This is a genomic window from Massilia sp. BKSP1R2A-1 (assembly GCF_050586525.1).
GTDB lineage: Bacteria > Pseudomonadota > Gammaproteobacteria > Burkholderiales > Burkholderiaceae_D > Telluria.
Map to the genome: position 1 here is coordinate 56,241 of NZ_JBOBRE010000009.1, position 111,128 is coordinate 167,368.

Genomic DNA, 111,128 nt, shown 5'->3' on the forward strand with positions numbered 1-111,128 from the left:
CTCGCCGCCCTCCGTATAGCCGCTCGAAACTTCTTGTACACAAAGCATGTCAAAACTGCAAAAGCGGTCGAGGCATGCGATGATACGGTCGAGATCGGTTTTGCCGTCCGGGCTGCGGCCGGACTGGATATTCCAGGTCACGAGCTTGAACATGGGATCCCCTCGAGAATCCCACAGGCTAGCGCGCTCTCGATGGCCGACTTGAAGAAGCTCAGGCGTGCTGGGAGCCGGCGCCTTGTCTGGAGACGGAATGTTTACGATGATCCTCCTGCTCTACCTGCAGCAGCATCGCGATGTGATGTTGGAGAGTACGAGCTTAAAAGGAAGCTTTCAAACGAAGAAGGAATGCGAGGCGGCCGCCGTGCGCCTGCGCGGACCCTTGCCCACGCCCGATGGTTACGCGGCCGCCTGGCACGACGCCATCTGTATCCCGATCAACCGCGGCGTGATCGTCAACGAGGGCAAGCCGGTCGACCTGGGCAAGCTGCTGCAGGGGCGCCCGCCGGTGGTGTGCGAAGGCACGGGCGCCTGGCGCCGGGTGGCGGAGCTGTGCGGGCCCGGCGGCGCGAAACAGAACGGCGGCTAGTCGCGCTTCCACACCGCCTGGCTGGGACAGCGCACCTGTCCCGCACCGCCTTCGTGGCCGCGCGAATCGAAAAGCTCCACCCCACCGCCTTCGGCGCCGCCGATGCGTGGCCGCACGAAGCCGCTGGTGCGGCAGAAGTACCTGCCGCCGCGCCGGAAGCGGTAGATGGTCTGCCCGTCAGGCGTGGTGTAGGTTTCGGTCGTGATGGAGAGACTGCTGTCCTTGCGCGCGTCCTCGAGGCCGCCCACGAAGCGTTCCCACGCGGTGTCTGCGTGTTCCGGCACCCCGGACTTCCCCTTGCGCATCTCGCGATCGATGGCGATCGCGTCGCGCCGGGCGCGCGCGGCCATGGTATCGGACGCCGCCTCGGCCGGCGCCGCTTCCTGTGCGGGCGCCAGGGGCTCGGCGACAGGGCGGGCCGCTTCGGCAGGCGCGGCGATGGCTTCGGCGTCCCGGCTGACGCGGCGCGCCGGCACGCTGCGGACCCGAGGGGCGGCATGCGGGGCGGCATCGGCGCGTGGCGCCGGCTTGTCGGGAACGGGAGGGGGAAGGGGAATCAGCTCGAACACCCGCTCGTCAAAGGTGCCGGCGGCCGGCGGATGCACGATCCGCCAGCTCGCAAGCAGCAGCAGGTGCAGCCCAAGGGTCAGTAGCAGCCCCTTGGCGTGCGTGCGGCGCAGGAGCGCCGCCGGGCCGTGCGCCAAGGCCGGCTGCCGCATCCAGTCCTTAGGACTTCGGCGCCGTCAGGGCCTGCTTGATCGCCACGCAGCGCTGGTCTTCCTGCAGCGTGTCGAGCAGCGAACGGCGGGTGCCGGCGCTCAGGTCCTTCATGGTGTTCGCCGCCTTCGTCAGGCGCGCCACGCTCGCAGGGGTGCAGCTTGCCGGGATCATGGTGCCCGCATAGGTGCGCATGAAGACCGGGCCGGCCGCCTTGTCGATCGCCGGCAGCTTGGCCAGCCTGCGCTCCGCGGTCATCTCGTCGAGCTTCTTCTGCTCGGACGGGTACATCGCGCCCATCGCCGTGCGCAGGCGCGAGAACGGCAGCTTGGTCTGCAGGTCCTCGACCTTGTCCAGCCACTCGGCCTTCACCGCCGGATCCGGACGGACCACGGTGGCGGCAAGCGCCGCGCCCTGGCCGGTGTCGGACTTGTCGCGTTCCTGTTCGGCCGCCAGCAGGTTTGCCGCGCCCTGGTAGTTGTAGCGGTTCAGGCGGGTGATGATGGACCAGCGCTGGTCCTGGCCGATCTTCAGGCCTTCCGTGCCCTGGCCGTCGAGCATGCCGGCCAGGCGCGCCAGCGCTTCCGGGCTGCTCGCCAGGCCCGAGTAGAGGCCGAACCAGCTGCGCTGGAAGGCGTCGTTCCCCTTGTTGGCCACCACGCCCTGCCAGGCCATGTCTTCCAGCTGCCTGGCGGTCTGCTTCGACCAGGCGTTGTCGATACCCATCGAGTTGATGTAGCCCTTCGATGCGGCGACCTTGCCCAGCACGTCGCCCAGCAGGGTGTAATCCTTTTCCTGCGGCGCATTCGCCAGGGCCACCTTGATGAATTCGTTCAGCGGCAGCTTGGCGTCGCGCACGCCGTCCCACAGGGCTTGCCAGAGCATGGCGCGCAGCAGCGGATCCTCGACGCCGGCCAGGGTGGTGCGTGCGGTTTCAAAACTGCGCTGGTCCAGGTTGACCTTCACGAAGCCCCAGTCCTGGTAGTTCGGGTAGACCAGGTCAGGGCAGGCGGCGCCCACCATGCCCGGGACGTTGGTCTTCGCGCCCGCGTAGGTGATCGGCACGTTCTTGTCGAGCACCAGCTTGCCGTTCACGCGCTTGAAGGCGGCGACCTGCACGCGCTGCTCGCGCAGGGTCGGCAGTTCGCGGCTTGCAGCGGTCTGCTGCAGCGAGAAGGCATTGATCTTGCCGGCCTTGCAGCTGTAGTTGGCGGTGATGGTGTTCACGCCGGCCTGGTAGAGCCAGTCCTGGGTCCACTTCGACAGGTCGCGGCCGGCCGCCTGGCCCAGGCTGCCGATGAAGTCTTCCAGTTTCGCGTTCTGCCAGGAGTACTTCACCAGGTAGTTGTGCACGCCCTTGCGGAACACTTCCTCGCCCAGCATGTGGCGCAACTGCTTGAGGGTCGAGGCGCCCTTCGAATAGGTGATCGCATCGATGTTGTCAAAGGCGTTGGCCGAGGACGGCACCGGCACTTCGATCGGGTGGGTCGAGACCTTCTGGTCCTGGATGTAGGCGCCCTGCTTGTCCTGCTGGTAGAAGGACTGCCAGGCGTCCTTGAACTCGGTCGCTTCGGCGGTGGCCAGGGTCGCCATGAAGGAGGCGAAGCTCTCGTTCAGCCACAGGCCGTTCCACCACTTCATGGTGACCAGGTCGCCGAACCACTGGTGCGCCATCTCGTGCATGATGACTTCGGCCAGGCGCGACTTCTGCGCCGGGGTCATCTCGGACTTGTACAGGAAGCCGCCTTCGGCGAAGGTGATCGCGGCGGCGTTTTCCATCGCGCCGTACAGGAAGTCAGGCACCAGCAGCTGGTCGTACTTCTCGAACTGGTAAGGGATGCCGAAGTAGTTGTCGAAGAACTCGAGGCCGCTCTTGGTGTAGCGGAACCAGTCGCTTGGCGTCACCTGCTTGGCCACCGACTGGCGCGCGAACAGGCGCATCGGGTACTTGCCGCTCTTGTCTTCCCACACCTGGTAGGGGCCGGCGTGCAGCGAGAAGTTGTAGGGGCTGAGCTTCTTCGTTTTCGGGAAGGTCCAGCGCTTGCCGCCGGGGTTAACACTGCCTGCGTCGGCGATGTTCGATTCGCGGGTCGTGGTGACCACGTGCCAGTCGCTTGGGGCGTTGACGGTGACGGTATAGGTGGCTTTCAGGTCGGGCTGGTCGAACACCGCGAACATCTGGTGGGCGGCGGCCGGCTCGAAGTGCGAGTAGGTGTAGACCTTGCCGTCGACCGGGTCGACCATGCGGTGCAGGCCTTCGCCATTGGTGCTGTGCAGGCGCTCGTAGGCGATGGTGACGGTGTTCTTGCCCTTGGCCAGGGTGTCGGCCGGCAGCGTGATGAACCAGTTGTTGTAGGTCGGGGTGACCTGCTTGCCGTTGATGGTGACCGATTTCACGGTCGCCTTGTTCAGGTCGATGGTGAGCGCCGAGTCGGTGTCCTTCAGGTCGAAGGTGACCGTGGTGGTGCCGGCGAAGGTCTCCTTGCCGGTCAGGGTGAAGTCGAGCACGTAGTCCACGTTCGACACCCGGCTTGACCTGGCCATGGCGTCGGCTTCCGACAGATAGGCGTTTTCGGCGCGCGCCGGAGCGGGCGCGGCGTGGGCGGCATTGAAGGCAAAGCTTGACGCGATGGCCAAGGCCAGTACGCGGGGTGCGAAGTGTTTCACGTGGTCTCCTGGAGGACAGCGCGCTTTTCTCGGTACGCGCTAAAAATAATCGCGCAAGAATAGCATGAGACAGCTGTCAAACACACCACATGCATATCGTTTTGTAGAACGTATGTACGGGGTGTGCGGTGCAGGGAGGCGGAGCGAAAACGTCGGGGGAAACCGGGCCCCGGCCTGCGCCGGGGCGGTGGGGTGATGCCGGATCAGGCGAGCGCCGGATAGTCGATGTAGCCTTCGGCGCCCGAGCCATAGAACAGCTCCGGCTTCGGCTGGTTCAGCGGCGCATTCTGCGCGAAGCGCTGCGGCAGGTCCGGGTTCGCGATGAACCACACGCCGAAGGCCACGGCATCCGCGTCGCCAGACGCGATCAGCTGCTCCGCGCTTTCCCGGGTCAGCTTTTCGTTGGCGATGTAGACGCCGCCGAATTCCTTCTTCAGGTGGGCGCGCAGGCTGTCGTCGCCGATGGCTTCGCGGGCGCAGATGAAGGCGATGCCGCGCTTGCCGAGTTCACGGGCCACGTAGCCGAAGGTGTCCGCCGGGGTCGAGTCGCCCATGTCGTGCGAATCGCGGCGCGGCGCCAGGTGCATGCCGACGCGGTCGGCGCCCCAGACGGCGATGCAGGCGTCCGTCACTTCCAGCATCAGGCGGGCGCGGTTCTCGATCGAGCCGCCGTACTGGTCATTGCGCTGGTTGGTGGAGTCCTGCAGGAACTGGTCGAGCAGGTAGCCGTTGGCGCCATGAATTTCCACGCCGTCGAAACCGGCCAGCTTGGCGTTTTCCGCGCCCTTGCGGTAGGCGGCGACGATGCCCGGGATCTCGGCCAGCTCGAGCGCGCGCGGGGTGGCGTAGTCGCGCATCGGGCGCAGCAGGCTGACGTGGCCCTTCGGTTGAATCGCCGACGGGGCGACCGGCAATTGACCATCGAGGAAGTGCGGGTCCGAGATACGGCCCACGTGCCACAGTTGCAGGAAAATGCGGCCGCCCGCCTTGTGCACGGCGTCGGTGACGAGTTTCCAGCCTTCGACCTGTTCGTCCGACCAGATGCCCGGGGTGTCGGCGTAGCCCACGCCCATCGGGGTCACGGCGGTCGCTTCCGACAGGATCAGGCCGGCGCTGGCGCGCTGCACATAGTATTCGGCCATCATCGCGTTCGGCACGCGACCGCCGCCGACGGCGCGCGAGCGGGTCAGCGGGGCCATGATGATGCGGTTCGGCAGTTCGAGGGCGCCGACCTTCAGCGGGTCAAACATCGTTGTCATGTGGAGCTACTCCTAAAGTCCGTCGTTCAGTTGGTCGAGGAAGGCCTGGATGACCTCCTCGTTACGCTGGAAGAAGATGAACTGTCCGACGCGCCGCGTGTTGACCAGTCCGGCCTTGTGCAGGGTCGCCAGGTGGGCCGACACGGTCGATTGCGACAGGCCGGTGCGCTGGTCGATCAGCTTGCAGCACACGCCCATGTCGAGCGGGTGTTCCTGCTCGGCGAAGTGCTGCTGCGGATCCTTCAACCAGTGCAGGATCTGGCGCCGCACGGGGTTCGCCAGGGCCTTGTGGATCGCGTCGATGTCCATGATTTCTTCCTTGTATCGGGTTCTTTCGATCCGAATATCGTCATCTTACGATATATACGGAAATCCTGCTCGCGGCCGCTATACTCGGCCCTTTTGCACAGGAGAGGGAGTAACAATGAGCTGGGTATATCTGTTCATCGCGGGGCTGCTGGAAGTGGCGTGGGCGGTTGGCCTGAAGTACACGAACGGCTTCACCAAGTTAATGCCGTCGCTGTGGACCCTGCTGGCGATGCTGGGCAGCGTGGGCATGCTGGGCCTCGCCTTGCGCCACCTGCCGCTCGGCACCGCCTACGCGGTCTGGACCGGCATCGGCACGGTCGGCACGGCGATCGCCGGCATGGTCCTGCTGAACGAACCGGCCGGCGCCATGCGCCTTGGCGCGATCGCGATGATCGCCGCCGGCATCATCGCATTGAAGTTCCTTTCGCCAGCTTGAGGCTCTCGTAGGGTGGTCGGCTTTGCCGACCACCCTACGGTTCACTCTTTGCCGAAGCGCGGGTTCGGACGGGTCATGTAGTACCACTCCGAGTTGGCGGAAGCCTTCGCGTCCGGGAACAGGATGCGGCCGCTGAATTCCGCCTTCACCACCGTGCCGTCGGCGCGCACGCCGATCTCGTCGCCTTCGTTGACCGGGTCGAAGCTGGCCCAGGCGCGGCTGAACCGGTCGTCGGCGTGCAGCTTGTCGTGCACGGTGACCATGGACAGCGCTTCCATGTCCTCGAAAGCGATCGGCTCCGGGTCTGGCGCTTCGATCAGCCGCAGGTGGGCCAGGGTGTTCATGATGGCGCGGTAGGCCGTTTCCGGCGCCGCCGGGTCGACGTGCTGGCCGCATTCCAGGGTCAGGGCCCAGCCGCCGGTGCTGCGCATGTATTCGGTGGTGCCGACGCCGTAGCGCAGCACGGTCTCCAGTTCGTCGGCATTGCGGCTGCGGCGCTTGACGCCGTCGCCGTAGGTGGCCAGCCAGCCGTCCACGAAGCGCTTCACGCCGAGGCGGAGGGCCAGCGCACGCTCTTTTTCCGCATGCTGGAAGGGCTGCAGCGGTCCGTCGTTGTTCAGCGGACCGACCATCACGAAGGGCAGGCCGCCGACCGCGTTGAAGGAATGCAGGTCGAGCAGCACCTCGTGCTGGGCCAGCAGGGGGCAGAGCCAGTTGGCGATCTGGTCCTCGAAGTCCTGCGGGTGCTCTTTCGGGAACAGGTTGCGGTTCAGGTTGCGGTCGCCGTTGCGGGTGTTCTGTTCGTAGGCTTTCGGGTTCACGATCGGCACGAAGGTGACGCTGCCGGCCGCGATATGCAGCTTGCCACTGTCGATTTCCTCCATCACGCGGCGGATCGCGATGGTGCCGCAGACTTCGTTGCCATGGGTCGCGCCCATGATGATGACGCGCGGGCCGGGCTGGATGCCGGTGTAGTTGACGGATTTGAACTGGTACTGGCTGGAGGTGGTCATTGCGGCGGGGCTCGGAATAAATGTGCCGATATTCTATCGGTAAAGATGGCGGCGGGCGAGGGCGCGTGGCATGATCGGCATTTTCTGCACTTGCCCCAGCCGCATGCATTCCTCATCCACCGTTCGCGTCCACGGCCTCGACACCCTGCGCGCGCTCGCCGTGTCCTTCGTCGTGCTGCACCACTACGTGCTGTTCGTGAGCGATGCGCCGACCTTCGGCTGGGTAGGGGAGGTCGGCTGGGTCGGGGTCGACCTGTTCTTTGCGCTGTCGGGCTACCTGATCGGCAACCAGATTTTTGCTGCGATGAAGTCGCCGGGCGGCTTCTCGCTGAAGCGCTTCTACGCGCGCCGCCTGCTGCGCACGCTGCCGAACTACTGGGTGGTGCTGGCCCTGTACTTCCTGTGGCCGGCATTCCGGGGCGACTCCCCGCTGCTGCCGCTATGGAAGTACGCGACCTTCATCCAGAACTTCGCGCTGGAACCGGGCAGCGCGTTTTCGCACAGCTGGTCGCTGGCGATCGAAGAGCAGTTCTACATGCTGCTGCCGGCGGTGGCCTTGGTCGGCGCGGCATGCAGGGGATCGCTGCGCCTGGCCTGGACCGGCATCGTTCTGGCCTTGATCGCGGGGATGCTGATCCGCGCGGACCTGTGGCAGGAGATGGATGCCCATACTCATAAGCTTTACTTCTACTTCAAGTACATTTATTACTCTAGCTTATGCAGGTACGACGAGCTGCTGGCCGGTGTGGCGCTCGCGCTGCTGCGCAATCATCATCCGGGGGCGTGGGCGCGCCTGACCCGGCATGGCAATGTGATGGGTCTGGTCGGGGTCGCGCTGTGCGGCGTGGCGTTCTGGTTCTTCCTCGATGACCGCTACGGCTTCGCCATCACCGTGTTCGGTTTTCCATCGATGGCGCTGGGCTTTTCGCTGCTGATCGTGGCCGGCGTGGCGGAAGGTTCGCTGCTGCGCAATCTGCGCGTGCCGGGCGCCGGCTCGCTGGCGCTGTGGTCCTACGCGATCTACCTGCTGCACAAGCCGGTCTGCGTGATGGCGGCGAAGTGGATGAAAGACTTGGGCTACGGCGCCGAACATCCGCTCACCATCGCCGGTCTCCTGCTGCTGTCGGTGCTGACCGGCTGGCTGCTCTACAAGCTGGTGGAAACGCCGTTCATGCGGCTGCGCGAGCGTTGCGTGCCGGGGAATGCGAAGAAACCGGCATCGCAGCAAATCGCCGTGTAGTTGAACGCGTTGGCGGTCCCTCGCCCACGCGTTCAAGCCGAGCTTGTGTCAAGGACGCGCTTCGATCACCCCAAACGCCGCCGGCGCGTCAGCAAGGAAGGCCAGGACCGCATTGGCCTGCACCTGCGGCGCATATTCCGAGGTATCGCGGATCGCCTGGCGCAGCCCCGGGACGACTTCGGCCGTATACGGACTGCGGTAGGCATTCACCAGCAGCGCCGCCAGGTCGACGGGCGCGCCATGTGCGCGGCGCAGGCGCTGTTCGATCACGGCGAGGAAGGCGCGCTGCATGCGCGGCGTCGGATGCACGATCTCGCCGAACACATAGGGGGTGTTGCCGATCGCTTCGCAGATCCGCGCTTCGATCGCATCCGGCTTGGTGTCGGAGGCGATGTCGAAATAGGCCTTGTTCCAGCGCGTGCGCGCGTAGGCGTGGCCGGGCGGGAAGGATTCAAGGGTCTCGAAGCCGAGCGCGCGGCTCGCGCGGGCCAGTAAATCGGCGACGGTATCTAGCAAAGGCATAGGAAAGCTGAAATGCAAACGGGATGAACGAACGTCATCCCGTCAGTATAGCTTTACGCGAACCGTCCTGCCCGGAAGTCGTCGAAGGCCTGGTACAACTCCTCCGTCGAGTTCATCACGAACGGACCGTGCTGGGCGATCGGCTCGTTCAGCGGACGTCCCGCCAGCAGGATCAGCCGGGTCGCCTCCACCGCCTTGATGCGGATGCCGTCCGCACCCGGCGCGTTGTCGAGGATCGCCATCTTCGTCTTGCCCACGCCCTTGCCGTCCACGACCACGTCGCCGCGGTACACGTAGAAGAAGGCATTGTGGCCCTGCGGGATCGGCTGTTCCCACGTCACGCCTGCCGGGATCTCGATGTCGAGGTAGAGCGGCAGCGTATGCTCGCGCTGCACCGCGCCCTTGACGCCGTGGGTCTCGCCGGCGATCACCTGCACCGTCACGCCGTCCTCATTGGTGAAGCGCGGCACCTCCTCGGTCGGGATGTCGCGGTACCACGGGTCCGTCATCTTGTCTCTGGCCGGGAGGTTGAGCCAGAGCTGGAAGCCTTCCATCAGGCCCTCGCTCTGCTCCGGCATCTCGGAGTGGATCACGCCGCGGCCGGCCGTCATCCACTGCACGCCGCCGTCGGTCACCAGGCCCTCGTTGCCGGCGCTGTCGCGGTGGCGCATGCGGCCGTGCAGCATGTAGGTGACGGTCTCGAAGCCGCGGTGCGGGTGCTCCGGGAAGCCGGCGATGTAGTCGCCCGCCTTGTCGGAACCGAAGGCGTCCAGCATCAGGAAGGGATCGAGGCGGCGCTGCAGGGGGCCGGTGAGCACGCGGTTGATCTTCACGCCCGCGCCATCCATCACGAACTGGCCGGCGATCAGGCGTTCCACGCCGCGCGACTTGTTAATGACATTGCTGATGACTGCTTCGCTCATGCTGTTCTCCTGTTGGTTGGCGCCGCCGGTCCCGGCGGCGCAATATTACGCGACCGCGGCTTCCACGGCTGCGTTTGCTGCTTCCTGGCCTTTCGCTGCCGCTTCCGGCCCCATGCTCATGCCCGACGAGTAGATGAATTCATGGTCGGTCAGGCCGAGGAAGTTCAGCAGCATGCGCAGGGTCGGCACCTGCGGGTCGGCTTCCACCGGGTACACACCGCCGCGGGAGGTGGCGACGTAGACCTTCTTGTTCTTCAGCAGGCCTTCCGGACCGTTCTCGGTATAGCGGAAGGTGACGCCGGCGCGGGCAATCGCGTCGAACCAGTTCTTCAGCTGGACAGGCATGCCGAAGTTGTACATCGGGGCGCCGATCACGATCACGTCGGCCGCCTGGGCTTCCGCGATCAGGGCGTCGTCGAGGGCCACCCGGGCCGCCTGTTCCGGCGTGCGCTTGTCCGCCGGGGTGAACAGGGCGCCGACCGCCGCGCCGTCCAGCAGAGGGTGCGGCTGGGCGCCGAAGTCGTGGCGCACCACGGTCGCGCCGGGGTTGGCGGCGGCCAGCTTGTCGACGACGAGGTTGGTGACGCGGGTCGATTCCGAATCGTTGCCACGGACGCTGGAGGTGATCTGCAGGATGTTCATATTGTGTGTCCCTTCGTTTCCAAGAAAGTGTTGATGGACACACTGTATCGGTTCCAAAATCAATGCGGAAGCCAGTAGAATGGATAACATTATTCTGCTGATGGAACAATCATGGATGTCGAACCGAATGACCTGCTGCTCTTCGCCCGCATCGTCGAAGCGGGCAGTTTCAGCCGCGCCGCCGAGCGGGTGCAGCTGCCGAAATCGACCGTCTCGCGCCGCATTGCGCTGCTCGAACAGCGCCTGGGCGAGCGCCTGCTGCAGCGGACCACGAGGAAACTCGTGGTCACCGAGTTCGGCGCCAGCCTGTTCGAGCATGCGCGCGCCGTGGCCGAGCAGGTGGAGGCGGCCGGCGCCCTGGCCCAGCACCGCCAGGGGGCGCCCAGCGGCAAGCTGCGCATGTCGGTGCCGGGCGACTTCGCCAACATCGGCCTGCACGAGGTGATCGCGCGTTTCATCGAGCGCTACCCGGCGGTCTCGCTGGAGATGGACCTGTCGCCGCGCCGGGTCGACCTGATCGCCGAGAACTACGACATCGCCATCCGCATGGGCGATCTGCCGGACGACGCTTCGCTCAACGCGCGGCCGATCAATACGGAATACTTCGGCCTCTACGCCGCGCCGGCCTACCTGGGCAAGCACGGCCTGCCCGAGCATCCCGACGACCTGCCGCGGCACGACCTGCTGTGCATGCTGAGCCGGAACGGCGGCGCGGTGCCCTGGATGCTGACGCGCGGGAAGCAGCGTTGGGAACGCCCCTTGCAGGCGCGCCTGACCGCCAATTCACCCGAGCTGCTGGCGCGGATCGCCTCGCGCGGCGCGGGCATCGCCGGCAGCTCGCAAACCTTCGCCGCGCCTTACCTGAAGACGGGAGAACTGGTGCGGGTGCTGCCGGAATGGGATCTGCCGCTGGCGAGCGGCTGGGCGGTGTTCCCGGGGCGCCGGCTGATGCCGGCCAAGACCCGGGCCTTCCTGGATCTGATGGAGGAGACGTGCCGCGAAAAAGGGCACAGGAGTCTCAGCGGGGATGGTTCCCCATCACTTCGCCCAGGCGCACCGGACGCTCCGGCGCCCAGTCCCCGTTGAAGGAGATCGCGCCCTTCCTGAACAGCATGACGACGGTGGAGCCGAGCAGGAAGCGGCCCATCTCTTCGCCTTTTTTCAGCACGATGGGCTGGCTGTCGTAGTTCCATTCGCAGATGCGCGCCATGCGCGGCGGGTTCACCACGCCGTGCCAGGCGGTCGCCATGCTGCCGACGATCGTGGCGCCCACCAGGGTCATCACGAAGGGACCGTATTCCTCGGACTCGAAGACGCAGACCACGCGCTCGTTGCGTGCGAACAGGCCCGGCACGCCGCGCGCCGTGGTCGGGTTCACCGAGAACAGCTTGCCCGGCACGTAGATCATGCGGGTCAATCGCCCGTCGCAGGGCATGTGGATGCGGTGGTAGTCCTTGGGGCTCAGGTAGAGGTTGGCGAAGTGGCCGTGCCGGAAGTGCTCGGCGAGGGAAGCGTCGCCACCGACCAGCTCCGCCGACGTAAATTTGTGGCCCTTGGCCTGGAAGATGTGGTGGTCGTCGATGTCGCCGAACTGGCTGATGGCGCCGTCGACGGGGCAGACGAAATCGGCCTGGGCCAGCGGACGGGCGCCGTCGCGCAGGGGACGCGTGAAGAACTCGTTGAAGCTCGCGTAGCTCGCGATGTCGGGATTGGCCGCCTCGTCCATGTTGACGCCGTACTTGCCGACGAACCAGCGGATCAGGCGCGTGGTCATTGCGCCGCCCTTCGCCCCGGCGACGCGGCCGGCGAAGTTGGTCAGCGCCGTTTTCGGCATTACATATTGGGGCAAGACTTTTAGACGGGACACTTTGCTAGGCCTCTTGGTTTGCTTTCGATGGTCGCATTATAGCGGCGATACGCCCCCTCAAGCGTCGCCGTGGGGTTGCAATCGCATGCGCTTCGGGTAATCGAGGATGCATATACGTTTTTCAGAGACAAGGGGTGTTGCGTCTGGGACAATGCCGGCCTCGATCAACCCTCTGTTCTCCATGCGCAACTATATGCACCTTCCGTTCCGCCTGACGCTGCTCGCCGCCGCCGTCAGCCTGCACCTGCCTGCCGGCGCGCAAGACGCGCAGCCCGTGAAGCAGCCTGACCCGAAACCGATCGAAAAGAAGATCGAGCAGGTCGAAATCAAGGGAACTGCCAGCTCCTATGACCCGCGACGTGACGACACCGCCACCAAGATCGTCGTGAGCAGCGAAGAGATCACCAAGTACGGTGACACCAATGTGCTCGACGTGCTCAAGCGCGTGCCGGGCATCACCGTGAACACCGGCGCGAACGGCCGTGGCGGCGAAATCCGCATGCGCGGCCTGGGCGCGGGCTACACCCAGATCCTGGTCAACGGCGAACGGGCGCCGGCCGGCTTCTCGATGGACGCGCTGGCGCCGGACTCGATCGAGCGCATCGAAGTGCTGCGCGCCGCCAGCGCCGAGTTCTCGACCCAGTCGGTGGCCGGCACCATCAACATCATCCTCAAGCGTTCGGTAAAGAACCGCCTGCGCGAGCTGAAGGTCGCCGCCGGGGCGGCGAGCAATGCCTACGGGCCGAACGTCAACCTGCAGCTGTCCGACCGCATCGATACCTTCTCGTATTCGCTGTCGGCCAACGCCGCCCAGGATCGCTTCGAGTTCGATTCCTGGGGCCAGGAACGCGGCACGGCGCCGGGCGGGCAGCCCAAGCTGCTGCGCAACCTGGCCCTGGAACAGAAGGGCAAGTTCACTTTTCTCAACCTGAGCCCGCGCCTGAACTGGACCCTGGGCCAGGACAATACGATCACCTCGCAGACCTTCATCAATGCCAACCGCTTCGACAACCGTTTCCGCGAATTGAGCACAACCGTCCTCGGTGCACCGCAACCGTATGCCGACCTGCTCAATGAAGTGGAGAACGAGGGCAACTACCTGCGTTCGGACCTGAGCTGGGCGCGCAAGTTCGCCGACGGGGGCAAGCTCGACCTGAAGGTGGGCATCAACGCCGGCAGCAGCGAAAGCGTGACGGAACGCAGCGCCGACGCTGCGAACGGCGTGCCGGTGCTGCGCTCCGACATCCTGATCAAGGGCCGCGAACGCGGCCTGAACTCGACCGGCAAGTATGCGAAGACGATCGAGAAGGGCCATACCTTCGCCTTCGGCTGGGACGGCGGCGTCGATACCCGCGACGACCTGCGCGACGAGACCGACCGCCTGCGCGGCCCGGGCCGCGAGCTCGACCAGGATGCCAAAGCGCGCGTAAAGCGCCTGGCCGTGTTCGCCCAGGACGAATGGAACATCACCCCGGCCTGGTCGATGTACCTGGGCGCGCGCTGGGAAGGCATCCGCACCCGCGCCGAAGGCAATACCTTCGGCGCCGCCGAGGCGAGTTCGAACGTCTGGAGCCCGATCATGCAGACCCTGTACAAGATCCCCGGACGCAAGGGCGACCAGCTGCGCCTGGCCCTGACCCGCACCTACAAGGCGCCGGGCCTGCAAAGTCTGAGCCCGCGCCGCATCACGAGCGAGAACAACAGCCCGACCGTGCTGGATTTCCAGGGCAACCCCAACCTGAAGCCTGAACTGGCCTTCGGCATCGACGCCGCCTACGAGCACTACTGGGCCGAGAGTGCGCTGCTCTCGATCAGCGCTTCACAGCGCAAGATCAGCGACTTCACCCGCACCCTGGTGTATTTCGACGGCGCGCGCTGGGTCGCCACCCCGAGCAACCAGGACAGCGCCGTCACGCGCTCGCTGGAGATCGAGACCAAATTCCCGCTCAAAGCCGTGATGGAGAATGCGCCGGCGGTCGACCTGCGCGCCAGCGTCAACCGCAACTGGTCGCGCGTCGAATCGGTGCCGGGCCCGTACAACCGCCTCGACCAGCAGACACCGCTCACCGTGAACCTGGGCGTGGACTACAAGGTTGGCCAGCTGAGCACGGGCGGCAGCTTCGCCTTCCGCCGGGGCGGGCCGGCGCGTGTGTCCGTGAACCAGCGTGCCTATATCTGGCCACGCCGCGAGCTGGACCTCTACGCGCTGTGGAAGTTCGACGTCCAGCGCCAGTTGCGCTTCGCGGTCAGCAACGCGACGAGCCAGGACTTCCAGAACGAGACCACTTACGAGGACCCGGACACCGGCAGCCAGACCCGCAGCTTCACCTTCCCGCAGGGGGTGCGCTACCGGCTGACCTACGAGCTGAAGTTCTGAGCGTCCCCGCTCCCTGACAAACCCGGCCGCGCGCCGCGGCAGGCCGGCCATGTCCGCATTGTGCTTGCGCGCGCCTGCACCGGTCAGGCTGCGCCAGCGGCCTGCGCTGAATCTTCATGCCGGTCAATGACGGCCGCGCGACCATGCGTACCCTCGACATCGGGACCAAGTTCCCGCTCAAGGCCCTCGTGGACGATGCGCTGAACCTCGAGCTGCGCGTGGCCTTGTCCAACCTGCTGGACGAGGACACCGTGATCGAGCCGAGCTACATCGACCCCGCCACCGGCGTGGAAAAACGCCGCTGGATGTTCCCGGACGGCCCGAAGCTGCTCACCACGCCGGAAATGAAGTTCCGAGTCAGGCCAGGCGCAGGGTCGCGGCGCCGCCGGCGATCAGGAGGGCGCCCAGCACGCGCGCGCGTCCCACGCGCTCGCGCAGCACCCAGGCGGCGATCGCCACGGCGAACACGATTGAGGTCTCGCGCAGGGCCGCCACCACGGCAACCGGCGCCTGCGTCATGGCCCACAGCACGATGGCGTAGGAGCCGCCGGTCGCCGCGCCGCCTGCCAGCGCGAGCATCGGCCGCGCCGCCAGATAAGCGGGCAGGCGGCCGCCCAGCTGGCGGCGGCATGCCAGCGGCACGGCGATGCCGCTGAGCACGAACAGCGAGGCGGTATACGACGCCGGCGCACCGGAGCGGCGCACGCCCAGGCCGTCGACCAGGGTGTAGGCGGCGATCACGAGTGCGGTCAGCAGGGCCAGGCCGACGGCCCTGCGCGACAGGCGCCCGGCGCCGCCGAAGCAGGCCGCCACGGCGCCCAGGCAGACCAGGGCGACGGCCAGGCCCTGCGCCGGGTGCAGCGGTTCGGCCCCGGCATTCGCGAGCGCCACCAGCACCGGCGCGCTGCCGCGCATGAGCGGGTAGGCGAGGCTGATGTCGGCCTGGCCGTAGGTGTGCGAGAGCAGCTGGTAGTAGGCGACGTGCAGGGCGGTCGATGCGAGGATGAAGGGCCAGCTTGCCGGATCGGGAAGCGGCAGCACGGCCAGGGCTGCGGCGCCGAGCACGGCGGCCCCCGTGCTCAGCGCCATCGAGGCCAGCAGCTTGTCGGGCTCCGCCTTGATGGCCGCGTTCCAGCCTGCGTGCAGCAGCGCGGCGCACAGCACCGCCAGCAGGACGGAGGCCGGCATCAGTGGGCACCAATGCCGTCGACCGTGTGGTGGCTGCGGAAGTAGCGCCAGGCCACCAGCACCGCCAGCGTCTGCATCGTGGCGCACAGGAAGAAATGGCTGCCGATGCGCCAGTCGCCCGGCGGCAGGTGGCTGACCGCGGCCAGGATCGAGGTGCCGATCAGGGGCGTGACGATGACGCCCAGGCTGCCGATCGACTGCAGGGACCCCATCAGCTCGCCCTGTTCGGCGCTCGGGGTAGCCTTCGAGACGATGGCCTGCAGCGCGGGCGTGGCGGCGAAGGCCAGCAGGTTGCACAGGATGATGAGGTACATCATCCAGCCCTGGGTCGCCAGGCCATAGCCGAGGAAGGCGAGGGCGCCCGAACCGATGCCCAGCAACGACAGGCGCACCTCGCCGAAGCGCCGGATCAGCACCGCCAGCAGGCCGGCCTGCACCACGGCGGACACCAGCCCGACGCAGAACATGGCGATGCCGTTGTCGCGCGGCGTCCAGCCGAAGCGGAAGGTGGTGTACAGCACCCAGGTCGACTGCAGCATCATCTGCCCGAAGGTGACCAGGGTGATGACGACGACCACCCCGCGGATCTCCTTGCGCCGGACCAGCCGCAGCAGGGCGCCGAGGGGATTCAGGCGCGACGGGTCGAATGGCGGGCGCACGCCATGTGCGAGCGACTCGGGCACGAAGAAGTAGCCGTAGACGAGATTGGCGCCGCTCAGCATGGCCGCAACGTAGAAGGGCAGGCGCAGGTCGGCATCGCCCAGCAGCCCGCCCAGCATCGGGCCGCAGATGAAGCCCAGGCCGAAGGCGGCGCCGATCTTGCCGAAGTTTTTCGCGCGGCTCTCCTGGCTCGAGATGTCGGCGGCATAGGCCGAGGCGACCGACATGCTGGCCGAGGACATACCGCCGATGATCCGGCCCGCGAAGAGCCAGGCCAGGCTCGGCGCCCACGCCGTGATCAGGAAGTTCAGGCACATGCCGCCCATCGAATACAGCAGCACCGGGCGGCGGCCGATGCGGTCGCTCAGCGCGCCGAGCGCCGGCATGAAGAGGAATTGCAGCAGGCCGAAAGTGGTGGCCAATATGCCGAACCACAGGGCCTGGTCGTCGCGGCCCGGGACGTACTGGCCGACCAGCAGGGGCATCACGGGCACGATCAGGCCGATGCCGAGCATGTCGATGAAGATGCAGACCAGCACGAAGTTGAGCTTGCCGGCGGAAGAGGTGGCGACGGTGGTCGAACTGCTCATGGAGGACCCGCGAGATGTCAAGCTTATATCTTAACATTGAGAAAACTTAACGGCGGCTGAAGTAAGGCCGGGCGGTGACAATTCACGGATATTGCGGGGCGCGGAGCTGTCATCATCGCTCGGCCGATCAACCAGCCGCAGGAGGACATCCCGGATGCGAGTTTCACGCACACAACTGCCTACCATGACGCGCGACGCCGCCGTGCGGGCGATGCGCGACCGACTGCTGCGCGAGAGCTTTCCGCGGGTCCAGATGTTCATTCTCGTGACCCTGACCGGGTTGGCGGGCTTCGCCGCGTCGGCCGCGATGCTCATGGGCGGGATCGAGACCATGGCGCTGCGCTATCTGCTGGCGATGGGCGTCGCCTACCTGGTCTTCCTGGCGCTGCTGTGGATCTGGCTGCACTCCAGCGCGTCGGACTACCTCGATGTCGCACCCACCGACGTTGGCCGTGCGCCCAATGGCGCGGGCGAGCTTCCGGCCGTCCTGCGCGACGATTTCGCCGGACACGGCGGCAGCTTCGATGGCGGTGGGGCGAGCGCGAATGTGGAGTTCGACGCAGGCAGCGGCGCTGTCGAAACCATCGTGGACAAGCCGCTCGAGGCAATCGGCCACGCCGACGAAGGCGCGATTCCGCTGGCTGTCGTATTGCTCGCCCTGGGCGTGCTGCTGTCGTCGCTGTTCGTGGTCTGGACCGCACCTATCCTGTTCGCCGAGATCCTGGTCGATGCGCTGCTGGCCGCCGGCCTGTACCGGCGCTTGCGCGGGCTCGAACGCCAGCACTGGATGGTCGCCGCGGTGAAACGCACCGTGGTCCCCTTCGTCCTGACCACGGTCCTGGTGGCGGGCGCCGGCTGGGGCATGCAGGCCTGGGCGCCCGAGGCCAGGTCGATCGGCGACGTGCTAGGCCGCTGAGGGCGCGCCGCCCTCAGCGGCGAACTCCTCGCGGAAGGCCATCAGCCGCGCCAGCCGCTCCTCGGCGAGCGCGCGCCCGCCCTCGGTCTGCATCATGCCCGGAAGCCTGGCCAGCTTGACCATGATGTGGTCGAGCGCATAGCGGCGGTCGTCGAACTCGCGCGCCAGGCCGAGCGGATCGTCGGGATGCGCCAGGCTGCTCCCCATGCGCCCGGCGATATAGAACATGCGCGCCAGGCCGACCGCGCCCAGACCGTCGAGACGGTCGGCGTCCTGCACGATCTTCGCTTCCAGCGACTCGGCCGGGATGTTGGCGGAGAAGCTGTGCGCCTCGATCGCGTGGGCCACCGCGTCCAGGCGGTCACGCGGGAAATCCATCCAGGCCAGCTGATGGCGCGCGAGCTTGGCCGAGCGCCGCGACGCCTGGTCGCGCTCGGGGTCGTCCTTTGGCAGGTTGACCAGGTCGTGCAGGTAGCAGGCGGCCATCACCACCAGCGCGTCGGCCTCCGGATGCTGCGCAAGGAGCGCCTGTGCATTGCGCCAGACGCGCTCCAGGTGGGTGCCGTCGTGGGCGCCGTCGCCGCCGCTACTGCCGGCGGCCAGGGCCGCCAGGCGTGGACGCCAGGTGGCGAGGTCAGTCTTCGGTTCTTGCATGCGATTCTTCTTCGGTGACGTGAATGGTTGCGCGCTGCGACAGGGCGTCGGCGCGGCCGTTCTTGTGGCGCGGGATCCAGCGCAGCGTGGCGCCGGGCAGGCGGGCGAGCAGGACGCGCGCCTGGCTGCGCCAGGCCTGCAGGGCGGGGCTGGCGGCGAAGTCGGGGGCAGTGACGTCGTCGATCACGACCTGGCTGTCGCCATGGATGGCCAGTCCCACGGCGCCATGCGCGATGGCCGCCTCCAGCACCGCGATCAGGGCCTGGTATTCCGCTTCGCTGCTGTCGCCATGGCCGATGTCGCGTGACAGCTCGACGTGCACGCCGCCCGGGCCTTCGAGCACCGCGCCCAGGGTGCAGCGGCCGGGGTTCGGCCGCGCCGAGCCGTCGAACCAGGCGCGCCAGCCGCTCGCCGCAGGGCCGGCCTGGCGCCGCGCCGCAGCCGCCGCGGCCAGTGCACGCCGTGCTTCGAGCGCCTGCTCGCTGCGCCGGCGATCCGCAGCCCGCTCACGCAGCAGCTGATCCAGTCCGGCGGCGCCGGCGCGCAGGGAAAGCGTGGTGTGCAGGGCCTCGGTTTCGCCCATGCCGCTGCGCTGCGCGAGCCGGCGGCTGGCGGCGAGTTCGGACTTGAAGGCGGCGGCCAGTAGTGCTGCCTGAAGTGCTGCTTGGTCTGTCATGGGCGCCAAGCATAACCGCTTTGCCGGATGTTGACATGGCTGGCCGCTTTTGCAACACTCGACGGGCTGTATTTACTGACAACATTAGGAGATGTTTATGCGTCTGTTCCGTTCTGTCGTCCATGTTTCCGCGCTCGCCCTGTGCGTGCACGCCGCTTTTGCCCCTGCCCAGGCGGCTATCACCGCGCCCGCCGCCAAGGCCCAGAAAGCGCAGAAGGCGCCCAAGCGCTACACCATCGAGCAGTTCATGGCGACGACCTCGGTCACCGGCGCCTCCTTCAGCAAGGACGAGAAGAACATCCTCTTCAGCAGCAACGCTTCCGGTATCTTCAACGTCTACACGATTCCCGTCGGTGGCGGCAAGCCGGTGCCGCTGACCCGCTCGACTACCGATAGCACCTATGCCATCGGCTACTTCTACAACGACGACCGCGTCCTGTTCACCCGCGACAGCGGCGGCAACGAGCGCAATCACGTCTTCGTGCGCGAACTCGACGGTACTGAGCGCGACCTGACGCCGGGCGACAAGCACCGCGCCATGTTCGCCGGCTGGCGTCCCGACGGCAGCGGCTTCTACGTCGCGACCAACGAGCGCGATCCGAAGTTCTTCGACCTCTACCTCTACGACGCAAAAGACTACAAGCGCAGCGTCGTGTACCAGAACGACAGCGGCATGAACGTCTCGGCCATCAGCCGCGACGGCAAATGGCTGGCCTTCGACAAGCCGAATACCACGGCCGACAGCGACGTCTACCTCTACAACGTGGCCACGCGCGAGATGAAGCACATCACGCCGCACAAGGGCACGGCCAGCCATTCGGCCTCGACCTTCGACCCGGAATCGAAGCGCCTGCTGTTCACCACCAACGACGGCGGCGAGTTCACCCGCATCGCCAGCTACGACCTCGCCAGCGGCCAGGTGGCGGATGTCGAGAAGGCCGACTGGGACCTGCTGGGCGCGAGTTTCTCGCGCAACGGCCAGCACCGGGTGAGTGTGCTCAACCGCGACGGCAGCATCGACGTGCGCGTCGTCGACGCAGCCGGCAAGCCGGTGGCCATGCCCAGGCTCCCGGGCGGCGAAATCCGCCAGACCACCTTCTCGCCGAGCGGCCGCCTGGTCGCGTTTTACCTGAACGGCGACCGCTCGCCGAACAACCTCTATGTGCACGACTTCAAGAGCAGGAAGACCGCCCAGCTGACCCAGAGCCTGAACAGGGAAATCGACCCGAACGACCTGGTCGAGGCCGAGGTGGTGCGCTTCCGCTCCTTCGACGGCATGGTGATTCCCTCGATCTACTACAAGCCGAAAGGGGCTTCAAGCACCAACAAGGTGCCGGCCATCGTCTACGTGCACGGCGGCCCGGGCGGGCAGACCATGCGCGGCTACAACGCCCAGATCCAGTACCTGGTCAACCACGGCTATGCGGTGCTGGGCATTAACAATCGCGGCAGCTCGGGCTACGGCAAGACCTTCTTCACCGCCGACGACCGCAAGCACGGCCGCGAGCCGCTGTGGGACTGCGTCGAAGCCAAGACCTGGCTCGCCAGCCTCGGCTACGTCGATCCGGAACGCGTGGCGATCATGGGCGGCAGCTACGGCGGCTACATGACCTTGGCGGCGATGGCCTTCCGTCCCGAAGCCTTCAAGGTCGGCATCGACATCTTCGGGGTCAGCAACTGGGTGCGCACGCTCGAGAGCATCCCGCCCTACTGGGAAGCGCAGCGCAAGGCCCTGTACGACGAGATCGGCGACCCGGTGAAGGACAAGGACTTCCTGGTCGCGACCTCGCCGCTGTTCCATGCGTCGAACATCCGCAAGCCGCTGATGGTGATCCAGGGCGCCAACGACCCGCGCGTGATCAAGCCGGAAAGCGACGAGATCGTCGAAGGCGTGCGCAAGAACGGCGTGGAAGTCGAGTACATCGTGTTCCCCGACGAGGGGCACGGCTTCTCGAAGAAGAAGAACCAGATCGAGGCGAGCGCGAAGATCCTGGCCTTCCTCGACAAGCACCTCAAGAAGTGACGTCACTGTAGAAAATCGAAAAAGGCGCCACCGGCGCCTTTTTCCATTCCTGGACGTCCGCGATCAGCGGCGATAGGGGTTCTCGGGACGGTTGTCCCAGCGGTTCGGCACGCCATCCCCGTCGCGGTCGCGGTCGCGCGAGTTGCGCACGCCGTCGTTGTCGAGGTCGCGGTCATAGCGGTTCGGAACGCCGTCGCGGTCGGTGTCGCGGTAGCGGCCGCGGTCGTAGCCGCGGCCGTCGCGATAATAGTCGCGGCCATCGCGGTAGCCGCCGCCGTACACCGGGGCGTAGCCGCGGCGCTCGAAGCGGTCGGGTACGCCGTCACGGTCGCGGTCCGGGCCGTACGGGGTCCAGCGCGCCGGTTCCATGTACCAGCGGCCGTGGCGCTCGCGCCAGCTCGGCGGTGCATACACGTAGCCGGGGCGGGCCGAGATGTAGTGGCCCGGCACCCAGGCGTGGCGGTGGCCGCGCCATTCCCAGTAGCCCGGCGCCCAGACGTAGCCGTGGCGCGGCGCGGGTGCGCGTTCGTAGATCGGGGCCGGCGGGGCCGAGCCGATGTAGAGTTGGAAGTCGGCTTGCGCCAGGGCCGGCAGCGGCGCGAAGGCGGCGCCAATGGCGATCAGGGCGGCGAGGGAAAGAGTACGTTTCATTTCAGTCTCCAGATCCGAAAGCGGATGAACCCACTATATCGGGGCTGCGGCTGGAAATCTCGGTTTGAAACGTCGGCTTACATTTGAAACAGATGGGCGGAAAACACCCCGGGAGCGTGATACAGATGGGCCGGCCGTACTGTCGGGTTCACGCGACAGCGGGCCGGCGCCGGGCACTCATCCGCGGCTCCCTGCGGCCTTTTCTTCGGCGCTGAGGCGCTTGGCGCTGACCGTCACGACGGCCATCTTGTCGCCGCTTGCGACCTGGGCGGCATCGGCGCTGTAGCTGCGGGCCTGGGCTTCGGGAACGCCGTCGACCAGGTAGCTGGCGGGGACGGCGAGTGCCATCGCGACGACGAAGACGGCTTCCATGTTTTTCATGATGTTCATGGTGATTCTCCTTGCGTGTGGGTTGTCGATGTGTGCACTGTAGGCCAAGCCTCCATGCGTCGCGAGCCGATTGCGACGAGACGCAGAAAACGCGGAATGAGCTGTCGAAAAGCCTTCGCGAATGTGCGCCCGCGACGCGGGTATGGATGGCTTTCCCCGCCCCTCCGCTAGGCATGCGCGAAGCGGTCCGCCCCGGGGCCGCGCTTTGCGGACATCCTGATGAGCGCCACACTCGCACAACTCGCCGGTCACGTCGCCGCCAGCCGTACGGCCTGGCGGCGCGCCCGTAACCTGCGCGCCGGCGCGCGTCCGTCCGCGAGCACGCGGCGCAGCTGGAACCCCTTGGCGCCGCTGGCGCTGGCGGCCATCGCGCTCGGCGCCCTCGTGCTGGCAAACTCGGCGCGCTCGCTGTCGGCTTCTTCCGCCAGCACGCCCGCGGGCGCGTCGGCGGCCGCGCTGGCGACCCTGCAGCCGCTGCTGGCCGGCGTCACCCTCCGGGTACCGGATGCGCCCGCTGTGCTCATCGAACAGCATGGCGGGGCAGCCGTGGTGCTCGCGACCGGGATGACGGCGCCCGGCCCGCTCAGGGTGGACCTGTGCACCCAGGCGCTCGACCCGGCCCGTCCTGTCCTGCTGCCTTTGCGGATCGGCTATCCGCTGCACGAGGCCGCGGGCAGCCCGCCGCGCAATGTGGTGATGGCGGCGCCGGGATCGACCACGCCGCGTATCGAACTGCGCGGCGACGCCCGCGGCCCCTTGAGCGTGCGCTGGCAGGCCGGCGCCGCCCAGGCCGCGTGGATCGGCGACGCGGGCGGCGGCGTGGCGAGCCGGGGCGCGAGCGGTACGGGCGCCTTCCGGCAGACGGGCTGGCTGGCCTGGCCTGACGGCGCCCTGCGCATCACCCGGCGCCCGAGCGCCGCCTGTCCCCAGCTTGGCGAGCTCCTGTTGCAGCGCTACGCGGCCGGCGGCCCGGCCGGCGCCCTGGTGCAGGCCTTCGGCGCGGCAAGCGTCTCGCCGGCCCTGCGCCTGGCGCCCGGCGCCCACCCCGTGCCGGCAAGCGCGCCGCGCGGTCTCGAGGACGCCTTGCTGTTCGAACAACTGCAGGCCCGTGGCCTGGTTCGTCTCGGCCCGGGCGGCGTGGCCGAGCTGGCCCCGCGCGACCTGGCGGCCTGGCAGCGCATGGAGGCGGGCGACCGGGCGCCGCTGCGCGGCTGGGAGCACCTGCGCCTCGATGAGGCCGGCCGCAAGCTGCTGGGCCGCCTGTATTACCGCGCCGACGGCGCTTTCGTGCGCGAGCAGGTACGCATTTACAACAGCGAGCGGCGGCTGCTGGCCTGGCGCATCCGCCCCGGCAGCCACGCGGCCTGGCAGGCCAGCGTGGACGGCGTTCCCGTGGCCGTGGATGAAGGATTGCCGGTCGCCGCGATGCGCCTGTTCGCGCGCCTGCCGGAGGGCTGGGCGCCCTGGCAGCGCGTGGCCGCCTGGGACGAGGGCGGTGCGGCATCGACGGCGCGGCTGGCGCTGCAGGCCAATGGCCCGGCCGAGCTGCTGCTGGCCGGACGCGTGCGCAGGGTGAGCGGCGCCACGATGCGCGTCAGCTTCGAATGCGATGGCCGCGCCTGCCCGGGGCGCGACGCGGTGCAGCGCCTGTTGCTGACGCCCCTGCCGGGCGCACCCCGGATCGAACTCGAGGTCGAGGCGCTGGACCTGGAGCGCCTGGCGCGCGGCGCCACTGCCGCTTATCGCCACCTGCGGGCCGATACCGGCAAGCTGGCCTGGCAGGCCCTTCCCGCGGAGCAGGCCACCCAGCGCGCCGCGCTGGCCGAGGTACGCCTTGGCGACCGCCATGGCGAGCGCCTGTGGGTCGACGGCAGCGCCAGCCCGCTGGCCCGTGCTGCCGGCCTGGGTCCGCTGCTGGGCGTGCACCGCGACCACGCGTCGAGCGTGGCGGGCATGCTGGCGCGGCTGCTGGGCCCCATGCATACGGCGGCGCTCACGCTCGACCTGCGCCTGCAGTCGGCGGCCCAGGCGGCGCTGGACTGCATCGGCCTGGGCGGCGGCAGCTGGGACGGTCAACGCTGCAGCGGCGCGCGGCCGGCGCCAGCCGGGCGCCAGGCCGGCCTGGTGCTGCTCGACGCCGGCAACGGCGACGTGCTGGCGGCGGCCGGCGCCGGCGTGGGCAGCGCCGACCCGGCGCGCTGGCCCGAAGTGCGCGCTTTCGATCGTGCCGACCCGGCGCGCAGTCCGCTGCGCCTGCCGGCCTTCCAGCACGACGGCGGCGCGCACCGGGCGCCCGGCTCGACCTTCAAGGTGATCACGGCCCTGGGTCTGGAACAGGCGGCGAAGCAGGACGCCCGGTTGGAGCGGCTGCTGGACGGCATGCCGCTCGCCGCCATCGACCGGGTGGCGCAGGAGAGCGGCCATGGTTTCCGGATCGGCGCACCGAGCTACCCGCAGGCGGGCGGCGCCCGCATCACCAATTTCCGCGAACAGCTGGCGGGCGCGAGAGCCGTCGAGGGACGCTTTGGCCTGCCGCAGGCGCTGGCGCACAGCGTGAATACCTGGTTCGCCTGGACCGCCGAGCTGGGCGACCGCAGCCTGGGTGGCCCCCATGGCGGCGTGCCGGGCGTGCGCGAGCTCGAGCCGGGGGCGCTGGACGCGCTGCGCCCGGTGGCTGGCATGGCGCGCCGGCTCGGTTTCGGCGCGCCGCTGCGCCTGGATGGCGGCCTGCTCCCGGAAGACTTCCGCTGGAACGCCTGGGACGCCCTGCAGGCCACGCCAAGCCGGATCGACCCCATCCTGACCCGCCACGAAGTGCGCCAGATGGCAATCGGCCTGCGCATGCAGGCCACCCCGCTGCAGATGGCCGTGGTGGCCGCAGCCGCCGGGCAGGGCAGGGTGGTCACGCCCCGGCTGCTGCTCGAACTGGACGGGCGGGCGGCGGAAAAGCGTCCCGGCGCCGAGCTCGGGGTGCGTCTCGACCGCCTGCGCGCCGGCATGAAGGGCGTGGTCGATGGCGGCACCGCTGCCGGGGCCTTTCGCGGCAAGGAATTCGATGGCCTGCGCCCCGGCCTGTTCGGCAAGACCGGCACCGCGCCAAGCGGCGCCGACGGCCAGGGCACGGTCTGGTTCATGGGCTGGCTGGAGCCTGGGAGCCTGCCCGGCCAGACCCGGCGGCTCGCCTTTGCCGCCTTCGTCAGCCATTCCGAACTGACCGGCGGCGCCCATGCGGCGCCGGTGGTGGCCGCCCTGCTGCGCGCGATGGCGGCGCAGTCGCTCGATAAGAAGGGGAATTAGGCGTCTGCTGCGCGCCTCAAGAATGTGTTTCTATGGCATCATCTGTTGACAATCCGCCTGTGCGCGGATGCATTACAGGACGAGGAACACATGCGTTTACCGGGAACCCGGTACCAGGAGCACGGTTGGGAGCAGGTCCGTAAATTGTTGGGGCAGTGCTCGCTGGCCGCGCTCGCGCGCGACAAGCATGCGCTGCTGCTGGAGCCGGACCAGGAAGCGTCGCTGGCGGCCTATGTCGACGGCGTGTCCCGCGTGCTGTACGCGAGCGGCCCGCGCGGCGCCGCACTCGGCAACAGTTATGGCGACACGGTCCTCGAGCTGGCCCTGAGCCTGGTCTATGAGCTGCAGGCCCGCCCTGGCGACTGGGCCGGCCTGTGCGCCGCCGTTGCCGCCGAGCATGCGCGCATGGGGCCGTTCTGGCATGCGCCGGGCGGCGAGGCCCTCCTCAGGAAAAAATTCAACGACCTCTACGCCGTCCTGCGCGACAAGGTCGACAGCGACAACTACCAGGCCGCCTGCGGCCGCCCCTGCAGTCCGAACCGGATGTACGCCTACCGCATGCTCGACACCGCCTATGGCGAAGTGGCGCGCCTGCTGTTCGGCTGGCGCGAGCACCGCGCCCAGGTCGGGGCCATCCTGGGCCGGACCATCGAGGCCGAACCGATCGAGGCGCGCCGCCTGCGCAGCATCTCCGACTGCCGCGCCGAGTGGATCCTGCGCTGGAGCGAGAGCCTGGAGCGGTTCGGCGGCGCGCCCGGCCCCCTGCACACCCGCTCCAAGCGTTTCGCCAGCCTGAAGAGCAGTCCGGAGAAGATCGCGGCCATGCTGCGCGAGATCGGCGAGTACGAGGCGCTGTCCGCCAACGGCGAGCGCGACTGGCTGCAGGATGCGAACGACGCCGGGGCCTGGCTGGAAGACTACTGGCGTGTTCTGGACGAATCGGAGCAGGGCGCAACGCCGGGACCCGACCGGATCCTGGAAGCGCAGCAGGATGCGCTCGACCTTGCCGCCCTGGAGGATGGGGATGAAGCGCAGCCTGACATGCGTGCCCCGACGCTGGACGTCGTCCTGGCCGAGCGGGTTTCACTGTCCCCCCGCTACCTGGAGATGGCGGCTGCCGTGCAGGAAGGGGGCAGCTGGGCGCTGCGCACGATGGCGGACGATTCGCTGCCGGTGCGGCTGGCGGTGTACCTGAAGCTGCTCGGTCCATTCGACGACAGCTATCCGGCCGAATGGCTGGACCCGGCCACCGGCGAGCTGCCGACCATGGGGCAACTGGCACTGCTGGACGGCGTGTCGCTGCCGACCCTGCGCAAGCGGCGCGACGCCGCCATCGCCAAGCTGACTGCAGGTCCAATGCAGGCATGAAGGAGGAGACATGATGGACATGACGGAACTGGATCGCAAGCTGCAGGCGCGGCTGCTGGCGGGGCGCCGGATCGAGGGCGACCGCCTGGTGCTGGCCGACGCGGTGCTGCTGGCCGCGCTGGACGGCAGCCGTCCCTTGAGCGGCGGCGAGCGGGCGGCGCTGCAGGCTTCCCCCTTGACCGCGCGGCGCCTGCGCCAGCTCGCCGAGGCGCGCCGCGCAAAAGACACCTCGGGCTGGCGCGGCAGCGCCGGCATGCTGCGCGCGGCCGACAGCGGCGCGCCCTTCGAGGCCCTGGTGACCGACGACGGGGCCTGGCGCCTGCACGTCGTGGCCGGCCGCGCCATCCTCCAGCTCGATGCGGAATCGGACCTGGCGCCGATGCTGCTGCGTGCGGCGCAGCCCCTCCGCGTGCGGGACGGCGCCGGCAACACCGTGCTGGAGGGACAGCTCGACCCGGACGGCGAGTGCGAAGGTCCATGGCCTTTCGCCGAAGGACCGGCCCGGCATTTCCAGCGCCACGGCGGAGGATTCACCGTGGAGCCGATCGGTCGCTAGCATGCTGAATCTGTTCACACGGCCGTTCCGCCAGCCGGCCCCGGACCTCGCCGGCCTCGGGGCGGCCCATATCGCCTTGCCGATCGCGCGCGGTTGCACGGTTCCCGGCGGACGCTTCGCCGTGCTGGCCGATGGCGATGGCCGCACCCGGCGCCTCAGCGAAGGCGCGCGCGTCAATGTCTTCGATGGCGAAACGGCGTGGTGCGTCCATCCCGGCCCCTATGCCTGCGATCTGACGCCCTTCGCGGCCGCGCCCGAGATCGGCCTCAAGGTGGCGTTCGCCATCGACGGCGCCGACCCGCGCGAAGCCCAGCAGCGCTTCGACCTGTTCCTGGCCAGCGAAGGCGGCGAACGGGTGGCCCTGGACGCCTTCGTGGCCCAGATGGAGGCCGCCCTGCAGCGCGAACTAGCCCAGGGCAACCTGGAGCTGCCGCCCTGCACGAGTTTCGAGGAGTGGAACCTGTTCCGCGCCGGCTTCAACCAGCTGCTGTACACCCGCTTCGGCGTCATGGTGGACGACTGCGTGCCGGTCGACTTCGGCGCCTCGCGCGACCTGGCGGCGCTGCTGGCTGCGCGCCTGGCCGTGCAGCCGGCATCTAAACCGGTCGTGGCGCCGCCCCAGGAGGCCTTCGACGCGGCATGCGAAGACCGCAAGGCGCTGCGCCGCCTGTTCCTCGAGCTGCCCCGCGTGCTGTGCGGGCTGCGCCTGGCCGTGCTGCCGCCGGACTGCGCGACCTTCCGCCGCCACCAGGATCTCCTGCGCCGGCTCGACCTGGTCAGCCTCTCGGTGAGCACCATGCCGGCCCTTGCGCTGGCCGCGCCGAACGAAGCCCTGGCGGCGGCCGAGCAGCTGCGCCGCGCGCGCCACAGCCGGCGCGCGGTGGCGGCGCTGGATGAAGCCTGGGCGCTGCTGGCCCGCATGAAGCATGCCGTCGCCGAGCTGCCGCAGGCCATCGGGCTGCTGGACGAAGCCGACCGCATTATCGCCAACCTCGAATGCGACTGCGCCGCGCGCCGCGCGACCGGGGAGGAGCAATGAGCGATTCCCTCGTGAGCTGCCGCAGCATCGCCGGCGACGGCAGCTACCTGACCGTCACCGCCACGGTGCGCCCGCGCGACGGCCGCGCCGAGGTGAAGTGCAGCGTCCCGGAGGCGTCCGAGCTGGCCCGGCGCATGCAGGAAGTGGTGCGCCTGGCGCGCCATACGGAGGCGCGTTTCGACAGCCGCGCACAGGTGGTGCTGAGCATGGACCGTGCGCCCGCGGCCGGAGAGCGCGACTGGGAGCTGGCTGCCGTGCTGGCCGACCGCATGGTGCGGGGTCTCTACCGGAGCGCGGCGCCGGTGGTGGCGAACGGCTGGTCCGATGCCTGGCACCTGGGCCGGGTGGACGGTCACAGCCTGCCTTCCGTCCCGCTCGGCGTGCTGGCGGGCGGCGAGGGCGGCCTGCCGCACCTGGGCGCCCTGAGCGGCCATCCGGATCCGGCGGTCGGCGTGGCGAGCAGCCGCGCCTGGTTTCCCCTGGTGAGCGGCGGCGATGGCGACAGCCTGTCATGGGTCGAGGTGCATGTGCGGCCAAGCCAGGCGGATTGCGAAGACGAAGAGTCCAGGATCGTGGCGCCTGGCGTCGACGCGGCCCTGCAGGCGCGGGTGCGCGCCGTGCTGGTCGCTGCGCGCCACCACGATGGCCGCGGCCAGGGCCAGTGGCGCACCACCGTGCGCTTCGCCCGGGAGCGCTTCCAGGGCGGCTCCTTCGAGCTGGCGCTGGTGATGGCCGACCGCATGGCGCGCGGCCGCGATTTCCTTCCGCGCGGCCGCCTGCTGGCCACCGGACAGTCTTCCAGCTGGCATGCGGGGCAGGTCGAGAACGTGGACGGGGCCGCGCCGAAGTGCGCGCTGCTGCTGCGCGAGGCGCAGGCCGGCGACCGCATCCTGCTGCCGCGCGCCTGGGAGGCGGAGCTGGCGCCGGAGTGGCGCGCGCAGCTCAAGGCCCAGGGGGCCAGCGTCGCCTGCGTGGACCGGATCGGGATCATATGATCGCGCCCCGGCTTTGCTAGAATCGTTGAAGCGGTTTGTTGTACGGATTGAAACGGAGTCGCATATGTTGCAGAAGTTCGGATGGGGCGGCGCCGGCTGCCCGCGCTGCGAGCGCAAGAACGGCGGAGGAGCACGCTACTGCGGCGGCTGCGGCCTGAGCCTCGGCGCGCCACGCAATGCGCCCGTGCTGGTCGACAACCGCTGGGTTGCCGGTCCCGATGAACTGGCCGTCTTCTTCGGCGTGCGCGAACTCTCCGGCATCTTCGTGAAGACGCTGCGCGTTCCCGCAACGGGCCGCGCCTATATCCTGCAGGGCGACATGGCGACCGAGGTACCGCAGGGCGAATACGAGATCGAGGGCTTCTTCACGCGCCTGAACCACCTGCTGCGCGACCAGCACGCCGAGATCCTGGTCACCCGCACCGGCGCGCTGCCGGTCGAGTTCCGCTTCGACGACATCGCGACCAGCGAACAGCTGGCCGTGACGGCGCGCTTTACCGTCAGCCTGCGCATCGAGAACGTGCCCGCATTCGCCCGCCACTTCATGACCCAGCCGGGCGCCATCGGCACCCAGGAATTGCGTGAATTGCTGTCGGCCCCGGTGCGCCAGCTGCTGGAAGAATTCGTCGGCGCCCGCTCGATCCGCGAGATGGCCGGCAACCAGGACTTGCGCGAGCAGCTCGACGCGCGCCTGCAGGGCGGCTTGAAACTCCTGCTGGCCGAATACGGGCTCGCCGTCGTCAAGGTCGACACGGTCGAACTGCGCCACGACAAATACGACGCCAACCGCGCGAAAGTCGGCAGCCTGTGGCTGGCCGTCGACGAGCGCCACGTGCAGGTCGAGCACAGGAAGCACCTGGACGAGCTCTACGATGCCGAGGAATGGCAGCGCCTGCGCCGCACCGAACAGCGGGCACGGGTGCGCCAGCGCGAGGCCGAGCTGCGCCAGGACGACGCCATCGCGCGTGCCGAACTCTCGCTGCAGGGAGCCGACCGGGCTCACGCGGTGCGCGCGCGCCAGATCGAACTTTACGCCCGCATCCTCGACGCCCAGTCGCGCAAGCAGGCGCTCGAGCGCGGCGCCGGCGACGTGCTGGCCGAACTCGAACACGAGCTGGCCAAGAAGGGCGCGCAGCGCCGCGACGAGGCGCTCGAATGGCAGCACCTGCGCGCCCTGGCCCAGCTGCGCATGCGCAGCGAGCTCGAGGTCGCGCAGCAGGACGCACGCCAGGCGCAGGCAATCGCCCGCCAGCGCTTCTCGCACACCCTGCTGCAACAGCAGATCCGCTACAAGATCGAACAGGCCGGCTCGATCGAAGACGCCGCCCGCAAGCAGGCGGAACTGGTGCGCCTGCGCCAGGCCGAGGAAGACGGGGCACGCCATGCGCGCGCGATCGACGAGGAAGAACACGTGGCGCGCCACCAGCTGCTGGTGCTGGCCAACACCGCGCGCCGGCGCGAAGCCGAGCGCCTGCAGGAATGGGAAGACGAGCAGGCGCGCCTGGCCATCGAGACTGCCCGCAGCACGGCCCAGCAGGACAAGCTGGCCCGCACCATCGCGCTGGAAAGCCAGCAGGCGCGCGAGCAGCAGGGCGTCGTGCTGGAGGCCGAGGAACGCCGCCATGCCCTGCGCCTGGCCGAACAGGAAGCCTTTGCCGGCATGGACGACACCGCGAAACTCGCGCTGGCCGCCGCGCCCAACGCCGCGCTGCTGAACGACTTCATGAAGACCCGCGTGCACGCGACGATGGACGCGGACCAGCTCTCGAGCCTGGCCGCCGTGGTCGGCGCCGGCCAGCTCACGCCGGACGAGGCGCTGGCGCTGGTCGCCCGCGAACAGGCGCGCCGTGACGGCGAGGTGGACAAGGAGCGCCGCCACCAGGTCGCGCTGCTGGCCGCCCAGGTCGGGGCGGTCGCCGGCGTCGCGGCGAGCGTGCGCCAGTGCCGGCACGGACACGCCGTGCGCGAAGGCGAGCGCTTCTGCGGCGCCTGCGGTGCGCCCCTGCAGTCCTGAAGGAAGCGATGCAAACGGCCATCGACAAGATCCGCGCACTGCGCGCCCTGCACGAGGACGGCCTGCTGAGCCGTCAGGAATTCGACCTGCGCAAGAACGCGATCCTCGACGCCGAATACGCGCCCGCGCTGGATGTGCCGGAAGCCGCGCAGCCTGAATCCGCCCGCGCGCGCGCCGGCACCGAGATCGGCCTGATGGCCGGCCAGGAAGTCGGGCCCCAGAACCGCCGCTACCGCCTCGAGCGCCTGATCGCCCACGGCGGCATGGGCCAGGTGTGGCAGGCCACCGACCTGGCCACCCACGCGGAGCTGGGCCACAGCGCCCAGGTGGCGCTGAAGATCCTGCCGCCCCAGCTGACCCAGTCGGCCAGCCACGCCAAGCTCCTGATCCAGGAAGCGACCCGCGCGCGCCGCCTCGCGCACGAGCACATCGTGCGGGTCTACGAATGGGCGCAGGACCCGGCCACGTCGAGCTATTTCATCATCATGGAATGCCTGGAAGGGGAAGACCTGGACAGCCTGCTGGCGCGCGAAGGCCGCCTGCCGCTCGAACGGGTGCTGGCCCTGCTCGACCCGGTCGCGGCGGCGCTGGACTACGCCTGGGACAAGCACGGCCTGGTCCACCGCGACATCAAGCCGGCCAACGTCTTCCTCACCAGACGCGGCGAGGTGAAGCTGCTCGACTTCGGCATCGCGGCGCGCGCCCGTGCGCCGTCGCCGCTGGACGCGCCGGCCAGTTCCGGCACCGCCGGCTACCGCGCACCCGAGGCGGGCAGCCCAGGCTGCGTGCCGGCGCCGAGCCTGGACGTGTACGCGGTCTCGATGATGATCTGCCGGATGCTGGACGGCGCGCTGCCGGCATCGAGCGGTCACGTGCCGGCCGGCCTCACGCCGCTTCAGTGGGAAGCGCTGCGCACCGGGTTTTCCCGCGATCCCGCCGCGCGGCCGGCCAGCGTGCGTGCGCTGCTGGAGAATATCCGCCAGGCCGTCGGCCCCACGCCGGAGGAAGTCGCCCGCGAGGAGGCGCGCGCCCGCGCCGAGCAGGAAAAACGCGACCGCGAACTGGCCGCGCGGCGCCAGGTCGAAGAGCAGGCCAAGGCCGCCGCCAAGCTGCTCGTCGAGCGCGAGCGGCGCGAACAGCAGCGCGCCGAACGGCTTGCTGCCGAGGCGGCGCGCGAGGCGCGCAAGGAGCTGCTGCGCCAGCAGCTGCTCGCCAGGCGCGAGGAGGAAGTCGCGAAGGCGCGCCTGGCCCAGGAAGAGGCGCAGCGCAAGGCGGCCCAGGCCAAGGCGGCAGCCGCCTACCTGGCGCAGCAGAAGCGCGAGCGCGAGCTGCAGGCGGCGCGCAGCGCCGACGAGCTCGCCAAGCTGATGCCGACGCCGGGCAGTCCCGTAGCCGATGGCGACGGTGTATTGTGCGATCCATTCCTCGACGGCGCCGGCAGCGGCCCGTCCCTGGTCCTGATCCCGACCGGGCGCTTCCAGATGGGCTCCCACGAGCACGAGCGAAAGATCGCGATGGCGGCGGGCGCGCAGAAAAAATGGCTGGAGCGCGAGACCCCGCAGCGCTGGGTCGGCATCGATCGGCCCTTCGCCATGGGCCGCTATCCGGTGACGGTGGGCGAGTGGCGCGTCTTCGCGCAGGCCACCGGCTGGGAGCCGCTAGGGGAGGTGAACTGGGCTGCGCCCGGCTTCCCCCAGACCGACGCCCATCCCGTGGTCGGCGTGACCTGGCACGACGCCCAGAACTACCTGGCCTGGCTGTCCGCAGCCACCGGCAAGCGCTACCGCCTGCCGACGGAAAGCGAATGGGAATACGCCTGCCGCGCCGGCACCAGGACGGCCTTCAGCTTCGGCGACACGATCGGCCCCGAGCAGGCCAACTACGACGGCACCTTCACCTACAACGGCGGGCCGCGCGGCGCCTACCGGGCCGGCACCACGCCGGCCGGCATGTTCCCGGCCAACCCCTGGGGCCTGTTCGACATGCACGGCAATGTGTGGGAGTGGGTGCAGGACGTGGTGCACGACAACTACGAAGGCGCCCCCCTGGACGGCAGCGCCTGGGAAACCGGCGGCGACCCGGCGCGCCGCATCCTGCGCGGCGGCTCCTGGCTGTACAACCCGCGCTACCTGCGTTCGGCGCTGCGCAACGGCTTTTCCAGCGTGCTGTCGAACGATATCGTGGGCTTCCGGGTCGTGCGCGAGCTCCTGTAGGCCGGGCCTGCCCTCCGGCAGGCGCCGCAGGGGCGCGGATGGTGTACAGTTGCAGGATCGATCACACCCGGAGGAATCGCCATGTCCATCGCCCACCTGTTCAAATCGCATGACAAGGACCTTGGCGGCGGCTTTACCGTGCGGCGCATCCTGCCGGCCGCCGCGCGCCAGTCGGTCGGACCCTTCCTCTTCTTCGACCACATGGGACCCGTCGAAGCCCAGCCCGGCGCGCGCCACGACGTGCGGCCGCACCCGCACATCGGCCTGGCCACCGTGACTTACCTGTTCGAAGGCGCCATCATGCACCGCGACAGCCTCGGCACCGAGCAGCGCATCGAGCCGGGCGCGATCAACTGGATGACGGCGGGCAGCGGCATCGTCCATTCCGAGCGCACGCCCGAGGACCTCTTGGGGCGGACGCGCCGCACCCACGGCCTGCAGCTGTGGGCCGCGCTGCCGCGCGAGCACGAAGAGGCGCCGGCCGCGTTCTCGCATACGCCGGCCGACCAGATCCCCGAGATTGCCTTCGAGGGCGCGACCGTGCGCGTGCTGGTCGGCACGGCCTTCGGGAAGACCTCGCCGGTGCCGACCTTCAGCCAGACCCTCTACCTGGACGTGCAGCTGGCGCCGGGCGGCGCCATCGCGCTGGACGGCCTGCCGGACGAGAGCGCCGTGTACGCGCCGATGGGCGCCATCGAGGTCGATGGCGAGGCGATTCCCGGCAATACCATGGCGATGCTGGAGCCGGGCGCCGCGGTGCGCGTGTCCTCGCAGGCCGGCGCGCGCTTCGTGCTGATCGGCGGCGCGCCGCTGGACGGGCGCCGCTACATCTTCTGGAACTTCGTTTCCAGCAGCCGCGAGCGGATCGAGCAGGCCGCGCGCGACTGGGAAGCGGACGCCTTCGTGCCGGTGCCCGGCGACAGCGAACGCATTCCGCTGCCGGCCTGGCCGGCCGCATGGAAGCACGAGGCGCCGCGCGACTAGGCTTGCCGCAGTTGCCGCAGTTGCCAGTTTGCTAGAATCGCGGGTTTCCATCCGATCCCGCGTCCATGGCTGTTCCCGCATTCGTCCGGCGTCTCGCGCGTCCCGTCCTGCTGCTGCTGTGGGCCCTGTTCGCCATCGCGTGCCTGTCCAAGGCGCGCATCATCGGCGACGGCCTCGAATACCTGGCGATGAGCCAGGGCTTCGCGGCCCACGGCTCGCCCGAGCTGCGCCGCTCGGACGTCGTGGACTTCAAGGCGATGCCGGCCAGGGCGCTCGAACGCGCCCGCCTGCGCCCCGAGAGCATGGATGGCGCCATCGAACGGATCGAAGGCGGGGGCGTGATCGAACTCGGCTTCGCCCGCGCCCTGGACGGCAGCGTGCAGGCGATCCACTTCTGGATGTATTCGCTGCTCGCCGTTCCCTTCTACTGGCTCGTCACGGCGCTCGGGCAGAATCCCTTCATGGCCCTGGTGGCGCTGAACCTTGCCATCCTCGGCATCACGGCTTGGCGCCTGCGCGCCTGGCTGCCGGCGCGCACGCCGGAGCTGACCCTCCTTGGGCTCATGGGGCCGCTCTACTACACGGTCTGGATCGGCCCCGAGGTGATGGCCGGTTGCTGCGTGTTGTTGAGTACGTTGGCCCTGCTGCGCCGCGACTTTGCGGTCGCGGTGGCGCTGGCAGGGCTGGGCGCGACGCAGAACCCCTCGATCGCCGGCCTGATCCTGGCCGTACCCTGTTACATCGCGCTGCTGCGCTTGTTCCCCGCGACTGCCTGGAGCGACGCGCCGCCGCGCCGCCCGCGCCGGGCGCAGGGCGCCCTGGTCCTGGCCGGCATCGGCGCCGCCTGCCTGCCTTACCTGCACAACCAGCGCCAGTTCGGCGTGCCCAGCATCATCGGGCGCTACTACAACGACGTGGCGCTGGCCACGCCCGAGCGCCTGTTCTCCTTCCTGTTCGACCTGAACCAGGGCCTCTTCATCGGCTTCCCGGCGCTGCTGTCCTGCGCGGCCATTGTCGTGTGGCGGCTGGATGGCGCATGCCGTCGCAGCTGGCTGCTGCACGCCGCGATCGCCTGCTGCCTGAGCCTGGGCCTCGCGCTGCCGACCCTGACCGCGATGAACTGGAACAGCGGCGGCCTGCTCGTCTCGCGCTACGCCTACTGGACGGCGATGCCGATGCTGGCCGTTTGCCTGGCCGGCCTGGTGCGGCTCGATCTGCGCAGCCGCTACCTGGCCGTCGGCGTCGCCCTGCTGCTGCAGGGAGCGAGCGCCGCGCAGGCCTGGCACAGCCGCACGCCATCCTTCCTCGTGCATGGCCGGGTGGCCGCCTGGGTGCTGGACCATGCACCGCGCTGGTACAACCCGGATCCGGAAATCTTCCTCAAGCGCGAGCGGCGCCGCGAGGATTTCGCGACCCACGACCAGGTGGTGCTGCACCAGGGGCCGCACGGCCCGACGAAGCTGATGCGCTACTGGTCGAACGCGCTCGACTCCGGCGGGCTGTGCGCGCCGGGCCGCCGGCTGGCTGGCGCTGACGAGGTCACGCTGGCATCCGGCTGGCGCTACTACAATGCGCCGCTGCGCTGCGAGACCGGGCCGGCGCCGGGCCAGCGCTTCGGTGTCGCGCCAGGTCAGCAGGCTCCCACGCTGGTCGCGGGCTGGTCGGGAGTGGAAGGCAGCTCGGTCTGGACCGACGCGCCCCGGTCCACTCTGCGCCTGGCGCTGCCGCCGGGCCGGCGCGTGGCGCGCATCGCGGTCGAGGGCCGCTACTACGAGGGTGTCAAGGCGACGCGGATGGCCGTCAACGGCCTGGCCCTGGGCGAAGTGAAGCTCGGACCGGGCCCGATCGCCATGCCGGCAGCGCTGGGCGCGGCCCCGGTGCTGGAGCTCGTGCTGGAGCACCGGGTGTCGGCGCCGCCCCCTGGCGCGCGCGAACAGCGCCTGCTGGGCTTCTTCCTGCAGGGCGTCTACGTCGAGTTCGCGGCACAGGCGGATTGACGGGAGGCTAGGCTGCGCGCCTCCCGGGCGGCGAGGCGTAAGCTGGACTTCCCTCACGGGTTTTTATGTTACGCAAACGAAAGGACGCGCCATGAAAATTCCAGAACACCTCAGGATCCCGTTCATCGTGTTCGCCCTGCAGGCGGCGCTGCTGGCCGGCGCATCCCTGGTCTTCCTGATCCTGCGCCCGGGCGGCCTCTAGCCCTCAGGCGTCGAGCCGGACAGGATGGACGCGCCGGCGCTCGCCGGCGCGGGCCACCTGTACGCGCGTTTCCGGATACGGCTGGGCGGCGAAGCGCAGTTGCTGGCCGAAGCCGCGCAGGCGCTCCAGCAGCACGCCCGGCGCCAGCGCCGTGTCCTGGCCGGTTGCCGGGTCGCGGTGCCAGAAGCCGCCGTCGCGGTGGAACAGCAGGGGCAGGACGGCAGCGCGCGGACTGCTGGCCGCCTGCTTGCCGATCTCGTGCGCCGGGTCGACTTCCGGCGCCAGCACCATGAAGGATTCCGCCTGCGCGCCTGCATCCACGCGGTGCAGCACCACGCCGTGCGGGAGCAGCGCGGTGACCTCGAGCTCGACCACGCCGCGGATGCTCGCCGTAAGCGCGATGCGCATGCCCAGGCGCAGCAGCACAGGGGTGTGCTTGCCGGGCCAGACGCCGTCGAGCAGCAGGCCGTAGCGCGACACGTCCTCGATCTCGAAGCCGTGGCGGCCCTGGCGGATCGCGGCGTGGCGCCCGGACAGGCGGCGCGTCAGGCCGCCGCGTTCCTCGCCATGCTCGCCGTGGTGCATCAGGAGCAGGTCGGCTTCCGGCTCGATTTCTTCGAACCTGCCGAGCACGCATTCGTCGAGCGCGAACAGGCGCAGGTGGCGCTGGCTGCCGGAATCGGGCTCGGCCTGTACCAGGCAGGCGCTGTCCGCCGGGCAGGGATGCCTGGCATCCGCCTGCGGCACGTCGATCTCGATCAGGTCTTCGTCCCAGGCGATGGTCGACATCGCGAGGTCGACCTTGCCGCTGCTCTCACGCGCGTCGCGCAGGTCGACATGCGCGATCGAGGCGTTGCGGGAGGTGACGTCGATGTCGACCCGGCCGCCGCCAGGGGCCTGCACGCGCGCGATGCCGGCGTCGTCGGCGACGACGCGCACGTTCTTGTGGGTGGCGAGGAAGGTCTGGTGGATCTCGCCCAGGCTGGCGTCCAGGCGCGGCACCAGGATCACCGGCGAGCAGGTCCAGGTACGGGACGCATCGAGGCGTCCGGGATGGCGGCTGTGCAGCTCGATCTCGATGCGGTACTGGCCGTGTTCCAGCCCGCGCGAGGAGAATTCGAGGAAGACCGGGCGCCAGTCGCCGCGCGAGGTGCGGTAAAAGACAAAATGCTCGCCGTCGCGCAGGCGCAGGCTGGAGCGCACCAGCATGCGTACTTCGGCGGCGCAATCCATGGGCATGCCGCGCAGTTCCAGCTTGATCGCCTGGCGCCCGCCGGCGGCGCGCGGGTCGAAGCCGCTGATGTGCAGCTGCGGGCGCTGCAGGGCGGGGCCGGCGCTGGCCGCTTGCGGATGCAGGGGCGCGGCCGCTGCGCGATTGGCGCGCAGGGCGCCGATGACATCGAAACTGGACGGCAGTCCGGCGCGCGGCGCCGGCGCTTCCTGGCCCTCAGGCTGCGGATGCCCGTGCGCGCACGTGGCCTCGCCGGGCATGACCCAGACGGTGCAGTGCGGATGATCGGGATTGCGGCAGCGGCTCATATGCGGACGGTGACTACGGACCTTGCAAGCTTAGCCTGTTTTGCGGCCGGGTGGCGCACCGGCTTCGTTGATTAGCAACATTATTTTCTGTTGGGAATATATTAACTCAGTGCATCACTGGGCAGGGCGGTCTCATCCGGATGGCAGGGGAGCGGGCGCAGCACCAGGGCCGTCAGGTTGTCGGGCTGCAGGCCATCGGGCGGCGTGTCCACCATGGCGGCAAACAGGCGGCCGACCATGGACGCCGCATCCGGCGCGCCGGCCAGCAGGGCGGGCCAGCCGGCGACGAAGGCGCTTGGGGCCGCGCAGGACCAGAATCCGTCGGTGGCGAGCAGGTAGACGGCGTCCTGGCGCAGCGTGAGCGCGCGCCGGTCGGCCAGGCTGCCCAGCCAGAACGGCAGGTTCCATGGGGCCAGTTCGTACAAGGGATCGGACAGCTGGGCCGGCTTGCTGAAGGCATTCCCGAGGATGAAGGCCTGGGCGATCTGGGGCGCGTGCTCGCCGTGGACCTGCTTCCACCAGTCGCGCTCGTCGATCCGCCCGCCCATGGCGGCGGCGGTCGCCGGCACGTGGTCGACCGTGAGCGGACGCGCCTGGGTGGCGTCGATCTCGTACAGGCGGGAGTCGCCCACGTGGTAGAGGATTGGCGCGCCGCCCGCCGGCAGCTCCAGCATGGTGAGCGTGGTGCCGGGCCGGGCGCCGGCCTGGGAAGCGAACTGGCGCTGCAGCCGGGCGTGGAGTGCGTCGAGCTGCTCTGCCAGCGCCGCGGCCGTGCCGCAGGGCGGGATCGCGAGCAGGCCGGCTGCCACTGCCTCCGCCGCTTCGCGTCCATGCCCGTGTCCGCCCATCCCGTCCAGCACGGCGACCCGGCCATGTCCGGCCGGCCAGCCGGGCAGGGTGGTGCGGCGCAGTTCCTGGCCCTCCAGCCAGCTGGCCGTGCCGAGCGCATCGATGACGAGGAAATTGTCCTGGTTCTCGGGACGCTGCAGCAGGCCCGCGCCGCGCCGGCTGGCGACGGCCACGTCACAGCGCGGCGCGAACTGGAAGTCAGTCAGTGGTTCGAAGGCGTTCGTCATGGAGCAGGGACTGGTTGGCAATCCTGCTACTGTACACCTGAACAACAGCGCCCGAAGCCGCGATCAGATGGGGTTTGTGCGGCTTCCCGTCGCCAGGACCACGGCATTGGCCAGCACGCAGGCCGCGGCGACGCCCAGCGCCGCGCGCACGCCCCAGCGCTCGGCCACCTGGCCCCAGAACACGCTGCCCGCCGCGTAGCCGCCGGACATCACGAACAGGTAGATCGACAGGGTGCGCGCCCGCACCTCGGCCGGGAAGGACAGCTGGGCCGCCGCGTTCAGGGTCGACACCGTGGCCGACCAGGCCATGCCCCCGCACACGATCAGCGGCACCAGCAGCAGAAGCGAGCGCGAGAAGGCCATCGCCAGCAGCATCGCCCCGTACACGGCCAGCGCCGCGGCCAGCAGGCCGGTCTTGTCGACCCGCGCGCGTACCTGCGGCAGGAAACAGGCGGCCAGCACCGCGCCCCCGCCCAGGCAGCCCATCAGGGTGCCGTAGGTGTTCGACTGCATGCGCAGCACCTCGCGCACGAACACGGGCAGCAGGCTGGCAAACGCGATGGTCGAGAAGAACACCCAGCAGACGTTGCGCAGGATGCGGCGGTAGCGCGGGCAGCCGAAGGCCGTGCGCAGGCCGCAGCGAAAGCGCTCGGCAAAGCCTTCGCGCGCGGGCTGCTGGGGCGCGCCTTCGCGCCACCAGGTCCAGTAGACGACCAGCAGGCCGGCAAAGGACAGGGCATTGGCCAGGAACAGGGCGCCGGGACCGATCCAGCCGAACAGCATGCCGCCGAGCGCGGGCCCGACGATGGCCGACAGGTTGTACGAGAGGTTGTTGAGGGTGGCGGCGGCTTCCACTTCGCTGGGGTCGACCAGGCTGGCCATCGCCGCCTGCCAGGCCGGCCAGATGAAGGCGGTGCCGATGCCGATGGCGAAGGTCAGCACCAGTACCGGGCCGCTCGCGGCCCGGCCGGCGGCCACCAGCACGGCCATGGCGGCCGCGCACAGGGCGATGTAGAGGTTGCAGAAGAACAGGAACTTGGGCCGGTGGACGCCGTCCGCGACGACACCCGCCAGCAGGGCGAACAGGAAGACGGGGACGTAGGTGGCGGTCTGCACCAGCGAGGTGATGGCGGCCGAGCCGGACAGCGAGGCCACCAGCCAGGCGGATGCGAATGCCTGGATCCAGGTGCCGAGATTGGACACCATATTGGCCAGCCAGATGCGCCGGTAGCGGGCATGGCGCAGGGGCTGCGTCAGGGGCACCTTGCACCGGACCGGGGCCGCCGCGGCGGCTGCCGGGGAGGCGGATGGGGCGCTGGTGCTGGCATTCGACATGGTGAAAGCAGTGTAGGCGTGCCGAGCAGCAGCGGTCAATAAAATTGCCTTGTGGAAAGACTTTTCTGTGATATTGTGGCGTTTCCCAAACATATTTACATCGATCGCCATGCTGATCCGACCGCTCGAGGCTGCGGACATTCCCGCCGTCGCTGGCTTGCTGCGCGAACTGGCGCGCGAGTACATCGTGCACGAGTCACCGCCGCAAGGGGCGTCGACCTTCCTCGCCGAGAACGACGAGATGGGTGTGCGCGGCTTCCTCGCGCGCGGCCATGTCTATCGCGTGGCGGTGGTCGATGGCGAGCTGGCGGGTTTCGTGGCCGTGCGCGACCACAGCCACCTGTTCCACCTCTTCGTCGGCAAGCGCTGGCACCGGCGCGGCCTGGCGCGCGCGCTGTGGGAGAAAGCGCGCGAGGCCGCGATCGCGGCCGGCGGCGACGGCGTCTTCACCGTCAATTCATCGAACTTCGCGGTGCCGGTCTACGAGGCCTTCGGTTTCACGCGGGTCGGCCCGACCCAGTGCGCCAGGGGCCTGTACTTCAACCCGATGCGGCTGGAAGAAGCGTGAGCCGGCTTCGTCGGCCCGCCGCAGCCACAGGCTGCTCGCCCAGCCATCCTGCCGGCGCCCGTCCACGAGGGCGCTGACCTCCCACCAGTCGCCCTGGTGGCGGCCGCTGGCCGTCACCCGCGTCCCGGCCGGCAGCACCGCCAGCCGCTGCGATCCCACCCCGACGTCCGAGCGCAGGTTCAGGTGGTCCCAGGCCCGGTAGCGCTGTCCCGAGACGGGCAGCTGGCCATGCAGTTCCTGCTCCGGTGCGGCCTGCGGCGGCGCAAACAGCGCATGCAGCAGGGTCCCGATCAGGAGGGTGCCTCCCGTGAGCACGGCGAACGCACGCGCGTTCGCCCGCCGCCACCAGCCGCGCGGCGTCAGCCAGGCCGCCAGGCACAGCGTCAGCAACAGGGCGGCGCCATAGGCCAGGATCGTCATCATGCGTCGAAGCGCAGCACGTAATGGCCGGCGACCAGGTGGTGGCCGGACGGGATCACATAGGGCTGCTCCTGGGTCGCCACGTCGATCTGGCCCACCATGCGCAGTTCGGCGTCGAGGTGGAACAGGGCCTGGGTGTCGGACAGGCGCACGATGCGAAGCCCTTCGCTGCCGGCTTCCCAGCTGAAGGCGTTGCGCGACAGGCCCAGGCGGTCGGCGCTGGCGGCCAGGCTGCCGTCCAGCTGGCGCAGGAAGTGCGGCGCGTCGAGCACGCGCAGCTGGGCCAGCGCCGGCATGCCGCGCCCGAACACCAGGCGGGTGCCGGCGGCAGCCGGCTGGCTCGGGCCACGCTCCAGGCCGAGCAGGGCGGCGTAGCGCTCGGCCATCCCGCCCGGCGCCGCATGCAGCTGCACGGCGGCGCCGTCGAGCGGCGCGAAGCGCGACGGCACGGCGACGCGCTGGCGGCCGTCGGCCGTGATCGCATGGACGTCGTCGGCGTCGTCGACCGCGAAGCGGATCAGGTTGTCCTTGCCGGGGGCGCTCAGAGCCAGGTTTGCGCCCAGGCCGACTTCGAGCGCCTGGGCGCCGGTGTCGCGGTAGCGGCTCAGGCGCGGCAGGGCCAGGGCGGCCAGCGTAATGCGGTGGCGCGCGACCGGGGCGTAGGTGGCGTCGTTTTCCGGCGCGATCGGCGCGATCGGCGCGGCTGCCGCGGCCGGGACGGCGAGCGGCATGGCCGTCATCTCGGTGTCCGGGGACATGCGGGTCTTCCAGACGGCGGGCGGGCGGGCCGAAGGCGTAGTCGGCGCCTTGTCGGGGGCGGCCGGCAGTGCCCCAGCGGCGCGCTCGATGCGCAGCAGCAGGCGCTGACCGGCGCCGCCCCTGGCGCGGAGCACGTAGTAATGGTTGGCGGCATCGAAGTGGCAGTCGAGAGCATCCTTCGGGCGTACCTGGACCTCGAGCGGCGCCTCCGGCCCGTCGTTGATCAGGAGGATGCCGCCTTCGCCGAAGGTCCAGCCGGGTACTGCGTAGGTGGCGTGCTCCGCGTCCTGGCCGACCAGGGTCAGGCGCTGTTCCGGATAGATCGCGCAGACCGGCTGCCACACCGCGCTGTCGCGCGAGGCGCTGACCTGGTACAGCACCTGCTCGCCCGGCGCCGGCAGGTAGACGGCGTGGCCGAACTTCACCTTGACCTCGCCCGCTTCCACGGCCTCGGCGCCGACCACGTGGTAGCGCACCTCGTCGCCCCCCAGCAGGTCGCCGAAGTCCTTCTGGTGCAGGGCGGCGAGCGACTGGGCCAGGTCGCGCACGCGCGCGCCGCGGGTCAGGTGGCGGTCGTCGTCGACGTCGTCCTGGGGCAGCATCAGGGTCACGTGCGAGAAGCAGCGGGTGGCGGCGCGCCCGCGCTGCTCGCGCGGCGAGCGCTCCAGCAGGTCGCGCAAGAGCGGCCGGCGCGAGAACAGCGACAGCCCCGGCGCCTGCCACAGCGCCTCGGCGTTGAACACATCGTTGATCCTGGCTAGGACTTCGTGTTGGACATAGACCGGCATGATGAAATCTCCGTTGAAGGTTCAAGGCTCTGAATGCTCGCCATGCCGAACGCTAGCAGGGGGCAGATGAAAAACAGCAGGTGCGAACCGCCGGCCGAGAGGAAGCTCATCGGCTGGCCCATGATGGGAAACAGCGCCAGGTTGGTTCCCCAGGACAGCAGGAAGTGCCCGGCCAGGAAGGCGGCGCCGCCGCAGAGGAAGAAGCACTGGAAGCGTCCCAGCCAGGCGCGCCGGAAATCCTTGGCGGCCGCGCCCGCGCGCCAGCCGCATGCGGCCGCGTGCAGCAGGGCGCCCAGCAGCAGGGCCTGCAGGGTCCACAGCAGCAGGGCGCCGAGCAGGCCGTGGCGATTGAGCAGGAAAGAAGGCGCGAAATCGTCCTGCACGGCCGGGATGCGCAGCGCCTCGCCCGCTGACTGGCCGAGCATGGCCAGGCCCAGCAGGCCATCCGCGCCCAGCCATCCTCCTTCGCTCACGGCGCGCGCGCCCAGCAGCATCTGCTGGCCGGTATGCGGGTGGGCGCCGGGATCGGCCCAGACCTGGAAGCGTTCGGTATAGAAGCCCGCCGCGCCCAGGCTCGGTCCGAGCGCCTGCAGGGCCATCGCGCCGGCCAGCACCGCGCAGCTTGCGGCGCCGAGCAGCCCGGCCGCGCGGCGCCGGCCGCTCGCCAGGCACCAGGCGAGCAGGCTGGCGGTGGCCCAGACCAGCAGCAGGAGCAGTGGGGAATAATCGTCGACCTGGACCAGGGCCACCGCCAGCAGCAGCACGAACAGCAGCACCGGCGCCAGTACGCGCAGCCAGGCCTGCCGGCCGCCGTTCCCGCTTGCCAGGGACAGGCAGTGGGCGCTCAGGGCGGCCAGGGCCAGCTTGGCGAACTCCACCGGCTGGAGATCGAACACGCCGGTCTCGTCGCCGAAGGCGACCTGCAGCAGCAGGCCGGCCAGTGCGAGGAGCGCGAGCGCCACCAGCAGCCCTTCGGTGGCGCCGCGCGACATCCCGGCGCGCGCCACGCCCTGCAGGAGCAGCAGGCCGGCGGGCAGGCCGGCGCCCAGCAGCACGCAGCCGGTCTCGGCCTGGCGCAGCCAGGAGGTGTCGCGCGCGCCCAGGCCGAGTTCGAGCTGCACCAGCAGGCCCGTACCGAGCATCAGCACGGCGACGGCGCCGAGCAGCAGCGTGCGGCGTGGCCAGAGCAGGGCGTACCACAGCGCCGCCCAGGCGACCAGCAGCGCCCAGCCCACGCCGGGCGCCTGGCCGCCGCGCTGCATCGCCAGCAGCAGTACCGCGAATCCCGTGATCGCGGCGCCGGCGGCAGCCCGGGGGAGGGCGTCGCGCCGCAGCCCGGCGAGGCCAGCCAGCAGCGCGGCTGCGAGCCCGGCGATCCAGGCGGCAGGTAGAGGCATCGTGAACTGCCACAGCGAACGTTCGATCCAGGTCCAGGCCAGCGACGACGGCAGTTCCGTGCGCGGCTGGGCGAACAGTTCGACCTGGCCGCCCGGATGGAAGTGCAGGATGTCGCCCGCGATCGCGACGCCCAGCCGGCTGCGTCCGACCGCGATGCCGTCCACGCCGTCCAGCAGGTGCTCGCGCGTGGCGGCGTCCTGCCAGCCCTGCGCATCCCATACCGGCACCGGTTGGGAGCCGCGTACCTGGAGGGCGATGCCGCCATCCGCCGCGCGCAGCAGGGACACCGCGCCGGCTTCCAGGCCGGGGGCGGCGAGGCGGTTGCCGCAGTACAGGTAGCCGCCCGCGGTGACGGGACGGCGTGCATTCAGGAAGCCGGGGGCGAATCGGTTCCAGAGCCCGACGAGGCGGGCGCCCGCGCTTGTATCCGGGCAGGATGGCTGGGCGGCGCCGTCGCGCTGCAAGAAGGCGCCGTCGTATTCCCACTGGTGGCCTTCTCCGCGCAGCAGTACGCGGCCCGCACCGGCCTCGATCACATCGAAGCGCGCGGCGCCCAGTTGCAGGCGCTGGCCGGCGGCGAGCAGCAGGGTGCCGGTGGCCTGCTTTGCCTCGCCGCGCAGCAGCACGGCCGGCTGGGCGGGATGGGTGTTGCGCATCCACCAGCGCCCTCCAGCGTCGCGACGCAGCAGGAACTGGCGTGCGTCCGCGCGCGGCGCCGCGAGTTCCGCGCGTCCGAGCGTGGCCGATTCGCCCGGGGCCAGGCGCAGCTGGATGTGCGCAGGAAGGTAGCGCACGGGTGTGTTCAGGAGGGCGGCGAGCTGCAGGGCGCAGACCAGGCCGAGGGCGAGGGCGGCCCACGGCAGGCGCGCGTCGATGCGGGGCTTCATGCCGCCATCCTCGCGCTGCCGCCTGCCATGGCCGCGCGCACGGCGCCGAGCATGCGGCTGATGTCGAGGGCATGGCCCGGCCTGGCCTCGGGCCGGGGCGCCAGCAGGGCGCGCAGCAGGCCGAGCGCCTGGGCGGCGCCTGCCCCGAAGCGGCCGGCGAAGTCGGCGGCTTCATCCTGGGCCAGGACCGGCGGCAGGCCGCTGTCGCGCGTGCGCAGAGCGGCGGCGCCCGCGTGGCCGTGCAGGCTGTAGGCTTCGCCGCAGGCCGCCCCGTAGCGCAGCAGGCGGCCACACGCCAGGTAGTAGAGCAGGGCGCCGAGGGCGAAATAGTCGCTGCGCTGGCCGGCGAGATAGCGCCCGTCCGGGCCCGGGAAGAACTGTTCCGGCGCCTGCCACCTGGCGGTGCCGGCATAGGAATGGGTGGCCGCCTCGGCCAGGGGCCGGCTGGTGCCGAAGTCGGCCAGCTTCAGGGTGCGCGTCGCGCGCTCGAGGAGGAGATTGGCCGGCTTGAGGTCGAGGTAGCGAAAGCCCGCCGCATGCACCTTGCCCAGGGCCTGGTTGACCTGGGCGCACCAGTCCAGGGCCTGGCAGGGCGTGACTGCGCGCCCCGCCGCCTGTTCCACGGCGAGCCAGGAGGCGAGGTCGCCGTCGAGCAGTTCCAGCGCCATCGCCGGCAGGCCCGCGTGGCCGCCGCTGTCGAGCAGGCGCACGATGTGGCGGCCGTCCCAAGGCGCGAGCCCGGCCAGGAAGGCGGTCTCGATGCGTGCACTGTCGCTCCAGTGGCCGCGCAGGCCGGCCGGGGCACGCCCCATCTGTTCGGTATTGACCAGCTTGAGGGCGACCTGGGCGCCGTCCGGCGCTGTGGCGCGCCAGACGATCCCGTAGGCCGAGCCGCCGAGCGGCGCGCACAGCCGGTAGTGACCGCGGGTGAGGGAAACGATACTGCCTTGCTGGACCATGCTTGTCTCCGGATCGGCTTCAGCGCCGTTGCCGGAAACAAGCGGGGGGAAAACGAAAAGGCTGTGTTCGCGTTAACTATGCTATTGCAGTTGCCTCTACTTACCTTGTCGTACCGCAGTAGATAACCACTGAGCTGGTGTATGCAACGTTTGCGCGTCCAGTAAGCGCTGCCATCCCGAATAGTTCGCCAGGTAGCGGCTGGCCACGCCCTTGAAACGCACGAGCCAGTTCTTGAAGCGGCTGTGCCAGCCATTGACGTTCTGGATGTGGATCGCGCCGCGTGCGCGCCGGCCTGTCCGGACATTGACGGGCTCGTGCGTGATGCCGGCGACCGCGGCAAACCGGACGTAGGCGGACGCGCCATCGCTGATGAGCAGCACGTCGCCGGGCAGCACTGGCTGCAGGCAGGCGCGTAGCTGCGCCGCAGTCACAGGGCCACGGCCGGTATGAAAGTCTAGCGTGGCGCCACTGCGGTCGCGCGCCACCAGCAGGCAATCATGCTCGCGGTTGATGCCGCGCCGCCGGGCGACACCCCCGCGCTGTCGCGGCGGGCGCGTCAAGTTGCGCGATCCCTTCTGCGATTCCAGCAGGTAGGTTTCGTCGGCCTCGACGATCGCCGACAGGGTGGCCGGCCGGTGACGCGCGGCGCCCGGCGCGAAGCGGTGGCGCCACCGGAAGCTGGTGGTGCGATGCACGCCGGTGGCGAGCGCCGCGTCGCGCACGGTGCGCGATTCCAGCAAGCACTGGATATATGGCAGCCAGCACGCGCGCTTGCGCAGCCGGGCCAGCGGCGTGCCGGTCAGCGCATTGAAGGAACGGCGGCAGCCCAGGCAGCGAAACCGCTGCAGGCCGCTGGCGAAGCCTGACCGGTGCAGGCGCGCGCAGGCGCAATGGGGACATGGCCGGCCTGCCGCGGCCGCCTCGATGAGCGCCAGGCACTCGGCTGGGTCGCGGACGCTGTCGATCCACGCGCGCAGCCGGGCCAGATCGGTGCTGGACAATGGCGCCGCGGACAAGAATGCGAACAATTCGTCAAAGCTCAGGCCTTGCATCGTCACTCCAGATGAGTTAACTCGACGATGCGTAAGACTTCGACAACACGATTTGGTTCACCCAACAACCGCGAACACAGCCAACGAAAAAGCCGCGCAGTGCGCGGCTTCGTGTCAGCGGCCGTGGCGATCCCAGCGATCGCCGCGGTCCCAGTCGCGGCGGTCATGGCGATCATGGCGATCCCAGTCGCGACGGTCGTAACGGTCCCAGTCGCGGCGGTGCTCGACGTAGACCGGACGCGGCTGGACGTACACCGGGCGCGGCTGGACATAGACCGGACGCGGCTGCACATAGACCGGGCGGGGCTGGACGTAGCCGCCGTGGTAGCCGCGGTTGTCATAGTAGCGGTTGTCGTAATAGCGGCGGTCGTCGCGGGTCGAGATCGAGTTGCCCACTGCCGCGCCGACCACGCCGCCCACCAGGGCGCCGGTGCCGCCGCCGGCGCTGTGGCCGATTGCCGCGCCGACCACGGCGCCGATAGCGGTATTGACACCACGGTCGTCCGCCATTGCCGCAGGGGAGACGGCAACCGCGGCCAGGACCACCGCACCAACAATGTTAGATTTCCACATGGCTTTTCCTTATTGCCGCAGCGGTGATCTGGATGATCGAACTGCGCCGGGCATGGAAGCACTATAGGCGCCCCGCAGCATGCTGCCATCCGTTAATACAGATTTTTACAAACGGAACGGATGCGATACACCCGCCAAACCGCCCTTGCAGTAGAGACGGGCTGCCCCATCTAACAATTGTTACTGTTTACTCCGCCCGAGCCCCTCCGTGAACCGATCGTTTGCCACCATCCTCTTTCTTCTCGTCCTCTTGCAGGTGTACATCGGCATGCGGCTGCTGCCGGATATGGCCCTGGGCCCGCTGTTCGACGCCGCCGGCGTGCTCGTGCTGCTGCTCCTCACCGTGCTGGTGCCGGTCGGGCTGATGTCGGCCTCGCTGCGCCGGCACCGCTGGTCGAGCGTGGTGAGCTGGGCTGGCTTGCTGTCGATGGGCTTTTTCTCCTCGCTCCTGGTGACGACACTGGTGCGCGACCTGCTGCTGATCGTCCTGCGTATCGCCGGTTGGATGACGCCGGAGGTGGTGCGTCTGAGCGCGCTGGGCGTGCCGCTGCTTGCCCTGGGCGTGACGACCCTCGGTTTCGTCAACGCGCGCCGGCTGGCTCGCGTGAAGCGGGTCGACGTGCCGATCGCCGGCCTGCCGCAGGCCCTGCACGGCTATGCGATCGCCCAGGTCTCGGACATCCACGTCGGCCCCACCATCCGCCGTCCCTATCTGAATGCCATCGTCAACCGGGTCAACAAGCTGGGCGCCGATGCGATCGCCGTCACCGGCGACCTGGTGGACGGCAGCGTGCACCGCCTGGCCCTGCACACCCAGCCGCTGGCGCGCCTGTCGGCACCGGACGGGGTGTTCTTCGTTACCGGCAATCATGAATACTATTCCGGGGCCGACGAGTGGATCGCCGAGGTGCGCCGGCTGGGCCTCACCGTCCTGATGAACCAGCACGTAGTGCGGCGCCGCGCCGGGTCGGCACTGATGATCGCGGGCGTGGCCGACTATACCGCCCACCATTTCAACCCTTCGCACAAGAGCGATCCCAGGCGGGCGGCGGCCGGGGCGCCCCCGGACGTGGGCGTACGCGTCCTGCTGGCCCACCAGCCGCGCAGCGCCCTCGATGCCGCGGAAGCCGGTTTCCACCTGCAGCTGTCCGGACACACCCATGGCGGGCAATTCTTTCCCTGGAACCTGTTCGTGCCGCTCCAGCAGCCTTTCGTCTCTGGCCTGCACCGGGTGCGCGATATGTGGGTCTACATCAGCCGCGGCACCGGCTATTGGGGACCGCCGAAGCGCTTCGGCGCACCGTCCGAAATCACACTGGTGCGCCTGGTGCCGGCCTGACGGCGGGCTGAGACAGGCGTAGTAAATACGGCAATATTCTTGAGCAAAAAGTTGCCGCTTGCGCTATCGTGGGCATTTACTCCACCCACGAAGGATCCGACGCATGAATCGCCGCACCCTCCCAGTCCTGACCATCCTCGCCGCCAGCTTGATGAGCGCCTCCGTCCTTGCCGCCAGCCCCGGCAACGATCCGGCCGCGCTCGCGAAGATCCGCGATGCCGCGATGCAGAGCGACTATGCCTGGGAGCGCATGGCGGACATGACCGACCTGATCGGTCCGCGCCTGTCCGGTTCGCCGGGCGCCGCCGCCGCCGTGACCCAGGTGGCGGAGGCGATGCGCAAGCTCGGCGCCAAAGTGACGCTGCAACCGGTCAAGGTCCCGCACTGGGTGCGCGGCCAGGAGACCGGCGAACTGGTCGCATACAGCGGCCGTCCGGACGGCATCACCCAGCGCGTCGTGCTGACCGCCCTCGGCGGTTCCGGCGCGACCCCGGCCGCGGGCCTGACCGCGCAGGTGGTGGTGGTGAAGGGCTTCGATGAACTGAAGGCGCGCGCGGGCGAAGTGAAGGGCAGGATCGTCCTCTTCGACGTCGCGTTCGATCAGCACCAGGCCGACCGCGGCCTGGCCGGCCAGGCCTACGGACAGGCGTCGGCCTACCGCCGCGACGGCCCGCGCATGGCGGCCGAGATGGGCGCCGTGGGCGCGCTGGTGCGCTCGGTGGGCGGCGCCAGCTACCGCCTGCCGCATACCGGCTCGACCGGCCTGCAGGACAATGCACGCATCCCGGCCGCGGCGGTCACCGCGGAGGACGCAATGCTGATGAGCCGCCTGGCCAAACGCGGCCCCTTGAGCATGCGCCTGGTGCTCACGCCCAAGACCTTGCCGGACGCCGACAGCTATAACGTGATCGCCGACCTGCCGGGCACCGACAAGGCCGACGAGATCGTCATCGTGTCCGGTCACCTCGATTCCTGGGACCTGGCCACCGGCGCCCACGACGATGCCGCCGGCGTCGCCAGCGCGATGGCCGTGCTCGAGACCCTGAAGAAGCTCGACTACCGTCCGCGCCGCACCATCCGCATGATCGCCTGGATGAATGAGGAGAACGGGACCCGCGGTGCGCGCGGCTACCTGGCCGCCGAGCAGGCCAATGCCGAGAAGCACATCGGTGCGATCGAGAGCGACAATGGCGCCGGCCGCCCCTTCGGCCTGCGCACCAGCGTGCCGGCCAACATGACCAAGCTGTTCGCCCCGCTGCAGGCCGCCCTGCAGCCGATCGGCGCGGGTGTGCTGCGGCGCGAGGACGCGCTGTCCACGGGCGATCTGTCCGGCCTGGAGCGCGCCGGCGTGCCGAGCTTCGCGCCGCTCATCGACACCTCGAGCTATTTCGACTACCACCACACGCCGGCCGATACGCTCGACAAGGTCGACCCGGACCACCTGCGCCGCCACGTGGCGCTGATGGCCGCGACGAGCTGGTTCCTGGCCAATATCGAGCAGCCGATCGGCCGCGCGAATGTCCCGGAGCGTTGAGCCGCGCAGGCAGCCCGCGCGGGATCAGGGAATGGGGATGCGCCGTACCGCACGCGCGTGTCCCCGGTAGGGCCTGCCGTAGATGGTCTGGATGCCGCTGGCGAAATTCTGGCCCCAGACCAGCTGGGTGCGCGTTTCGTGCGGTTCGCTCGACCAGTACCAGCTGCGTTCGAAATTGCCGCGCGCATTCGCGAACAGCAGCGCCAGCTCACGCCGGGTCGGCAGCACGCCACCCTGGGACGAAGCCCAGTCGGCGGCCGTCGGCCAGCTGACGTCGGCGGCTTCGCCCGGCAGCAGGATCAGGTGGTAGTCGGGTTCGTCCTTGCCCAGGATGAGACCGGCATAGGTTTCGCCTTCTTGCAGGGTGGCCCTGACTTGCATGTATTCGCCCATTTAACACGTCCCTCGGTTTGGTCACAGTCTGTATGAGACTGGTCGGGAACGGTGTTGGTTGCGGCCTGGGCTTCGATCTAGATCATGCCTGTGTTTAGTTTCTTGCGAGTGAGTGCCTTTAGGATCGAGTTTATTCGGGCATCGGCAGGGCCATCTGCGGGTCCTGGACGCCGGCCCGGTTCACGGCGGGCGTCACCTTGTACCACTCGAAGGCCTCAGGGGGCAGGGCGGCGCGGCGCGCCAGCTCCAGTGCCTGTTCGGTCGACAGGGAAGGATCCAGCCACAGTTCGGCATCGGCGGCCTCGACGACCACGGGGCGGCGGTCATGGATGTCGAGCATGCCTTCGCCGGCGGCGTCGGTGACGATCACGAAACCGGCCTCGGCGCGGTTCTCCTTGAAGCCGCCGAAATTGGCCAGGGCCAGCATGAACAGGGGCGCGCGGTCGCGCCGGTGGATGTGCCAGGGCTGCTTCGCGCCTTTCTCGCCGGTCCACTCGTACCAGCCCTCGGCCGGCACGATGGCGCGCCCGTTCTTCAGCATGCCGCGCCAGTAGCGGTTGTCCAGCTTGTCGAGGCGCGCATTGATCGTGATCGGCACCTTGCCCTCGGCCCAGCGCGCGCGGTAGCTCCAGAACACGTCGTCGATGCGGCGCTCGCCATCCTGCAGGTGCATGAGGGGGCGGTAGCTGCCAGGAGAAACATTCCAGGCAGGCGTGGATTCGCTGTCGTAGACCGCGTCGGTCCAGCCGAAGACGCCGGCGTAGTAACGAGCCGTCTGGCTCTGGTCAAATCGTCCGCACATGGGCGCATGGTAGCGCAGGCGCGCGCGGGGTGCGGCACGGTAGCGCGGCAGTGGAATCTTCAGGAGGTGGCGCGCAATGGTATGCTCGCGCCTGACCCGTTTCAAGAATGAACGCAGAGGAGAAGAGGTATGGCAACTGGCTGGTGGAGCGTCCTGAAAACCGTGCCGTGGAGCGAAGTGATCAATGCCGCGCCGCAAGTCGCGACCGGCGCGCGCAGGCTGTGGGACACGGTGGCGCGCAAGTCGGGCACGGCCCCCGGCCCGGCGATGGAGGCGCAGCCTGAAGAGAACCTGTTCGGCACGCTGGTGCTGCGCGTCGAGAAGAACGAGTCGAACCTGGCCGACCTGCGCACCCAGATGCTGCAGGCATCGGAGATCATCGCCAACCTGGCCGACCAGAACGCCCAGCTGATCGCCAAGATGGAGCTGGCGCGCACCCGGCTGCTGTGGCTGGGCATGGCGACCGGTGTCTCGTCCATCCTCGCCCTGGTGGCGCTGGGCGTCATCCTGGCGCGCACCTGAAAGTGTTGACATGAAAGCCGTACTGATCCTGGCGACGCTGTTCGTCTTCATCTCGATGCTGCTGAACGCGGCGCGTCGCAAAGGCAAGCTGAACGAAGATGCCAACCGGGCCGTGGCCGGGCTGGCTTCGTCGATGCGCATTTTTGTGTACGGGCTGCTGTTTTTCGTCGCAATCGTATGCGTCGCCGTTGCCTGGCAGAGCTTGAAGGCGGGCGCTTGAAAGGCGTTGCCTGGCAAATGTCCGATCAGTCTGACAGACGCGCGGGAAGAACTGGCGCTTGTAGCGCCAAAGAGAAGCCCGATCTTGGTATCGTTCTCTGGTGGATAGTTCCACCTCTCTCCGCGTGTCTCCAACTCAGTGTTGACTGAGTCTTCAGGCCGCTGTCCCACGGACAGCGGCCCTTTTTTTGCCGGTCAGGTTGAACATGCAACGTTGCACTTTCGACCCTGTCGAGCCGACCATATGCTAGAATCCTGCCCGCTGCCCCGATGGTGAAACTGGTAGACACCCGGGACTTAAAATCCCGTGCTCGTGAGGGCGTGCCGGTTCGATCCCGGCTCGGGGCACCAGTATTGACGCCAACTGGCGACAATACGGTATTGAGGCAGCGCACCCCATCCTTGCCGTCGTCTTCGGCCCCCGGCCTCCTTTCGGTGTCCGGATTCCCTCCTCTGTCGACTCATCCATTGGTCCTCCCGCCGGGATGGTGTAGCATGCCGGTCGGCGCTCCAATTCATGGCGCCGCAGCAAGAGGACAAGAATTGAACATCATTATCAATGACGAACTGCGTGCCTTCGTCGACCCGCTTACCGACATCGAATACGCCGCGCTGGAGCGCAGCCTCCTCGCCGAGGGATGCCGCGACGCGCTGGTCCTGTGGCGCGATACCCTGATCGACGGTCATAACCGCTACGAGATCTGCCAGAAGCACGGCATTCCCTTCCGCACCGTCCACAACAACAACTTCGCCTCGCTCGAGGACGTGATGCTGTGGATGATCGACAACCACCTGGCGCGCCGCAGCGTCTCCGACTTCCAGCGCGGCGTGCTGGCCCTGAAGAAGAAGGAAATCGTCACGGCGCGCCTGGCCGAGAAGATGGCCGAGCAGCCGCCCGAGCCGGAAGCCGACGACATGGACTCGCGCCCGCCGCCGCCCTGGAACACGCGCGAGGAAATCGCCAAGGCTGCGCGCGTCTCGGCCAATACCATCAGCCAGATCGAACGCATCCAGAAGGCTGCGACGCCGGAGCTGCGCGAAGCGGTGCGCACCGGCGCCATCTCGATCAATGCGGCCGCGAACGTGGCGCAGCTCTCCGAAGAGGAGCAGAAGGCGGCCGTCGCCGGCGGACGCAAGGAGCTGCAGCAGGCCGCCCGCCAGGTGCGCGAGCAGAAGCAGGCGGCCCGTCCGAAAAAGGAAACGGTCCCGGTCGATCCCGAGGACGAGCGCGCCGCCCTGCGCGCCGAGGTGGCCAATCTGAAGGACCGCGTCGCAACCCTGCTGACCGAAAACGAAGTCCTGAAGCAGAAACTGGTGCACGCCGGCCTGGCTTGAGGCGATAACAAGAACGAAGGAGACCCGCATGATCGACACCCGCCGCATCCTCCCGACCATCCTGGCCGCCGCCCTGGGCGCCGCCGTGCCGGCGATGGCCTTCGGCGCCGCGCCCGCCGTGCAGCAGGCCCCAGGCAAGGCGGAGCTGGCCCGCTGGAAGAAGACCGCGGCGCGGGTGACCATCATGCGCGACAAATGGGGCATCCCCCACGTCTTCGGCAAGCGTGACGCCGATGCGGTCTTCGGCTTGCTGTACGCCCAGGCCGAGGACGATTTCAACCGGGTCGAGCTCAACTACATCAATGCGATGGGCCGCCTGGCCGAAGTCGAGGGCGAGAAGGAGGTCTGGCGCGACCTGCGCATGAAGATGTACATCCAGCCCGCCGGCATGCAGGCCAAGTATGCGGCCAGCCCGGCCTGGCTGAAGGAGCTGATGAACGCCTTCGCCGATGGCCTGAACTACTACCTGCACACCCATCCGGAAGTGAAGCCGAAGCTGATCACGCGCTTCGAGCCCTGGATGGCGCTGAGCTTCAGCGAAGGCAGCATCGGCGGCGACATCGAGTCGATCGACCTGAAGGAGCTGGAGCGCTTCTACGGCAAGAACACCCAGGTAGCCACGGCCGCCCGTGATAAAGGTTTCGATGCCGAGCCGCGCGGTTCCAACGGTTTCGCGATTGCACCCAAGCTCTCGAGTACGGGCAATGCGCTCCTCTTGATCAACCCGCACACCTCCTTCTACTTCCGCCCGGAAGTGCACATGGTGAGCGAGCAGGGGCTGAACGCCTACGGCGCCGTGACCTGGGGCCAGTTCTTCATCTACCAGGGTTTCAACGAGAAGACCGGCTGGATGCATACCTCAGGCGGCGGCGACGTCATTGACGAATACCTGGAAACCGTCGTTGAGCGCGACGGCAAGTTCTTCTACAAGTACGGCAAGGAAGAGCGCCCGGTGCGCGCCGCGCCGGTGACGCTCCCCTATAAAACCCCATCCGGCGCGATGGCCAGCAAGACCATCACCGCCTACTTCACCCACCACGGTCCGATCGTGCGCGCGGTGGATGGCAAGTGGGTCGCCGTGAAAATGATGGACGAGCCGCTCAAGGCCCTGACCCAGTCCTATAGCCGCACCAAGGCGCGCGACTACAATGCCTTCTACAAGGCCATGGAGCTGCGCACCAATTCCTCGAACAACACGGTGTATGCGGATGCGAAGGGGAATATCGCCTACTTCCACGGCAACTTCATCCCGAAGCGCGATCCGAAGTTCGACTGGACCAAGCCGGTCGACGGCAGCACCCCGGCTACCGAGTGGCAGGGCCTGCATGCGATCAAGGACACCATCACCCTGTTCAACCCGGCCAGCGGCTACATCTCGAACACCAACAACTGGCCTTTCAGTTCTTCCGGCGCCAGCAGCCCGAAGCGCGAAGCCTGGCCCGACTATATGTGGTCGCTGCCCGAGAATGCGCGCGGCCGCCACGCCGAGCGCGTGCTCAAGGATGCCAAGGGCTTCACCCTCGACAGCCTGATCGCCGCCGCCTACGACAGCCACCTGACCGCCTTCGAGCCCCTGGTGCCGCAGCTGCTGAAGGACTACGAGGCCCTGCCGGCGGACGATCCGCGCAAGGCGGCGCTTGCCGAGCAGGTAGCAAGCCTGCGCGGCTGGGACCTGCGCTATGGCGTCGCATCGGTACCGACCTCGCTTGCGATCTACTGGGGCCAGGACATGGTCGCGAAGAACGCGCCGCGCGCCCGCGCCCAGGGCACGCCGGTGGTCGATTTCATCACGCACAGCCTGAACGCCGAGGAACGCCTCGCTTCGCTTCAGCGCGCCAGCGAGAAACTCACGAGCGACTTCGGCACCTGGAAGACGCCATGGGGCGAGATCAACCGCTTCCAGCGCATCAGCGGCGACGTCGACCAGCAGTACGACGACAGCAAGCCGAGCTTCCCGGTCGGCTTCGCTTCCGCCAACTGGGGCTCGCTGGCCTCCTTCGGCATGGTAGCCAAGCAGAAGACCAGGCGTATCTACGGCGACCGCGGCAACAGCTTCGTGGCCGTGGTGGAGTTCGGCCCGAGGGTGCGCGCCAAGAGTATCCTCGCGGGCGGCAACAGCAACAACCCGGCCTCGAAGCACTTCGCCGACCAGGCGGAAATGTACAGTCGCGGCGAGTTCAAGGACGTGCTGTTCTATAAGGAAGACATCGAGAAGCACCTCGAGCGCAAATACCACCCGGGCATGTAAGCAATGAACGAGCGGGAGAAAATGCTGGCGGGGCTGCCGTATCGTGCCGGCGCCCGCGAGCTGGTGGCCCAGCAACAGGCCACTTCAGCTGCATCATCCTCGACGTCGCGCCGGTAGAGATCGGCGACGACGCCGTCATCGGGGCCGGCAGCGTCGTCACCCACGATGTCGCGGCCGGTAACCGGGTGGCCGGTAACCCCGCCCGTCCGCACGAGGATTGATGCCCGGCCCACTGGTGCTGGCTGGAACTCGCTTGTTATAATCGGCAATTAACTTCGTGTGCGCAGGGCAGGGCCGTGGCAAAACTCTATTTCAGGTATTCGGCGATGAACGCCGGCAAATCGACCTCCCTCTTGCAGGTCGCGCACAACTACGAAGAGCAGGGCCAGCAGGTCAAGCTGTACACGGCGGCCATCGACAACCGCTACGGCGTCGGCCTGATCACCTCCCGTTTGGGGCCGCAGCGCCAGGTCGACCTGTTCGATGGCGACACCAATTTCCTGAACGACGCCCCGCAGGTCGCCTGCATCCTGGTCGACGAAGCGCAATTCCTCACCACGCTCCAGGTGCAGCAGCTGCACCAGGTGGCGCAGGTGCGCGGCATTCCCGTCATCTGCTACGGCCTGCGCAGCGACTTCCGCGGCGCACCTTTCCCCGGCTCGGCCTATCTGCTGGCGCTGGCCGACGACATCGAAGAAATCAAGAACATCTGCACCTGCGGCAAGAAGGCGACCATGAATATCCGCGTCGACCCCGAAGGCCGCCGTATCCGCGAGGGCGAGCAGGTCAGTATTGGCGGCAACGAGAGTTACCGCCAGGCCTGCGGCCGCTGCTTCTACGCGGCGTAACACCGGTGCCGGCCGGCTGCACGACCTGGCTGCCGGCCGCCGCCTGCGCCGGCGGCGACATGTTGCTCTACCTGATTCCCTCGGCAGCGCTGGCGCTGCTCCTGTGGATCGCGTCGGGCGCTCATCCCTTCTTCTTTCTCTTCACCGCCGCCGGCACCCTGTGCCATGAGCTCGCCCATTTCTCGGTGGGCCTCCTGACCAATGCCGAACCGGTCGGCATGAGTATCCTTCCGCGAAAGATCAGGAAACCGGGCAAGGGACACAACTGGGAGCTGGGCTCCGTCAGCTTCGCCAACCTGCGCTGGTACAACGCCGCGCCCGCCGCATTGGCGCCGCTGCTCATCCTGGCCTTGCCCTTCGGCGTGGCCTGGTGGCGCACCCGCCACGGTTGGGTGTTCGAGCCGGTCGACCTGCTGCTGACCTTCATCCTCGCGCCGCAGTTCCTGTCCTTCTGGCCATCGCCGGTGGACTGGCGCCTGGCGGCGCGGTCCTGGCCTTGGATTCCCATCGGAATCATTGCGGTGGTGACCGGCATGTATGGAAGCCAACTGCTCGCTATTGCCAAAGGATGAATGCCGGCTTATGCCAGCCTTAAGCTTTGTAAGGTTGCATCGGAAAAGCCTACAAGCTGGCTCTGCCTCCTTGTACCTTCCTGTAGAATGGGCCACGAAGGGCGTATTGTCCGGCACAGGGCCGGAAGCGCCAGGCATCAAGTGTTCCCCGATTCGGAGAGACGACCAATGAAGAAACATCATCTGTTCATGGCCGCAATGGCCTTTGCCATGTCGGCCCATGTGGTCACCGCGCAGCCGGAGAAGGTCGCCGCCGTGGCCCCGGCGAAGGCCGCTGCAACGGCGGCCGGTCCGCTCCAGATGAAACCGCTCGCCGAGCAGACCCAGGCCGCGCTCTGGGCCTCGCGCGTCCTTGGCCGCTACCACTACAAGGCGACGCCGCTCGACGACGCGATGTCGGTGAAGATCTTCGACAACTATTTCGAGAACCTGGACAGCGAGAAGCTGTACTTCGTCCAGGCGGACATCGACGGCTTCGCTCCGCTGCGCACCAAGATGGACGATGCGATCAACAACGAGAACCTGTCGGCCCCGTTTGCGATCTACAACCTCTACCAGCAGCGCTTTACCGAGCGCATGAACTACGCGCGCCAGCTGCTCAAGACCAAGCCGGACTTCACCCTCGACGAGACGCTCGAACTCGACCGTGAAAAGTCGCCGTGGGCGAAGAACGAGGACGAGGTGCGCGAACTGTGGCGCAAGCGCGTCAAGAACGACTGGCTGCGCCTGAAGCTGGCCGGCAAGGATGAGAAAGCCATCCGCGAGACGCTCGACAAGCGTTACGAGAACTACGTTACCCGCATCCGCAAGCTCAACAACGAAGACGTGTTCCAGATGTTCATGAACGCGTACGCCACCGCGATCGAGCCGCACACCAACTATCTGGGCCCGCGCTCGGCCGACAACTTCGATATCGCCATGCGCCTGTCGCTGGAGGGCATCGGCGCCGTGCTGCAGTCGCGCGACGAGTACACCGTGATCCGCGAGATCGTGCCGGGCAGCCCGGCTGCGCTGTCGGGCAAGCTGAAGGTCGGCGACAAGATCGTCGGCGTGGCGCAGGGCAACGGTCCGTTCACCGACGTGCTCGGCTGGCGCATCGACGACGTCGTGCAGCTGGTGCGCGGCGAGAAGAACACCACCGTGCGCCTCGATGTGCTGCCCGGCGACGCCGGCCCCGACGCCAAGCACGTCACCGTCTCCATGGTGCGCAAGAAGATCAGCATGGAAGAGCAGGCCGCCAAGAAGTCGATCATCGAAGTCAAGGATGGCGCCTTCAAGCGTCGCGTCGGTGTGATTTCGCTGCCGACCTTCTACCTCGACTTCGAGGGCCGTCGCCGTGGCGACAAGGACTACCGCAGCGCCACCCGCGACGTGGCCCGCATCCTCAACGAACTCAAGAAAGAGAAAGTCGACAACGTCCTGATCGACCTGCGCAACAACGGCGGCGGTTCGCTGACGGAAGCCATCGAACTGACGGGCCTGTTCATCGACAAGGGCCCGGTGGTGCAGCAGCGCGACGCCACCGGCCGCGTCGAGATCGAGGCCGACACCCAGGCCGGCCTGGCCTGGGACGGTCCGATGGGCGTCCTGATCAACCGCGGCTCGGCCTCTGCCTCGGAAATCTTCGCGGCGGCGATCCAGGACTATGGCCGCGGCCTGGTGATCGGCGAGCCGAGCTTCGGCAAGGGCACGGTCCAGACCCTGATCGACCTCGACCGCTTCGCGCCGGGCGAGAAGGTGCGCTATGGCGAGCTGAAGATGACGATCGCCCAGTTCTTCCGCATCAACGGCGGCACCACCCAGCTGCGCGGCGTGACCCCGGACATCAAGCTGCCCCAGCTGTCCGACATGGAAAGCTTCGGCGAATCGTCCTATAACAATGCCTTGCCCTGGGTGGCGATCAAGCCGGCTTCCTACACGGCGGCAGGCGACCTGAAGGAACTGATCGGCCCGCTCCAGCAGCGTCACGAGGCGCGCATCGCCAAGGACAAGGAGTTCCAGTTCCTCAAGGAAGACATCGACGAAGTCCTCAAGCTGCGCAAGGAAAATGCGATCTCGCTGAACGAAGCCGTGCGCCGCAAGGAACGCGATGCCCAGGACGCCCGCGCCAAGCTGCGTGAAGCGCGCCTGGCGGGCGCCACCGGTACCGCGACCGACGAGCCTGCCGCAGCCCCGGGTGGCAAGGAGGCGCGCGGCAAGGTGCCGGAGCCGACCAAGCCGGCCAAGGCGGTGACGGCCGTACGCGGTGCGCCGCGCCAGGACGACGGTCTGCAGTACGACGAGCGCGACCTGGCGGCGGAAATTGCTGCCGAGAAGGCGGCCAAGGATGCCAAGGATATCTTCCTGCAGGAAGCGGCCAACATCCTCGCCGATGAGGTGGGCATGCTGCGTACCGACACCCGCATGGCTTCGCGCGCCATGCCCTATATGGCGGCGCCACGCGCCGGTAACTGATCGGCAGCAGGGGCGGGCGCTCCTGCAGGACAAGAATGGCCAGGTCTGCTGTTGCAGCCTGGCCATTTTTATTGCATAAAATGTTTCTCAAAAATTGTGGCTTTGATCACGCACGCGTGCCGTTTATCTTGGCGCATGATCACCTCGAGTAGGATTGTTCCTACTGATTTACGCGGATTTTTCCGACTCTCCTACCCCGCGCACGGTTGAGTTACGCGAAATATTGCCTTTTTTTTACTTGTGATAGGATAACTCTACGGTTGTAAGAACAACAATTTCACACCATCCAAGGAGTTAATATCATGGCAATTCGTCACGTCGCTGCAGCTGCCCTCATGGTTTGCGCCAGTGTCGCTCACGCTGATCCGCTCTCGGCCACGTCGGCGCCGGCCACCAGCTTCCTGAACAACTGGACCACCGGTAATGGAACCAATGTGCTGGGATCCGGCGTCCTCGGTGGCAGCCTGAACCTCGTCGGCGGCGTGTCGTACGGCAGCGGGGCGAGCGATGCCAGCCTGACCGATGTCCTGATGGGCAAGGCTTCCGCCAATCTCGGCCAGGTCGACGGCCAGACCCAGCTGTTCTTCTCGCGCGGCGTCGAGGGCACTTACCTGCTGGCCGCCGGCAACGGCATCCTGGCGGCAACGCTGGGCGACGGCAAATCGGTGATCGGCACCGCGAATGGCGCGCTGATCGTGGACGGCGTCGACAAGGCGCCCGGCATGGGCGGCGGCGGCGGTGGCGGTGGCGGTGGCGGCGGCGCTTCTAACGGCGGTTCAAGTGGATCGAATGGCGCCAACGGCACGGATGGTTCCAACGGCTCGAATGGTTCCAACGGCTCGGACGGCTCGAATGGTTCCAACGGCTCGAATGGTTCGAACGGTTCGAACGGCTCGAACGGTTCGAATGGCTCCAACGGCTCCAACGGCTCGAATGGCAATGGAAACGGACAGGCGCAGTTGCCTGTTCAGGACGTGGCCGACCCAGCCGAAGTCCCGGAGCCGTCGAGCATCGCCCTGATGCTTGCCGGTATGCTGGGCGCGGGCGCGCTGACCCGCCGCCGCAAGCACTGATATCCTCCCTCGGCGGGACCATGAGCGCTCCGCCAGCCTGCGCATTGCGGTCATTTCCCGCTTGGCAGCGAGTTCAATTCCTGTACAATCCTTGTGAACGGTCGTGCTTTTTCTGGCGATCGAATAACAAGGAGACGACATGGACCTGCACTACTCGGACGGGGACCTGGCCTTTCGCGACCAGGTCCGCGCCTTCCTCGATTCCCATCTACCCGAAGACCTGCGCGCCAAGGTGCTGGGCCACCTGCGGCTGAGCAAGGACGACTTCGTCCGCTGGCACCGCATCCTCGCCAAACAGGGCTGGGTCGCTCCCGGCTGGCCGGTCGAATTCGGCGGCCCCGGCTGGACGCCGGTACAGCGCCACATCTTCGAGGAGGAGTGCGCCCGCGCCGGCACGCCGCGCGTGATGCCCTTCGGGATCGACATGGTGGCGCCCGTGATCATGGCCTTCGGCTCCCAGGAACAGAAGGACTTCTTCCTGCCGCGCATCCTGTCCTGCGAAGACTGGTGGTGCCAGGGCTATTCCGAACCCGGCTCCGGGTCCGACCTGGCTTCGCTCAAGACCACGGCGGTTCGAGGTGTGGACGATGAGGGCGAGCACTACATCGTCAACGGCCAGAAAACCTGGACCACGCTGGCCCAGCACGCCGACATGATCTTCTGCCTGGTCCGCACCGACAGCTCGGTGCGCAAGCAGGAGGGCATCTCCTTTCTCCTGATCGACATGCATTCGCCCGGGATCACGGTGCGCCCGATCATCATGCTCGACGAAGACCACGAGGTGAACGAAGTCTTCTTCGACAATGTCCGCGTTCCCGTCGCCAACCTGGTGGGCCAGGAGAACCGGGGCTGGACCTATGCCAAATACCTGCTCGGCCACGAACGCACCGGCATCGCCGCCGTCGGCCGCAGCAAGCGCGAGCTGGCCTTCCTCAAGCGCCTGGCGCGCCGCGAGCAGAAGAACGGCCGTCCGCTGCTGGAAGACCCGCTGTTCGCCGCGAAGGTCGCCGACCTCGAGATCGAGCTGATGGCGCTCGAGATGACGGTGTTGCGCGTGCTGGCCCAGGCCAGCAAGTCGCCGGGGCCGGAAGCCTCGCTGCTGAAGGTGCGCGGCACCGACATCCAGCAGATGCTCACCGAACTGATGCTGGAAGCGGCGGGCCCGATGGCGCTGCCTTTCGACCCGGCCTTCCTGGAGGGAGAAGAGGAGCACAGCGCGGCCGGCGACGACCTGGCGGCGCCGCTCGCCTCGTACTACTTCAACTACCGCAAGACCTCCATCTACGGGGGCTCGAACGAGATCCAGCGCAACATCATCACCCAGATGATCCTGGGCCTGTGAGGAGGACACGATGAACTTCAACTACAAGGAAGAGCAGCAGCAGTTCGCCGACGCGCTCAAGCGCTGGATCGGGCGCGACTACGGTTTCGAACAGCGCCGCGCCATCGTCGCCTCCGACAAGGGCGTGTCCGACACGGCCTGGGCGACCCTCGCCGAACTGGGCATGACGGCCTTGCCGGTACCGGAAGCCCAGGGCGGCTTCGACGGCGGCGCCGTCGACCTCTTCGTCGTCATGCGCGAACTGGGCCGCGGCCTGGTCGTCGAACCCTACTTCGCCACGGTGCTCGGCGCCCATTTCCTCAAGCTGGGCGGCAAGCACGCCGATCTGCTCGAGCAGGTGGCCACGGGCGAACTGAAGCTGGCCTGCGCGCTGGGAGAGCGCCAGTCGCGCCACGAACTGCGCGACATCGCGACCCGCGCCGAAGCGAGTGGCGGGGGCTGGCGCCTGAGCGGCGAGAAGAAGGCCGTCATCCATGGCGCCGAAGCCGATGTGCTGATCGTGTCCGCGCGCAGCAGCGGCGGGCAGTGCGAGGAGGCGGGCATCAGCCTGTTCGTGCTGCCGCGCGATACCCCCGGCGTGCACGTGAGCGGCTACCGCACCCTGGACGGCCTGCGCGCCGCCGACGTGCGCTTCGATGGGGTCGAAGTGCCGGCTGCGGCGCTGCTCGGCCAGGCCGGCAACGGCTGGAACATCCTCGAAGCGGGCGCGGACTATGGCGCGGGCCTCTTGTGCGCCGAGGCGCTCGGCGCGATGGAAGCGCTGTTCGACGCCACCCTCGACTACCTCAAGACGCGCCAGCAGTTCGGCGTCCCGATCGGCAAGTTCCAGGCCCTGCAGCACCGCATGGCCGACATGTACATCCACCTGGAGCAGGCGCGCTCGATGGCGCTACTGGCGGCCGTCAAGCTCGATGGCGACGACGGGGACGAGCGCCGCCGCGTGGTCTCCGCCGCCAAGTACCGGGTGGGCCAGGCGGCCCGCTTCATCGGCCAGCAGGCGGTGCAGCTGCATGGCGGCATGGGCGTCACCGACGAACTCGCGGCCGCCCACTACTTCAAGCGCCTGTCGATGATCGAACTCACCCTGGGCGACCGCGATCACCACCTGGCGCGCTTCATCGCCGCCCCAGGCTTCCAGGGGGCGGCGTGAAGGAAGAACGCAAGCACTTTTACTTCGAGGACTTCTTCGTCGGCCAGGAGATCGACCTCGGCGCGCGCACCGTGAGCGAGGAAGAAATCATCGCCTTCGCCCGCGCGTTCGATCCTCAGCCCTTCCACGTCGACCGCGCGGCGGCTGAAGCCTCGATCTACGGCGGCGTGATCGCCAGTGGCTGGCATACCTGCAGCATGATGATGCGCATGGTCGTCGACGGCCTGATGTGCAGCGCCTCGAGCATGGGTTCGCCCGGCCTTGAGGGCGTGCGCTGGCTGAAACCCCTGCGCGCCGGCGACACGCTCCGGGTGCGCTACCTGACGACAGGGGTCAAGGCCTCGAACTCGAAGCCGGACCGCGGTGTCGTGTGGTCCAAGTGGGTGGCGAGCAACCAGCACGGCGAAGAGATCTGCACCATCGAGGGCATGGGCATGTTCGGCCGGAGGCCACAGGGAGGCGGCAATGCCTGAGCGCCTGCCCTTCGACAAGCTGCCCGGGCTGGTGGGCCAGGAGATCGCCGTCTCCGACTGGTTCCTGGTCGACCAGGCGCGCATAGGCGGGTTCGCCGACGCCACCGAGGACCGCCAGTGGATCCACGTCGACCCCGAGCGCTGCGCGCGCGAGTCGCCGTTCGGGGCGCCCGTTGCGCACGGTTTCCTGACGCTGTCGCTGCTGCCCGCCATGCTCGAGAACGCGATCCTGATCGAGGGCATGCGCATGGGTCTGAACTACGGACTGAACAAGGTCCGCTTTCCCGCGCCGCTGCCGGCGGGCACCCGAGTGCGCGGACGCTGGACCCTGGCGGCGGCCGAGCCGATCGAGGGCGGCGTCCAGCTCACGTGGGCGGTGACGGTGGAGAGCGAAGGAGGCGGCAAGCCCGTGTGTGTTGCCGACTTCCTCGTCCGCGCGTATGTGTAGGGTGGGCGGCTGTACTCGGCGGCCCGGGTATTCGCGCATCTGACGCCGCCCACGCGTTCAACCGGCCCGAGAATAGTCGTTCTGTCTGCTCGCAAACGCGTTGAACGCGTGGGCGGCCTCCGGTCAGCTGGCGGATCGCAGCGAAGGGTGGAGCCGCCCACCCAACGGATCCCTCAGCCTTTCGCTGGTGCGTACTTCGCCAGCTCCAGCTTGGCAATCGCATTGCGATGCACCTCGTCCGGGCCGTCGGCCAGGCGCAGGGTGCGGTTGCCGGCCCACTGGTAGGCGAGCGGGAAGTCCTCGGACACGCCCGCCGCGCCGTGGGCCTGGATCGCCCAGTCCAGCACGTCCTGCGCCACGGTCGGCGCCAGCACCTTGATCATCGCGATCTCGGCCTGGGCGTGCTTGTTGCCGACCGTGTCCATCATATAGGCGGTTTTCAGGGTCAGCAGGCGGGCCGTGTCGATGCGGATGCGCGCTTGGGCGATGCGCTCGCGCCACACGCCCTGTTCCGAGATCTTTCGTCCGAAGGCGACGCGGCTGTCGAGGCGCCGGCACATCAGTTCCAGCGCCCGTTCTGCCACGCCGATGGCGCGCATGCAGTGGTGGATGCGGCCCGGCCCCAGGCGTCCCTGCGCGATCTCGAAGCCGCGGCCTTCGCCCAGCAGCAGGTTCGCGGCGGGCACGCGCACGTTCTCGAACAGGATCTCGCAGTGGCCATGCGGCGCGTCGTCGTAGCCGAAGACGGGCAGGGGACGCACGATGGTGATGCCGGGCGTGTCGGCGGGGACCACGATCATCGACTGCTGCTGGTGGCGGGCCGCGTCTGGATCGGTCTTGCCCATCACGATGAAGACCTTGCAGCGCGGGTCGCCGGCGCCCGAGATCCACCATTTGTGGCCGTTGATGATGTAGTCGTCACCCATGCGCTCGATGCGGGTGGCGATATTGGTCGCGTCCGACGATGCCACGTCCGGCTCGGTCATCGCGAAGGCCGAGCGGATCTCGCCGCTCAGCAGCGGCTCGAGCCAGGTGTTCTTGATCTCCTCGGAAGCGTAGCGCTCCAGGGTTTCCATATTCCCCGTGTCCGGCGCCGAGCAGTTGAAGACCTCGGGCGCCCACGGCACGCGGCCCATGATCTCGCACAGCGGCGCATAGTCGAGGTTGGACAGGCCCTCGGGGGCCCTGGCCGACTTCGGCAGGAACAGGTTCCAGAGGCCGGCTTCGCGGGCCAGCGGTTTCAGACGCTCGATCAGCGCCAGGGGCAGCCAGCGCGTGCCCTTGTCGCGTGCATTGGCCGCGATCTCCTCATTGAAGGCGCGTTCGTTGGGGTAAATGTGCTCGTCCATGAAGGCGAGCAGGCGCGCTTGCAGTTCCCTGCAACGCTCCGAATAGGCGAAATCCATGTGCGTGTCCTTGGGTGAAGGGTGCGTCAGCGGTTGCGCGAGGCGAAGCCCCAGGCCATCTCGGCCATCGGGCGCGCGGCCTTGCCGTTCTCCAGGGCCTGGGCGCTGGAGGCGGTGCCGTCGACATAGCGCTTCATGATCCCCTGCATGATGCCGGCCAGGCGGAACATGTTGTAGGCGAGATAAAAATCGAAGTCCTCGGCGCGGATCGTCTTGCCGGTCCGTTCGCAGTAGCGCGCGACATAGTCCTCCATCGAGGGGATGCCGAGCGCCGGCAGGTCCAGGCCCGCGATGCCGCGGAAGCGCCCCGGCGGGATGTGCCAGCTCATGCAGTGGTAGGAAAAGTCGGCGGCCGGATGGCCCAGCGTCGACAGCTCCCAGTCCAGCACGGCCAGGATGCGCGGCTCGGTCGGATGGAAGATCATGTTGTCGAGGCGGTAGTCGCCATGCACGATGCTGGTGTCGTCACCCGGCGGGATGTGCTGCGGCAGCCATTCGATCAGGCGGTCCATGGCCTCGATCGGTTCGGTTGCGGAAGCCTGGTACTGCTTGGTCCAGCGCTCGATCTGGCGGGCAAAGTAGTTGCCGGGCTTGCCGTAGTCGCCCAGGCCGATCGCCGCGTAGTCCACCGTGTGCAGCTGGGCGATGACGCGGTTCTGCTCGTCGTAGATGGCGGCGCGTTCGCTTGGGGTCATGCCGGGCAGGGACTGGTCCCACAGCACCCGGCCCTCGATGAACTCCATCAGGAAAAAGGCGCGGCCGATGATCGCCTCGTCCAGGCACAGGGCCAGCTGGCGCGGCACCGGGAAGCCGGCGCCGTGCAGGGCGTTCATGACGCGGTATTCGCGGTCGATGGCGTGGGCCGAGGGCAGCAGCTTGGCCGCGGGACCAGGCTTGGTGCGCAGCACATAGCGCTGCTCGCCCGCGCTCAACTTGAAGGTGGGGTTCGATTGGCCTCCCTTAAACTGTTCGACCTGGATCGGGCCGCCCGGGAAGCCGTCCACGTTGGCGGACAACCAGGCGCCGAGCGCATCCATATCGAAGCGCTGGCGTTCGGACACGGGCTTGGTGCCCATCATTTCCTCGTACATGGGGTCTCCGTTCTTGTGTTTGTTCTTCATTCTAGCCCGAACCCGTCAAAAAATGTACGGGCGTGCTATTTTCAGGGAAAAAATCAGCGGCCCCGGCGGTATTGCTCGAACAACTGTTCCATCGTCGTGGTGCGCGCGCCCGGCTGCAGCGGGCCGGGCGGGACGTAGTTGACGAAGCGGACCACCCAGTCGGCAGGCTCATCGCCCACGTCGAGCGCATTGATGCAGCCGGCAGCCTGCGACAGGCCGCCCAGGAAGAGGCGCTGCCCGGTGAGGGCCAGGGACAGAATCGCGCAGTTGACGCCGCCGTGCAGGACCAGCAGCACCGTGTCCCAGTCCTGCTGGGCCCGCAGGCGCGCGACGGCGGGGTGGACGCGGTCCATCATCGCACCCACCGATTCGCCGCCAAGGAAGCGCTGGTCCTCGTCGACCATGCCCTCGAAGGCGCCGGTGAAGGCGCGCCGCAGCTCGTTGGAAGGGATGCTGGACAGGCGCCCGCCGCGGATCTCGTGCAGTTCCGGCCATACCTCCGCTTCGATCGCCTGGCCGCTTGCCTGCAGCACGCGCTGCGCCGTCTCGCTGGTGCGCGGCAGGCCGGACACGATGACGCGGTCGAAGCGCACGCCGGCGTCGCGGAAGGCGTGGCCCGCGGCATCGGCCTGGGCGCGGCCATCTTCGTTCAGGGGGACGGTCTCGGGCAGGAAAGGTTTGCCGCTCTCGTCGAAGTAGGTGACGGAGCCGTGCCGCATCAGGTAGACGCGGCGGCGCTGTGCCGGTTCGCTCATCGAAATCCTTGGTTCTAAGGGAAGCCTTGCCCATCTTACACCGCGATGCCATTTCGTCGAGGCGAAACGGCGACACTTTGCCTATGAAGAGCTAATTCCCACCGTCAATTTCCCTGGTTTCTGGCATAAAATGTTTACTGCAAGATATAACCAAAAGGGATGTTCATGGCAAGGCCGGAAAAAATTCGCCTCGGTGAGGTGCTGATCTCGCAGAAGCTGCTGTCCGAAGACCAGCTCAACCAGGCGCTGGCGGACCAGAAGCGCACCGGGCGCAAGCTGGGCCGTGTCTTCGTCGAGAGCGGCTTCGTCACCGAGGAGCAGATCTCGGGCGCGCTGGCACGCCAGCTGAACATCCCCTACATCACCCTCAAGTTCTATAACATCAACGCGGAACTCGTGCGCCTGCTGCCGGAAACGGCCGCGCGGCGCTTCCGCGCGCTGGTGCTGGAAGACCGCCGCGAGACCATGCTGGTGGGCGTGTCCGACCCGACCGACCTGTTCGCCTACGACGAGATCGCGCGCTTGCTGAAAAAGGGCGTGGAGCTGGCCGTGGTCAACGAGACCGAGGTGCTGGCGGCCATCGACCGCATCTACCGCCGCACCGAGCAGATCACCGACTTCGCGCGCGAGGTCGAGCAGGACCTGGGCGACACCTCGATCGACTTCGGCGCCCTGGCCGCCAACCCGGGCCTGGAAGAGGCGCCGATCGTCAAGCTGCTGCAGTCGGTGTTCGACGACGCGGCCCAGGTACGGGCGTCGGACATCCACATCGAGCCGCAGGACGGTCGCCTGGCGATCCGCTTCCGCATCGACGGCGTGCTGCACCTGCAGACCGAGGCCGACATCAAGGTTGCGACGCCTCTGGCGCTGCGCCTGAAGCTGATGGCCGACCTCGATATCTCGGAAAAGCGCCTGCCGCAGGACGGCCGCTTCGCCGTGAAAGTGCGCAACCAGCGCATCGACGTGCGTATCTCGACCATGCCGACCCAGTACGGCGAGTCGGTGGTCATGCGTCTCCTGAGCCAGGTCGGCATGAACCTGCGCCTCGATGCGATCGGCATGCCGCCGCGCATCGTCGAGCGCTTCCGCGCGATCGTCCAGCGTCCCAACGGCCTGGTGCTGGTGACCGGCCCCACGGGTAGCGGCAAGACCACGACGCTCTACAGCGCGCTGTCCGAACTGAACTCGGTCGAAAAGAAGCTCATCACCGTCGAGGACCCGGTCGAATACCGCCTGCCCGGCATCAACCAGGTGCAGGTGAACGACAAGATCGACCTGAGCTTTGCCCGCGTGCTGCGCTCTGCACTGCGTCAGGACCCGGACATCGTGCTGGTCGGCGAGATGCGTGACCAGGAAACCGCCCAGATCGGCCTGCGCGCCGCGATGACCGGTCACCTGGTGCTCTCGACCCTGCACACCAACTCCGCCGCCTCGACTCCGCTGCGCCTGATGGACATGGGCGTGCCGCGCTACATGGTGGGCGGCTCCTTGCAGGCCGTGCTGGCCCAGCGCCTGGTGCGCGTGATCTGCGAGAGCTGCACCAGTCCCTACAAGCCGACCCCGGCCGAGCTGACCTGGGTACTGCAGGAACTCGGCGAGCGCGCCGTATCGACCCAGTTCTTCCACGGGAAGGGCTGCTCGCACTGCAACGGCACCGGCTACCGCGGCCGTACCGGCGTCTATGAACTGCTCGAGATGACGCGCGCCGTCACCGAGGCGGCGAACCACCCGGACCCCTCGCACTTCCTGAAGGTGGCGCATGCCGAGATGGAGGGCGAGACCTTGCGCCGCCACGGCGTCAGCCTGGCGGTGCAGGGCCGTACCACCATCTCTGAAGCCATGCGCATCAGTAACCAGCTCGACGACTGATGCCTTACTTTGCCTACAAGGCGCGCAATGCGCGCGGCGAGCTGCTCACCGGGATCCTCGAAGGGGTCGACAGTGGCGCGATCGCCGACCAGCTGTTCGGCAGCGGCGCCACGCCCATCGAGATCAGTCCCAGCAAGAAGGGACCGGCCTCCAGGGATGGGGACGAGGGCCTGTGGGCGCGCCTGACGACGAAGAAGGTCACGTCGATGGACGTGCAGCTCTTCAGCCGCCAGATCTACACCCTGCTCAAGTCCGGCGTGCCGATCATGCGCGGCCTGGCCGGCCTGCAGGAGTCGGCGATCAACAAGTCCTTCGCCAGGGTGATCAAGGACCTGCGTGAATCGCTCGACTCGGGCCGCGAACTGTCCGTCGCGATGGCGCGGCATCCGCTGGTCTTCAATACCTTCTACCTGTCGATGGTGAAGGTGGGCGAGATGACCGGCCGCCTGGAAGAAGTCTTCCTGCGCCTGTTCGATCACCTGGAATTCGACCGCGACATGCGCGAGCGGGTGAAAACCGCGCTGCGCTACCCGAGCTTCGTCATCGTCGCCATGATCATCGCGATGGTGATCGTGAACATGTTCGTCATCCCGAGTTTCAGCTCGGTGTTCAAGCAGTTCGGCGCCGAGCTGCCCCTGATGACGCGCATCCTGATCGGGACCTCGAAGTTCACGGTCGATTACTGGCCGCTGATGGCGGGCATGGCGGCGGCCGCGGTGGCCGGCTTCATCCAGTGGACCGGCACCGTCAAGGGACGCCTGGCCTGGGACCGCTACAAGCTGCGACTGCCGATCGCGGGCAAGATCATCCATAAAGCCACGATGGCGCGTTTCGCGCGCAGTTTCTCGCTGTCGATGCGCAGCGGGGTGCCGATCGTGCAGGCGCTGACGGTCGTCTCGCAGACGGCCGACAATGCTTACCTGAGCATGCGCATCGAGCAGATGCGCGACGGTGTGGAGCGCGGGGAGAGCATCCTGCGGACCTCGATCGCGGCCAGTGTGTTCACGCCCATCGTGCTGCAGATGATCGCCGTGGGCGAGGAATCGGGTTCGCTGGACGAACTGATGGATGAGATCGCGCAGATGTACGAGCGCGAGGTGGATTACGAGCTCAAGACTCTGTCGAGCCAGATCGAGCCGATCCTGATCACCTTCCTGGGTGTGATGGTCCTGATCCTGGCGCTCGGTATCTTCCTGCCGATCTGGGACCTGGGCAAGGCGGCACTGCATGGAGGGAAGTGATGAAGCCACGCGGATTCACGCTGCTGGAATTCGCGGTATGCATGTCGTTGTGCGCCTTGCTCGCCGGGGCCCTGCTCGTGCGCCTCGGGGAGTACCAGCGCGAGTCCGAACGCGTAGCGGTACAGGGGCTCGTCGGCGCAATGCGCACCGCCATGGCGGTCCGTGCGGCGCGCCTCAGTGCGGCAGGTGGCGACGCCGCGCTGAACGGTCTGCAGCGAGAAAACCCCTTTAGCTGGCTGGAGCGCTTGCCGAGGAATTACCAGGGCGAGTATTACAGGCCGCGTGCAGGCCTGGTAAAGGAAGGACATTGGTATTTCGACCCTTCTGATCGTACCGTCAATTTTGTGCAGCATAGCGACACTTTTTCCTCAGAGATACCGAAATTGCTGAAGTTCAAGGTAGAATTATTGCGCGAGCCCGATCCGGCCAATACTGGTCAACGGAGGGAGGCTGAACAAGGACTCATGCTGGCCCAGGTCATCGGGAAGCCTGCATCCACTGATCACTAGAACGCGGGTTTCCGCACCATTACTTCTAATACGGAGAGAGCTACATGAACAAGAATTTCAAGGCCGGCCAGCAGGGCGGTTTTACCCTGATCGAACTGATCGTCGTGATCGTCATCCTGGGTATCCTGGCAGCTACTGCGCTGCCAAAGTTTGCTGACCTGGGTGGCGATGCGCGCCTGGCCAGCCTGAAAGCCGCTAAGGGTTCGATCTCGTCGGCTGCATCGATGGTGCGTGCCAAGGCCCTGGTCGCTGGCAGCGAAACCGCCAACGTGACGATCGAAGGCGAGACCGTCGAGATCATCAACGGTTACCCGAAAGCGGTCAAAGCATTCGCAAACAATGTTGCCGGTCTGAGCGACAACGATTACTCCATCACCGATGCCGCTGGCGTGCTGACCGTGCAGGCCAAGGGTGCAGCCGTACCGGCCAGCTGCCAGTTCACTTACACGGCTGCCGCTGCCGGCAAGGCCCCGACCTATACCGACACGTTCACCTCCTGCAAGTAAGTTTGCCTGACGAAGATCCAAGCGCCCTGGACGAATCATGCTGAGACGCGCAATCTCCATTCGCCAGGGTGGCTTCACGCTGATCGAACTGATCGTCGTGATCGTGATCCTCGGTATCCTGGCAGCCACCGCGCTGCCGAAATTCGCGAACCTGGGCGGAGACGCCCGGGCCGCCACCCTCAAGGCCGCCAAGGGCGCCATCACCTCGGCCGCGGCCATGGCGCATGCCTATGCGCTGATCAACCCCACCGCCGCCAACGTCACGTCGGAAGGCGTGCAGGTCGCGCTGACCAACGGCTATCCCGCTTCCGGCACCGATGCCGACGCGCGGAAATTTGCCGAACTGGCTGGAATCAGCAGCAGCGACTATGAGCTCGAAACCGATAAGGGCGAGTTGAGGGTCAGCCCGAAAGGCGTTGCCACCGCCAATGCCGGCCGCTGCTTCGTCAGTTACAAACCACCTACTGTTTCGGGTGGCGCGCCCCTCATCACCGAAGGCGCGACTATCTACAACTGCAACTAGCTTCTGCAGTGCGAGCCCTGAACGCTCCCCAGCCGGTGGGATCATCCGGCCGCACCCCGATTCGCCGCGCTCGCGGCTTCACCATGGTCGAGCTGATCGTGGTGATGATCCTGATTGGCATACTGGGCGCCGTTGGCGCCGGCCGATTCTTCGATCGCGCAGCCTTCGATGTCCCCGCTTACGCCGAGCAGGTACGCGCGATGCTGCGCTACGCTCAAAAGGCGGCCATCGCGCGCAACACCCCCGTTTATGTGCGCTTCGAGGAAAACCGCATTTCATTGTGCCATGCCATCCCGTCGAGCGGATGCGGCGCCGACAGGCAGGTCGCCGTTCCCGGCGGCTTCTCCGGCGGGGACGACGCGACCCGCAGCCAGTGCGGCAGCGGCAACTGGTACTGCCTGGGCAAGCCGGCCGGCATCTCCTGGACCACCTCGCCGTCGCCGGACTGGCTGATGTTCGATGCGCTCGGCCGGCCTGTCCTGCCCGGGAACGTCCCGGGTGGCCTGGCCCTGAGCATCAGCGGCGGCAGGGATACTGCGAACGTTTTCGTGACCGAGGAGACCGGCTATGTCCAGTAGACGCTTCGGCGCGCGCGGGCAGGGCGGCGTGACCCTGATCGAACTGATCATCTTCATCGTCATCGTCGGCGTCGCCGTGATGGCGGTGCTCGGCGTGCTGTCGATGACGACCAAGAACAGCGCCGATCCCTTGCGCCGCAAGCAGGCCCTGATGATTGCCGAAGGCCTGCTGGAAGAAGTGCAGCTCGCCAAATTCACCTTCTGCCAGCCGACCGCCGACAACGTCGACACCGCCGCCAACTCGGCCGCGTGCACAGGCGGCCTGGCCGAAAACTGGGGCGCCGAAGGCACGAGCCGTCCGCACGACAACATCAACGACTACGTCCCGGCGGCCAACACGCCCACAGCCGCCTTCAATCTGAACGGCCAGCTGAGCGACGCCAACGGCAACCCGATGCCGGTGAGCGGCTACGCGGCCAGCGTGACGATCACGCCGCAGGCCCTCGGCGGCATCGGTGCGGGCGGCGCCAGCGCCAACACCGACGTATTCCGTATCCGGGTCACCGTCAGCTACGGCAGCGAGAAGGTGGTGCTGGACGGCTTCCGCGCGCGCTACGCGCCGAACTTCCCATGAACCCACTAGTGCGCCGCCGCGCCAGCCGCGGCTTCACCCTGGTCGAGGCGATCCTGGTAATCGTGATCATCGGCATCGTGGCCGGCATCGTTGCGGTCTTCATCCGCGCGCCCGTGATCGGCTACACCGAAAGCGTCGAACGCGCTTCGGTCTCGGACGAAGCCGACCTGGCGCTGCGCCGCATGGCGCGCGACCTGCGCCTGGCGCTGCCGAACAGCGTGCGCGTCGCGGCGGACGGAAGCGCCATCGAATTCCTGCTCACCTCGACCGGCGGGCGTTACCTGTCCGTCGACGACGATGTGCCCGGCCTGCCTGCTCTCGACTTCGACGACGCGACCCAGCGCAGCTTTGCCGTCATCGGGGGCACCATGCGCCCGATCGAGCGCGGCAACTACATCGTGGTGTACAACCTGGGCGATGGCATCGTGCCTTCGGATGCCTATGGATTCCGCAGTGGCGGGCCAGACACCAACATCGCACGGGTCGAGTCGGTCGCGAATCCGGCCAGCCCGACGCCCATCGTTACCCTCGAGAGCAATGCCTTCGCCATGCAGAATGTGACGATGGTCTCGCCGAACCGCCGCTTCCAGGTGGTGACGACGCCAGTCACCTATCAGTGCACGACGCTGAAGGACGGCAGCCTCGGACTGGTGCGCTACTGGGACTACGACATCAGCGCAGCGCCGCTGTTTCCTCCCCAGGGGAGCCCGCGCCAGGCGGTCATCGCGAGCCGCGTGGACAGCTGCAACAACATATTCCAGTACGGGACAGCCGCCACCCGCGCCAGTGCGCTCGTCATCCTCAACCTGTCGTTGCGTCCGCGCGGCGGCCAGGGCGTGGTGAACCTGGTGCACCAGGTCCACGTCGACAACACTCCGTGAACGCCATGTCCGCCACCGTCCGTTCTTCCTTCCACCCGCGCCGCCTGCTGCGCAGCGCCGGCATCGGCCTGATCACCGCGGTCTTCCTGCTGGTCGTCCTGGCGGGCCTGGGTGTCGCGGCCGTGCGCATCTTCACCGCGCAGCAGGCCGGATCCAGCCTGGACCTCGACGGCGCGCGCGCCTACCAGGCGGCGCGGGCGGGCATCGAATGGGGCCTGTTCCAGCAGCTGCGCAACAATAACTGCGCCAGCACCTCGTTTGCCCTGCCGCTCGACAGCGTGCTCGGCAACTTCACGGTGACGGTCACCTGTACCGCGATCAGCGGGCCGCCGGACGCCGACGGCAGCAATGCCAACACCACGCGCTGGCGCATCGAGTCGGTCGCCTGCAACCAGCCGAGCGGCGGCCGTTGCGACGGCCAGGCCGGCGCCAGCCCCGACTTCGTCCAGCGCCGCCTGCAGGTGCAGGTATGAAGAAGGTCCTGCTGGTTCTGTGGGTGCTGGTCCTGCTCGCCGCCGTGCCGGCGCGCGCCGACACGGCCATGTACTTGTACAAGAGCTTTACCGGTACCGTGAACTTCGCCGGCACGCAGGTGACGATTCGCGACCGCAGCAATAATGCCAGCCCGTGCAGTGTCTACGGCGAGAAGGTCGGGCAAAGCGCCAGCCTGACCTTGCCGTCGGGGGCGACCGTCGTGTCGGCGCAGCTGTATTGGGCCGGCTCCGGCGCCGCCGACTCGAGCGTGATCCTCAACAGCAAGACCGTGACCGCCCCGAGCAGCCGCATCTATACGTCGGCGACGATCGGCGGCGGCTTCAACTATTTTTCGGCGGCGGCGGATGTGACCGACATCGTCAAGCTCAAGGGCGGCGGTACCTATACCTTCTCCGGCCTGCGCGTGTCGAACGGCAGTCCCTGGTGCGACCGCAGTGCGGTGCTGGGCGGCTATGCGCTGGTCGTCGTGTATTCGAATACGAACGAAACCTACCGGACACTCAACCTGTACGAGGGTTTTCGTGCCATGCTCAACAGCGAGGTGCGCCTGGACATGGCCAATTTCCGTGTGCCCGACAACGTTTCCTCGTCCTCAATTGGCCGATTCGGTCACCTGGTATGGGAAGGCGACTCGGACATTGCGCAGAACGGTGAATCGCTGACCTTCTATAACTTTTCGCTGACGCAGTCGACCTACGGTCCCTCCGGCAACAACTTCAACTCGAAGAGCAGCGTCAACGCCGATACCAACTCGCTCGGCATCGACTTCGACGCGTACAGCATGAGCGGCTGGCCGGCGGGGCTGACCTCGGTCTCGGCGCTGTTCCGCACCGGCGGCGACCTGGTGATGCTCAATGCCGCGCTGCTTGCCGTGCCGAATACGCCGGCGGCCGACCTGGCCGTCGATCTGGTGCGCACCACCGATCTGCGTCCCGGCGCGGTCGCCACCTACACGGCGACTGTCACCAACAACGGACCTGGCATCGAGAAAGGTCCGTTCAAGGTCAATCTGACGTTGCCGGCGGGCCTGAGCTACAACGCCTTCAGCGGCAGCAACTGGAACTGCTCCGGATCCGGCACGACGGCCGCCTGCACCTATACAGGTGAACTGGCGGTGGGGGCGAAAACGATGCTGACGCTTAGGGCGACGGTGGCCAGCAACGCGACCGGGAGCAAGACGACGAGCGTGACGGTGATTGGCAACAATGACCCGGTGTCCGATAACAACCTGCGCAGCGAGACGGGCACCGTCGGTTCCGCCGCTGCCGGCTCCTACGTCTATACGACACAGGCGTGCAAGGTGGGAGAACTGGTCGGCACCGACATCGGTTGTCCGCTGTTCGATGGCCCTGTCGTGGCAGGCAACGTGGCAAAGATCTTCGTGACGGCCATCGATGCCACCAACAAAGCGTTTGCGCCGAACAAGACGGTAACGCTGTTTGCGGCAACGGGCTGCGTCAATCCGGCCGGCCCGGGCCAGGTGAAGCCGACAGCCTTCGCAGCCTCCCAGCCGACAGCCGTCCAGGTCTTGCCCGTGTGCGCCTCCGACCCGACGGTGGCGGCATCGGCCACGTCCGACAGCGCAATCTGGTCGAGCTTCCCCGTGACGTTCGCCGGCACCGCCGCTTCTGTCGAGTATGGATTCAGCTACCTGGACGCCGGCTCGGTGAAGCTCTACCTGAGCACCAGCGGCACTGCAAGCACCAGCATCCGCAGCGCTACCCAGTTCGTCTCGATGCCCGCCTCGCTCAAGCTGACCATCAAGAATGCGGACGGCGCAGTGAATCCCGGTGCGATCGGCCTGGCAAAGCCCGCTTTCGCGCGCTCTGGCGAGCGATTCACGATTCAGGTCGACGCCATGAGCAGCACTGGCACGTCGCTGCCCAGCTTCGGAAAGGAGACCGGCACCGGACGCCCTGCACTACGGCACACTATCAAGCGGCTTGATGCATACGCTGGAGCGGGCGAGGCGACCTTGGCCAACCTTGAGGGCGCCTATGCGACCAGCGGAGCGTTTATTGGCACCGACTTCTCCTGGAGCGATGTGGGTAGTTTCAACCTTCTAGTCTCGCTGGACGACTACCTCGGCGAGAAACCGGCGGCAGTCGGCACCCAGGACGTGGGGCGATTCTATCCGGCCGCGTTCAAGACCGATCCCGGGCAGGGTTTCGACTGCTTGCCGCGTATGAGCTGCCCATCGGTCGGTCTGGACAGGATCGATGAGGCCGTGTATTCGATGCAGCCTTTCAATGTGAAAATCACCGCGCTCGACGAGAACGGTAGCGAGCTCAAGAATTTCGACACGGCGCTGTACCCCAGCCTGGTCCCGAAGCTGACGCTGACCGCGGTCGATGCGCCCGGCACCGGGCTGCCCTTCGGCACCAGGTTCGCGCCCGGCCTGGTCGACACGCCCGCCGCGACCACCTCGCGCTCGGTGCAGTTCGGCCTGGGGAGTTCTTTCAACGCGGACGCGGCCAAGACCGGATGGGCGGCGCCGACCGCCGTCTACCTGCGCGCCACGGCCGAGGACAGCCGGATGGGGACGAAACTCTCCATCAGTTCGGTGCAGTCCGAGGTCGGCGAGTCGGAAGAGGGGGGCATCATGGTCATCAATGGCCGACTGGCGATCGACAACGTGATCGGCTCTGAGCTTCTCAAGACGCCGATCCCGATGCGCGCGCAGTACTGGACCGGCAAGAGCTGGGAAAACAACACTTCCCTGAAATCGTCCGACCTGCTCAAGACCACACAGGCGACGTTCAGTGGCTGCCCGAACCGGCTCAGCGTCATGGGCGCGAATGGCGCGATGAGCTGCGACACGAATATGGTGAAGACCTCGAATCCCGGGAACTTGGAACTGGCATCCGGCGGCACCCGCTTCATGCTCGCCCCCTTGGGTGCAGGGCGCTACGGTAGCTTCCGTATCAAGATGAACAGTCCAGCATGGTTGCCGAGCATGTACGGCCAGATCACGATCGGCGCCTACCGCAGCCCCGTGATCTACATCCGTGAAGTCTACTGACAACGGAAAATTATAAGAACGTCGATAAACCCGTCATTTTTTCTGAGTAATCAGGCAATTTTTCGTTCGGACCACCGCGTCTTGACTATAATCAAGACTTTGCAGGATCCGATCATTCTTCCGCCGACAGGACCTAGCTCGTTCGATGCGTTTTTTTAAGAAAGCCAGGAAAAAAGATGGGTGGCTGACCATCGCCGTCCAGCGTGACGGCGTGGCCGCCACCAGCGTCAAGCGTGGACCCGAAGGCAAGCCCTTCGTGCGCTTCGCACATTTCCTGCCGGGCCAGCTTGAAGCGGGCGTGCTGGAAAAGGCCGGCCGCGAGGGCCATGCGAACGCCTTCCGCTGCGCGACCCTGCTCGGGGCCGGCGAGTACCAGCTCATCAGTGTCGAAGCGCCCAATGTGCCGAAGGAAGAGCTGCGCACGGCGATCCGCTGGCGTTTGAAGGACATCCTCGATTTCCCGGTCGACGACGCCACCGTGGACGTGCTCGAGATCCCGGTCGATGCCGGCTCGGGCGCGCGCGCCCAGCAGTCGGTGTTCGCGGTCGCGGCGCGCAACAGCGTCATCAAGCCGCGCCAGCAACTCTTCCTCGATGCCAAGGTCGACCTGAGCGTCATCGACATCCCTGAAATGGCACAGCGCAACATTTCGGCCATGCTGGAGCCGGAAGGCCGCGGCGTTGCCATGCTGTCCTTCGGCCTCGACGGCGGCCTGCTGACGGTGTCCTTCCGCGGCGAACTCTATCTGTCGCGCCGGGTCGACGTCAGCCTCGACCTGCTGCTCGATCCGGACCACGACCGCAAGCACGCGGCATTCGACCGCATCACCCTGGAGCTGCAGCGCTCGCTCGACCACTTCGAGCGCCAGTTCTCCTTCATCAGCGTGTCCAAGCTGGTGCTGGCGCCGTCCGAGGTGAGCGGCCTCGACGAGTACCTGTCGAGCAATCTCTACATGCCGGTCGAGTCGATCGACCTGGCAAGCGTGTTCGACTTCAGCCGCACCCCCGAGCTGCTTGACAAGGCCATGCAAGGGCGCTTCTTCCTGCCGCTGGGCGCCGCGCTGCGCACGGAGGTGGCGGCATGAGCCAGCCGATCCGCCAGCAGATCAATCTCTTCAACCCGGCCTTCCAGCCGCAGAAGCAGGTCCTCACGGCGCCGACGATGGGCGTGGCCGTGCTGGTGCTCATCGCCGGCATCGCGGGGCTTGCCGTGATGGCCAATGCCCATACCGCACGCCTGCGCGAGGAAGCGAACCAGGGCGCGAGCCAGCTGGCCCGCAAGCAGGCCCGCCTTGCGTCGGTGAATGCGGAATTCGCGCCGCGCGTGAAATCGACGGAACTGGAAACGCAGCTGGGGGAGGCCGACGCCCAGCTGGCGGCGCTGCGCCACGTGTCCGGCGTGCTCGAACGCGGCGAGCTGGGCGACAGCACCGGTTTCGCCGGCTACTTCAAGGCCTTTGCGCGCCAGAGCGTGCCGGGCCTGTGGCTCACTTCCGTGAGCGTCGCCGGCAAGGACATCGGCCTCAAGGGCCGCACGACGGATCCGGCCCTGGTGCCCGGCTATATCGGCCGCCTGACCCAGGAACCGCTGCTGCAGGGTAAATCCTTCTCCAGTCTGCAGATCGGCCAGGCCGAGCCGGTGCAGAGCCAGGGAGCGGACGGCAAGCCGGTCAAGAGCGCCGCGCCCTACGTCGAGTTCAGCCTGCAGTCGGTACCGGAGACCAGGGCCGAGGTGCGTCCATGAGCGCGGCCCTGAAACAACGCCTGACCGGGCTGGCCGCGCGCGTGGATGCGCTGTCCCTGCGCGAGCGCGCGCTGGTGTTCGCGGCCGCGGTGGCCGTGGTCGGCTTCGCCGGCCAGCAGCTGGTGCTGGCGCCGATCTACCGCCAGCAGGACGCGCTGCAGGAGCAAATCGACCAGCAGCGCAACAATATGATGGGCATCGACGCCGAGATCGCGGCCAAGGTGACCGCCTACCAGAACGACCCGGATGCTAGCGCGCGCACCCGCCTCGAATCCGTGAAGCGCGAAAGCGCCCAGCTGGCCGATTCGCTGCTGGCGATGGAGCACGGCCTGGTGCCGCCGGAGCGCATGGCGCCGCTGGTGGACGCCATCCTGCGCGCCAACGGCCGTCTGCAGCTGGTCTCGATGCGCACGCTGCCCGTGGAGACGATCTCGGGCCGCGCGGCGACTGCGGGCGCTGCCGGAGCGACGCCGCCGGCTACCCCGGCGCCCGCCGCGGAAGCGGGCAGGGCGCCCGACATGCTGTACCGCCACGGCGTCGAAGTGACCGTGCGCGGCAATTATCTCGACATGGTGAATTACATGAGCGCGCTCGAAGCGATGCCGACCCGGCTGTTCTGGGGCAAGGCGCAGCTCGACGTGGAGGAATATCCGGCCTCCCGCCTGACGCTCACGCTCTATACCCTGAGCCTGGACCGGAATTGGATGAAGCTGTGAAAATCCTGAACGCGACGATCCTGGCAGCCCTCGTGCTGACCGCCCATACCGCCAGCGCCCAGGCGCTGCTCGACCCGACCCGTCCTCCGGCTTCGCTGGGGGCGCGCCTCGACGCGGCCGCGGGCGATGGCTTGCCGCGCCTGCAGTCGGTGCTGATCTCGCCGCGCCAGGGCGGACGCCACGTCGCCGTGATCGACGGCGAGACCGTGCGCCTGGGCGACAACTACAAGGGCGCGCGCGTGGCGCGCATGACGCAGACCGAGGTCGAACTGGTACGCGGACGCGAACGCCAGGTGCTGCGCCTCGAGCCTGCGCCGCTGCCGCCCATTGCGGGCGCCGGCATCCAGGCCGCCAACTGAGGCAAGAACATGAAAACCCTTTTCCTGACCCCGCTCGCCCTGGCCGCCGCCCTGATCCTGTCGGGCTGCCAGACGCCGAAGAACGACACCTATGACGCGATCGGCCGCGAGATGGCCAAGGCGAACAGCCAGCCCACCGCGACGCCGGCCGTGGACGACGCGGTCGCCAACGCGCTGCTGCCGCCGGCCAGCGCCCTGGCCACGCAGCTGCCCAAGGCGCGTCCGGCGCTGGAAGAGCGTTTCAACGTCTCCTTCAACAACGTCCCGGCCCAGCAGTTCTTCCGCTCGATCGTGGCAGGCACCCGCTACAACATGCTGGTGCACCCGGACGTCAGCGGCAGCATCAGCGCCAACCTGAAGGACGTGACCCTGCTCGAGACGCTGGAAGCGGTGAAGGAGATGTACGGCTACGACTATCGTGTCGACGGCACCCGCATCACGATCCGTCCGCTGACCATGCAGACCCGGATGTTCCATGTGAACTATCTGGTCGCGCAGCGCCGCGGCACCTCGAACCTGCGCGTCACCTCGACGTCGGTGGCGGACGCGGGCAACGGCAATAACGGCAACAACCAGAATAACCAGAACAGCAGCAACACGAACAACAATGGCGGCACCAATAACAGCGGCAGCAACGGCGGCGGCTCCAACCTGGTGCAGATGGAGCGCACCGATGTCAACACGACGTCGGTGAACGACTTCTGGGCCGACCTGAAGGCCGCGGTCGAGGCCATCGTCGGCTCGAAGGAGGGTGGTCGCAGCGTCGTGATCAGCCCGCAGTCGGGCGTGGTCGTGATCCGCGCCATGCCGGACGAGCTGCGCAACGTCGACATGTACCTGAAGGCGACCCAGCTCTCGGTCGACCGCCAGGTGATCCTGGAAGCCAAGATCCTCGAGGTGGAACTGAACGACAGCTTCCAGAGCGGCATCAACTGGGCTTCCTTCGCCTCCTTCCGCGGCTCGCACGCCAACCGGGTCTCGGGCGGCATGATCTCGCCGGGCGCGAACCTGGCGCCGCTGCCATACGACGGCAGCCAGCCTCCCGTGATCGGCAACGGCCGTGGCCTGTCCGCCAGCACCGGCTTCTCGCTGTCGCAGGCGGCGGAAGCGGCCGGCTCGCTGTTCGGCTTCGCCTTCCAGACCAATAACTTCGCGGCCCTGATCACCTTCCTGGAATCGCAGGGCACCGTGCACGTGCTCTCGAGCCCGCGCGTGGCGGCGATGAACAACCAGAAGGCCGTGCTCAAGATCGGCACCGACGAATTCTTCGTCACCGGCGTGACCACCAACATCAACAACACGACCACCGGCAACACCATCACGCCGAGCGTGACCCTGCAGCCTTTCTTCTCGGGCGTGGTGCTGGACGTGACCCCGCAGATCGACGACAAGGGCAACATCCTGCTGCACGTGCACCCCTCGGTCAGCCAGGTCACCACCGTCAACAAGGGCGTGAACCTCGGCACCGCCGGCACCTTGAACCTGCCGCTGGCCGCTTCGAGCACTTCCGAGCTGGACAGCATCGTGCGCGGCCAGAACGGCCGCGTGGTCGCCATCGGCGGCCTGATGCGCCAGGCCTCCACCGGCGACGTCGACCAGCTGCCGGGCGCCGACAAGATCCCCGTGCTGGGCGCGCTGTTCCGCAACAAGAACCGCGTCAACCAGAAGCGCGAGCTGGTGGTCCTGATCAAGCCGACCATCGTCGAAGGCGCCAACGACTGGAGCCAGGACCTGCTCGACACCACGCGCCGCATCGACGACCTGAAGCCAAAGGGCAGAGAGTAAATGTACGCGCCACACTTCGGCCTGCGCGAGCTGCCCTTCGGGATCACGCCCGACACCAGCTTCTTCTTCGGCAGCCCGCGTTCGCAGGAAGCGCTGAACACGCTGCTGGTGGCGGCGCGCAGCGGCGAAGGCTTCATCAAGATCACGGGCGAGGTCGGCACCGGCAAGACCCTCCTGTGCCGCAAGTTCATGGCGACCCTCGGCGAAGGCTTCGTCACCGCCTACATCCCGAATCCCTACCTGGAGCCGCGCACCCTGATGCTGGCCCTGGCCGACGAACTCGAGATCGTCCTCGAGCGCGACGTCGACCAGCACCAGCTGCTCAAGGCGATCAACCTGCGCCTGCTCGAGCTGGCGGGGCAGGGACTGCAGACCGTGCTGTGCCTGGACGAGGCGCAGGCGATTCCTGTCGAGAGCCTGGAAGCACTGCGCCTGCTCACCAACCTCGAGACCGAGAAGCGCAAGCTGCTGCAGATCGTGCTGTTCGGCCAGCCGGAACTGAACCGCAAGCTGGAGCTCCAGCAGATCCGCCAGCTGGCCCAGCGCATCACCTTCCACTACCATCTCGGACCGCTGTCGCGCGACGACCTGGATTATTATGTGGCGCACCGCCTGCGCGTGGCCGGCTTTACCGGGGCGCGCCTGTTCTCGCGCGCCGCGATCCGCCGGCTGTACAAGGCCAGCGGGGGCGTGCCGCGCCTGGTGAACATCCTGGCGCACAAGTCGCTGATGCTGGCGTATGGCCAGGGCAAGCAGCTGGTCGGCGCCGGACACGTCGGCACCGCGGCGCTCGATACGGTCGGCGCCAGGCGCAGCTACTGGCCGTCACTGGCTGCCGGCGGCCTGCTGGCCGGCGCCGTGGCCGGCATTGCATGGGCATTCGTACGATGAGCCTGATTAACAAGATGTTGCAAGACCTCGACGCGCGCGGCGGCCAGCCAGGCCTGGCCGCCGGTGCACCGGAGATCAAGCCCGTGGCGCCGCCGGAGCGCACCTTCCCGTGGCTGCGGGTTGTGCTCGTCGCCGCCCTGGTGGCCGTGCTGGGTGCTTCGGCCTATATGGCCTGGCGCCTGAAGCAGAACAGCGCCGCACCGCCGGCTGCGGAAGTGCCGCTCGACCTCTCGAAAGCGCCCGTCGCACAGGAAGTGCCGGTCCCGCAGCCGGCGCCTGCGCCTGTCGAACCGGCCGTGGCCGAAGCCGCGCCGGAGCCGGAGAAGGCCGAGCCGGCGAAAGCCGCGCCCGAGCCGGCCGAACCGAAGGTGGCCGCCGCCGCGCCGAAACGTGAAGCGTCCGTTGTGAAGCGCGAGCCTGCGAAAGCCGTGCCGAAACCCGTGGCCGCGCCGAAGGCCCCGGCGGGCAAGGTCGAGACCACCACGCAGCGCGCCGAGAACGGCTACCGCCGCGCAATGGCGAGCCTGGAGGACGGCCGCGTGACCGAAGCCATCGGGAACCTGGAAGGCGCGCTGCGCGCCGATCCGCGCCACGAGGCCGCGCGCCAGACCCTGATCAGCCTGCTGATCGAGGCCAAGCGTCCAGAGGAGGCGATACGCCAGCTGGGCGCCGCACTGGCGCTCGACGCGCGCCAGCCGGCCATGGCGATGCTGCTGGCGCGCCTGCAGCTGGAGCGCGGCAGCCCCGGCATCGACACCCTGATGCGTACCTTGCCCTATGCGGCCGGGAATGGCGAATACCACGCCTTCCTGGCCGGCGCGCTGCAACGCGAAGAGCGTCATCGCGAGGCGGTCGAACAGTATCGGCAGGCACTGCGCACCGCGCCGCAGAATGGTGTGTGGTGGATGGGGATGGCCATTTCGCTGCAGGCCGAGAAGCGTGCGCCGGAAGCCGTGGTGGCTTATCAGAAGGCCCGCGACAGCGGCTCGCTGTCGCCGGAACTGCTGGGGTTCGTGGATCGCAAACTCAAGCAGTTCGCCCAATAAGGCCGATGTTGCGGTAGGGTGGGCCTGGGCGGCCCCGCGAGTCCTCCGCCCACGCGGTCAAGCAGAGCAAGATGCGCCGCTGCGGCAACTCACCATTTAACTATCACCGCGTGGGCGGAATCCGGCTGCGCGCCCCGGCCCACCCTACAACTGCGAAAGCGTCTCCAACGCCTTGTGCAGCGTCTCATCCTTCTTCGCGAAGCAGAAACGCACCACGCCCGACTCCGTCGGCTTGCCGTAGAACGCCGACACCGGAATCGCCGCCACCTTCGCTTCCCGCGTCAGCCACTTCGCAAATGCCGCTTCCGGCAGATCCGAGATGGCGCCGTAGCGCACGCACTGGAAATAGGTGCCGTCCGCAGGCAGCAGTTCGAAGCGCGAACCGGCCAGCCCTGCGCGGAACAGGTCGCGCTTCTTCTGGTAGAACGCAGGCAGGCCCAGGTAGGGCGCCGGGTCCGCCATATAGGCCGCGATCCCGTGCTGCATCGGGGTGTTCACGGTGAAGACGTTGTACTGGTGGACCTTGCGGAACTCGACCATCATGCTGGCTGGCGCGGCGACGTAGCCCACTTTCCAGCCGGTCACGTGATAGGTCTTGCCGAAGCTCGAGATCACGAAGGCGCGCTCGGCCAGCACCGGGTGGCGCGACACCGATTCGTGCTGCTGGCCGTCGAAGACCATGTGCTCGTAGACTTCGTCCGACAGGATCAGGATGTCCGTGCCGTCGACGATGTCCGCCAGCGCGGCCAGGTCGGCGGCGCGCAGGATCGAGCCGGTCGGGTTGTGCGGCGAATTCACGATGAGCATGCGGGTGCGCGGCGTGACGGCGCTTGCCACCTCGTCCCAGGGCACGGTGTAGCCGTCGCTCTCGATGCGCATCGCCACCGGCACCACCACGCCGCCGCTCAGGGCGATCGCCGGCGCGTAGCAGTCGTAGGCCGGTTCGATGACGATCACCTCGTCGCCCGGATGCACGCTGCACAGGATCGCCGTCTGGATCGCCTGCGAGGCGCCGCTGGTCACGGTGATCTCGGTATCGGCGTCGTAACTGCGGCCGTAGAGCGCGGCGATCTTGGCGGCGATGGCGGCGCGCAGGGCCGGTACGCCCGTCATGAAGGGATACTGGTTGTGGCCGGCGCGCATGGCCTCGTCGACGAGCGCGATGAGCCTGGGATCGCAGGCGAAATCGGGAAAGCCCTGGCCGAGATTGACGGCCTGCTGCTCGGCCGCGAGCTGGGACATCTCGGTGAAAATGGTCGTGCCGACAGCGGGCAGGCGGGTGCGCAGTACGGGAGTAGTCATGGCGGCAAAGAAAAAGACGATGGACTTATTCTAGCGTGGGTCAGGAGAGTCCACCTGCGTTGGCCTTGAGCCAGGCCTCCGGCACCATGATCTTGAACAGCCCTTCGCGCACGGTGCGGCGGCCCAGCTTGAGCAGGGCCTTGTCCTTGGTGATCAGGACGGAGGCGCCGGCGTCGCGCGCGATCTCGAGGAATTTCTGGTCGTCGCGGTCGGTGCATACCGGCAGGCGCACATGCTTCGCGTCGGGTGCGACCACGTGGAGGAGGGTATCGAAGCGGGCGACGGCCTCGAGGCGGCCGGCTTCGTCGAGCGGCAGGTGCGGGTAGCGCAGCACGGCCAGGTATTCGTCGCGGCAGTCGGCGCGGGTCACGGCCCTGACGGCGCCCGATTCCAGCGCCGTCACGAGTTCTGCCCAGCGCGGGTCGTGGAACACGAACAGGTCGAGGCAGACATTGGTGTCGATGACGATGGGTGTGGCTGAAACGGGTATCATGTAGGAAATTCTTTTAGTCTAGTAACGCTGTTTATCCGATGCTGATTGTCCTGTCGCCCGCAAAATCCCTCGATCTCGAATCCCCCAGCCCCACCAAGCTGCACACCAACCCGGAGTTCATCCCGCGCGCCGCCGAACTCATCGACGTCCTGCGCGGCTATTCGCCGGCCGGCATCGCCGAGCTGATGGATCTGTCCGACAATCTCGCGATGCTGAACGTCTCGCGCTATGCGCACTGGAGCGCAGACCATTCGGAGGCGCGCCAGGCCGTCATGTCCTTCGACGGCGACGTCTACGGCGGGCTGGAAGCGCGCACGCTCGGCAAGCCGGCGATCGACTACGTCCAGCGCCACGTGCGCATCCTGTCGGGCCTGTACGGCCTGCTGCGCCCGCTCGACCGCATGCATCCCTACCGCCTGGAGATGGGCACGCGCCTGAAGAACCCGCATGGCGCCAACCTGTATGCCTTCTGGGGAGACAGCGTGACCGGGGCCCTGAATCGCCAGGCCGCCGAAACCGGGGCAACCGCCCTGGTCAACCTCGCGTCGGAAGAGTATTTCAAGTCGGTGAAGCCGAAGCTGCTCGACGTGCCGGTGATCAACCCGGTATTCGAGGACTGGAAGAACGGCAAGTACAAGATCATCTCGTTCTTCGCCAAGCGCGCCCGTGGCCTGATGGCGCGCTACGCCGCCGAACATGCGATCACGAAGCCCGAACAGCTGAAGGACTTCGACGTCGACGGCTACGCCTTCGACGAAGCGGCTTCCGGCGAGCGCAACTGGGTGTTCCGCCGCCGCGTGGCGGCTTGAAGCGAAGGGCGGCGCACCGGGCGCGCCGCCTGTCGTCTTACTGCAGCGCGTCTTTCGGCGAAGGCTTGGCCGTGCCCTTGGACCAGAACTTCCACCACGGCGCGTCGCCGGCGGCGTTCGGGTTCAGGAAGCGGCTGTCCGGATAGTTCAGGGTGAACACGCGCTGGGTATCGTCGCGCAGCACCGGCATGCCGAGCTTGTCGTAGGAGCGCATCATGATGAACAGCGCTTCTTCGCGGGCCGGGGCGGTGCTGTATTCCTGGACGGCGGCCTGGGCGCGGTTCAGCGCGGCCAGGTAGGCGCCGCGGCGATAGTAGTAGTTCGCCACGTGCACTTCGTACTGGGCCATCGCGTTGACCAGGTAGTTCAGGCGTGCGATCGCGTCCGGGGTGTACTTGCTGTTCGGGAACTTATCGACCAGGACCTTGAAGGCGGCGAAGGCTTCGCGCGTCGCTTTCGGGTCGCGTTCGGTCGGATCCTGTTCGTAGATGAAGCTCAGGAAGCCGATCTGGTCGTTGAAGTTGATCAGGCCGCGCAGGTAATACATATAGTCGACCTGCGGGTGATTCGGGTGCAGCTTGATGAAGCGCTCGACTGCCGCCAGCGCCTGGGCCTGGTCCTGCGACTTGTAGTGAGCATACGCAATTTCCATCTGCGCTTGCTGGGCAAAGGTGCCGAAGGGATAGTTCGACTCCAGCTTTTCGAACAGCTTGATGGCCGTTTCGTAATGGCCGCCATTCATTTCATCGCGCGCCTCAGCGTATAATTTCTCGGCTGACCAGTTTTTGGTCTCGTCGCCTTTTTCCGGCAGCATGCTGCAGGCGGACAGGGCGAAGGCGCAAGCGGCCACCAACACAGACAATTTTTTTTGCATAGCTCTTTGCAAGAAAGTTTTACCTAGATTCAACGAACGGCTGATTATAGCCGATGGGACTCACGTGATTTTAACTCCTGCGCCGAATTCGGCGGAAATGCCCTTTGACCCCGAACTCGACGACGAGTTTGAAAGTGCGGTCGACCTGACCGCCGGGCCGGATCTCTCGCCGATTACCCTGCACCTGTCGCCCGAGGCGTGCGGCCAGCGCCTCGACAAGGTGATCGCCGGCATGGTGCCGCAATTCTCGCGCGCCCGCCTGCAGCTCTGGTTCGAAGGCGGCTTCGTCAAGGTCGACGGCAAGCCCGCCAAGGGCAAGGCGACCGCCTACGGCGACGAGACCGTCGTCATCGAGCCGCAGGCCGCGCCCGAGGACACCGCTTTCGCACCGGAAGCCATGGAACTGAACATCGTCCACGAGGACGAAGAGATCATCGTCATCAACAAGCCGGCCGGCCTGGTCGTGCACCCGGGCGCCGGCAACTGGTCGGGCACCCTGCTCAACGGCCTGCTGCACCACTGCCCGCAGCTGGTGGGCGTGCCGCGCGCCGGCATCGTGCACCGCCTCGACAAGGATACCAGCGGCCTGATGGTGGTCGGCAAGACCCTGGCGGCCCAGACCGACCTGGTGCGCCAGCTGCAGGCGCGCACCGTCAAGCGCGAGTACTTCGCGCTGGTCTGGGGCACCCCGCTTGCGCGCGGCACCGTCGATTCGCCGATGGGCCGCCATCCAAAAGACCGGGTCAAGATGGCCGTCTCCTCGAGCCCCTTCGCCAAGCCGGCGATCACCCATTACAAGCGCGTGGCGACCGGCACCCTGGACCGCCGCCCCGTGTCCTTGGTGCGCTGCAGCCTGGAAACCGGCCGCACCCACCAGATCCGCGTCCACATGCAGCACCTGGGCTTCGCCCTGGTCGGCGATTCGGTCTACGGCAAGCAGCACCTGACCCCGGTCTTCCACCGCCAGGCCCTGCAGGCGCGCCGCCTCGGCCTGGTGCATCCGGGCACTGGGGAAGACTGCGAGTGGACCGTACCGCTGGCCGAGGACTTTGCCCAGCTGATCGCCCAGGCCGGCATCGAGGAGCCGGGCGACGACGTGGATGGCGACGAGGAATGATGGATCGCTCAGCCCTCGTCTGGCCCGACTGGCCCGACCTGCCGGCGAACGTCGGCGCGCTGGCGACCAGCCGCGACGGCGGCGTCAGCCAGGGCCCCTACGGTGACGGCAAGGGCGGCGGCGGGCTGAACCTCGGCCTGCATTGCGGCGACGAGGCCGCGGCCGTACAGGCCAACCGGGCCCGGCTGCAGGCCTGCCTGCCGGGCCGGCCGGCCTGGATCGCGCAGGTGCATGGGGCCGACGTGGTCGATGCACCGACCGTCGGCCCCGACCAGCCGGTGCGCACGGGCGACGCCAGCATCGCGACGCGGGCCGGCGTCGTGTGCGCCATCCTGACGGCCGACTGCCTGCCGGTGCTGTTTGCCGACCTGGACGGCAAGGTGGTGGGCGCCGCCCACGCCGGCTGGCGCGGGCTGGCGGGCGGCGTGCTGGGCGAGACCGTCAAGGCCATGCGCGCGGCGGGCGCCGGCGAGATCACGGCCTGGATGGGTCCGGCGATCGGCCCGACGGCCTTCGAAGTCGGGCCTGAGGTGCGCGAAGCGTTTCTTGCTGCGCTGCCTGGCGCGGCGACGGAGGAGGCTTTCGTCCAGAAGGATTCGCAAGGTAAATTCTTGGCGAATATGTTCACGCTGGCCAGGCTGATGCTGGCGCGCGACGGCGTCAGCCGGGTGCACGGAGGCGGGCAGTGCACCGCCACGGCGCCGGAGCGCTTCTATTCCTATCGCCGCGACCATGTCACGGGCCGCCAGGCAAGTCTGATCTGGATCAAATAAGCGGGGTGGCGAGCGGCGACAATGCTCAGTTGCCGCCCGGGCCGCTTTCCTGTTCGGCGGCCTTGCGTTTCGCCAGTGCCTCGCGGCGCGCGCGGCGCCGTTTGCCCCCGGTCAGGTATAAAAGGATGGATAATGGCACGGCGCAATAGAACAGGAACGTCATCAGGCCGTGCACGATTGTCGGTTCAGTCGCCGCCATCAGGACGACGACATAAACCCAGGCAACGGCGACGATCCACATGAGCATTCTCCTGAAGTTAAGCGCTAAACCCCTCGATTCTAAACAAGGTACGACGACATGAACATGCCTGACCCGCAAGCCTTCGCCACCTCGTGGATGAACCAGTTCACCGACCCGAGCGTGTGGCAGGGCTGGATGACGATGCCGACCATGACGCCGCCCGGCGCGGGCAGCAACCCGCTGGCGGGTGTGCTGAAGGATTTCGGCGTCGGCCTGGCGCCGGGCAAGCTGGAGAGCATCCGTGACGCCTACCTCAAGAAACTTGGGGAGCTCTGGCAGGATTTCATCAGCGGCAAGTCGCCGGAACTCCTCGACAAGCGCTTCTCGAGCTCGGAATGGCGCGAGCACCCGATGTCCGCCTTCTCGGCTGCCTCCTACCTCCTGAACTCCGAATTCATGCTGGCCCTGGCCGATGCCGTAGAGGCAGGCCCGCGCGAAAAGCAGAAGATCCGCTTCGCCGTGCAGCAGATGGTCGACGCCATGTCGCCCGCCAACTTCTTCGCCACCAATCCGGAAGCGCAGAAGAAGCTCCTCGAGACCAGGGGCGAGAGCCTGACCAAGGGCCTGGCGAACATGCTGGCCGACCTCCAGAAGGGCCGCATCTCGCAATCCGACGAGTCGGCCTTCGAGGTGGGCCGCAATGTCGGCGCCACGCCGGGCAAGGTCGTGTTCGAGAACGAGTTGTTCCAGCTGATCCAGTACACCCCGAGCGCAGCGAGCGTGAAGGCGGTGCCGCTCCTGATGATCCCGCCCTGCATCAACAAGTTCTACATCCTCGACCTGCAGCCGGAAAATTCCCTGGTGCGCTATGTGGTGGAGCAGGGCAATACCGTCTTCATGGTCTCGTGGCGCAACCCGGACCGCAGCCTGGGCAATACCCGCTGGGACGACTACGTCGAGACGGGCGCCATCAAGGCGATCGAGGTGGTGCGCGAGATCAGCGGCCAGGACAAGACCCATGTGTTCGGCTTCTGCGTCGGCGGCACCATCGCCGCGACCGCGCTGGCGGTGCTGGCCGCGCGCGGCCAGCAGCCGGCCGCCAGCCTGTCGCTGCTGACCACGCTGCTGGACTTCAGCGACACCGGCGTACTGGAGGTGTTCGTAGACGAGGCCCAGGTGGCCCTGCGCGAACAGACCCTGGGCGGCGGCGGCCTGATGCCGGGCCGCGACCTGGCCACGACCTTCTCGGCCCTGCGTCCCAACGACCTGGTGTGGAACTATGTCCAGCAAAACTACCTGAAGGGCAAGGAGCCGCCGGCCTTCGACCTGCTGTACTGGAACGCCGACAGCACCAACCTGCCGGGCCCGATGTTCTGCTGGTACCTGCGCAACACCTATCTGGAGAACAAGCTCAAGGTGCCGGGCGCGCTCACCGTCTGCGGCGTGCCGGTCGACCTGGGCAAGATCGATGCCCCGGTCTTCCTCTACGGCTCGAAGGAAGACCACATCGTGCCCTGGGAAGCCGCCTTTGCGTCGATGAGCCTGCTCAACCCGAAGAATCCCAAGGCCAACCGCTACGTGCTGGGCGCCTCCGGCCACATCGCGGGCGTGATCAATCCCGCCTCGAAGAACAAGCGCAGCTACTGGGTCAACGACAAGGGCGGCAAGCACCGTCCGAAGACGGCCGAGGCCTGGTTTGCCGGCGCGACGGAACAGAAGGGCAGCTGGTGGCCGGAATGGGCGAAGTTCCTGGCGGAGAATGGCGGGTCCGACGTGCCGGCGCCAAGTGCGTTCGGAACCGAGAAATACCCACCGACCGAAGATGCGCCGGGCCGATACGTCAAAGCCAGAGCAGACTGATCCGTAGGGTGGACGGCTCCGCCGTCCGCGCGTTCAGCTCCCAGATGATCAGCCACTGCGCTTGCACTGATTGAACGCGCGGGCGGGAGACCCGCCCACCCTACAAACGCGCGATACCATGATGATAGCAAAATCATCACGGAAGTTTGTAGTCTAATAATTGCTGCACCTGCGCGCCCATCGTGGTAAGGTGTGGTGCTGTCCGTCCCGTCGGGCAATATTCCTGCTTGGCGGAACGGCCTCCTGGGCCGGTTTTTTTGGTAAGTAATCAAGAAAAATAGCGCGTGGGCTACTGCCGCAGCGCACAACGATGAGACAAGAGATGAGTAGTGCGAAAAAGAACGCCGAACGCCTGATCAAGAAGTACCCGAACCGCCGTCTGTACGACACCCAGACCAGTTCCTACATCACCCTGACCGACGTGAAGCAGCTGGTGCTCGACGCCGACGAGTTCACCGTCGTCGACGCCAAGTCCAACGAAGACCTGACCCGGAGCATCCTGCTCCAGATCATCCTGGAAGAGGAGGCCAACGGCGTGCCGATGTTCTCCAGCTCGGTGCTGGCCCAGATCATCCGCTACTATGGCCACGCCATGCAGGGCATGATGGGTTCCTACCTGGAAAAGAATGTCCAGGCCTTTACCGACATCCAGAACAAGTTCACCAGCAATGCCGCCGGCGCCCTCGAAGGCAAGCCCTTCAGCCCGGAGATGTGGACGCAGTTCATGAACGTCCAGGGTCCGATGATGCAGGGCATGATGAACAACTACATCGACCAGTCGAAGAATCTCTTCCTGCAGATGCAGGAGCAGATGCAGAACCAGAGCAAGGCCATGTTCGGCGCCTTTCCCTTCCCGGGCATGACGCCGCCGAACGATAAGAAGTGATCAACACAGCCGTTGTTTGACGGCACCCGCCGGCCCCTTCCTGGGCCGGCAAAGTCTCCCGCCTGTTCCACCGTCCTACCTCATTCGGGTACAATCGCGGATTGCCCAGATTCTTTGTCGTCCGCCCATGACCGAACTTCGCCGTATTCCCGCTTCCGCCAACACTGCAGCCGGACCCGCAGCAGCGGCGCCCGAACTCGTCATCCCGAGCCCGGCGCCAGGCGTGGCCGCGCCCAAGGTCGGCTTCGTGTCGCTCGGCTGCCCGAAGGCGCTGGTCGACTCCGAGCAGATCCTGACCCAGCTGCGCGCGGAAGGCTACCAGACCGCCAAGTCCTATGACGGCGCGGACCTCGTGATCGTCAACACCTGCGGCTTCATCGACGCGGCGGTGCAGGAATCCCTGGATGCGATCGGCGAGGCGCTCGCCGAGAACGGCAAAGTGATCGTCACCGGCTGCCTGGGCGCCAAGAAGGACGCGGACGGCCAGGACATCATCACCAAGGTGCACCCGAAGGTGCTCGCCGTGACCGGCCCGCACGCCGTGACCGAGGTGATGGAGTCGGTCCACCTGCACTTGCCCAAGCCCCACGATCCTTTCGTCGACCTGGTGCCGGACCACGGCGTCAAGCTGACGCCGAAGCACTACGCCTACCTGAAGATCTCGGAAGGCTGCAATCACCGCTGCAGCTTCTGCATCATCCCCTCGATGCGCGGCGACCTGGTCTCGCGCCCGATCCACGAGGTGCTGCAGGAAGCCGAGAACCTGTTCAAGGCCGGCGTCAAGGAACTGCTGATCATTTCGCAGGACACCAGCGCCTACGGCGTGGACGTCAAGTTCCGCCTCGGCTTCTGGAACGGCCGCCCGGTCAAGACCCACATGACCCAGCTCACCGTGGAACTCGGCAAGATGGCGCGCCAGTACGACGCCTGGGTGCGCATGCACTACGTCTACCCGTACCCGCACGTCGACCAGGTCATCCCCCTGATGGGCGACGGCCACGTGCTGCCTTACCTCGACATCCCGATGCAGCACGCGCACCCCGATGTCCTGAAACGCATGAAGCGTCCGGCCAGCGGCGAGAAGAACCTGGACCGCATCCTGGCCTGGCGCAAGATGAACCCGGACCTCACCATCCGCTCGACCTTCATCGCCGGCTTCCCGGGCGAGACCGAGGAAGAATTCGAATACCTGCTGGACTTCCTGCGCGAGGCGCAGATCGACCGCCTGGGCTGCTTCGCCTATTCGCCGGTCGAAGGCGCGACCGCCAACCTGCTGGACAACCCTGTGCCGGAAGCGGTGCGCGAGGAGCGCCGCGCGCGCGTGATGCTGCTGCAGGAAGAGATCTCTCTCAAGCGCATGCAGGCCAAGGTCGGCAAGACCATGCGCGTGATCGTCGACGAAGTCGGCGCGCGCGAAGCCATCGGCCGCACCGCGGCCGACGCGCCCGAGATCGACGGCGTGGTCCACATCAAGCGCGCCCTGGCGCCGGGCAAGGCCAAGCCGGCCGTGGGCCAGTTCATCGACGTGGTGATCACCAAGGCCGACGCCCACGACCTGTGGGCCACTGTCGCATAAAGACCAGCGAGTAGAAAAAACATGAAGAAGACCGCCCAGACCTCCCTGATCCATAGCGACTACGAGGCACCTGGCGGCTTCGACGCCTTCCCGCCGGGCATCCACCGCGCCTCGACGGTCCTGTTCGAGAACGTGGCCGCGATGCGCTCCGGCCAGTGGAAGGACAAGAGCGCCTATACCTACGGCCTGCACGGCACCCCGACCACTTTCACGCTCGAAGCGCGCCTGGCCGCGATCGAAGGCGGCGCGCAGTGCCTGCTGGCGCCCTCGGGCCTGTCGGCGATCGCGATGATCAACTTCGCCTTTCTCAAGAGTGGCGACGACGTGCTGCTGCCGGAGAACGTCTACAACCCGAACCGCGAACTGGGGCGCTGGCTGTCGCAGGACTTCGGCGTCAGCGCGCGCTTCTATGATCCGATGATCGGTGGCGGCATCGCGGACCTGATCCAGCCGAACACGCAGCTGGTCTGGACCGAGGCGCCGGGTTCGGTGTCGATGGAAGTGCCCGACCTGCCGGCGATCTGCCGCGCGGCGAAGGAGAAGGGCGTGCCGGTCGCGCTGGACAACACCTGGTCGGCCGGCCTGGCCCTGCGCGGCTTCGACGTCGGCGCCGACATCGTCATGCATGCGCTGACCAAGTACCAGTCGGGCGGGGCGGATTTGCTGATGGGCGCCGCGATCACCCGCGACAGGGCGATCAACGAACGGCTGGCGCAGGCCCATATGCGCCTCGGCCTGGGCGTGGGCGCGGACGACGCCTACCTGGTGATGCGCGGCCTGCCGACCATGAAGCTGCGCTTCGAGGCCCACGACGCGGGCGCGCGCACGCTGGCAGGCTGGCTGAAGGCGCGGCCGGAGATCGCGAAGGTGCTGCATCCGGCGTTCGAGGATTGCCCGGGCCACGCCAATTGGAAGCGCGACTTCAAGGGCGCGGGCGGTCTGTTCTCGGTGCTGTTCGACCCGCGCTACAGCGAAGCGCAGGTCGACGCCTTCGTGGATGCCTTGACGCTGTTCGGCATCGGCTACAGCTGGGGCGGTCCGAACAGCCTGGTGATGCCTTACCGCATCCGGGCCATCCGCGACCGCTGGCTCGATGCGGGCGTGCTGGTGCGTTTCAATGTGGGCCTGGAAGACGTCGGCGATCTGATCGCCGACATCGAGCAGGCCCTGGGACAGCTGCCAGCTTGACTATGGCATCGCGCGGTTGCTGTTCAGGTCGACGAAGCCGCGGATGATGCGGTAAGCGGCCCACAGCCACGCGACGCCCCAGACCACGACGGCGAGCGGGATGCCGATGATGGTGACGGCCAGCACCCAGGCGACGATCGACCACACCAGGTACCACCAGAACGAGCGGATCATCCAGCTGTGGTGCGAATAGACGATGGTGCCCTGGGTCTCCGGACGCTTCACGTAGTTCACGATCAGCACCAGGATCGACAGCAAACCAGCGGAAAACAGGAAGGTCAGCGCGTGGGCGACGTAGAGGATGCGTGCGAACTGCTTCGCATCTTCGGTCCCGCGATCCATTACCAGGTCTTGCGACATCTGTATTCTCCTCAGAGGAAGCCGGAAACGCCCGGCTGGCGATGCATTGTAGCAGCCGATGCTGCCACTTTGCCAACATGAGGTCCCTTGCCGGTTTTTCAAGACCGTTTGCGCTTACCGGAGCTGCGATTCCACCCAGGCGACCAGGCGGCCGGCGTCCATGGCCCCCGCCTGGCGCGCCACTTCGCGTCCGCCGCGGAACAGGGCCAGGGTCGGAATGCTGCGAATCCCGAATTGCGCCGACAAATCCTGGCTGCGTTCGGTGTCCACCTTCAGCAGGCGCACGGCCGGCTCGAGCCGCTGGGCCGCCTGCGCGAAGTGGGGTGCCATCATCTTGCAGGGCCCGCACCATTCGGCCCAGAAGTCGACCAGCACCGGGATGTCGCTGCGCGACACGTGTTTCGCGAAGCGGGCGCTGTCGACGTCCAGGGGGCGGCCGGCGAACAGGGCCTGGGCGCATTTGCCGCAGACGGGCGCATCGGCCAAGCGTTCGGGCGACAGGCGGTTGACGGCGTCGCACTGGGGGCAGACGACGTGGATGGGGTCGCTCATCGGCTTCTCCTCGAATCAAGAAAACATGGCCGTATTGTAAGCGGACCTGCCATGCGCCGCCGAAGCGGGTCATTCCGTAGAATCGGGTTATTGCCATTCTTGCCATGTCGATGACCAGACAAGCCATATCCCCAGCCCCCCTGCTGGTCGGCTGCGCCGGCTGGAGCGTGCCGAAGGCCGACGCCGCATCCTTTCCCGTAGAGGGCAGCCATCTCGAACGCTACGCCGCCACCTTTCCCGCGGTGGAAATCAACTCGGCCTTCTATCGTCCACACCGTCCGGCGACCTATGCCAAGTGGGCCGACTCGGTGCCCGAGTCCTTTCGCTTTTCCGTGAAGGTGCCGCGCGCCATCACTCACGATGCGCGCATGGTGGACGTCGAGCAGCAGCTGGTCCAGTTCGCCCACGAGGCGGGCGAGCTGGGCGAGAAGCTCGGCTGCCTGCTGGTCCAGCTGCCGCCGAAGTTCGGCTTCGTCGATGAGCCGACCCGGCTGTTCTTCCGCCAGCTCCACGACATCTTCGGCCGCACGATTGCCTTCGAGGCGCGCCACCCCAGCTGGTTCTCCGAGGCCGCCACCGAACTGCTGGTGGACAGCCGCGTCGTGCGCGTGATCGCCGATCCGGCAGCCGGCCAACCGGGGCCGCACGTGCCGACCAGCAGCGACACGCTCTACGTTCGCCTGCACGGCACGCCGCGCATCTATTACTCGCGCTATACGCCCGAGTACGTGGCGTCGGTGCGCCGCGAGCTGGCGCGCCAGGCCGCGCTCGGCAAGACCTGCTGGTGCATCTTCGATAACACAGCTGCCTTCGAGGCGGTGCCGAATGCACTGGAGTTGATGCACGGACAGTACGCGCAGCCCCTGGACCACGCTGCCATACTATCCCCACCATGGTGACCGCGACCTTCCGCTTCTACGACCAGCTGAACGACTTCCTGCCGCGCGCGCGCCGCGGCCGCGACGTCACCACGCCTTGCGCGCGCGAAGCGACCGCCAAGCACATGGTCGAGGCGCTGGGCGTGCCGCACACCGAGATCGGGCTGCTGCTGGTGAACGGCGAGTCGAGCGGCTTCGACCGCCTGCTGGCGGATGGCGACCGGGTCGCCGTGTACCCGGCCTTCGGGGCGCTCGACGTGCATACACTGCAGCGCCTGCGCAGCTGGCCGGCCGGACGCCTGCGCTTCGTGGCCGACGCCCACCTCGGCGGACTGGCGCGGCTGCTGCGCATGGCGGGCTTCGACACCCTCTACGACAACGCCTTCCACGACGAGGACATCGAGCGCATCGCGCGCGAAGAGGGACGGGTCCTCCTGACCCGCGACCGCGAACTGCTCAAGCGCCGCACCGTCGAACTCGGATGCTATGTCCACGCGCTCGACCCACCCGAGCAATTGCGCGAGCTCTTCGCACGCCTGCGCCTGGGTAGGCAGATCCGCGCGTTCACGCTCTGCCTGCACTGCAACCTGCCGCTGCGGCGGGTCGACAAGGAAGAGGTGCTGGAGCAACTGCCGCCCAGCGTGCGCGGCACCCACACGGAATTCACGACCTGTGATGCCTGCCGGCGCGTGTACTGGAAGGGCTCGCACTACGCGCGCATGCGCGGCCTGCTCGAGGGCGTGGCGGCGCGCGCGGCTGATGTAGAATTGCCGCCGACCCCCAACCCGACCTCCTGACAGCGTGACCGAGCCCGTTTCGCCGTTCCCATTCCCTATCCGCACCGAGTGCCCGCCCGGCGCCTGCGTCTGCGATCGCGACCGCGTGATCAACGACCCGCAGGCCGACCACCGGCCGCTGGCCCTGACGCGCCTGCAGGAGCAGAAGCTGCTCGAGCGTATCGAACGCGTCGAGAGCTATGCGGACCTGCAGCATGTACAGGCGCTGGTGCGCAAGAACCTGGGCGCCGAGCTGCGCATCGAGCCGGGCCCGAACGAGGTGCGCACGGTGCGCGGCATCATCGTGGTGCTCGAGGAAAAGCCGGGTCTGTGCAAGAAGGCGCGGCAATCGGTGCCGGCCGCGGTACGCCGGCGCTTGGGCGAGCGCCCCGACATCGCCTGGGCGCTGCTGGACGCGCACGACCTGTTCGGATCGGCATAAAGCACCTGACCCGTTTTCGCTGTTCAATCATTCGATGTCAAACCAACTACTGGGTGTCAGGTCTGACATTCGGACACGAACTCAGCATTGATTACCGCCTATCGATGAGGCCGTGTCCGATTGTCAGACCTGACACCAAGATTGGCCTGTTCGGGTCGACCCAGAGCACCGAATAGTCCTGCCCCCCGGATGTCGGCCTGGCCGAATGGCAGGTGCACGCGTTTGCCTTGACTCTTATACAATGATGTCGAGACGGCAGCGCCGTGCTTCATTTGCAAACAGGAGAACAACAATGTCGGGCTACAGCATCAATATCGAAGAGAAGACTCTTGCCGGGAACAATTTCCGCGAAGTCTTGTACACCACTCAGCGCAGCCAGCTGGTGATCATGACCCTGCAGGCGGGCGAGGAAATCGGCGTCGAGCGCCATGAAGGGCACGACCAGTTCATCCGCGTCGAGGCGGGCGAGGGCGTCGCGCTGCTGGACGGCGAAGAGCACAAGCTGGAAGATGGCGTAGCCGTCGTGATCCCGGCCGGCGCCGAGCACAACGTCATCAATACCTCGAAGACCGAGCCGATGCGCCTGTATACCCTGTACACCCCGCCGGAACATCCGGACGGCATCATCCACGCGACCAAGGCGGAAGCGGACGAGTACGAGCGCCAGCACGGCCACTGATCCGGGCAGCGATAAAACAAGGCCGGCGATGCCGGCCTTGTTTTTTGTGCGCCTCAGCGGCGGTAATGGTAGGGGAAACGCGTACCGATATGGCCGCCCCAGCCGCGGTGGTGACCCCAGCCGCGGCCGAAGTTGAAGCCCAGGCCGATCGAGACCGGCGGGTAGTAGTAGCGCGGCTCGTAGACCGGTTGCGGCACGTAGACAGGCTGCGGTACATACACCGGCTGCTGTTGGACGTAGACCGGCTGCGTCGTATAGGTGGTCGAATAGGCCGACTGCGGAGCGGGGCTGGTGGTGACGGCGGCCTCGCCGGATGCCGCGGCGCGGGCGCCGGTACCGACTGGCACCGGGGTCACGGACACCACGCGCCACCCGTTCGGATCGGCCGGGCGCCCATAGGCGTTCGACGCATCATAGTTCGGATTGGGTGCGGCGCAGCCGGCCAGCACGGCCAGCATGGCCAACGACGGGGCAACGAAGATCAGTTTTTTCATGGCGGTCCTCCTGTTCCTGCCATGATAAAAAATCCCGTGCCGCTGCGCTGAGGCTATTACAGCTCGTTACACATCACCCCAGCAGCGCCACCAGTTCCTGCAGCGGCACCTCGGCCGCCATCGCCGCGTAGCCGGCGTCGTTCGGGTGGATCCAGTCCCTGCTGTTGTAGTCGGCCCGCAGCCGTCCGGCCGTGTCCGGGTCGCGCAGGACGGCCTCCCAGTCGAGGAGCATGTCGAACTCGTCGGAGGAACGGATCCAGTCGTTGACGGCGCGGCGCACCGCCTCGCGGCCCGCGTTGTAGTAGACGAAGCCTTCGAACGGCGTCAGGGTCGACCCGATGATCGCCACCCCGCGGTCGTGGGCGCGGGCGATGAGTTGCCGGTAGCCCGCGATCAGCGTGGCGGGCTTCACCAGGCTGGCGCCGGAAGTGTTGCAAATGTCGTTGATCCCGATGAGCACCATCACGGCGCGCACCCCGGGCGTGGCCAGTACGTCGCGGTCGAATCGGGACAGCACCGAACGTCCGCCGATCATGGCCGTGGGCTCCTCGCGCGTGAGCTGGTTGCCCGCAATGCCGCGGTTCACGATGCCGATATTGCCCGATTCCCCCAGCTCGGTTTGCAGGCGGCGCGCCAGCAGGTCTGGCCAGCGGCGATTCAGGTGGCTCGTGCTGCCGACCCCGTCCGTGATCGAGTCGCCCACCGCCACGATGCAGCGCGCGCCGCCATCGACCAGCACTTCGGTGAGGAAGGGCCAGGAGGCGATGGTGCGCGAGACCGTCAAGGAAGCGTTGGCCGCGAAATTGCCGGCGGTCGAAACGTAGTTGACCTGCAGCGCGGTGCCGTGCAGTGTGGCGGCCTGCACACTCCCCGGCAGATAGAGGCTGACCGCCAGGTCGGCGAATGGCGCGACGCTCAGGTAGACGGGGTCGGACAGCACCGGCGCCCCGGGCGGGATGGTGACCGAGCTGCTGCCCCCGAAGGTCAGCGGCTGGTTGCTGCCCGTGCGCACGGCTGAGCCGCTGCTACGCACGCCGACATAGGCTGCCCCGACGTTCAGGGCCGTCGTCCCCATCTCGTTGGAGAGGCGCACCCGCACGCGGCTGCCGCCGATGCTGGCATGCGCGATCAGGCGCACGGTCTGGTCGCTGAAGGACAGGGTGTTGGCGCTGGTCGGCGGCCCCGCCGGCGCGCAGCCCCAGGTGGGGCACCAGTCCGCGAGGCGCCAGGACTGGGCGGCGGCCGGCGCACCCGCGCCGAAGGCGGCGACACCGGCGGCCAGCGCCGGGCCGGCGATCAGGAGCCGGCGCCGGCCCGGGCTGCGGGGTGCGTCTTCCTTGATGCTGCGCTTGGCGGAAACATCGACGGGTCGCATGGTGCTCTCCCTCGCGCTGCCAACAGGGCCGCGTTCCGTTTTACGATAGCCCAGCAGGCCGCGCGCACCAAAGGAAAACGCGCCAAGGTTTGCGCTAGCTCGCTATTTGATTGCGAGGAACAAATCAAGCGATGATGTTGAGCAATCCATCGAGGCCCGAAAAATTCAGGGCGACCGATGCCTCGGTCCGCACCACCGGCTTGGCGCGGAAGGCCAGCGAGAGGCCGGCCACGCCCATCATCCTGAGGTCGTTGGCGCCGTCGCCCATCACGATGGCGCGGCTGGGCGGGATGCCGAGCTCCGCGCACACGCGCTCGACGGTGCGCTTCTTTTCTTCCGCGTCGACGATGCCGCCGACCACGCGTCCCGTCAGCTTGCCGTCCGCCACCTCCAGCACATTGGCATGGGTGAAGTCGAGCTTCAGGCGGTCCTTCAGGCGGTCGGTGAAAAAGGTGAAGCCGCCCGAGACCAGCAGGGTCTTCAGGCCCGCGGCCTGGACTGCCGCCAGCATGGCTTCGCCGCCCGGCGAGATGCGCAGGCGCTCGTCGTAGACGCGCTGCAGGCTCGATGCGTCGAGCCCCTCGAGCAGGGCCACGCGGCGCGTCAGGCTGGCCGCGAAATCGAGCTCGCCGCGCATGGCCGCTTCGGTGATCTCGGCGACCTGGGGTTTCAGGCCCTGCATGTCCGCGATCTCGTCGATGCACTCGATGGTGATCAGGGTCGAGTCCATGTCCATCGCCACCAGGCCGAAGTCGGCGAGCTTTTTGCCGGCCTCGATGAAGCAGGCGTCCACGCCGGCGTCGAAGGCGGCTTCCTCGACACGGGCCTTCATGTCCGCGTCGAAGGGCAGGTCCTCGCAGCGCAGTGCATGCTCGCCCAGCGGCACGGTGCGCGCGGGTTTGGCGAGGCGGGCGAGGCGGTCGAGCGTATCGAGAGAGGCCTGCGGCCCCTGGAGCACCAGGTTCATGGTCATTGTGGTTTAGGCGAGGAGCTGTTTGATGGTCTGTTTTACCTGCGTCACGCGGGCCGCCAGGTCGGGCATGCTGGCGCTGATGCGCAGCTTGTCCTGGCCGGCCAGCTTGATGTGGCGGTTCTTCTGGATCAGGGTGATGATCTTGATCGGGTCGATCGGCGGCTTCTCCATGAACTGCAGGTTGGCCGCCTCGTCGTGGGCGTCGATCTTGACGATGCCGACCGACTTCGCGGCGATGCGCAGGCGGTGGGTCTCGATCAGGGCCTTGACCGGCTCGGTCAGCTTGCCGAAGCGGTCGATCAGCTCTTCCTGCATGCCGTCGATCTTGTCCTGGCTTTCGCAGTTGGCCAGGCGCTTGTAGATCGACAGGCGCTCGTGCACGTCGCCGCAGTAGTCCGAGGGCAGCAGGGCCGGCACGTGCAGGTTGATTTCGGTCGTGGAAGACAGCGGCGCGGCCAGGTCCGGCTCCTTGCCGGCTTTCAGCGAACGCACCGCTTCGTTCAGCATGTCCGAATACAGCTGGAAGCCGACTTCCAGCATTTCGCCGGACTGGTTCTCGCCCAGCACCTCGCCGGCGCCGCGGATTTCGAGGTCGTGCATGGCGAGGTAGAAGCCGCTGCCCAGTTCTTCCATGGCCTGGATCGCGTCCAGGCGGCGCTGCGCCTGCTTGGTGAGGCCGCTCACGTCGTTCACCAGGAGGTAGGCATAGGCCTGGTGGTGCGAACGTCCCACGCGGCCGCGCAGCTGGTGCAGCTGGGCCAGGCCGAAGCGGTCGGCACGGTGCATGATGATGGTGTTCGCGGTCGGCACGTCGATGCCGGTCTCGATGATGGTCGTGCACAGCAGGATGTTGAAGCGCTGCGAGACGAAGTCGCGCATCACCTTTTCCAGGTCGCGCTCGTGCATCTGGCCGTGGGCCACGCCGATGCGCGCTTCGGGTAGTAGCTCCTGCAGCATGGCGCGGCGGTTCTCGATGGTCTCGACCTCGTTGTGCAGGAAGTAGATCTGGCCGCCGCGCTTCAGTTCGCGCAGGCAGGCCTCGCGGATGACGGAACCGTCCTCGCTGCGGACAAACGTCTTGATCGCCAGGCGCTTCTGCGGCGCGGTGGCGATGATGGAAAAGTCGCGCAGGCCTTCCAGCGCCATGCCGAGGGTACGCGGGATCGGGGTCGCGGTCAGGGTCAGGACGTCGACCTCGGCGCGCAGGGCCTTCAGCGCTTCCTTCTGGCGCACGCCGAAGCGGTGTTCCTCGTCGATGATGACCAGCCCCAGGCGCGTGAACTTCACGTCCGGCGAGAGCAGCTTGTGGGTGCCGATCACGATGTCGAGCGTGCCGTCGGCCATGCCCTTGATCGCATTGTTGATTTCTTTCCCGGTCCTGAAGCGCGACAGCTCGGCGATCTTCACCGGCCAGTCGGCGAAGCGGTCGGCGAAGGTCTGCGCATGCTGCTCGGCCAGCAGGGTGGTCGGGGCCAGGATGGCGACCTGCTTGCCGCCCATGACGGCGATGAAGGCGGCGCGCAGCGCGACTTCGGTCTTGCCGAAGCCGACGTCGCCGCAGACCAGGCGGTCCATCGGGCGGCCCGAGGTCATGTCCTTGATGACGTTGTGGATGGCCTCGGCCTGGTCCGGGGTTTCGTCGAAGCCGAAGCTGCCGGCGAAGTTCTCGTAGTCGATGCTCGAATATTCGAAGGCATGGCCCTGGCGGGCGGCGCGGCGCGCATACAGGTTCAGCAGCTCGGCGGCGGTGTCGCGCACCTGTTCGGCGGCCTTGCGCTTGGCCTTGTCCCACTGGCCGGAACCCAGCGCGTGCAGCGGCGCGTCTTCCGGCGAGGTGCCGGAGTAGCGCGAGATCACGTGCAGCTGCGAGACCGGCACGTACAGCTTGGTCTCCTTGGCGTATTCCAGGTGCAGGAATTCGGTCTCGCCTTCGCCCAGGTCGAGGCTCTCCAGGCCCATGTAGCGGCCGATGCCGTGGTTGATGTGGACCACCGGATCGCCGATCTTCAGCTCGGACAGGTCGCGCACCATGGATTCGACCTGGCTGGTCGCTTCCTGCTTCTTCTTGCCGGCGCGCCGGCCGGAACCCGCATACAGTTCGGTCTCGGTGACGAAGACCATGCGATCGGCATGGTCTTCGAATAGCTCGAAACCGGTCTGCAGCGGCGCCACGCCCAGCGCCAGCCTGGCGTCGCTGGTGCGAAAGCCCTCGAAGCCCTCGACCGGCGCCAGCTCGAGCTGGTATTCGTGGAAGTACTGCTGCAGGGTCTCGCGGCGGCCGGCCGAGTCGGCGACGATCATGACGCGCGCATCCTGGCGCAGCAGGTAGGAACGCAAATTCGTCAGCGGGTCGTCGAGGCGGCGATTGACGGCGACATCGGGAATCGGCGCCGACAGCTCGGAGGCGGGGGCGGACGGATCCCGGGCGATGGTCCAGCGGCCGTACGGCTTGGCGCAGGTGAAGAACTGTTCGGCGCCCAGGAAGAGTTCGCGCGGTTCGAGGATCGGGCGTTCGCGGTCGCTCTTGAGGAATTTGTAGCGCGATTCGGTATCGAGCCAGAAGCGCTGGATCGCGGCATCGATGTCGCCCACCATCGCCAGCATCGCGCCTTCCGGCAGGTAGTCGAACAGGTTTGCAGTCTCTTCGAAGAAGAGCGGCAGGTAGTACTCGATGCCGGCCGAGGCGATGCCGTTGCCGATGTCGCGGTAGATCGGCGAACGCGAAGGGTCGCCCTCGAAACGCTCGCGCCAGCGGCCGCGGAAGGCGGTGCGTGCGGCTTCGTCCATCGGGAATTCGCGGCCGGGCAGCAGGCGCACTTCCCTGACCGGGTAGAGCGAGCGCTGGGTGTCGGCGTCGAAGGTGCGGATGGTCTCGATCTCGTCGCCGAACAGGTCGAGGCGGTAGGGCAGGGCCGAACCCATGGGGAAGAGGTCGATCAGGCCGCCGCGCACCGAGTATTCGCCCGGCGACATCACCTGCGATACGTGCGTGTAGCCCGCGAGGGTCAGCTGGGCCTTGAGCTTGGCCTCGTCCAGGCGTTCGCCTTGCCGGAAGAAGAAGGTGTAGGCTGCCAGGAAGGACGGCGGCGCCAGGCGCACCAGCGCCGTGGTGGCCGGCACGACCAGCACGTCGCACTGGCCGTTGCGGATCTCGTGCAGGGTGGCCAGGCGTTCGGAGACCAGGTCCTGGTGCGGCGAGAAAGCATCGTAGGGCAGCGTTTCCCAGTCCGGCAGCAGGTGGCAGGACAATTTGCCGTCCGCGAACCAGGGGATTTCGTCGAGCAGGCGCTGGCCATCGCTGGCATTCGCCACGATGACGGTAAGCATCTGCTTGTTGGCTTTCAGGGCCAGCGCGGCGTTGGCGAGCGCGTAGGCGTCGCTCGAGCCGTGCAGCGCCGGCAGGGCAAAACGGGTGCCTGGCTTGGGGAGATTTTTCTTGAGATCGAAGGGCATTGAGCGCGCAGTGACGTTCGCAACAGTGGCTGACCATTATAGACGAAGCGCCATCACGACGCCGGGCGGGAAGCGCGGCGCAGGCCGGGTCCGCGCGTGTCGATGCCGGTACAGAAACAGGGACGAGTATGAGAAGTGCACAAAGGCATCTTTCCGATCCGCGCGCCGTCGCGCACTATCTGGAAGGACCGCCGCGCCTGGTGCCGGGATGCAGCGACCTGCACCGCATGGCGCAGGAGCTGCTGGCCGAGCGGGCGCCGTATGACGCGCGCGTGCTGGTGCTGGTGCTCGGGGCGGGCGGCGGGCGGCGGGCTCGAGCTGAAAGCCTTCGCCGACGCCCAGCCGGGCTGGATCTTCGACGGGGTGGATCCGTCTCCCGAGATGCTGGAACTGGCGATGGACACGGTCGGCGAGCACGCCTCCAGGGTCGCGCTGCACGAGGGCGATGTGGACGTTGCGCCCGACGGGCCGTTCGATGCGGCCGTCTGCCTGCCGACCATGCATTTCATGCCTTTGTGCGAGCGCCGTCATGCCTTGCGGGCGATCCGCCAGCGCCTGCACCGCGGCGCGCCCTTCGTGGTTGCGCACATGAGCTTCGCCCAGGAAGAGGACGAGCGCGCCCTCTGGCTGGCGCGCGACGAAGCCTATGCGATCGCGACCGGGGCTCCCCCGAGCCCGGCCGTTAGACGTGTCTTCTGTCGAGCTCGTGTCCAGATGTCAGACCTGATACCCAGGGTTGGGTCGACCTGACACCCAGGGTTGGGTCTTATGCTGCCAGGCTTTTTTGAAGCAGCTCCGCCACCAGCTGGTTCATCTCGACGCCGCGTTCCTTGCTCAGCGCCTGCAACTGCTTCACCAGGTCCGCGTTCAGCTTCACGGCAAACGGCACGAGTCCCAGCGCGCGCTCGCGGTCGCGCTGTTCGCGTCGGTCAGTCACGGGTGGCCGGGCGGCCGCACCGAAGGCTGCGTCCTTCGCTCCCATTTGATTCATCAGTTTCTTGGCGTCGCTCTTTGCCAGATCGGTTCGTTTCATCGCTTGCCTACGTTTCGTAAAGCCCGGATTCTACAGGCAGGAGCACGGTTGGGAAGTCAATCTTCCGCTTCATTCAGTTTCTCGAACAGGCGGCGCTCTTCCGGTACCAGGCGATCGACTGCGTCCTGCGTGCCCTCGACGTTCGCGTCGAGCAGAACGCGCATTGTCGCCAGCCGCTCGCCTGTGCGCAGGGCTTGCGCCAGCGGCGGGCCGCCGGGCTGGCCCGACTGCATGATCGCGGCTCCCACCATCGGGGGCAGCTCCCATTCGGTCGCGATACGGGCCGAGAGCGTACGGGCGGTGTCGTGCAGGGCGTGGGCGAAGCTGCGGGACTGGGGCAGCCGGCCGGCGGCGTCCACCTGGTCGATCAGGCGCAGTGCGACCACCAGGCCGACATTCCGCGTCAGGCCGGCCAGGCACGCCTCGAAGGCGTCGGCGCCATATGACGGGGCGGCCAGGCTGGCGGCCAGTGCGCATTTTTCGGACTGGCGCCAGAGCTGGGGCGCGGCCTGGCGCGCGAGGCGGCCGGTCTGGGCGCTGATCACGGGGCGGAAGGCGACCCGCGCCAGCAGCATGCGCAGGCCGTTCTGGCCGAGCAGCATCAGGGCGCCCTCGATGGTGCGTACCGGCGCCGTGGGGCGGTACCAGGGGCTGTTCACTTCGCGGATCACTTCGGCCACCAGGGTGACGTCCTGGGCCACCTGCCGCGCCAGTTCGGTGGCGGACATGCCTTCCTCGCGCAGGCTGCGCAACAGCTGGGGAATCACGGCCGGCACGCGCGGCACCAGTTCGGCCGCGGCCTGCGGATCGCGCGCCAGCCTGGCCAGTTCGTCAAGGATCAGCGTATCCCTGGTGTCGCCGGTATGGGACACCGGGCCTGCCAGCCAGCGGTGGAAGGCCAGGTCGATATCGATGGCCGCATGCGAGGCAGGTTCAGGCGCCCGCTGCGACGTGACGGTGGAAGCCCCGGGCCGGTCGGCCTCGGGGTACGCGGTGCTGCCGAAGAGGCGGGCGAACCAGTTTTTCATGTTCGGGAATGGAGGCACTCGGTCTGGCCGATTCTACCCGAGCAGCAGTGGAGGGCGCGCCGCCATGGGAAAACAGCCAGGGACGCAACCGCTGACCGGTCGCGCAGCCTGGCTGCGGCAATACGGGGGAGGCTTAGCGGCCGGCGCCCGAGGTCGTCGAATTCGTGGTGGTCGAATTGGTGGTCGGCGTCGTGGTCGGCGTGGTGGTCGATGAGCTGGTGCCGGTGCCGTTGCCGGTGGCCGCGTCGCTATTGGTGGTGCCGGTGTTGGTGCCGCTGCTACCCGATGCGCCGGTGGTGCCGGTGCTGCCCGAACTCATCGACGACGACGAGGTGCCGTTCGTCGAAGTGCCGTCGGTGCCGGTCGAGCTGCATGCTGCCAGGGACAGGGCCAGGAGGCCGCCCAGCAGGGCGCCGTGGTAAGTGCTCTTCATTTGTATTCTCCTCGTTTGGATGGGTGTCGCCATCATGCGAGGACGTCCGTGTGCTTGAAATAGGATCAGGACTTTATCGGGTGTAGGATCAGGCGTACGTACGGCTCAAGCTCGCCGGCCCTGTCAGGCCGGCAGCGTTTCCTCGTGGTTCTCCAGCCAGGCCAGCAGATCGCTCGACGGCAGCGGGCGGCTGAACAGGTAGCCCTGGCCCTTGGCGCAGCACAGGGCGCGCACCACGTCCGCCTGCGACGCGGTCTCGATGCCTTCGGCCACGGTCTTCATGCCCAGGCTTTGCGCCACCTTGACGGTCGCCTCGATCAGCACGCGGTGGTGGGCGCTGGTGTCGGACTGGCTGACGAAGGAGCGGTCGATCTTGACCGTGTCGACCGGCAGCAGATGCAGGCTCGAGAGCGAGGAATAGCCGGTGCCGAAGTCGTCCAGCGCCAGCTTGACGCCGAGCGCCTTGAGCTCGTGCAGGCGCGCCTGGATGTCCTGGTCCTGGGCCGCGAGGCTCTCGGTGACCTCGAGTTGCAGGGCCTCGGGCGGCATCCCGGTCGCCAGCAGGATGCGGCGCACGGTATCGATCCAGCCGGGCTGGCCCAGCTGGGCGCGCGACAGGTTCACGGCGATCAGGCGTGGCGCACGCTCGCCCAGGCGGGCGCGCCAGTCCAGGAAATCGCGGCAGGAACGTTCGAGCACGAAGTCGCCGACCGGGCCAATCAGGCCGCACTCTTCGGCGACCGTGATGAAGTCGACCGGCGGGACGATGCCGCGCGTCGGATGGCGCCAGCGCACCAGCGCTTCCACGCCGGCTGCATGGTCGGTGCCGCCGTCCGGTTTCAGGCCGACCACCGGCTGGTAGACCACGAACAGCTGCTCTTCCACGATGGCCTGGCGCAGCTCGGCTTCGATGCCGGCGCGGCGCTCGGCGCGCTCGCGCATCGCGGCCTCGAATACCTGCTGGCGTCCGCCGCCGGCGCGCTTGGCTTCCAGCATGGCGATGCCGGCGTCGCGCAGGACCTCGTCGGCATCCACGGCGCCGGCCGCGCCCCAGGCCAGGCCCAGGCTGGCGCCGCACACGACTTCCTGGCCCTGCACCCGGAAGGGGCGCGCCAGCGCATCGAGCAGGCGGGTCGCGACGCGCTCGGCGTCTTCCAGGGAGCGCATACCGTCGAGCACCACCACGAACTCGTCGCCGCCGACGCGCGCGGCCAGCTGGCCGGCCCCGCCGCTCGGGGCGATGTGGTCGCTCGGCGGGCGCAGGGCGCCGCGGATGCGTTCGGCGATCTGCACCAGCAGCGCGTCGCCGGCGGCCTGGCCGAGCGTGTCGTTGAGGCGGCGGAAGCGGTCGCAGTTCATGAACAGCACGGCAAACTCGCCGGCCGCTGCCGTGGCGGCGGCATTGCGCCCTACCAGTTGCTGCAGCTGTTCGCGCACCGCCTCGCGGTTCGGCATGCGGGTCAGGGAGTCGGTACGGGCCGCGCTGCGCAGGCGGCGCGACAGCACCTCCTGCTCGCGCATGACTTCCTGTGTGGCGTCGGTTACCACGGCCATCAGCCGCTCGCTATCGAGCTTCATCAGGCTGATGGCCAGCACATGCGGGCTGCCGGGCGCCGTCATCTCGGGCGGCAGCATCGCGCGCACGCCCTCGCAAATCACCCCCGAGGGCTCGGCGAAATCGCGCGCCATCTGCTCGAGCTGAGGGGCGATCGGGGCCAGCACAGCGAACAGGTTGTCGAAGCCGGTGTCGCGGGCGACCGGCATCAGAAGGCTGGAGGCCATCGGATTGAGCATGTCGATGGCGCCCTCGATGCCGGCCTGGGCCAGCCCGATCGGCGCGCGGTACAGGAACTGCACCAGCGCTTCGTAGGCGTCGCTCGGATCAGGCTGCATCGCGTTCTCCTTCGGCCGGGGGAGTGGGCAAACCGGCCAGTTCCGGGCGCCAGCGCTCGACGCGGTTGCGTCCCGCGCGCTTGGCGGCGTACATGGCCTGGTCGGCGCGCTTGAGCAGCAGGTCGATGCCGCCTTCGCCGTCCAGCAAACAGGCGACGCCCGCGCTCACGGTGTAGCGGATCCGGCTGCCATCGAATTCCACCACGCTGGACGCGACGATGGCGCGCAGGCGCTCCGCCACCACCGACGCGCGCGGCAGGTCGGTCGAGGGCAGCAGCACGGCGAATTCCTCGCCGCCGATGCGCGCCACCACGTCGACTTCGCGGAAGGTCTCGGCCAGGATGCCAGCCAGGTGCTGGAGGACGGCGTCGCCGCCAGGGTGGCCGTGGCGGTCGTTGATGGCCTTGAAGTGGTCGGCGTCGAAGGCGATCACCGCGGTCGGACGCGGCACCGTGCGGCTGCGCACCAGTTCCTGTTCGGCGGCCTCAAAAAAGGCGCGGCGGTTCGCCAGGCCCGTGAGGTGGTCGCCGAAGGCTTCGCGGCGGCGGCGCTCGATGGCGCCCTGCTTGTCGGTGATGTCGCGCAGGATCAGGCAATAGGCC

104 protein-coding genes and 1 tRNA gene (1 of these 105 only partly in view) are annotated in these 111,128 nt (G+C 67.6%); 61 read left to right on the plus strand and 44 right to left on the minus strand.

Annotated elements, in window-relative coordinates; translation table 11 throughout:
* The first annotated feature begins 250 nt into the window (after positions 1-250).
* Positions 251-586 carry a hypothetical protein gene (locus tag ACQ7JA_RS15075; protein ID WP_430899083.1) on the plus strand — a complete coding sequence of 112 codons (336 nt, stop codon included), beginning with the start codon at positions 251-253 and terminating at the stop codon, positions 584-586.
* Here the strand turns inward: ACQ7JA_RS15075 and ACQ7JA_RS15080 are convergent.
* The 4 genes from ACQ7JA_RS15080 to ACQ7JA_RS15095 form a co-directional block, all read right to left on the minus strand.
* Positions 583-1,305, minus strand: a complete 723-nt coding sequence (locus tag ACQ7JA_RS15080; protein ID WP_430899085.1) for a hypothetical protein — start codon at positions 1,303-1,305, stop codon at positions 583-585. The two genes, ACQ7JA_RS15075 and ACQ7JA_RS15080, sit on opposite strands and share 4 nt — an antisense overlap.
* 7 nt (positions 1,306-1,312) lie before the next feature.
* The gene (pepN, locus tag ACQ7JA_RS15085; protein WP_430899087.1) at positions 1,313-3,970 is read right to left on the minus strand and encodes an aminopeptidase N; all 2,658 of its coding nucleotides are present in this window, start codon (positions 3,968-3,970) and stop codon (positions 1,313-1,315) included.
* A gap of 203 nt (positions 3,971-4,173) precedes the next feature.
* Positions 4,174-5,229: an alkene reductase gene (locus ACQ7JA_RS15090; RefSeq protein WP_430899089.1), complete on the minus strand. Its 1,056-nt coding sequence runs from the start codon at positions 5,227-5,229 to the stop codon at positions 4,174-4,176.
* Between the two features lie 12 nt (positions 5,230-5,241).
* On the minus strand, positions 5,242-5,538 hold the full coding sequence (locus ACQ7JA_RS15095; RefSeq protein WP_430899091.1) for an ArsR/SmtB family transcription factor: 297 nt from the start codon (positions 5,536-5,538) through the stop codon (positions 5,242-5,244).
* 115 nt (positions 5,539-5,653) lie between these two features.
* On the opposite strand from ACQ7JA_RS15095, the gene sugE reads away from it, so the two are divergent.
* Positions 5,654-5,974: a quaternary ammonium compound efflux SMR transporter SugE gene (gene sugE, locus ACQ7JA_RS15100; RefSeq protein WP_430899093.1), complete on the plus strand. Its 321-nt coding sequence runs from the start codon at positions 5,654-5,656 to the stop codon at positions 5,972-5,974.
* A gap of 41 nt (positions 5,975-6,015) precedes the next feature.
* Here sugE and ACQ7JA_RS15105 read toward each other — a convergent pair whose 3' ends face one another.
* A complete protein-coding gene (locus ACQ7JA_RS15105) occupies positions 6,016-6,987 on the minus strand; it encodes a succinylglutamate desuccinylase/aspartoacylase family protein (protein WP_430899095.1) in 972 nt (323 codons plus the stop codon).
* A 103-nt stretch (positions 6,988-7,090) separates the two neighbouring features.
* Between ACQ7JA_RS15105 and ACQ7JA_RS15110 the strand changes: the two genes are divergently transcribed.
* Positions 7,091-8,227, plus strand: coding sequence for an acyltransferase family protein (locus tag ACQ7JA_RS15110; RefSeq protein ID WP_430899097.1), 1,137 nt, complete (start codon positions 7,091-7,093; stop codon positions 8,225-8,227).
* A gap of 48 nt (positions 8,228-8,275) precedes the next feature.
* Here ACQ7JA_RS15110 and ACQ7JA_RS15115 read toward each other — a convergent pair whose 3' ends face one another.
* Genes ACQ7JA_RS15115 through ACQ7JA_RS15125 form a run of 3 tightly spaced genes read right to left on the minus strand, consistent with a single transcriptional unit; the run spans position 8,276 to position 10,314 of the window.
* Entirely contained in the window at positions 8,276-8,749 is a 474-nt protein-coding gene (locus ACQ7JA_RS15115; protein WP_430899099.1) for a hypothetical protein, read from the minus strand.
* Positions 8,750-8,802: 53 nt separating this feature from the next.
* Positions 8,803-9,672: a pirin family protein gene (locus ACQ7JA_RS15120; protein ID WP_430899101.1), complete on the minus strand. Its 870-nt coding sequence runs from the start codon at positions 9,670-9,672 to the stop codon at positions 8,803-8,805.
* 45 nt (positions 9,673-9,717) lie between these two features.
* Complete coding sequence (locus ACQ7JA_RS15125; protein ID WP_430899103.1) at positions 9,718-10,314, minus strand: FMN-dependent NADH-azoreductase; 597 nt, start codon at positions 10,312-10,314, stop codon at positions 9,718-9,720.
* A gap of 111 nt (positions 10,315-10,425) precedes the next feature.
* Between ACQ7JA_RS15125 and ACQ7JA_RS15130 the strand changes: the two genes are divergently transcribed.
* On the plus strand, positions 10,426-11,400 hold the full coding sequence (locus tag ACQ7JA_RS15130; RefSeq protein ID WP_430899105.1) for a LysR substrate-binding domain-containing protein: 975 nt from the start codon (positions 10,426-10,428) through the stop codon (positions 11,398-11,400).
* Here the strand turns inward: ACQ7JA_RS15130 and asd are convergent.
* Complete coding sequence (gene asd / locus ACQ7JA_RS15135; RefSeq protein WP_430899107.1) at positions 11,333-12,148, minus strand: archaetidylserine decarboxylase; 816 nt, start codon at positions 12,146-12,148, stop codon at positions 11,333-11,335. The genes ACQ7JA_RS15130 and asd overlap by 68 nt on opposite strands.
* A gap of 226 nt (positions 12,149-12,374) precedes the next feature.
* On the opposite strand from asd, the gene ACQ7JA_RS15140 reads away from it, so the two are divergent.
* A complete protein-coding gene (locus tag ACQ7JA_RS15140) occupies positions 12,375-14,558 on the plus strand; it encodes a TonB-dependent receptor plug domain-containing protein (RefSeq protein ID WP_430899109.1) in 2,184 nt (727 codons plus the stop codon).
* Between the two features lie 357 nt (positions 14,559-14,915).
* Here ACQ7JA_RS15140 and ACQ7JA_RS15145 read toward each other — a convergent pair whose 3' ends face one another.
* Together ACQ7JA_RS15145 and ACQ7JA_RS15150 are read right to left on the minus strand one after the other, a co-directional pair.
* Entirely contained in the window at positions 14,916-15,746 is an 831-nt protein-coding gene (locus ACQ7JA_RS15145) for an EamA family transporter (protein ID WP_430899111.1), read from the minus strand.
* Complete coding sequence (locus ACQ7JA_RS15150; RefSeq protein ID WP_430899113.1) at positions 15,746-16,996, minus strand: MFS transporter; 1,251 nt, start codon at positions 16,994-16,996, stop codon at positions 15,746-15,748. The genes ACQ7JA_RS15145 and ACQ7JA_RS15150 overlap by 1 nt, the downstream gene beginning before the upstream one ends.
* Before the next feature lie 184 nt (positions 16,997-17,180).
* On the opposite strand from ACQ7JA_RS15150, the gene ACQ7JA_RS15155 reads away from it, so the two are divergent.
* On the plus strand, positions 17,181-17,912 hold the full coding sequence (locus tag ACQ7JA_RS15155) for a hypothetical protein (protein WP_430899115.1): 732 nt from the start codon (positions 17,181-17,183) through the stop codon (positions 17,910-17,912).
* On the opposite strand, the gene ACQ7JA_RS15160 is transcribed toward ACQ7JA_RS15155, so the two are convergent.
* Together ACQ7JA_RS15160 and ACQ7JA_RS15165 are read right to left on the minus strand one after the other, a co-directional pair.
* Entirely contained in the window at positions 17,901-18,566 is a 666-nt protein-coding gene (locus ACQ7JA_RS15160; protein ID WP_430899117.1) for an HD domain-containing protein, read from the minus strand. The two genes, ACQ7JA_RS15155 and ACQ7JA_RS15160, sit on opposite strands and share 12 nt — an antisense overlap.
* Positions 18,547-19,242, minus strand: coding sequence for a ribonuclease HI family protein (locus tag ACQ7JA_RS15165; RefSeq protein WP_430899119.1), 696 nt, complete (start codon positions 19,240-19,242; stop codon positions 18,547-18,549). Before ACQ7JA_RS15165 ends, ACQ7JA_RS15160 begins: the two co-directional genes overlap by 20 nt.
* A gap of 97 nt (positions 19,243-19,339) precedes the next feature.
* On the opposite strand from ACQ7JA_RS15165, the gene ACQ7JA_RS15170 reads away from it, so the two are divergent.
* Complete coding sequence (locus ACQ7JA_RS15170; protein ID WP_430899121.1) at positions 19,340-21,265, plus strand: prolyl oligopeptidase family serine peptidase; 1,926 nt, start codon at positions 19,340-19,342, stop codon at positions 21,263-21,265.
* Between the two features lie 63 nt (positions 21,266-21,328).
* On the opposite strand, the gene ACQ7JA_RS15175 is transcribed toward ACQ7JA_RS15170, so the two are convergent.
* Positions 21,329-21,916 carry a thrombospondin type 3 repeat-containing protein gene (locus ACQ7JA_RS15175; protein WP_430899123.1) on the minus strand — a complete coding sequence of 196 codons (588 nt, stop codon included), beginning with the start codon at positions 21,914-21,916 and terminating at the stop codon, positions 21,329-21,331.
* Positions 21,917-22,093: 177 nt separating this feature from the next.
* Positions 22,094-22,306: a hypothetical protein gene (locus ACQ7JA_RS15180; protein WP_430899125.1), complete on the minus strand. Its 213-nt coding sequence runs from the start codon at positions 22,304-22,306 to the stop codon at positions 22,094-22,096.
* Positions 22,307-22,525: 219 nt separating this feature from the next.
* On the opposite strand from ACQ7JA_RS15180, the gene ACQ7JA_RS15185 reads away from it, so the two are divergent.
* From ACQ7JA_RS15185 to ACQ7JA_RS15225, 9 genes are all read left to right on the plus strand, one after another.
* Positions 22,526-25,603, plus strand: coding sequence for a penicillin-binding transpeptidase domain-containing protein (locus tag ACQ7JA_RS15185; protein WP_430899127.1), 3,078 nt, complete (start codon positions 22,526-22,528; stop codon positions 25,601-25,603).
* A 90-nt stretch (positions 25,604-25,693) separates the two neighbouring features.
* Entirely contained in the window at positions 25,694-26,971 is a 1,278-nt protein-coding gene (locus ACQ7JA_RS15190) for a hypothetical protein (protein ID WP_430899129.1), read from the plus strand.
* A gap of 10 nt (positions 26,972-26,981) precedes the next feature.
* Positions 26,982-27,527 carry a hypothetical protein gene (locus ACQ7JA_RS15195; RefSeq protein WP_430899131.1) on the plus strand — a complete coding sequence of 182 codons (546 nt, stop codon included), beginning with the start codon at positions 26,982-26,984 and terminating at the stop codon, positions 27,525-27,527.
* A 1-nt stretch (position 27,528) separates the two neighbouring features.
* Entirely contained in the window at positions 27,529-28,566 is a 1,038-nt protein-coding gene (locus ACQ7JA_RS15200) for a hypothetical protein (protein ID WP_430899133.1), read from the plus strand.
* Positions 28,563-29,561: a hypothetical protein gene (locus ACQ7JA_RS15205; protein ID WP_430899135.1), complete on the plus strand. Its 999-nt coding sequence runs from the start codon at positions 28,563-28,565 to the stop codon at positions 29,559-29,561. Before ACQ7JA_RS15200 ends, ACQ7JA_RS15205 begins: the two co-directional genes overlap by 4 nt.
* Positions 29,562-29,625: 64 nt before the next feature.
* Positions 29,626-31,575 carry a hypothetical protein gene (locus ACQ7JA_RS15210; protein WP_430899137.1) on the plus strand — a complete coding sequence of 650 codons (1,950 nt, stop codon included), beginning with the start codon at positions 29,626-29,628 and terminating at the stop codon, positions 31,573-31,575.
* 8 nt (positions 31,576-31,583) lie between these two features.
* The gene (locus ACQ7JA_RS15215) at positions 31,584-33,788 is read left to right on the plus strand and encodes a bifunctional serine/threonine-protein kinase/formylglycine-generating enzyme family protein (RefSeq protein ID WP_430899139.1); all 2,205 of its coding nucleotides are present in this window, start codon (positions 31,584-31,586) and stop codon (positions 33,786-33,788) included.
* Between the two features lie 81 nt (positions 33,789-33,869).
* Positions 33,870-34,772 (plus strand): pirin family protein, encoded by a 903-nt coding sequence (locus tag ACQ7JA_RS15220; RefSeq protein ID WP_430899141.1) that lies wholly within the window; start codon positions 33,870-33,872, stop codon positions 34,770-34,772.
* 65 nt (positions 34,773-34,837) lie between these two features.
* Entirely contained in the window at positions 34,838-36,769 is a 1,932-nt protein-coding gene (locus ACQ7JA_RS15225; RefSeq protein WP_430899143.1) for a hypothetical protein, read from the plus strand.
* A 205-nt stretch (positions 36,770-36,974) separates the two neighbouring features.
* On the opposite strand, the gene ACQ7JA_RS15230 is transcribed toward ACQ7JA_RS15225, so the two are convergent.
* From ACQ7JA_RS15230 to ACQ7JA_RS15240, 3 genes are all read right to left on the minus strand, one after another.
* On the minus strand, positions 36,975-38,510 hold the full coding sequence (locus ACQ7JA_RS15230; protein ID WP_430899145.1) for an FHA domain-containing protein: 1,536 nt from the start codon (positions 38,508-38,510) through the stop codon (positions 36,975-36,977).
* A gap of 101 nt (positions 38,511-38,611) precedes the next feature.
* Complete coding sequence (locus ACQ7JA_RS15235) at positions 38,612-39,586, minus strand: PP2C family protein-serine/threonine phosphatase (protein ID WP_430899147.1); 975 nt, start codon at positions 39,584-39,586, stop codon at positions 38,612-38,614.
* A 63-nt stretch (positions 39,587-39,649) separates the two neighbouring features.
* Positions 39,650-40,960 carry an MFS transporter gene (locus ACQ7JA_RS15240; protein WP_430899149.1) on the minus strand — a complete coding sequence of 437 codons (1,311 nt, stop codon included), beginning with the start codon at positions 40,958-40,960 and terminating at the stop codon, positions 39,650-39,652.
* Between the two features lie 70 nt (positions 40,961-41,030).
* Here ACQ7JA_RS15240 and ACQ7JA_RS15245 point away from each other — a divergent pair, with 70 nt between their 5' ends.
* Positions 41,031-41,489: a GNAT family N-acetyltransferase gene (locus ACQ7JA_RS15245; RefSeq protein WP_430899151.1), complete on the plus strand. Its 459-nt coding sequence runs from the start codon at positions 41,031-41,033 to the stop codon at positions 41,487-41,489.
* On the opposite strand, the gene ACQ7JA_RS15250 is transcribed toward ACQ7JA_RS15245, so the two are convergent.
* The 6 genes from ACQ7JA_RS15250 to ACQ7JA_RS15275 all read right to left on the minus strand — a co-directional run bounded on the left by ACQ7JA_RS15250 (position 41,379) and on the right by ACQ7JA_RS15275 (position 48,326).
* Positions 41,379-41,912: an SH3 domain-containing protein gene (locus ACQ7JA_RS15250; RefSeq protein ID WP_430899153.1), complete on the minus strand. Its 534-nt coding sequence runs from the start codon at positions 41,910-41,912 to the stop codon at positions 41,379-41,381. The two genes, ACQ7JA_RS15245 and ACQ7JA_RS15250, sit on opposite strands and share 111 nt — an antisense overlap.
* Positions 41,909-43,456, minus strand: a complete 1,548-nt coding sequence (locus ACQ7JA_RS15255; protein WP_430899155.1) for a hypothetical protein — start codon at positions 43,454-43,456, stop codon at positions 41,909-41,911. The genes ACQ7JA_RS15250 and ACQ7JA_RS15255 overlap by 4 nt, the downstream gene beginning before the upstream one ends.
* Positions 43,426-45,741, minus strand: coding sequence for an FtsW/RodA/SpoVE family cell cycle protein (locus ACQ7JA_RS15260; protein WP_430899157.1), 2,316 nt, complete (start codon positions 45,739-45,741; stop codon positions 43,426-43,428). The genes ACQ7JA_RS15255 and ACQ7JA_RS15260 overlap by 31 nt, the downstream gene beginning before the upstream one ends.
* The gene (locus ACQ7JA_RS15265) at positions 45,738-46,700 is read right to left on the minus strand and encodes a protein kinase domain-containing protein (protein ID WP_430899159.1); all 963 of its coding nucleotides are present in this window, start codon (positions 46,698-46,700) and stop codon (positions 45,738-45,740) included. The genes ACQ7JA_RS15260 and ACQ7JA_RS15265 overlap by 4 nt, the downstream gene beginning before the upstream one ends.
* 96 nt (positions 46,701-46,796) lie before the next feature.
* The gene (locus tag ACQ7JA_RS15270) at positions 46,797-47,753 is read right to left on the minus strand and encodes an IS1595 family transposase (protein ID WP_430899161.1); all 957 of its coding nucleotides are present in this window, start codon (positions 47,751-47,753) and stop codon (positions 46,797-46,799) included.
* A gap of 114 nt (positions 47,754-47,867) precedes the next feature.
* Positions 47,868-48,326, minus strand: coding sequence for a YMGG-like glycine zipper-containing protein (locus ACQ7JA_RS15275; protein WP_430899163.1), 459 nt, complete (start codon positions 48,324-48,326; stop codon positions 47,868-47,870).
* Positions 48,327-48,594: 268 nt separating this feature from the next.
* Between ACQ7JA_RS15275 and ACQ7JA_RS15280 the strand changes: the two genes are divergently transcribed.
* Entirely contained in the window at positions 48,595-49,665 is a 1,071-nt protein-coding gene (locus ACQ7JA_RS15280) for a metallophosphoesterase (RefSeq protein WP_430899426.1), read from the plus strand.
* A 103-nt stretch (positions 49,666-49,768) separates the two neighbouring features.
* The gene (locus ACQ7JA_RS15285; RefSeq protein WP_430899165.1) at positions 49,769-51,199 is read left to right on the plus strand and encodes a M20/M25/M40 family metallo-hydrolase; all 1,431 of its coding nucleotides are present in this window, start codon (positions 49,769-49,771) and stop codon (positions 51,197-51,199) included.
* A 24-nt stretch (positions 51,200-51,223) separates the two neighbouring features.
* Here ACQ7JA_RS15285 and ACQ7JA_RS15290 read toward each other — a convergent pair whose 3' ends face one another.
* Together ACQ7JA_RS15290 and ACQ7JA_RS15295 are read right to left on the minus strand one after the other, a co-directional pair.
* On the minus strand, positions 51,224-51,580 hold the full coding sequence (locus ACQ7JA_RS15290; protein WP_430899167.1) for a DUF1566 domain-containing protein: 357 nt from the start codon (positions 51,578-51,580) through the stop codon (positions 51,224-51,226).
* A gap of 142 nt (positions 51,581-51,722) precedes the next feature.
* Complete coding sequence (locus tag ACQ7JA_RS15295) at positions 51,723-52,499, minus strand: SOS response-associated peptidase (RefSeq protein WP_430899169.1); 777 nt, start codon at positions 52,497-52,499, stop codon at positions 51,723-51,725.
* Positions 52,500-52,523: 24 nt separating this feature from the next.
* Here ACQ7JA_RS15295 and ACQ7JA_RS15300 point away from each other — a divergent pair, with 24 nt between their 5' ends.
* The 13 genes from ACQ7JA_RS15300 (at position 52,524) to ACQ7JA_RS15360 (ending at position 65,078) form a co-directional block, all read left to right on the plus strand.
* Entirely contained in the window at positions 52,524-52,916 is a 393-nt protein-coding gene (locus ACQ7JA_RS15300; RefSeq protein ID WP_430899171.1) for a hypothetical protein, read from the plus strand.
* Positions 52,917-52,926: 10 nt separating this feature from the next.
* The gene (locus tag ACQ7JA_RS15305) at positions 52,927-53,136 is read left to right on the plus strand and encodes a hypothetical protein (RefSeq protein ID WP_430899173.1); all 210 of its coding nucleotides are present in this window, start codon (positions 52,927-52,929) and stop codon (positions 53,134-53,136) included.
* Positions 53,137-53,399: 263 nt separating this feature from the next.
* A tRNA-Leu gene (locus ACQ7JA_RS15310) sits at positions 53,400-53,486 on the plus strand.
* 192 nt (positions 53,487-53,678) lie between these two features.
* A complete protein-coding gene (locus ACQ7JA_RS15315; protein ID WP_430899175.1) occupies positions 53,679-54,470 on the plus strand; it encodes a hypothetical protein in 792 nt (263 codons plus the stop codon).
* Positions 54,471-54,498: 28 nt separating this feature from the next.
* The gene (locus tag ACQ7JA_RS15320) at positions 54,499-56,718 is read left to right on the plus strand and encodes a penicillin acylase family protein (protein ID WP_430899177.1); all 2,220 of its coding nucleotides are present in this window, start codon (positions 54,499-54,501) and stop codon (positions 56,716-56,718) included.
* Between the two features lie 296 nt (positions 56,719-57,014).
* Positions 57,015-57,566 (plus strand): thymidine kinase, encoded by a 552-nt coding sequence (locus ACQ7JA_RS15325; protein ID WP_430899179.1) that lies wholly within the window; start codon positions 57,015-57,017, stop codon positions 57,564-57,566.
* 5 nt (positions 57,567-57,571) lie between these two features.
* Positions 57,572-58,138, plus strand: a complete 567-nt coding sequence (locus ACQ7JA_RS15330; RefSeq protein WP_430899181.1) for a hypothetical protein — start codon at positions 57,572-57,574, stop codon at positions 58,136-58,138.
* A gap of 168 nt (positions 58,139-58,306) precedes the next feature.
* Positions 58,307-60,592, plus strand: a complete 2,286-nt coding sequence (locus ACQ7JA_RS15335) for a carboxy terminal-processing peptidase (RefSeq protein ID WP_430899183.1) — start codon at positions 58,307-58,309, stop codon at positions 60,590-60,592.
* A gap of 302 nt (positions 60,593-60,894) precedes the next feature.
* Positions 60,895-61,665, plus strand: a complete 771-nt coding sequence (locus ACQ7JA_RS15340; RefSeq protein ID WP_430899185.1) for a PEP-CTERM sorting domain-containing protein — start codon at positions 60,895-60,897, stop codon at positions 61,663-61,665.
* A 139-nt stretch (positions 61,666-61,804) separates the two neighbouring features.
* Positions 61,805-63,007 carry an acyl-CoA dehydrogenase family protein gene (locus tag ACQ7JA_RS15345; protein WP_430899187.1) on the plus strand — a complete coding sequence of 401 codons (1,203 nt, stop codon included), beginning with the start codon at positions 61,805-61,807 and terminating at the stop codon, positions 63,005-63,007.
* A 10-nt stretch (positions 63,008-63,017) separates the two neighbouring features.
* Complete coding sequence (locus ACQ7JA_RS15350; RefSeq protein WP_430899189.1) at positions 63,018-64,157, plus strand: acyl-CoA dehydrogenase family protein; 1,140 nt, start codon at positions 63,018-63,020, stop codon at positions 64,155-64,157.
* On the plus strand, positions 64,154-64,630 hold the full coding sequence (locus tag ACQ7JA_RS15355; protein ID WP_430899191.1) for a MaoC family dehydratase: 477 nt from the start codon (positions 64,154-64,156) through the stop codon (positions 64,628-64,630). The genes ACQ7JA_RS15350 and ACQ7JA_RS15355 overlap by 4 nt, the downstream gene beginning before the upstream one ends.
* Positions 64,623-65,078 carry a MaoC family dehydratase gene (locus tag ACQ7JA_RS15360; protein WP_430899193.1) on the plus strand — a complete coding sequence of 152 codons (456 nt, stop codon included), beginning with the start codon at positions 64,623-64,625 and terminating at the stop codon, positions 65,076-65,078. Before ACQ7JA_RS15355 ends, ACQ7JA_RS15360 begins: the two co-directional genes overlap by 8 nt.
* Before the next feature lie 173 nt (positions 65,079-65,251).
* On the opposite strand, the gene ACQ7JA_RS15365 is transcribed toward ACQ7JA_RS15360, so the two are convergent.
* The 3 genes from ACQ7JA_RS15365 to ACQ7JA_RS15375 form a co-directional block, all read right to left on the minus strand.
* Positions 65,252-66,484: an acyl-CoA dehydrogenase family protein gene (locus ACQ7JA_RS15365; RefSeq protein ID WP_430899195.1), complete on the minus strand. Its 1,233-nt coding sequence runs from the start codon at positions 66,482-66,484 to the stop codon at positions 65,252-65,254.
* Between the two features lie 26 nt (positions 66,485-66,510).
* A complete protein-coding gene (locus ACQ7JA_RS15370; protein WP_430899197.1) occupies positions 66,511-67,575 on the minus strand; it encodes a phosphotransferase in 1,065 nt (354 codons plus the stop codon).
* 83 nt (positions 67,576-67,658) lie between these two features.
* The gene (locus ACQ7JA_RS15375; RefSeq protein ID WP_430899199.1) at positions 67,659-68,360 is read right to left on the minus strand and encodes a histidine phosphatase family protein; all 702 of its coding nucleotides are present in this window, start codon (positions 68,358-68,360) and stop codon (positions 67,659-67,661) included.
* A 165-nt stretch (positions 68,361-68,525) separates the two neighbouring features.
* On the opposite strand from ACQ7JA_RS15375, the gene ACQ7JA_RS15380 reads away from it, so the two are divergent.
* The 17 genes from ACQ7JA_RS15380 to ACQ7JA_RS15460 all read left to right on the plus strand — a co-directional run bounded on the left by ACQ7JA_RS15380 (position 68,526) and on the right by ACQ7JA_RS15460 (position 85,098).
* On the plus strand, positions 68,526-70,229 hold the full coding sequence (locus tag ACQ7JA_RS15380; protein WP_430899201.1) for a GspE/PulE family protein: 1,704 nt from the start codon (positions 68,526-68,528) through the stop codon (positions 70,227-70,229).
* Positions 70,229-71,470, plus strand: coding sequence for a type II secretion system F family protein (locus tag ACQ7JA_RS15385; protein ID WP_430899203.1), 1,242 nt, complete (start codon positions 70,229-70,231; stop codon positions 71,468-71,470). Before ACQ7JA_RS15380 ends, ACQ7JA_RS15385 begins: the two co-directional genes overlap by 1 nt.
* Positions 71,470-71,979 (plus strand): prepilin-type N-terminal cleavage/methylation domain-containing protein, encoded by a 510-nt coding sequence (locus ACQ7JA_RS15390; RefSeq protein WP_430899205.1) that lies wholly within the window; start codon positions 71,470-71,472, stop codon positions 71,977-71,979. Before ACQ7JA_RS15385 ends, ACQ7JA_RS15390 begins: the two co-directional genes overlap by 1 nt.
* Before the next feature lie 44 nt (positions 71,980-72,023).
* Positions 72,024-72,485: a type II secretion system protein gene (locus ACQ7JA_RS15395; RefSeq protein ID WP_430899207.1), complete on the plus strand. Its 462-nt coding sequence runs from the start codon at positions 72,024-72,026 to the stop codon at positions 72,483-72,485.
* Between the two features lie 37 nt (positions 72,486-72,522).
* Positions 72,523-73,008 (plus strand): type II secretion system protein, encoded by a 486-nt coding sequence (locus tag ACQ7JA_RS15400; RefSeq protein WP_430899209.1) that lies wholly within the window; start codon positions 72,523-72,525, stop codon positions 73,006-73,008.
* A gap of 8 nt (positions 73,009-73,016) precedes the next feature.
* On the plus strand, positions 73,017-73,586 hold the full coding sequence (locus ACQ7JA_RS15405; RefSeq protein WP_430899211.1) for a pilus assembly FimT family protein: 570 nt from the start codon (positions 73,017-73,019) through the stop codon (positions 73,584-73,586).
* Positions 73,576-74,160: a type IV pilus modification PilV family protein gene (locus ACQ7JA_RS15410; protein WP_430899213.1), complete on the plus strand. Its 585-nt coding sequence runs from the start codon at positions 73,576-73,578 to the stop codon at positions 74,158-74,160. The genes ACQ7JA_RS15405 and ACQ7JA_RS15410 overlap by 11 nt, the downstream gene beginning before the upstream one ends.
* Positions 74,157-75,041 (plus strand): prepilin-type N-terminal cleavage/methylation domain-containing protein, encoded by an 885-nt coding sequence (locus ACQ7JA_RS15415; protein ID WP_430899215.1) that lies wholly within the window; start codon positions 74,157-74,159, stop codon positions 75,039-75,041. The genes ACQ7JA_RS15410 and ACQ7JA_RS15415 overlap by 4 nt, the downstream gene beginning before the upstream one ends.
* A gap of 5 nt (positions 75,042-75,046) precedes the next feature.
* Positions 75,047-75,514: a pilus assembly PilX family protein gene (locus tag ACQ7JA_RS15420; RefSeq protein ID WP_430899217.1), complete on the plus strand. Its 468-nt coding sequence runs from the start codon at positions 75,047-75,049 to the stop codon at positions 75,512-75,514.
* Positions 75,511-78,558, plus strand: a complete 3,048-nt coding sequence (locus ACQ7JA_RS15425) for a DUF6701 domain-containing protein (protein WP_430899219.1) — start codon at positions 75,511-75,513, stop codon at positions 78,556-78,558. The genes ACQ7JA_RS15420 and ACQ7JA_RS15425 overlap by 4 nt, the downstream gene beginning before the upstream one ends.
* A gap of 145 nt (positions 78,559-78,703) precedes the next feature.
* The gene (pilM, locus tag ACQ7JA_RS15430; protein ID WP_430899221.1) at positions 78,704-79,642 is read left to right on the plus strand and encodes a type IV pilus biogenesis protein PilM; all 939 of its coding nucleotides are present in this window, start codon (positions 78,704-78,706) and stop codon (positions 79,640-79,642) included.
* Complete coding sequence (locus tag ACQ7JA_RS15435; protein ID WP_430899223.1) at positions 79,639-80,301, plus strand: PilN domain-containing protein; 663 nt, start codon at positions 79,639-79,641, stop codon at positions 80,299-80,301. The genes pilM and ACQ7JA_RS15435 overlap by 4 nt, the downstream gene beginning before the upstream one ends.
* Positions 80,298-81,017, plus strand: coding sequence for a hypothetical protein (locus ACQ7JA_RS15440; RefSeq protein WP_430899225.1), 720 nt, complete (start codon positions 80,298-80,300; stop codon positions 81,015-81,017). The genes ACQ7JA_RS15435 and ACQ7JA_RS15440 overlap by 4 nt, the downstream gene beginning before the upstream one ends.
* Positions 81,014-81,376 (plus strand): hypothetical protein, encoded by a 363-nt coding sequence (locus tag ACQ7JA_RS15445; protein WP_430899227.1) that lies wholly within the window; start codon positions 81,014-81,016, stop codon positions 81,374-81,376. The genes ACQ7JA_RS15440 and ACQ7JA_RS15445 overlap by 4 nt, the downstream gene beginning before the upstream one ends.
* Before the next feature lie 9 nt (positions 81,377-81,385).
* Positions 81,386-83,161, plus strand: a complete 1,776-nt coding sequence (mshL, locus tag ACQ7JA_RS15450; RefSeq protein ID WP_430899229.1) for a pilus (MSHA type) biogenesis protein MshL — start codon at positions 81,386-81,388, stop codon at positions 83,159-83,161.
* Entirely contained in the window at positions 83,162-84,052 is an 891-nt protein-coding gene (locus tag ACQ7JA_RS15455; RefSeq protein WP_430899231.1) for an ExeA family protein, read from the plus strand.
* The gene (locus ACQ7JA_RS15460; protein ID WP_430899233.1) at positions 84,049-85,098 is read left to right on the plus strand and encodes a tetratricopeptide repeat protein; all 1,050 of its coding nucleotides are present in this window, start codon (positions 84,049-84,051) and stop codon (positions 85,096-85,098) included. The genes ACQ7JA_RS15455 and ACQ7JA_RS15460 overlap by 4 nt, the downstream gene beginning before the upstream one ends.
* Positions 85,099-85,242: 144 nt before the next feature.
* Here ACQ7JA_RS15460 and ACQ7JA_RS15465 read toward each other — a convergent pair whose 3' ends face one another.
* Positions 85,243-86,400 (minus strand): pyridoxal phosphate-dependent aminotransferase, encoded by a 1,158-nt coding sequence (locus ACQ7JA_RS15465; RefSeq protein ID WP_430899235.1) that lies wholly within the window; start codon positions 86,398-86,400, stop codon positions 85,243-85,245.
* Between the two features lie 40 nt (positions 86,401-86,440).
* Complete coding sequence (locus ACQ7JA_RS15470; protein ID WP_430899237.1) at positions 86,441-86,893, minus strand: putative toxin-antitoxin system toxin component, PIN family; 453 nt, start codon at positions 86,891-86,893, stop codon at positions 86,441-86,443.
* A 38-nt stretch (positions 86,894-86,931) separates the two neighbouring features.
* Here ACQ7JA_RS15470 and yaaA point away from each other — a divergent pair, with 38 nt between their 5' ends.
* A complete protein-coding gene (gene yaaA / locus ACQ7JA_RS15475) occupies positions 86,932-87,702 on the plus strand; it encodes a peroxide stress protein YaaA (protein ID WP_430899239.1) in 771 nt (256 codons plus the stop codon).
* 37 nt (positions 87,703-87,739) lie between these two features.
* Here yaaA and ACQ7JA_RS15480 read toward each other — a convergent pair whose 3' ends face one another.
* On the minus strand, positions 87,740-88,576 hold the full coding sequence (locus ACQ7JA_RS15480; protein ID WP_430899241.1) for an outer membrane protein assembly factor BamD: 837 nt from the start codon (positions 88,574-88,576) through the stop codon (positions 87,740-87,742).
* Positions 88,577-88,673: 97 nt separating this feature from the next.
* Here ACQ7JA_RS15480 and ACQ7JA_RS15485 point away from each other — a divergent pair, with 97 nt between their 5' ends.
* Both ACQ7JA_RS15485 and pgeF read left to right on the plus strand, forming a co-directional pair.
* Positions 88,674-89,693, plus strand: coding sequence for an RluA family pseudouridine synthase (locus tag ACQ7JA_RS15485; protein ID WP_430899243.1), 1,020 nt, complete (start codon positions 88,674-88,676; stop codon positions 89,691-89,693).
* Positions 89,693-90,466 (plus strand): peptidoglycan editing factor PgeF, encoded by a 774-nt coding sequence (gene pgeF, locus ACQ7JA_RS15490; RefSeq protein WP_430899428.1) that lies wholly within the window; start codon positions 89,693-89,695, stop codon positions 90,464-90,466. Before ACQ7JA_RS15485 ends, pgeF begins: the two co-directional genes overlap by 1 nt.
* Before the next feature lie 25 nt (positions 90,467-90,491).
* Here the strand turns inward: pgeF and ACQ7JA_RS15495 are convergent, their stop codons facing one another.
* Positions 90,492-90,707 carry a hypothetical protein gene (locus tag ACQ7JA_RS15495; RefSeq protein WP_430899245.1) on the minus strand — a complete coding sequence of 72 codons (216 nt, stop codon included), beginning with the start codon at positions 90,705-90,707 and terminating at the stop codon, positions 90,492-90,494.
* A 57-nt stretch (positions 90,708-90,764) separates the two neighbouring features.
* On the opposite strand from ACQ7JA_RS15495, the gene phaC reads away from it, so the two are divergent.
* The 4 genes from phaC (at position 90,765) to ACQ7JA_RS15515 (ending at position 96,157) form a co-directional block, all read left to right on the plus strand.
* Positions 90,765-92,507: a class I poly(R)-hydroxyalkanoic acid synthase gene (phaC, locus tag ACQ7JA_RS15500; protein ID WP_430899247.1), complete on the plus strand. Its 1,743-nt coding sequence runs from the start codon at positions 90,765-90,767 to the stop codon at positions 92,505-92,507.
* A 322-nt stretch (positions 92,508-92,829) separates the two neighbouring features.
* Positions 92,830-93,393 carry a polyhydroxyalkanoate synthesis repressor PhaR gene (gene phaR / locus ACQ7JA_RS15505; protein WP_430899249.1) on the plus strand — a complete coding sequence of 188 codons (564 nt, stop codon included), beginning with the start codon at positions 92,830-92,832 and terminating at the stop codon, positions 93,391-93,393.
* 127 nt (positions 93,394-93,520) lie between these two features.
* Complete coding sequence (gene rimO, locus ACQ7JA_RS15510) at positions 93,521-94,969, plus strand: 30S ribosomal protein S12 methylthiotransferase RimO (protein ID WP_430899251.1); 1,449 nt, start codon at positions 93,521-93,523, stop codon at positions 94,967-94,969.
* Positions 94,970-94,990: 21 nt separating this feature from the next.
* Positions 94,991-96,157, plus strand: coding sequence for a cystathionine beta-lyase (locus tag ACQ7JA_RS15515; RefSeq protein WP_430899253.1), 1,167 nt, complete (start codon positions 94,991-94,993; stop codon positions 96,155-96,157).
* Here the strand turns inward: ACQ7JA_RS15515 and ACQ7JA_RS15520 are convergent, their stop codons facing one another.
* Positions 96,158-96,517: a DUF4870 family protein gene (locus ACQ7JA_RS15520; RefSeq protein ID WP_430899255.1), complete on the minus strand. Its 360-nt coding sequence runs from the start codon at positions 96,515-96,517 to the stop codon at positions 96,158-96,160.
* Positions 96,518-96,631: 114 nt separating this feature from the next.
* Positions 96,632-97,069, minus strand: coding sequence for a thioredoxin TrxC (trxC, locus tag ACQ7JA_RS15525; protein WP_430899257.1), 438 nt, complete (start codon positions 97,067-97,069; stop codon positions 96,632-96,634).
* Positions 97,070-97,179: 110 nt separating this feature from the next.
* Here trxC and ACQ7JA_RS15530 point away from each other — a divergent pair, with 110 nt between their 5' ends.
* The 4 genes from ACQ7JA_RS15530 (at position 97,180) to ACQ7JA_RS15545 (ending at position 99,844) form a co-directional block, all read left to right on the plus strand.
* Positions 97,180-97,968 (plus strand): DUF72 domain-containing protein, encoded by a 789-nt coding sequence (locus ACQ7JA_RS15530; RefSeq protein WP_430899259.1) that lies wholly within the window; start codon positions 97,180-97,182, stop codon positions 97,966-97,968.
* Complete coding sequence (locus tag ACQ7JA_RS15535) at positions 97,962-98,744, plus strand: Mut7-C RNAse domain-containing protein (protein ID WP_430899261.1); 783 nt, start codon at positions 97,962-97,964, stop codon at positions 98,742-98,744. The genes ACQ7JA_RS15530 and ACQ7JA_RS15535 overlap by 7 nt, the downstream gene beginning before the upstream one ends.
* A 4-nt stretch (positions 98,745-98,748) precedes the next feature.
* Positions 98,749-99,165, plus strand: a complete 417-nt coding sequence (locus tag ACQ7JA_RS15540; RefSeq protein WP_430899263.1) for a hypothetical protein — start codon at positions 98,749-98,751, stop codon at positions 99,163-99,165.
* 292 nt (positions 99,166-99,457) lie between these two features.
* Complete coding sequence (locus tag ACQ7JA_RS15545; protein WP_430899265.1) at positions 99,458-99,844, plus strand: cupin domain-containing protein; 387 nt, start codon at positions 99,458-99,460, stop codon at positions 99,842-99,844.
* A gap of 53 nt (positions 99,845-99,897) precedes the next feature.
* On the opposite strand, the gene ACQ7JA_RS15550 is transcribed toward ACQ7JA_RS15545, so the two are convergent.
* The 4 genes from ACQ7JA_RS15550 to mfd form a co-directional block, all read right to left on the minus strand.
* A complete protein-coding gene (locus ACQ7JA_RS15550; protein WP_430899267.1) occupies positions 99,898-100,338 on the minus strand; it encodes a hypothetical protein in 441 nt (146 codons plus the stop codon).
* Between the two features lie 73 nt (positions 100,339-100,411).
* Positions 100,412-101,713, minus strand: a complete 1,302-nt coding sequence (locus ACQ7JA_RS15555) for an SGNH/GDSL hydrolase family protein (RefSeq protein WP_430899269.1) — start codon at positions 101,711-101,713, stop codon at positions 100,412-100,414.
* Positions 101,714-101,837: 124 nt separating this feature from the next.
* Positions 101,838-102,680, minus strand: coding sequence for a phosphoserine phosphatase SerB (serB, locus tag ACQ7JA_RS15560; protein WP_430899271.1), 843 nt, complete (start codon positions 102,678-102,680; stop codon positions 101,838-101,840).
* Between the two features lie 12 nt (positions 102,681-102,692).
* Complete coding sequence (gene mfd, locus ACQ7JA_RS15565) at positions 102,693-106,139, minus strand: transcription-repair coupling factor (protein WP_430899273.1); 3,447 nt, start codon at positions 106,137-106,139, stop codon at positions 102,693-102,695.
* A gap of 135 nt (positions 106,140-106,274) precedes the next feature.
* Between mfd and ACQ7JA_RS15570 the strand changes: the two genes are divergently transcribed.
* Entirely contained in the window at positions 106,275-106,889 is a 615-nt protein-coding gene (locus ACQ7JA_RS15570) for a class I SAM-dependent methyltransferase (protein WP_430899275.1), read from the plus strand.
* Positions 106,890-106,905: 16 nt separating this feature from the next.
* Here the strand turns inward: ACQ7JA_RS15570 and ACQ7JA_RS15575 are convergent, their stop codons facing one another.
* From ACQ7JA_RS15575 to ACQ7JA_RS15595, 5 genes are all read right to left on the minus strand, one after another.
* Positions 106,906-107,172, minus strand: coding sequence for a hypothetical protein (locus tag ACQ7JA_RS15575; protein ID WP_430899277.1), 267 nt, complete (start codon positions 107,170-107,172; stop codon positions 106,906-106,908).
* A gap of 56 nt (positions 107,173-107,228) precedes the next feature.
* Complete coding sequence (locus ACQ7JA_RS15580) at positions 107,229-108,200, minus strand: HDOD domain-containing protein (RefSeq protein WP_430899279.1); 972 nt, start codon at positions 108,198-108,200, stop codon at positions 107,229-107,231.
* A gap of 133 nt (positions 108,201-108,333) precedes the next feature.
* Positions 108,334-108,633: a hypothetical protein gene (locus ACQ7JA_RS15585; protein WP_430899281.1), complete on the minus strand. Its 300-nt coding sequence runs from the start codon at positions 108,631-108,633 to the stop codon at positions 108,334-108,336.
* Positions 108,634-108,756: 123 nt separating this feature from the next.
* Positions 108,757-110,526 (minus strand): putative bifunctional diguanylate cyclase/phosphodiesterase, encoded by a 1,770-nt coding sequence (locus ACQ7JA_RS15590; protein ID WP_430899283.1) that lies wholly within the window; start codon positions 110,524-110,526, stop codon positions 108,757-108,759.
* On the minus strand, positions 110,516-111,128 hold the 3' end of the coding sequence (locus ACQ7JA_RS15595) for a diguanylate cyclase (RefSeq protein ID WP_430899285.1). 773 nt of this gene lie beyond the right edge of the window; the window shows 613 of its 1,386 coding nt (coding positions 774-1,386); its start codon lies beyond the right edge, outside the window — the gene reads right to left on this strand; it ends in the stop codon at positions 110,516-110,518. Before ACQ7JA_RS15595 ends, ACQ7JA_RS15590 begins: the two co-directional genes overlap by 11 nt.

Excerpts from the sequence above, each read along its gene's own strand:
- ACQ7JA_RS15075 (WP_430899083.1), top strand. The coding sequence starts at position 251 with ATGTTTACGATGATCCTCCTGCTCTACCTGCAGCAGCATCGCGATGTG.
- ACQ7JA_RS15080 (WP_430899085.1), bottom strand. The coding sequence starts at position 1,305 with ATGCGGCAGCCGGCCTTGGCGCACGGCCCGGCGGCGCTCCTGCGCCGC.
- ACQ7JA_RS15090 (WP_430899089.1), bottom strand. The coding sequence starts at position 5,229 with ATGACAACGATGTTTGACCCGCTGAAGGTCGGCGCCCTCGAACTGCCG.
- ACQ7JA_RS15095 (WP_430899091.1), bottom strand. The coding sequence starts at position 5,538 with ATGGACATCGACGCGATCCACAAGGCCCTGGCGAACCCCGTGCGGCGC.
- sugE (WP_430899093.1), top strand. The coding sequence starts at position 5,654 with ATGAGCTGGGTATATCTGTTCATCGCGGGGCTGCTGGAAGTGGCGTGG.
- ACQ7JA_RS15105 (WP_430899095.1), bottom strand. The coding sequence starts at position 6,987 with ATGACCACCTCCAGCCAGTACCAGTTCAAATCCGTCAACTACACCGGC.
- ACQ7JA_RS15110 (WP_430899097.1), top strand. The coding sequence starts at position 7,091 with ATGCATTCCTCATCCACCGTTCGCGTCCACGGCCTCGACACCCTGCGC.
- ACQ7JA_RS15115 (WP_430899099.1), bottom strand. The coding sequence starts at position 8,749 with ATGCCTTTGCTAGATACCGTCGCCGATTTACTGGCCCGCGCGAGCCGC.
- ACQ7JA_RS15120 (WP_430899101.1), bottom strand. The coding sequence starts at position 9,672 with ATGAGCGAAGCAGTCATCAGCAATGTCATTAACAAGTCGCGCGGCGTG.
- ACQ7JA_RS15125 (WP_430899103.1), bottom strand. The coding sequence starts at position 10,314 with ATGAACATCCTGCAGATCACCTCCAGCGTCCGTGGCAACGATTCGGAA.
- ACQ7JA_RS15130 (WP_430899105.1), top strand. The coding sequence starts at position 10,426 with ATGGATGTCGAACCGAATGACCTGCTGCTCTTCGCCCGCATCGTCGAA.
- asd (WP_430899107.1), bottom strand. The coding sequence starts at position 12,148 with ATGCCGAAAACGGCGCTGACCAACTTCGCCGGCCGCGTCGCCGGGGCG.
- ACQ7JA_RS15140 (WP_430899109.1), top strand. The coding sequence starts at position 12,375 with ATGCACCTTCCGTTCCGCCTGACGCTGCTCGCCGCCGCCGTCAGCCTG.
- ACQ7JA_RS15145 (WP_430899111.1), bottom strand. The coding sequence starts at position 15,746 with ATGCCGGCCTCCGTCCTGCTGGCGGTGCTGTGCGCCGCGCTGCTGCAC.
- ACQ7JA_RS15150 (WP_430899113.1), bottom strand. The coding sequence starts at position 16,996 with ATGAGCAGTTCGACCACCGTCGCCACCTCTTCCGCCGGCAAGCTCAAC.
- ACQ7JA_RS15155 (WP_430899115.1), top strand. The coding sequence starts at position 17,181 with ATGACGCGCGACGCCGCCGTGCGGGCGATGCGCGACCGACTGCTGCGC.
- ACQ7JA_RS15160 (WP_430899117.1), bottom strand. The coding sequence starts at position 18,566 with ATGCAAGAACCGAAGACTGACCTCGCCACCTGGCGTCCACGCCTGGCG.
- ACQ7JA_RS15165 (WP_430899119.1), bottom strand. The coding sequence starts at position 19,242 with ATGACAGACCAAGCAGCACTTCAGGCAGCACTACTGGCCGCCGCCTTC.
- ACQ7JA_RS15170 (WP_430899121.1), top strand. The coding sequence starts at position 19,340 with ATGCGTCTGTTCCGTTCTGTCGTCCATGTTTCCGCGCTCGCCCTGTGC.
- ACQ7JA_RS15175 (WP_430899123.1), bottom strand. The coding sequence starts at position 21,916 with ATGAAACGTACTCTTTCCCTCGCCGCCCTGATCGCCATTGGCGCCGCC.
- ACQ7JA_RS15180 (WP_430899125.1), bottom strand. The coding sequence starts at position 22,306 with ATGAACATCATGAAAAACATGGAAGCCGTCTTCGTCGTCGCGATGGCA.
- ACQ7JA_RS15185 (WP_430899127.1), top strand. The coding sequence starts at position 22,526 with ATGAGCGCCACACTCGCACAACTCGCCGGTCACGTCGCCGCCAGCCGT.
- ACQ7JA_RS15190 (WP_430899129.1), top strand. The coding sequence starts at position 25,694 with ATGCGTTTACCGGGAACCCGGTACCAGGAGCACGGTTGGGAGCAGGTC.
- ACQ7JA_RS15195 (WP_430899131.1), top strand. The coding sequence starts at position 26,982 with ATGATGGACATGACGGAACTGGATCGCAAGCTGCAGGCGCGGCTGCTG.
- ACQ7JA_RS15200 (WP_430899133.1), top strand. The coding sequence starts at position 27,529 with ATGCTGAATCTGTTCACACGGCCGTTCCGCCAGCCGGCCCCGGACCTC.
- ACQ7JA_RS15205 (WP_430899135.1), top strand. The coding sequence starts at position 28,563 with ATGAGCGATTCCCTCGTGAGCTGCCGCAGCATCGCCGGCGACGGCAGC.
- ACQ7JA_RS15210 (WP_430899137.1), top strand. The coding sequence starts at position 29,626 with ATGTTGCAGAAGTTCGGATGGGGCGGCGCCGGCTGCCCGCGCTGCGAG.
- ACQ7JA_RS15215 (WP_430899139.1), top strand. The coding sequence starts at position 31,584 with ATGCAAACGGCCATCGACAAGATCCGCGCACTGCGCGCCCTGCACGAG.
- ACQ7JA_RS15220 (WP_430899141.1), top strand. The coding sequence starts at position 33,870 with ATGTCCATCGCCCACCTGTTCAAATCGCATGACAAGGACCTTGGCGGC.
- ACQ7JA_RS15225 (WP_430899143.1), top strand. The coding sequence starts at position 34,838 with ATGGCTGTTCCCGCATTCGTCCGGCGTCTCGCGCGTCCCGTCCTGCTG.
- ACQ7JA_RS15230 (WP_430899145.1), bottom strand. The coding sequence starts at position 38,510 with ATGAGCCGCTGCCGCAATCCCGATCATCCGCACTGCACCGTCTGGGTC.
- ACQ7JA_RS15235 (WP_430899147.1), bottom strand. The coding sequence starts at position 39,586 with ATGACGAACGCCTTCGAACCACTGACTGACTTCCAGTTCGCGCCGCGC.
- ACQ7JA_RS15245 (WP_430899151.1), top strand. The coding sequence starts at position 41,031 with ATGCTGATCCGACCGCTCGAGGCTGCGGACATTCCCGCCGTCGCTGGC.
- ACQ7JA_RS15250 (WP_430899153.1), bottom strand. The coding sequence starts at position 41,912 with ATGATGACGATCCTGGCCTATGGCGCCGCCCTGTTGCTGACGCTGTGC.
- ACQ7JA_RS15255 (WP_430899155.1), bottom strand. The coding sequence starts at position 43,456 with ATGCCGGTCTATGTCCAACACGAAGTCCTAGCCAGGATCAACGATGTG.
- ACQ7JA_RS15260 (WP_430899157.1), bottom strand. The coding sequence starts at position 45,741 with ATGAAGCCCCGCATCGACGCGCGCCTGCCGTGGGCCGCCCTCGCCCTC.
- ACQ7JA_RS15265 (WP_430899159.1), bottom strand. The coding sequence starts at position 46,700 with ATGGTCCAGCAAGGCAGTATCGTTTCCCTCACCCGCGGTCACTACCGG.
- ACQ7JA_RS15270 (WP_430899161.1), bottom strand. The coding sequence starts at position 47,753 with ATGCAAGGCCTGAGCTTTGACGAATTGTTCGCATTCTTGTCCGCGGCG.
- ACQ7JA_RS15275 (WP_430899163.1), bottom strand. The coding sequence starts at position 48,326 with ATGTGGAAATCTAACATTGTTGGTGCGGTGGTCCTGGCCGCGGTTGCC.
- ACQ7JA_RS15280 (WP_430899426.1), top strand. The coding sequence starts at position 48,595 with ATGCGGCTGCTGCCGGATATGGCCCTGGGCCCGCTGTTCGACGCCGCC.
- ACQ7JA_RS15285 (WP_430899165.1), top strand. The coding sequence starts at position 49,769 with ATGAATCGCCGCACCCTCCCAGTCCTGACCATCCTCGCCGCCAGCTTG.
- ACQ7JA_RS15290 (WP_430899167.1), bottom strand. The coding sequence starts at position 51,580 with ATGCAAGTCAGGGCCACCCTGCAAGAAGGCGAAACCTATGCCGGTCTC.
- ACQ7JA_RS15300 (WP_430899171.1), top strand. The coding sequence starts at position 52,524 with ATGGCAACTGGCTGGTGGAGCGTCCTGAAAACCGTGCCGTGGAGCGAA.
- ACQ7JA_RS15305 (WP_430899173.1), top strand. The coding sequence starts at position 52,927 with ATGAAAGCCGTACTGATCCTGGCGACGCTGTTCGTCTTCATCTCGATG.
- ACQ7JA_RS15320 (WP_430899177.1), top strand. The coding sequence starts at position 54,499 with ATGATCGACACCCGCCGCATCCTCCCGACCATCCTGGCCGCCGCCCTG.
- ACQ7JA_RS15335 (WP_430899183.1), top strand. The coding sequence starts at position 58,307 with ATGAAGAAACATCATCTGTTCATGGCCGCAATGGCCTTTGCCATGTCG.
- ACQ7JA_RS15340 (WP_430899185.1), top strand. The coding sequence starts at position 60,895 with ATGGCAATTCGTCACGTCGCTGCAGCTGCCCTCATGGTTTGCGCCAGT.
- ACQ7JA_RS15345 (WP_430899187.1), top strand. The coding sequence starts at position 61,805 with ATGGACCTGCACTACTCGGACGGGGACCTGGCCTTTCGCGACCAGGTC.
- ACQ7JA_RS15350 (WP_430899189.1), top strand. The coding sequence starts at position 63,018 with ATGAACTTCAACTACAAGGAAGAGCAGCAGCAGTTCGCCGACGCGCTC.
- ACQ7JA_RS15360 (WP_430899193.1), top strand. The coding sequence starts at position 64,623 with ATGCCTGAGCGCCTGCCCTTCGACAAGCTGCCCGGGCTGGTGGGCCAG.
- ACQ7JA_RS15365 (WP_430899195.1), bottom strand. The coding sequence starts at position 66,484 with ATGGATTTCGCCTATTCGGAGCGTTGCAGGGAACTGCAAGCGCGCCTG.
- ACQ7JA_RS15370 (WP_430899197.1), bottom strand. The coding sequence starts at position 67,575 with ATGTACGAGGAAATGATGGGCACCAAGCCCGTGTCCGAACGCCAGCGC.
- ACQ7JA_RS15375 (WP_430899199.1), bottom strand. The coding sequence starts at position 68,360 with ATGAGCGAACCGGCACAGCGCCGCCGCGTCTACCTGATGCGGCACGGC.
- ACQ7JA_RS15380 (WP_430899201.1), top strand. The coding sequence starts at position 68,526 with ATGGCAAGGCCGGAAAAAATTCGCCTCGGTGAGGTGCTGATCTCGCAG.
- ACQ7JA_RS15385 (WP_430899203.1), top strand. The coding sequence starts at position 70,229 with ATGCCTTACTTTGCCTACAAGGCGCGCAATGCGCGCGGCGAGCTGCTC.
- ACQ7JA_RS15390 (WP_430899205.1), top strand. The coding sequence starts at position 71,470 with ATGAAGCCACGCGGATTCACGCTGCTGGAATTCGCGGTATGCATGTCG.
- ACQ7JA_RS15395 (WP_430899207.1), top strand. The coding sequence starts at position 72,024 with ATGAACAAGAATTTCAAGGCCGGCCAGCAGGGCGGTTTTACCCTGATC.
- ACQ7JA_RS15400 (WP_430899209.1), top strand. The coding sequence starts at position 72,523 with ATGCTGAGACGCGCAATCTCCATTCGCCAGGGTGGCTTCACGCTGATC.
- ACQ7JA_RS15410 (WP_430899213.1), top strand. The coding sequence starts at position 73,576 with ATGTCCAGTAGACGCTTCGGCGCGCGCGGGCAGGGCGGCGTGACCCTG.
- ACQ7JA_RS15415 (WP_430899215.1), top strand. The coding sequence starts at position 74,157 with ATGAACCCACTAGTGCGCCGCCGCGCCAGCCGCGGCTTCACCCTGGTC.
- ACQ7JA_RS15420 (WP_430899217.1), top strand. The coding sequence starts at position 75,047 with ATGTCCGCCACCGTCCGTTCTTCCTTCCACCCGCGCCGCCTGCTGCGC.
- ACQ7JA_RS15425 (WP_430899219.1), top strand. The coding sequence starts at position 75,511 with ATGAAGAAGGTCCTGCTGGTTCTGTGGGTGCTGGTCCTGCTCGCCGCC.
- pilM (WP_430899221.1), top strand. The coding sequence starts at position 78,704 with ATGCGTTTTTTTAAGAAAGCCAGGAAAAAAGATGGGTGGCTGACCATC.
- ACQ7JA_RS15435 (WP_430899223.1), top strand. The coding sequence starts at position 79,639 with ATGAGCCAGCCGATCCGCCAGCAGATCAATCTCTTCAACCCGGCCTTC.
- ACQ7JA_RS15440 (WP_430899225.1), top strand. The coding sequence starts at position 80,298 with ATGAGCGCGGCCCTGAAACAACGCCTGACCGGGCTGGCCGCGCGCGTG.
- mshL (WP_430899229.1), top strand. The coding sequence starts at position 81,386 with ATGAAAACCCTTTTCCTGACCCCGCTCGCCCTGGCCGCCGCCCTGATC.
- ACQ7JA_RS15455 (WP_430899231.1), top strand. The coding sequence starts at position 83,162 with ATGTACGCGCCACACTTCGGCCTGCGCGAGCTGCCCTTCGGGATCACG.
- ACQ7JA_RS15460 (WP_430899233.1), top strand. The coding sequence starts at position 84,049 with ATGAGCCTGATTAACAAGATGTTGCAAGACCTCGACGCGCGCGGCGGC.
- ACQ7JA_RS15465 (WP_430899235.1), bottom strand. The coding sequence starts at position 86,400 with ATGACTACTCCCGTACTGCGCACCCGCCTGCCCGCTGTCGGCACGACC.
- ACQ7JA_RS15470 (WP_430899237.1), bottom strand. The coding sequence starts at position 86,893 with ATGATACCCGTTTCAGCCACACCCATCGTCATCGACACCAATGTCTGC.
- yaaA (WP_430899239.1), top strand. The coding sequence starts at position 86,932 with ATGCTGATTGTCCTGTCGCCCGCAAAATCCCTCGATCTCGAATCCCCC.
- ACQ7JA_RS15480 (WP_430899241.1), bottom strand. The coding sequence starts at position 88,576 with ATGCAAAAAAAATTGTCTGTGTTGGTGGCCGCTTGCGCCTTCGCCCTG.
- ACQ7JA_RS15485 (WP_430899243.1), top strand. The coding sequence starts at position 88,674 with ATGCCCTTTGACCCCGAACTCGACGACGAGTTTGAAAGTGCGGTCGAC.
- pgeF (WP_430899428.1), top strand. The coding sequence starts at position 89,693 with ATGGATCGCTCAGCCCTCGTCTGGCCCGACTGGCCCGACCTGCCGGCG.
- ACQ7JA_RS15495 (WP_430899245.1), bottom strand. The coding sequence starts at position 90,707 with ATGTGGATCGTCGCCGTTGCCTGGGTTTATGTCGTCGTCCTGATGGCG.
- phaC (WP_430899247.1), top strand. The coding sequence starts at position 90,765 with ATGAACATGCCTGACCCGCAAGCCTTCGCCACCTCGTGGATGAACCAG.
- phaR (WP_430899249.1), top strand. The coding sequence starts at position 92,830 with ATGAGTAGTGCGAAAAAGAACGCCGAACGCCTGATCAAGAAGTACCCG.
- rimO (WP_430899251.1), top strand. The coding sequence starts at position 93,521 with ATGACCGAACTTCGCCGTATTCCCGCTTCCGCCAACACTGCAGCCGGA.
- ACQ7JA_RS15515 (WP_430899253.1), top strand. The coding sequence starts at position 94,991 with ATGAAGAAGACCGCCCAGACCTCCCTGATCCATAGCGACTACGAGGCA.
- ACQ7JA_RS15520 (WP_430899255.1), bottom strand. The coding sequence starts at position 96,517 with ATGTCGCAAGACCTGGTAATGGATCGCGGGACCGAAGATGCGAAGCAG.
- trxC (WP_430899257.1), bottom strand. The coding sequence starts at position 97,069 with ATGAGCGACCCCATCCACGTCGTCTGCCCCCAGTGCGACGCCGTCAAC.
- ACQ7JA_RS15530 (WP_430899259.1), top strand. The coding sequence starts at position 97,180 with ATGACCAGACAAGCCATATCCCCAGCCCCCCTGCTGGTCGGCTGCGCC.
- ACQ7JA_RS15535 (WP_430899261.1), top strand. The coding sequence starts at position 97,962 with ATGGTGACCGCGACCTTCCGCTTCTACGACCAGCTGAACGACTTCCTG.
- ACQ7JA_RS15545 (WP_430899265.1), top strand. The coding sequence starts at position 99,458 with ATGTCGGGCTACAGCATCAATATCGAAGAGAAGACTCTTGCCGGGAAC.
- ACQ7JA_RS15550 (WP_430899267.1), bottom strand. The coding sequence starts at position 100,338 with ATGAAAAAACTGATCTTCGTTGCCCCGTCGTTGGCCATGCTGGCCGTG.
- ACQ7JA_RS15555 (WP_430899269.1), bottom strand. The coding sequence starts at position 101,713 with ATGCGACCCGTCGATGTTTCCGCCAAGCGCAGCATCAAGGAAGACGCA.
- serB (WP_430899271.1), bottom strand. The coding sequence starts at position 102,680 with ATGAACCTGGTGCTCCAGGGGCCGCAGGCCTCTCTCGATACGCTCGAC.
- mfd (WP_430899273.1), bottom strand. The coding sequence starts at position 106,139 with ATGCCCTTCGATCTCAAGAAAAATCTCCCCAAGCCAGGCACCCGTTTT.
- ACQ7JA_RS15575 (WP_430899277.1), bottom strand. The coding sequence starts at position 107,172 with ATGAAACGAACCGATCTGGCAAAGAGCGACGCCAAGAAACTGATGAAT.
- ACQ7JA_RS15580 (WP_430899279.1), bottom strand. The coding sequence starts at position 108,200 with ATGAAAAACTGGTTCGCCCGCCTCTTCGGCAGCACCGCGTACCCCGAG.
- ACQ7JA_RS15585 (WP_430899281.1), bottom strand. The coding sequence starts at position 108,633 with ATGAAGAGCACTTACCACGGCGCCCTGCTGGGCGGCCTCCTGGCCCTG.
- ACQ7JA_RS15590 (WP_430899283.1), bottom strand. The coding sequence starts at position 110,526 with ATGCAGCCTGATCCGAGCGACGCCTACGAAGCGCTGGTGCAGTTCCTG.